At 74.8% G+C, this 91,668-nt stretch carries 104 protein-coding genes and 1 pseudogene; 53 read left to right on the forward strand and 52 right to left on the reverse strand.

All coding sequences use genetic code 11. The annotated features are described in order from the left end of the window. Positions 1-489: 489 nt before the first annotated feature. Positions 490-645: a hypothetical protein gene (locus BM414_RS29620; RefSeq protein ID WP_175551740.1), complete on the forward strand. Its 156-nt coding sequence runs from the start codon at positions 490-492 to the stop codon at positions 643-645. Next, on the forward strand, positions 639-1,481 hold the full coding sequence (locus BM414_RS22390; RefSeq protein WP_093583142.1) for an MBL fold metallo-hydrolase: 843 nt from the start codon (positions 639-641) through the stop codon (positions 1,479-1,481). The genes BM414_RS29620 and BM414_RS22390 overlap by 7 nt, the downstream gene beginning before the upstream one ends. A gap of 145 nt (positions 1,482-1,626) precedes the next feature. Here BM414_RS22390 and BM414_RS22395 read toward each other — a convergent pair whose 3' ends face one another. The 3 genes from BM414_RS22395 to BM414_RS22405 all read right to left on the reverse strand — a co-directional run bounded on the left by BM414_RS22395 (position 1,627) and on the right by BM414_RS22405 (position 3,716). Beyond that, positions 1,627-2,508, reverse strand: a complete 882-nt coding sequence (locus BM414_RS22395) for an RNA polymerase sigma-70 factor (RefSeq protein ID WP_093583295.1) — start codon at positions 2,506-2,508, stop codon at positions 1,627-1,629. Then, positions 2,505-3,098 carry a carboxymuconolactone decarboxylase family protein gene (locus BM414_RS22400; RefSeq protein WP_093583144.1) on the reverse strand — a complete coding sequence of 198 codons (594 nt, stop codon included), beginning with the start codon at positions 3,096-3,098 and terminating at the stop codon, positions 2,505-2,507. The genes BM414_RS22395 and BM414_RS22400 overlap by 4 nt, the downstream gene beginning before the upstream one ends. A gap of 117 nt (positions 3,099-3,215) precedes the next feature. Further along, the gene (locus tag BM414_RS22405) at positions 3,216-3,716 is read right to left on the reverse strand and encodes a hypothetical protein (RefSeq protein ID WP_093583146.1); all 501 of its coding nucleotides are present in this window, start codon (positions 3,714-3,716) and stop codon (positions 3,216-3,218) included. A 427-nt stretch (positions 3,717-4,143) separates the two neighbouring features. Between BM414_RS22405 and BM414_RS22415 the strand changes: the two genes are divergently transcribed. The 3 genes from BM414_RS22415 to BM414_RS22420 all read left to right on the forward strand — a co-directional run bounded on the left by BM414_RS22415 (position 4,144) and on the right by BM414_RS22420 (position 7,931). Further along, positions 4,144-6,564: an AfsR/SARP family transcriptional regulator gene (locus tag BM414_RS22415; RefSeq protein ID WP_217644880.1), complete on the forward strand. Its 2,421-nt coding sequence runs from the start codon at positions 4,144-4,146 to the stop codon at positions 6,562-6,564. After that, positions 6,534-6,989, forward strand: coding sequence for a hypothetical protein (locus BM414_RS30360; protein WP_217644881.1), 456 nt, complete (start codon positions 6,534-6,536; stop codon positions 6,987-6,989). Before BM414_RS22415 ends, BM414_RS30360 begins: the two co-directional genes overlap by 31 nt. Positions 6,990-7,094: 105 nt before the next feature. After that, on the forward strand, positions 7,095-7,931 hold the full coding sequence (locus tag BM414_RS22420) for a class I SAM-dependent methyltransferase (protein WP_093583150.1): 837 nt from the start codon (positions 7,095-7,097) through the stop codon (positions 7,929-7,931). Between the two features lie 38 nt (positions 7,932-7,969). On the opposite strand, the gene BM414_RS22425 is transcribed toward BM414_RS22420, so the two are convergent. Further along, on the reverse strand, positions 7,970-8,416 hold the full coding sequence (locus tag BM414_RS22425) for a YdeI/OmpD-associated family protein (protein ID WP_093583152.1): 447 nt from the start codon (positions 8,414-8,416) through the stop codon (positions 7,970-7,972). 228 nt (positions 8,417-8,644) lie between these two features. Between BM414_RS22425 and BM414_RS22430 the strand changes: the two genes are divergently transcribed. Beyond that, positions 8,645-9,328: a hypothetical protein gene (locus tag BM414_RS22430; RefSeq protein WP_093583154.1), complete on the forward strand. Its 684-nt coding sequence runs from the start codon at positions 8,645-8,647 to the stop codon at positions 9,326-9,328. A gap of 69 nt (positions 9,329-9,397) precedes the next feature. On the opposite strand, the gene BM414_RS22435 is transcribed toward BM414_RS22430, so the two are convergent. Further along, a complete protein-coding gene (locus BM414_RS22435; protein ID WP_093583156.1) occupies positions 9,398-10,042 on the reverse strand; it encodes a response regulator in 645 nt (214 codons plus the stop codon). Continuing rightward, on the reverse strand, positions 10,039-11,196 hold the full coding sequence (locus BM414_RS22440) for a sensor histidine kinase (protein ID WP_093583158.1): 1,158 nt from the start codon (positions 11,194-11,196) through the stop codon (positions 10,039-10,041). Before BM414_RS22440 ends, BM414_RS22435 begins: the two co-directional genes overlap by 4 nt. A 108-nt stretch (positions 11,197-11,304) precedes the next feature. Here BM414_RS22440 and BM414_RS22445 point away from each other — a divergent pair, with 108 nt between their 5' ends. The 6 genes from BM414_RS22445 to BM414_RS22470 all read left to right on the forward strand — a co-directional run bounded on the left by BM414_RS22445 (position 11,305) and on the right by BM414_RS22470 (position 16,900). Continuing rightward, the gene (locus BM414_RS22445; protein WP_217644882.1) at positions 11,305-12,201 is read left to right on the forward strand and encodes an ATP-binding cassette domain-containing protein; all 897 of its coding nucleotides are present in this window, start codon (positions 11,305-11,307) and stop codon (positions 12,199-12,201) included. Further along, on the forward strand, positions 12,198-12,941 hold the full coding sequence (locus BM414_RS29625; protein WP_093583162.1) for an ABC transporter permease: 744 nt from the start codon (positions 12,198-12,200) through the stop codon (positions 12,939-12,941). Before BM414_RS22445 ends, BM414_RS29625 begins: the two co-directional genes overlap by 4 nt. 352 nt (positions 12,942-13,293) lie before the next feature. Next, positions 13,294-14,058, forward strand: a complete 765-nt coding sequence (locus tag BM414_RS29630) for a GAF and ANTAR domain-containing protein (protein ID WP_175551741.1) — start codon at positions 13,294-13,296, stop codon at positions 14,056-14,058. Continuing rightward, on the forward strand, positions 14,055-14,768 hold the full coding sequence (locus tag BM414_RS22460; RefSeq protein WP_093583166.1) for a GAF and ANTAR domain-containing protein: 714 nt from the start codon (positions 14,055-14,057) through the stop codon (positions 14,766-14,768). The genes BM414_RS29630 and BM414_RS22460 overlap by 4 nt, the downstream gene beginning before the upstream one ends. Before the next feature lie 88 nt (positions 14,769-14,856). Continuing rightward, complete coding sequence (locus BM414_RS22465; protein ID WP_245784912.1) at positions 14,857-15,960, forward strand: fatty acid desaturase family protein; 1,104 nt, start codon at positions 14,857-14,859, stop codon at positions 15,958-15,960. A gap of 73 nt (positions 15,961-16,033) precedes the next feature. Then, positions 16,034-16,900 carry an SRPBCC family protein gene (locus tag BM414_RS22470; RefSeq protein WP_093583167.1) on the forward strand — a complete coding sequence of 289 codons (867 nt, stop codon included), beginning with the start codon at positions 16,034-16,036 and terminating at the stop codon, positions 16,898-16,900. 8 nt (positions 16,901-16,908) lie between these two features. Here BM414_RS22470 and BM414_RS22475 read toward each other — a convergent pair whose 3' ends face one another. Continuing rightward, a complete protein-coding gene (locus BM414_RS22475; protein ID WP_093583169.1) occupies positions 16,909-18,003 on the reverse strand; it encodes a winged helix DNA-binding domain-containing protein in 1,095 nt (364 codons plus the stop codon). A 147-nt stretch (positions 18,004-18,150) separates the two neighbouring features. Between BM414_RS22475 and BM414_RS22480 the strand changes: the two genes are divergently transcribed. Continuing rightward, entirely contained in the window at positions 18,151-18,456 is a 306-nt protein-coding gene (locus BM414_RS22480) for a hypothetical protein (RefSeq protein ID WP_139245986.1), read from the forward strand. A gap of 12 nt (positions 18,457-18,468) precedes the next feature. Here the strand turns inward: BM414_RS22480 and BM414_RS22485 are convergent, their stop codons facing one another. Then, the gene (locus tag BM414_RS22485; RefSeq protein WP_093583172.1) at positions 18,469-18,789 is read right to left on the reverse strand and encodes a hypothetical protein; all 321 of its coding nucleotides are present in this window, start codon (positions 18,787-18,789) and stop codon (positions 18,469-18,471) included. Positions 18,790-19,020: 231 nt separating this feature from the next. On the opposite strand from BM414_RS22485, the gene BM414_RS28650 reads away from it, so the two are divergent. Then, positions 19,021-19,659: a hypothetical protein gene (locus BM414_RS28650; RefSeq protein WP_139245987.1), complete on the forward strand. Its 639-nt coding sequence runs from the start codon at positions 19,021-19,023 to the stop codon at positions 19,657-19,659. After that, positions 19,656-21,035, forward strand: coding sequence for a hypothetical protein (locus BM414_RS22490; RefSeq protein ID WP_093583174.1), 1,380 nt, complete (start codon positions 19,656-19,658; stop codon positions 21,033-21,035). Before BM414_RS28650 ends, BM414_RS22490 begins: the two co-directional genes overlap by 4 nt. A gap of 265 nt (positions 21,036-21,300) precedes the next feature. On the opposite strand, the gene dhaM is transcribed toward BM414_RS22490, so the two are convergent. From dhaM to BM414_RS31890, 5 genes are all read right to left on the reverse strand, one after another. Then, positions 21,301-21,711: a dihydroxyacetone kinase phosphoryl donor subunit DhaM gene (dhaM, locus tag BM414_RS22495; RefSeq protein ID WP_093583176.1), complete on the reverse strand. Its 411-nt coding sequence runs from the start codon at positions 21,709-21,711 to the stop codon at positions 21,301-21,303. Then, positions 21,708-22,346 (reverse strand): dihydroxyacetone kinase subunit DhaL, encoded by a 639-nt coding sequence (gene dhaL / locus BM414_RS22500; protein ID WP_245784913.1) that lies wholly within the window; start codon positions 22,344-22,346, stop codon positions 21,708-21,710. The genes dhaM and dhaL overlap by 4 nt, the downstream gene beginning before the upstream one ends. Beyond that, on the reverse strand, positions 22,343-23,338 hold the full coding sequence (gene dhaK / locus BM414_RS22505) for a dihydroxyacetone kinase subunit DhaK (RefSeq protein WP_093583178.1): 996 nt from the start codon (positions 23,336-23,338) through the stop codon (positions 22,343-22,345). The genes dhaL and dhaK overlap by 4 nt, the downstream gene beginning before the upstream one ends. Positions 23,339-23,680: 342 nt before the next feature. Next, a complete protein-coding gene (locus BM414_RS22510; protein WP_425432368.1) occupies positions 23,681-25,042 on the reverse strand; it encodes a PRC-barrel domain-containing protein in 1,362 nt (453 codons plus the stop codon). Then, positions 24,927-26,075 carry an esterase/lipase family protein gene (locus tag BM414_RS31890; RefSeq protein ID WP_425432369.1) on the reverse strand — a complete coding sequence of 383 codons (1,149 nt, stop codon included), beginning with the start codon at positions 26,073-26,075 and terminating at the stop codon, positions 24,927-24,929. The genes BM414_RS22510 and BM414_RS31890 overlap by 116 nt, the downstream gene beginning before the upstream one ends. 248 nt (positions 26,076-26,323) lie before the next feature. Here BM414_RS31890 and BM414_RS22520 point away from each other — a divergent pair, with 248 nt between their 5' ends. Continuing rightward, positions 26,324-27,298, forward strand: a complete 975-nt coding sequence (locus BM414_RS22520) for a helix-turn-helix domain-containing protein (RefSeq protein WP_093583182.1) — start codon at positions 26,324-26,326, stop codon at positions 27,296-27,298. Between the two features lie 42 nt (positions 27,299-27,340). Here the strand turns inward: BM414_RS22520 and BM414_RS22525 are convergent, their stop codons facing one another. After that, the gene (locus BM414_RS22525) at positions 27,341-27,739 is read right to left on the reverse strand and encodes a DUF1761 domain-containing protein (protein ID WP_093583184.1); all 399 of its coding nucleotides are present in this window, start codon (positions 27,737-27,739) and stop codon (positions 27,341-27,343) included. Next, positions 27,736-28,017, reverse strand: a complete 282-nt coding sequence (locus tag BM414_RS22530) for a DUF1905 domain-containing protein (RefSeq protein WP_093583186.1) — start codon at positions 28,015-28,017, stop codon at positions 27,736-27,738. The genes BM414_RS22525 and BM414_RS22530 overlap by 4 nt, the downstream gene beginning before the upstream one ends. 210 nt (positions 28,018-28,227) lie before the next feature. Between BM414_RS22530 and BM414_RS22535 the strand changes: the two genes are divergently transcribed. Continuing rightward, a complete protein-coding gene (locus tag BM414_RS22535) occupies positions 28,228-28,755 on the forward strand; it encodes a hypothetical protein (protein WP_093583187.1) in 528 nt (175 codons plus the stop codon). A 69-nt stretch (positions 28,756-28,824) separates the two neighbouring features. On the opposite strand, the gene BM414_RS22540 is transcribed toward BM414_RS22535, so the two are convergent. The 5 genes from BM414_RS22540 to BM414_RS22560 all read right to left on the reverse strand — a co-directional run bounded on the left by BM414_RS22540 (position 28,825) and on the right by BM414_RS22560 (position 33,124). Further along, on the reverse strand, positions 28,825-29,481 hold the full coding sequence (locus tag BM414_RS22540) for an SDR family NAD(P)-dependent oxidoreductase (protein WP_093583189.1): 657 nt from the start codon (positions 29,479-29,481) through the stop codon (positions 28,825-28,827). Further along, positions 29,478-31,433 (reverse strand): Na+/H+ antiporter NhaA, encoded by a 1,956-nt coding sequence (nhaA, locus tag BM414_RS22545; protein WP_093583191.1) that lies wholly within the window; start codon positions 31,431-31,433, stop codon positions 29,478-29,480. Before nhaA ends, BM414_RS22540 begins: the two co-directional genes overlap by 4 nt. Then, on the reverse strand, positions 31,430-32,245 hold the full coding sequence (locus BM414_RS22550; protein ID WP_093583193.1) for an SDR family oxidoreductase: 816 nt from the start codon (positions 32,243-32,245) through the stop codon (positions 31,430-31,432). Before BM414_RS22550 ends, nhaA begins: the two co-directional genes overlap by 4 nt. 3 nt (positions 32,246-32,248) lie before the next feature. After that, positions 32,249-32,443 carry a hypothetical protein gene (locus tag BM414_RS22555; RefSeq protein ID WP_093583195.1) on the reverse strand — a complete coding sequence of 65 codons (195 nt, stop codon included), beginning with the start codon at positions 32,441-32,443 and terminating at the stop codon, positions 32,249-32,251. Between the two features lie 150 nt (positions 32,444-32,593). Next, a complete protein-coding gene (locus BM414_RS22560) occupies positions 32,594-33,124 on the reverse strand; it encodes a hypothetical protein (protein WP_093583196.1) in 531 nt (176 codons plus the stop codon). A gap of 377 nt (positions 33,125-33,501) precedes the next feature. Here BM414_RS22560 and BM414_RS22565 point away from each other — a divergent pair, with 377 nt between their 5' ends. Next, a complete protein-coding gene (locus tag BM414_RS22565) occupies positions 33,502-34,143 on the forward strand; it encodes a maleylpyruvate isomerase family mycothiol-dependent enzyme (RefSeq protein ID WP_217644884.1) in 642 nt (213 codons plus the stop codon). Between the two features lie 4 nt (positions 34,144-34,147). Here BM414_RS22565 and BM414_RS22570 read toward each other — a convergent pair whose 3' ends face one another. Both BM414_RS22570 and BM414_RS22575 read right to left on the reverse strand, forming a co-directional pair. Further along, positions 34,148-34,984 carry a VOC family protein gene (locus tag BM414_RS22570; RefSeq protein WP_093583198.1) on the reverse strand — a complete coding sequence of 279 codons (837 nt, stop codon included), beginning with the start codon at positions 34,982-34,984 and terminating at the stop codon, positions 34,148-34,150. A gap of 67 nt (positions 34,985-35,051) precedes the next feature. Further along, positions 35,052-35,300: a thioredoxin domain-containing protein gene (locus tag BM414_RS22575; protein WP_093583200.1), complete on the reverse strand. Its 249-nt coding sequence runs from the start codon at positions 35,298-35,300 to the stop codon at positions 35,052-35,054. A gap of 146 nt (positions 35,301-35,446) precedes the next feature. On the opposite strand from BM414_RS22575, the gene BM414_RS22580 reads away from it, so the two are divergent. Both BM414_RS22580 and galE read left to right on the forward strand, forming a co-directional pair. Beyond that, the gene (locus BM414_RS22580; RefSeq protein ID WP_245784914.1) at positions 35,447-35,725 is read left to right on the forward strand and encodes a DUF1905 domain-containing protein; all 279 of its coding nucleotides are present in this window, start codon (positions 35,447-35,449) and stop codon (positions 35,723-35,725) included. 36 nt (positions 35,726-35,761) lie between these two features. Continuing rightward, entirely contained in the window at positions 35,762-36,730 is a 969-nt protein-coding gene (gene galE / locus BM414_RS22585) for a UDP-glucose 4-epimerase GalE (protein WP_093583204.1), read from the forward strand. A 114-nt stretch (positions 36,731-36,844) separates the two neighbouring features. Here the strand turns inward: galE and BM414_RS22590 are convergent, their stop codons facing one another. Genes BM414_RS22590 through BM414_RS22630 form a run of 9 tightly spaced genes read right to left on the reverse strand, consistent with a single transcriptional unit; the run spans position 36,845 to position 46,226 of the window. Further along, positions 36,845-37,567 carry a PIG-L deacetylase family protein gene (locus tag BM414_RS22590; protein WP_093583206.1) on the reverse strand — a complete coding sequence of 241 codons (723 nt, stop codon included), beginning with the start codon at positions 37,565-37,567 and terminating at the stop codon, positions 36,845-36,847. 10 nt (positions 37,568-37,577) lie between these two features. Next, a complete protein-coding gene (locus BM414_RS22595) occupies positions 37,578-38,786 on the reverse strand; it encodes a glycosyltransferase family 4 protein (protein WP_093583208.1) in 1,209 nt (402 codons plus the stop codon). After that, positions 38,783-39,619: a sugar phosphate isomerase/epimerase family protein gene (locus tag BM414_RS22600; protein WP_175551742.1), complete on the reverse strand. Its 837-nt coding sequence runs from the start codon at positions 39,617-39,619 to the stop codon at positions 38,783-38,785. The genes BM414_RS22595 and BM414_RS22600 overlap by 4 nt, the downstream gene beginning before the upstream one ends. After that, the gene (locus BM414_RS22605) at positions 39,616-41,094 is read right to left on the reverse strand and encodes a YcaO-like family protein (protein WP_093583210.1); all 1,479 of its coding nucleotides are present in this window, start codon (positions 41,092-41,094) and stop codon (positions 39,616-39,618) included. Before BM414_RS22605 ends, BM414_RS22600 begins: the two co-directional genes overlap by 4 nt. Next, positions 41,091-42,050 (reverse strand): MBL fold metallo-hydrolase, encoded by a 960-nt coding sequence (locus BM414_RS22610; protein WP_245784915.1) that lies wholly within the window; start codon positions 42,048-42,050, stop codon positions 41,091-41,093. The genes BM414_RS22605 and BM414_RS22610 overlap by 4 nt, the downstream gene beginning before the upstream one ends. Next, positions 42,047-43,045, reverse strand: coding sequence for a Gfo/Idh/MocA family protein (locus tag BM414_RS22615; RefSeq protein WP_245784916.1), 999 nt, complete (start codon positions 43,043-43,045; stop codon positions 42,047-42,049). The genes BM414_RS22610 and BM414_RS22615 overlap by 4 nt, the downstream gene beginning before the upstream one ends. Next, a complete protein-coding gene (locus tag BM414_RS22620) occupies positions 43,042-44,067 on the reverse strand; it encodes a class I SAM-dependent methyltransferase (protein WP_093583212.1) in 1,026 nt (341 codons plus the stop codon). The genes BM414_RS22615 and BM414_RS22620 overlap by 4 nt, the downstream gene beginning before the upstream one ends. A gap of 51 nt (positions 44,068-44,118) precedes the next feature. Further along, entirely contained in the window at positions 44,119-45,039 is a 921-nt protein-coding gene (locus tag BM414_RS22625; RefSeq protein ID WP_245784917.1) for a hypothetical protein, read from the reverse strand. Beyond that, positions 45,036-46,226, reverse strand: a complete 1,191-nt coding sequence (locus BM414_RS22630) for an inositol-3-phosphate synthase (RefSeq protein WP_245784918.1) — start codon at positions 46,224-46,226, stop codon at positions 45,036-45,038. The genes BM414_RS22625 and BM414_RS22630 overlap by 4 nt, the downstream gene beginning before the upstream one ends. A gap of 206 nt (positions 46,227-46,432) precedes the next feature. On the opposite strand from BM414_RS22630, the gene BM414_RS22635 reads away from it, so the two are divergent. The 3 genes from BM414_RS22635 to BM414_RS29635 all read left to right on the forward strand — a co-directional run bounded on the left by BM414_RS22635 (position 46,433) and on the right by BM414_RS29635 (position 48,174). Next, positions 46,433-47,050 carry an LURP-one-related family protein gene (locus BM414_RS22635; protein ID WP_245784919.1) on the forward strand — a complete coding sequence of 206 codons (618 nt, stop codon included), beginning with the start codon at positions 46,433-46,435 and terminating at the stop codon, positions 47,048-47,050. Continuing rightward, entirely contained in the window at positions 47,047-47,802 is a 756-nt protein-coding gene (locus BM414_RS22640; RefSeq protein WP_093583215.1) for a glycoside hydrolase family 16 protein, read from the forward strand. Before BM414_RS22635 ends, BM414_RS22640 begins: the two co-directional genes overlap by 4 nt. A 210-nt stretch (positions 47,803-48,012) precedes the next feature. Then, on the forward strand, positions 48,013-48,174 hold the full coding sequence (locus tag BM414_RS29635; protein ID WP_175551743.1) for a hypothetical protein: 162 nt from the start codon (positions 48,013-48,015) through the stop codon (positions 48,172-48,174). Positions 48,175-48,176: 2 nt separating this feature from the next. Here BM414_RS29635 and BM414_RS22645 read toward each other — a convergent pair whose 3' ends face one another. Then, positions 48,177-48,788, reverse strand: coding sequence for a PaaI family thioesterase (locus BM414_RS22645; RefSeq protein ID WP_093583217.1), 612 nt, complete (start codon positions 48,786-48,788; stop codon positions 48,177-48,179). Then, a complete protein-coding gene (locus tag BM414_RS22650) occupies positions 48,778-49,284 on the reverse strand; it encodes a winged helix-turn-helix transcriptional regulator (RefSeq protein ID WP_093583219.1) in 507 nt (168 codons plus the stop codon). Before BM414_RS22650 ends, BM414_RS22645 begins: the two co-directional genes overlap by 11 nt. A 77-nt stretch (positions 49,285-49,361) precedes the next feature. Between BM414_RS22650 and BM414_RS22655 the strand changes: the two genes are divergently transcribed. Further along, on the forward strand, positions 49,362-50,558 hold the full coding sequence (locus tag BM414_RS22655; RefSeq protein WP_093583221.1) for a thiolase family protein: 1,197 nt from the start codon (positions 49,362-49,364) through the stop codon (positions 50,556-50,558). Between the two features lie 171 nt (positions 50,559-50,729). Here BM414_RS22655 and BM414_RS22660 read toward each other — a convergent pair whose 3' ends face one another. The 3 genes from BM414_RS22660 to BM414_RS22670 are packed head-to-tail and all read right to left on the reverse strand — an operon-like array spanning position 50,730 to position 54,166. After that, on the reverse strand, positions 50,730-51,503 hold the full coding sequence (locus BM414_RS22660) for a succinate dehydrogenase/fumarate reductase iron-sulfur subunit (RefSeq protein ID WP_093583223.1): 774 nt from the start codon (positions 51,501-51,503) through the stop codon (positions 50,730-50,732). Further along, positions 51,504-53,450, reverse strand: a complete 1,947-nt coding sequence (locus BM414_RS22665) for a fumarate reductase/succinate dehydrogenase flavoprotein subunit (protein WP_093583225.1) — start codon at positions 53,448-53,450, stop codon at positions 51,504-51,506. It lies immediately after the preceding gene. Positions 53,451-53,461: 11 nt separating this feature from the next. Next, positions 53,462-54,166 (reverse strand): succinate dehydrogenase cytochrome b subunit, encoded by a 705-nt coding sequence (locus tag BM414_RS22670; RefSeq protein ID WP_245784920.1) that lies wholly within the window; start codon positions 54,164-54,166, stop codon positions 53,462-53,464. 150 nt (positions 54,167-54,316) lie between these two features. Between BM414_RS22670 and BM414_RS22675 the strand changes: the two genes are divergently transcribed. Next, a complete protein-coding gene (locus BM414_RS22675; RefSeq protein WP_093583228.1) occupies positions 54,317-54,928 on the forward strand; it encodes a sulfite oxidase-like oxidoreductase in 612 nt (203 codons plus the stop codon). Further along, positions 54,921-55,670, forward strand: coding sequence for an FAD-binding oxidoreductase (locus BM414_RS22680; protein WP_245784921.1), 750 nt, complete (start codon positions 54,921-54,923; stop codon positions 55,668-55,670). Before BM414_RS22675 ends, BM414_RS22680 begins: the two co-directional genes overlap by 8 nt. A 7-nt stretch (positions 55,671-55,677) precedes the next feature. Here BM414_RS22680 and BM414_RS29640 read toward each other — a convergent pair whose 3' ends face one another. Beyond that, positions 55,678-55,830, reverse strand: coding sequence for a hypothetical protein (locus BM414_RS29640; RefSeq protein ID WP_175551744.1), 153 nt, complete (start codon positions 55,828-55,830; stop codon positions 55,678-55,680). Between the two features lie 136 nt (positions 55,831-55,966). Here BM414_RS29640 and BM414_RS22685 point away from each other — a divergent pair, with 136 nt between their 5' ends. After that, positions 55,967-56,497, forward strand: coding sequence for a GNAT family N-acetyltransferase (locus BM414_RS22685; RefSeq protein ID WP_093583315.1), 531 nt, complete (start codon positions 55,967-55,969; stop codon positions 56,495-56,497). A gap of 1 nt (position 56,498) precedes the next feature. On the opposite strand, the gene BM414_RS22690 is transcribed toward BM414_RS22685, so the two are convergent. Further along, entirely contained in the window at positions 56,499-57,200 is a 702-nt protein-coding gene (locus BM414_RS22690; RefSeq protein ID WP_093583230.1) for a monooxygenase, read from the reverse strand. A 107-nt stretch (positions 57,201-57,307) separates the two neighbouring features. Between BM414_RS22690 and BM414_RS22695 the strand changes: the two genes are divergently transcribed. The 4 genes from BM414_RS22695 to BM414_RS22710 all read left to right on the forward strand — a co-directional run bounded on the left by BM414_RS22695 (position 57,308) and on the right by BM414_RS22710 (position 60,390). Next, positions 57,308-58,234: a formate/nitrite transporter family protein gene (locus BM414_RS22695; protein ID WP_093583232.1), complete on the forward strand. Its 927-nt coding sequence runs from the start codon at positions 57,308-57,310 to the stop codon at positions 58,232-58,234. Positions 58,235-58,352: 118 nt separating this feature from the next. Continuing rightward, entirely contained in the window at positions 58,353-59,255 is a 903-nt protein-coding gene (locus BM414_RS22700) for an ATP-binding cassette domain-containing protein (RefSeq protein WP_093583234.1), read from the forward strand. Then, entirely contained in the window at positions 59,252-59,983 is a 732-nt protein-coding gene (locus BM414_RS22705) for a hypothetical protein (protein WP_139245988.1), read from the forward strand. The genes BM414_RS22700 and BM414_RS22705 overlap by 4 nt, the downstream gene beginning before the upstream one ends. 59 nt (positions 59,984-60,042) lie before the next feature. Continuing rightward, positions 60,043-60,390 (forward strand): iron chaperone, encoded by a 348-nt coding sequence (locus tag BM414_RS22710; protein WP_093583238.1) that lies wholly within the window; start codon positions 60,043-60,045, stop codon positions 60,388-60,390. Here the strand turns inward: BM414_RS22710 and BM414_RS22715 are convergent. Continuing rightward, positions 60,387-61,526 (reverse strand): serine hydrolase domain-containing protein, encoded by a 1,140-nt coding sequence (locus tag BM414_RS22715; RefSeq protein ID WP_175551745.1) that lies wholly within the window; start codon positions 61,524-61,526, stop codon positions 60,387-60,389. The genes BM414_RS22710 and BM414_RS22715 overlap by 4 nt on opposite strands. Before the next feature lie 29 nt (positions 61,527-61,555). Continuing rightward, a complete protein-coding gene (locus BM414_RS22720) occupies positions 61,556-62,104 on the reverse strand; it encodes a DUF1990 domain-containing protein (protein ID WP_093583242.1) in 549 nt (182 codons plus the stop codon). Positions 62,105-62,128: 24 nt separating this feature from the next. Here BM414_RS22720 and BM414_RS22725 point away from each other — a divergent pair, with 24 nt between their 5' ends. From BM414_RS22725 to BM414_RS22735, 3 genes are all read left to right on the forward strand, one after another. Next, positions 62,129-63,052: a HipA family kinase gene (locus BM414_RS22725; RefSeq protein ID WP_245784922.1), complete on the forward strand. Its 924-nt coding sequence runs from the start codon at positions 62,129-62,131 to the stop codon at positions 63,050-63,052. After that, positions 63,049-63,441, forward strand: a complete 393-nt coding sequence (locus BM414_RS22730) for a DUF3037 domain-containing protein (protein WP_093583246.1) — start codon at positions 63,049-63,051, stop codon at positions 63,439-63,441. The genes BM414_RS22725 and BM414_RS22730 overlap by 4 nt, the downstream gene beginning before the upstream one ends. Positions 63,442-63,554: 113 nt before the next feature. Next, positions 63,555-65,798: a PhoX family protein gene (locus BM414_RS22735; RefSeq protein ID WP_093583248.1), complete on the forward strand. Its 2,244-nt coding sequence runs from the start codon at positions 63,555-63,557 to the stop codon at positions 65,796-65,798. Positions 65,799-65,882: 84 nt separating this feature from the next. Here BM414_RS22735 and BM414_RS22740 read toward each other — a convergent pair whose 3' ends face one another. The 4 genes from BM414_RS22740 to BM414_RS22755 form a co-directional block, all read right to left on the reverse strand. Beyond that, complete coding sequence (locus tag BM414_RS22740; protein WP_093583250.1) at positions 65,883-66,176, reverse strand: 4a-hydroxytetrahydrobiopterin dehydratase; 294 nt, start codon at positions 66,174-66,176, stop codon at positions 65,883-65,885. 11 nt (positions 66,177-66,187) lie between these two features. Continuing rightward, a complete protein-coding gene (locus BM414_RS22745; RefSeq protein WP_093583252.1) occupies positions 66,188-66,898 on the reverse strand; it encodes a phosphoadenylyl-sulfate reductase in 711 nt (236 codons plus the stop codon). A 180-nt stretch (positions 66,899-67,078) separates the two neighbouring features. Next, positions 67,079-68,749, reverse strand: a complete 1,671-nt coding sequence (locus BM414_RS22750; RefSeq protein ID WP_093583254.1) for a nitrite/sulfite reductase — start codon at positions 68,747-68,749, stop codon at positions 67,079-67,081. Positions 68,750-68,974: 225 nt separating this feature from the next. Next, positions 68,975-69,445 carry an RrF2 family transcriptional regulator gene (locus BM414_RS22755; RefSeq protein ID WP_093583256.1) on the reverse strand — a complete coding sequence of 157 codons (471 nt, stop codon included), beginning with the start codon at positions 69,443-69,445 and terminating at the stop codon, positions 68,975-68,977. 84 nt (positions 69,446-69,529) lie between these two features. On the opposite strand from BM414_RS22755, the gene BM414_RS29645 reads away from it, so the two are divergent. Next, the gene (locus BM414_RS29645; RefSeq protein WP_175551746.1) at positions 69,530-70,279 is read left to right on the forward strand and encodes a (deoxy)nucleoside triphosphate pyrophosphohydrolase; all 750 of its coding nucleotides are present in this window, start codon (positions 69,530-69,532) and stop codon (positions 70,277-70,279) included. Between the two features lie 56 nt (positions 70,280-70,335). Here the strand turns inward: BM414_RS29645 and BM414_RS22765 are convergent, their stop codons facing one another. Further along, positions 70,336-70,506, reverse strand: a complete 171-nt coding sequence (locus BM414_RS22765; protein ID WP_093583258.1) for a CsbD family protein — start codon at positions 70,504-70,506, stop codon at positions 70,336-70,338. Between the two features lie 367 nt (positions 70,507-70,873). Here BM414_RS22765 and BM414_RS22770 point away from each other — a divergent pair, with 367 nt between their 5' ends. The 7 genes from BM414_RS22770 to BM414_RS22800 all read left to right on the forward strand — a co-directional run bounded on the left by BM414_RS22770 (position 70,874) and on the right by BM414_RS22800 (position 78,214). Beyond that, complete coding sequence (locus tag BM414_RS22770) at positions 70,874-72,505, forward strand: peptide ABC transporter substrate-binding protein (RefSeq protein ID WP_175551747.1); 1,632 nt, start codon at positions 70,874-70,876, stop codon at positions 72,503-72,505. A 147-nt stretch (positions 72,506-72,652) separates the two neighbouring features. After that, the gene (locus BM414_RS22775) at positions 72,653-73,576 is read left to right on the forward strand and encodes an ABC transporter permease (protein ID WP_093583260.1); all 924 of its coding nucleotides are present in this window, start codon (positions 72,653-72,655) and stop codon (positions 73,574-73,576) included. After that, the gene (locus tag BM414_RS22780; RefSeq protein ID WP_093583262.1) at positions 73,569-74,540 is read left to right on the forward strand and encodes an ABC transporter permease; all 972 of its coding nucleotides are present in this window, start codon (positions 73,569-73,571) and stop codon (positions 74,538-74,540) included. The genes BM414_RS22775 and BM414_RS22780 overlap by 8 nt, the downstream gene beginning before the upstream one ends. After that, positions 74,537-75,598: an ABC transporter ATP-binding protein gene (locus tag BM414_RS22785; RefSeq protein ID WP_093583264.1), complete on the forward strand. Its 1,062-nt coding sequence runs from the start codon at positions 74,537-74,539 to the stop codon at positions 75,596-75,598. The genes BM414_RS22780 and BM414_RS22785 overlap by 4 nt, the downstream gene beginning before the upstream one ends. After that, positions 75,582-76,721, forward strand: a complete 1,140-nt coding sequence (locus tag BM414_RS22790; RefSeq protein ID WP_245784923.1) for an ABC transporter ATP-binding protein — start codon at positions 75,582-75,584, stop codon at positions 76,719-76,721. The genes BM414_RS22785 and BM414_RS22790 overlap by 17 nt, the downstream gene beginning before the upstream one ends. Positions 76,722-76,911: 190 nt before the next feature. Beyond that, positions 76,912-77,811 (forward strand): N-acetyl-1-D-myo-inositol-2-amino-2-deoxy-alpha-D-glucopyranoside deacetylase, encoded by a 900-nt coding sequence (gene mshB, locus BM414_RS22795; protein WP_093583266.1) that lies wholly within the window; start codon positions 76,912-76,914, stop codon positions 77,809-77,811. 10 nt (positions 77,812-77,821) lie between these two features. Next, complete coding sequence (locus BM414_RS22800; protein ID WP_175551748.1) at positions 77,822-78,214, forward strand: hypothetical protein; 393 nt, start codon at positions 77,822-77,824, stop codon at positions 78,212-78,214. An 18-nt stretch (positions 78,215-78,232) separates the two neighbouring features. On the opposite strand, the gene BM414_RS31495 is transcribed toward BM414_RS22800, so the two are convergent. Beyond that, positions 78,233-79,009: a GNAT family N-acetyltransferase gene (locus BM414_RS31495; protein ID WP_093583268.1), complete on the reverse strand. Its 777-nt coding sequence runs from the start codon at positions 79,007-79,009 to the stop codon at positions 78,233-78,235. A 161-nt stretch (positions 79,010-79,170) separates the two neighbouring features. On the opposite strand from BM414_RS31495, the gene fdxA reads away from it, so the two are divergent. The 3 genes from fdxA to BM414_RS29650 all read left to right on the forward strand — a co-directional run bounded on the left by fdxA (position 79,171) and on the right by BM414_RS29650 (position 80,905). Next, positions 79,171-79,497, forward strand: a complete 327-nt coding sequence (gene fdxA, locus BM414_RS30370) for a ferredoxin (RefSeq protein ID WP_075012384.1) — start codon at positions 79,171-79,173, stop codon at positions 79,495-79,497. A 32-nt stretch (positions 79,498-79,529) separates the two neighbouring features. Further along, entirely contained in the window at positions 79,530-80,612 is a 1,083-nt protein-coding gene (dapC, locus tag BM414_RS22815) for a succinyldiaminopimelate transaminase (protein WP_281246771.1), read from the forward strand. A 128-nt stretch (positions 80,613-80,740) separates the two neighbouring features. Continuing rightward, the gene (locus tag BM414_RS29650; protein ID WP_175551749.1) at positions 80,741-80,905 is read left to right on the forward strand and encodes a hypothetical protein; all 165 of its coding nucleotides are present in this window, start codon (positions 80,741-80,743) and stop codon (positions 80,903-80,905) included. 1 nt (position 80,906) lies between these two features. Here BM414_RS29650 and BM414_RS31500 read toward each other — a convergent pair whose 3' ends face one another. Next, a complete protein-coding gene (locus BM414_RS31500) occupies positions 80,907-81,587 on the reverse strand; it encodes a hypothetical protein (protein ID WP_093583272.1) in 681 nt (226 codons plus the stop codon). Between the two features lie 134 nt (positions 81,588-81,721). Between BM414_RS31500 and BM414_RS22825 the strand changes: the two genes are divergently transcribed. Continuing rightward, positions 81,722-82,828 carry an alpha/beta hydrolase gene (locus BM414_RS22825; protein WP_093583274.1) on the forward strand — a complete coding sequence of 369 codons (1,107 nt, stop codon included), beginning with the start codon at positions 81,722-81,724 and terminating at the stop codon, positions 82,826-82,828. A 12-nt stretch (positions 82,829-82,840) separates the two neighbouring features. On the opposite strand, the gene dapD is transcribed toward BM414_RS22825, so the two are convergent. Next, the gene (dapD, locus tag BM414_RS22830) at positions 82,841-83,824 is read right to left on the reverse strand and encodes a 2,3,4,5-tetrahydropyridine-2,6-dicarboxylate N-succinyltransferase (protein WP_093583275.1); all 984 of its coding nucleotides are present in this window, start codon (positions 83,822-83,824) and stop codon (positions 82,841-82,843) included. A 53-nt stretch (positions 83,825-83,877) separates the two neighbouring features. Here dapD and dapE point away from each other — a divergent pair, with 53 nt between their 5' ends. Genes dapE through BM414_RS22850 form a run of 4 tightly spaced genes read left to right on the forward strand, consistent with a single transcriptional unit; the run spans position 83,878 to position 86,724 of the window. Then, positions 83,878-84,999, forward strand: coding sequence for a succinyl-diaminopimelate desuccinylase (gene dapE / locus BM414_RS22835; RefSeq protein WP_093583277.1), 1,122 nt, complete (start codon positions 83,878-83,880; stop codon positions 84,997-84,999). Continuing rightward, complete coding sequence (locus BM414_RS22840; protein ID WP_093583279.1) at positions 84,996-85,838, forward strand: LOG family protein; 843 nt, start codon at positions 84,996-84,998, stop codon at positions 85,836-85,838. Before dapE ends, BM414_RS22840 begins: the two co-directional genes overlap by 4 nt. Before the next feature lie 9 nt (positions 85,839-85,847). Beyond that, complete coding sequence (locus BM414_RS22845) at positions 85,848-86,267, forward strand: DivIVA domain-containing protein (RefSeq protein ID WP_093583281.1); 420 nt, start codon at positions 85,848-85,850, stop codon at positions 86,265-86,267. Continuing rightward, positions 86,260-86,724 carry an SRPBCC family protein gene (locus tag BM414_RS22850; RefSeq protein ID WP_093583283.1) on the forward strand — a complete coding sequence of 155 codons (465 nt, stop codon included), beginning with the start codon at positions 86,260-86,262 and terminating at the stop codon, positions 86,722-86,724. The genes BM414_RS22845 and BM414_RS22850 overlap by 8 nt, the downstream gene beginning before the upstream one ends. A gap of 521 nt (positions 86,725-87,245) precedes the next feature. Here BM414_RS22850 and BM414_RS22855 read toward each other — a convergent pair. Both BM414_RS22855 and BM414_RS22860 read right to left on the reverse strand, forming a co-directional pair. Then, positions 87,246-87,971: a cytochrome c oxidase assembly protein gene (locus BM414_RS22855; RefSeq protein WP_093583285.1), complete on the reverse strand. Its 726-nt coding sequence runs from the start codon at positions 87,969-87,971 to the stop codon at positions 87,246-87,248. Continuing rightward, positions 87,968-88,435: a DUF2243 domain-containing protein gene (locus BM414_RS22860; RefSeq protein WP_217644886.1), complete on the reverse strand. Its 468-nt coding sequence runs from the start codon at positions 88,433-88,435 to the stop codon at positions 87,968-87,970. The genes BM414_RS22855 and BM414_RS22860 overlap by 4 nt, the downstream gene beginning before the upstream one ends. 106 nt (positions 88,436-88,541) lie before the next feature. Between BM414_RS22860 and BM414_RS22865 the strand changes: the two genes are divergently transcribed. Continuing rightward, on the forward strand, positions 88,542-89,351 hold the full coding sequence (locus tag BM414_RS22865; protein WP_217644887.1) for a MerR family transcriptional regulator: 810 nt from the start codon (positions 88,542-88,544) through the stop codon (positions 89,349-89,351). 1 nt (position 89,352) lies between these two features. Here the strand turns inward: BM414_RS22865 and BM414_RS22870 are convergent, their stop codons facing one another. Then, positions 89,353-89,982: a LysE family translocator gene (locus BM414_RS22870; protein WP_093583289.1), complete on the reverse strand. Its 630-nt coding sequence runs from the start codon at positions 89,980-89,982 to the stop codon at positions 89,353-89,355. A gap of 36 nt (positions 89,983-90,018) precedes the next feature. Then, positions 90,019-90,354: a TfoX/Sxy family protein gene (locus BM414_RS30375; protein ID WP_093583291.1), complete on the reverse strand. Its 336-nt coding sequence runs from the start codon at positions 90,352-90,354 to the stop codon at positions 90,019-90,021. Positions 90,355-90,437: 83 nt separating this feature from the next. On the opposite strand from BM414_RS30375, the gene BM414_RS22880 reads away from it, so the two are divergent. Together BM414_RS22880 and BM414_RS22885 are read left to right on the forward strand one after the other, a co-directional pair. Continuing rightward, a complete protein-coding gene (locus tag BM414_RS22880) occupies positions 90,438-91,328 on the forward strand; it encodes a DMT family transporter (protein WP_093583293.1) in 891 nt (296 codons plus the stop codon). Between the two features lie 98 nt (positions 91,329-91,426). After that, positions 91,427-91,668 (forward strand): annotated as a pseudogene (locus BM414_RS22885) (DUF222 domain-containing protein); the annotation flags it as partial.

A 91,668-nucleotide genomic window follows, 5' to 3' on the forward strand; every position in this document is an offset into this window, starting at 1 on the left:
ACCCCGGTGGAGCCGACCCCGGTGGAGCCGACCCCGGTGGAGCCGACCCCGGTGGAGCCGACCCCGGTGGAGCCGACCCCGGTGGAGCCGACCCCTGCGGAGCCGACCCCTGCGGAGCCGACGCCCGCGGAGCCGACCCCCTGACCATGGCCCCCTGACCGCAACCCCGACGGCGGGCGCGAGCGCTCGGGCGGCGACCTCGTGCACGGTCGGCAGCGTGCGGTCGTCGACCTGTTCGGAACGGTCGGGATCTCCGAATAGCGCCGGCGGTGGCTCCCGGTCGGCGGTGGAGAGCATCGGTCCGGGAGCCCGTCCCTGGCCGGGGAGCGGCCGGTGACCGCGCCGGATGGTGCCGAGACGACGTGCGCCGAACCCAGGGCGCTCGGTCTCCGAATGGACCACTCCAGTCCTCGTCCAGTGGACCTCACCGATGGACCGATCGGCAGCGAGGCTGTCGACATCGACCCGACCAGCACGGGAGGACGGGACATGAGCACCGGGACCACACCGGCGCTGCTCGCGGCCGTCGGACACGGCACCGCGGACTTCCTGGACGGCGCCGGGGCCCGGCGGGTACCGACCGCGGTGTACTGCGGTCCCGACGAGCGGTCGCAGGACACGAGCGGAAGGAGCTACCCGTGCTGACGCAGGTGGCGGAGGGCGTGCTGGTCCACCAGAGCGAGCTGCTCCGGAACAACGCCGTTGTCGTGCGAGGCCGGACCAGTGTGCTGCTCATCGACCCCGGGATCACGGACGACGAGATGACCTGCCTCGCGGACGACCTGTCCGCCTCGGGCCAGCACGTCGTGGCCGGCTTCGCGACGCACCCTGATTGGGATCACGTGCTCTGGCACGCCGACCTCGGCGAGGCGCCCCGTTACGGCACGACGCGCTGTGCTGGCTTCATGCGAGATCTGCTGGCGAACGCGGACTGGCAGGCCCGCGTCGTCGAGGGGTTGCCGGCGGAGATCGCCGAGGAGATCCCGCTGGACTCGTTCGGCCTCATCACCGGTCTGCCTGCCGATACTGCGGAGATCCCCTGGGACGGCCCTCGGGTCCGGATCGTCCAGCATCCGGCGCACGCCCCGGGCCATGCGGCGCTGTTGATCGCGGAACACAGGGTCCTCGTCGCCGGGGACATGCTCTCCGACGTCCTGATCCCGATGCTCGACGATCCGGACCCGGACGGCACCGCTGACCCGATCGAGGACTACCTCGTAGGACTGGAGGTGCTCGAGGGCGTGGCGGACGACGTCGATGTCGTCGTCCCCGGCCACGGGTCCGTCGGCGGAGCCGGTCAGGTACGCGCACGGATCGACTTGGACCGCGCGTACGTGCATGCCTTGCGTGACGGCCGGACACCCGATGACCCGCGCATCGGCCCGTCGGCTGAGCCCGGCTGGGAGTGGGTGAGCGACGTACACGACGGGCAGGCCCAGAGCCTCGCCCGGAGAAGTGACCGCGACCGGACCCCCAGCTGACAACTCGTGGTCGCTCGTTGACAGGTCGACGTCCCGCCGGACGCGTGGCCATCGGTCCGCGGCCGGTCCACGGGATCTCCGGCGGGGTCCACCCCCCCCCCGGCCGTCACGAGCCGACGAAGAGATCTGAGCCGAGGGCTGCGGACTACCGCCGCAGGTCGGCGACCTCGTCGAGGCGGCCGAGCTTGTGCGGGTTGCGCATGGCGTACATGCGGGTGATCCGGCCGTCCTCGACGACGAACGTGATCGCCGTGTCGAACTCGCCGCCGGCGTCGATGCGCGCAGCGACCGTGCCGTTGACCAGCGGCGTCGTGATCTCCACGCCGGGCGCGAGGTCCGCGAAGCGCGCGAGCGCCCGGGCCACCCGGAGCTGACCGGTCACCGGGCGGAGCGCGGCCGGCGCCAGGCCGCCGCTGTCGGCGACCACGACGACGTCAGGCGCGAGCACGTCCATCAGGCCCTGCACGTCGCCGGCGGTGACCGCGGCGAGGAACCGGTCCACCACCCGCTGCTGCTCGGCGCGGCTCACCGCCGTCCGCGGCCGGCGCGCGGCCACGTGCTCGCGCGCCCGGTGCGCGACCTGCCGCACCGCGGCACTCGACTTGCCCACCGCCTCGGCGATCTCGTCGTAGGGCACGTCGAACACCTCGTGCAGCACGAGGACCGCGCGCTCGGTCGGCCCGAGCGTCTCGAGCACGGTGAGCATCGCGATCGACACGCTCTCCGCCAGCTCGACGTCGTCGGCCACGTCGGGGCTGGTCAGCAGCGGCTCGGGCAGCCACTCGCCGACGTAGTCCTCCCGGCGGCGGGCGAGGGTACGCAGCCGGTTGAGCGCCTGGCGGGTGACGATCCGCACCAGGTACGCCCGCGGGTCACGCACCGCCATCCGGTCCGCCTCCGCCCACCGCAGCCAGGTCTCCTGCACCACGTCGTCGGCGTCGGCCGCCGAGCCGAGCATCTCGTAGGCGACGGTGAACAGCAGGCCGCGGTGGGCGATGAAGGGGTCGACGAACGGATCGCCGGTCATGCCGAGGCGACGCCGTCGGCCGAGCGGGCGGCCAGCGGCGGCAGGCCGCACGACGCCGAGAACTCCTGCGAGCGGATGCCGAGCGCCACGTTGCCCCGCGCGGTCATGTTCATCATCCCGATCCGGCCGGTCAGCTCCACCAGCGCCGGCGCACCCAGCTCGTCGAGCAGGGCGGCCGACATCTCGTCGGTCACGGCCGGCGGGGTATGGCTCATCGCCTCGGCGTACTCCATCACCTGCCGCTCCAGCGGGGTGAACGCCGTGGACTCCCGCCACCGCGGGACCTCCCGCGCCTTGGCCTCGTCGAGCCCGCGGTCGTGCGTCATGAAGTAGTGGAGGTCCAGGCAGAAGCCGCAGCCGATCGTCGCGGCCGCGGCCATGGTCGCGAACGTGGCCAGATTGCGGTCCAGCCGGTTCCACGAGTCGACCTTGCGGCCGAAGCTCATCGAGTCCTTCAGGACCGCCGGGTAGTGCCACATGACCCCGGCGCCCTCCGGCACCTGGCCGAGCACTTTGCGGCTGATCGTCTTGACGAGGGTCCCGTAGATGCCGGTGAGCTCGGTCGCGGGGACCCGGGTGCTGCTGGCCATGTCTCCTCCAGGGTGTGCGGTGGCGTCGACATGGAGACACCGGCCGCGGCCCGGATGTGACAGGCCCGGGGTGGCACGCGGCCGCCCAGCGTGCTGGGCGGCCGCGTGCCGGTACTGCTACTCGCCCGACTTGGCGGGCGGGATCAGCGGGTCGGGCACCGGCCCGTCCGTCCCGGCCAGGCCGCCCGTACCCGACACCGGCGTCGGCGGCGTCGCCACGACGCCGACTTCCTCGATGACGGCGGCCTCCGCGACGAGCGCCTCGGTGTCGGGGATCCCGGCGCTGGCGATCCCGGGGGTGGCGATCCCGGGGCTGGAGGTCCCGGTGGTCGAGGTCCCCGCGCTGGAGGTCCCGGCGCTGGAGGTCCCGGCGCTGGAGGTCCCCGCGCTGCTGCTCTGACCGCTCGAACCGCCGGACGCGGCCTCGGTCAGCTTGTCGATGCTGCCCTGCAGGGGAGCCGGAGCGGCGTCCCTGGCCTTCTCGATGGTCTGCTGGACCTCCGGCCGGCCCAGGAAGCCCTGCGCGGCCTGCACGATCTGCTGGTAGCGGTCCTTGCCGGCGCGCGCGCCGAGCACGTACCCGACGCCGAAGCCGAGTCCCAACGTCACCTTGCCCATGGCTCTCCTCCGTCTGTCCGTACCGACCCACCGAGCCCGACGACCGCCGGACCGGCCACTTCGTGATCCGCAGCTACCCGTCGGGTGGTGTGCCAACCCGCTCCTTGCGGCCCGGCTCCGCCGCCTGCCACGGTGCGTCGACTGGAGATCACAGCGGGGAGCGACGGATGGACGGACGGGTCGGCGAGGTCCGCCCGCGACCGGGGGTGACGGCGGCCGCGATGCGCCCCCTGCTCGCGGTCGGCGTCGGGGTGCTGACCGGGGGCTTCGCCGCGTGGCCCACCACGACGACGTCCTCCGCCGAGCCGACGCCTTGGTCTCCTGCCCGCTCCCGCAGGGCCGGTAGCGTCTGCCGGAGCCTGTGCACCGCCCGGGGGCGCCGCTAGGGTCGCCGCACCCGTTGCAGTCCCTCGCAGGCGAGGCGGCGATGACCGGCACGAGGCAGGTGCACTTCCGGGTCCTGGGACCACTGCAGGTCGAGGACGGGTCGGGCCCGGTCGCCGTCGGTGGGCACAAGCCGCGCACGCTGCTCGCCGCCCTCCTGGTCGCCCGGGGCGAGGTCGTGCCCGCCGACCGGCTGCTGGCCGCGGTGTGGGGGGACAGTCCGCCCGACGGCGCCTCGACCGCGCTGCGGGCCTACGTCTCGCGGCTGCGCGGCGTCCTCGGCGACGCCGCGCCGCTGCGGCACCGCCCGCCCGGCTACACCCTGTCGCTGGCCGCCGCGACGCTGGACGCCGACGGGTTCGAGCAGCGGGTCCGCACCGCCCGGGCCGCCGCGGCGGCGGGGGACCACCCGCGGGCGCTGGCCGACCTCGACGCCGCGCTCGGGCTGTGGCGCGGCGACGCGCTGGCCGAGTTCGCCGACGAGGAGTTCGCCGCCGCCGAGGCCGCCCGGCTGACCGAGCTGCGCGCGGGCGCCGCCGCCGACCGTGCCGAGGCGCTGGTCGAGCTGGGCCGGGCGGCCGAGGCGGTGCCCGAGCTCGAGGCGCTGGTGCGCCGCAGCCCCACGTGGGAGCGGCCGGCGGTGACGCTCATGCGGGCGCGGTACGCGACCGGGCACCAGGCCGACGCGCTCGCCGCCTTCCACGAGCTCCGGACCCGGCTCGACGACGAGCTGGGCGTCGAGCCGGCGGTCCCGGCGCGGGAGCTGTACCGGCGGATCCTCGTCCACGACCCCGCGCTGGCCGCGGCGCCGCCGCCGGGCAACCTCCCGCGGCGGGCCAGCGGCTTCGTGGGCCGGGACCGGGAGGTCGAGCGGGTCCTCGCCGCGCTGCGCGCCGGCCCGCTGGTCACGCTGACCGGCGTCGGCGGTGCGGGGAAGACCCGGCTCGCCGTCGAGGTCGCGGCCCGGGACCGGAGGCGCTTCGCCGACGGCGTGTGGCTGTGCGAGCTCGCCGCCCTGCCCGACGGCAGCCCGGTCGGCGACGCCGTCTCCGCGGGCCTGGGCATCCGGCAGCGTTCGGGGCTGTCGGTCGAGGACAGCGTGCTGGACTACCTGCGCGGGCGGGCGCTGCTGCTGCTCGTGGACAACTGCGAGCACGTGCTCCCCCACGCGGCCGCCCTGGTCGCCGAGGTCGTGCGCCGGTGCCCGCGGGTGGTGGTGCTCGCGACCAGCCGCGAGCCGCTCGCCGTCGAGGGCGAGCAGGTGTGGCCGGTGCCGCCGCTGCCGCTCGAGGACGCCACCGCGCTGTTCGTCCAGCGGGCCCGCGCGGCGACGCCGGACTTCCGCCTCGACCCCGCGGCCGCCGACGCCGTCGCCACCATCTGCAGCCGGCTCGACGGCCTGCCGCTGGGCATCGAGCTGGCCGCGGCCCGGATGCGCGTCATGAGCCCGGTCGAGGTGGCCGCCCGACTCGAGGACACCCCGCTGCTCGGGGGCGGGCGCGGCCCGGTCGCCCGGCACCAGAGCCTCGTCGCGGCGATCGAGTGGTCCTACCGGTTGCTGCCCGAGGCCGAGCAGCGGCTCTTCCGCGGCATGTCGGTGTTCGCCGGCGGCGCCGACCTGCGCGCCGTGCACCGGGTCGCCGACCCCGGGGCCGGCGAGGACGACGTCCTGGACCGGCTGACCCGGCTGGTCGACCGGTCGATGGTGGTGGTGCGCAGCGGCGTGCACAGCCGCTACCGGCTGCTGGAGACACTGCGCGCGTACGGCCGGGCACAGGCCGAGGGCGCGGGGGAGACCGCCGCGCTGGCCCGGCGGCACGTCGGCTACCACGTCGACTACGCCGAGCGGGCAGGCGCGGGACTGCAGGGACCCGACGAGCGGGCCTGGGCGGAGGAGGCCCTCGGCGTCTACGACGACCTGCGCGCGGCGTTCACCCGCGCGGCCGCCGACCGCGAGTGGGACCTGGCCGTGCGGCTGGTCGCGGCCGTGCCCGAGCTGGTGCACCTGCGGGTCGGCTACGAGGCCTACGCCTGGGCCGAGTCGCTGCTGGGCGTGGTGGACCCCGGCCACCCGCGGTACCCGGCCGCCGTGGGCGCCGCCGCCCGCGGCGCGTGGAACCGGGGTGAGTTCGCGCTCGCGCGGGCGACCGCGCTGCGCGCCCCCGACCGCCGGCCGGGACCGCCCGCATCGCCCACCCCGGCGACGTCCTCGCCGACGTGGCGCTCTACGAGGGCGACGTCGACGCCGCGCTGCGGCACTACACGGCCGAGGCGGAGCGGGCCCGGGCCGACGGCGACCGGATCCGGCTGGTGTGGACGCTGTACTACGTCGCGGTGTGCGAGGCGGTGCGCCGCCGGCCGGAGCTCGGGCTGGCCGCCGCGCGGGGAAGCCTCGAGGTGGCGGAGGCGACGGCCAACCCGACGGCGCGGTCGATGGCCCGCTACGCCCTCGGGCTGGTGCTGAAGAAGTCCGACCCCGGGCAGGCGCTCGCGCTCTTCGACGAGGCCGGCGAGCTGGCCGCGGCGGTGCACAACTTCTGGTGGCACGGGATCGCGCTGATGGAGGCGGCCGCCACGCGTGCCGTGCACGGCGACCCGGCGGAGGCGGCCCGCGCGCTGGTCGTCGTCCTCGACCACTGGGAGCGGGTCGGCGACACCACGCAGCAGTGGCTCAACCTGCGCTACGTCGTCCGGCTGCTGCAGCGGGTGGGCGCGGAGGGCGACGCCGCGGCCCTGCACGCCTGCCTGGTGGCCGCGGGCAAGCCCTCACTGCTCGGCCCGCCCGTCGGGGACGCGTCCCGCGGCGACCCGCGGGCCGCCGAGGCCCGCGCGGTCGCGCACGCCCGGGCCGCGCTGGGCCGGGTCGCGTCGTCGTCGGTCCGCGCGTGACCGCTGCAGCCGCGCTGCAGCCGCGCTGCAGCCGGTCTGCAACCCGGCGGGGCCACCGTCGTCGCACCGCGGGGACGACCCCGCGCGACGGACAGGAGCAGACAGATGACCGACACCATGGACGCGATCACCGCCGACCGCGCCCTCAAGGCCAAGCACCGGGCGATGTGGGGGCTGGGGGACTACCCGTCCGTGGCCCGCGACCTCATCCCGGAGCTGGGCCGGGTCCTGGTCGCCGCCGCCGGGGTGCGGCGTGGCGAGCGGGTCCTCGACGTCGCGGCCGGGACCGGCAACGCCGCCGTGCCCGCCGCGCTGACCGGCGCCGAGGTGGTGGCCTCCGACCTCACCCCGGAGCTGTTCACGGCCGGCCGCGAGTTCGCCGCCAGCCAGGGTGCGCAGCTCACGTGGGAGGAGGGTGACGCCGAGGCGCTGCCGTACCCGGACGCGAGCTTCGACGTCGTGCTGTCCTGCGTCGGCGTGATGTTCGCGCCGCACCACCAGAAGGCGGCCGACGAGCTGGCGCGGGTGTGCCGTCCCGGCGGGCGCATCGGGCTGATCAGCTGGACGCCGGAGGGCTTCGTCGGCGAGATGTTCCGGACGATGAAGCCCTACGCGCCCCCGCCGCCGCCCGGCGCGCAGCCGCCGCCGCTGTGGGGCGACGAGCAGCACGTGCGCCAGCTGCTCGGCGACCGCGTCACCGACGTCGTCGCGCGCCGGCAGATCGTGACCACCGGTGGCTGGACGTCGCCGGACGCCTGGCGCGACCACTGGAAGTCCGTCTACGGGCCGACCATCGCCACGTACCGCAACATCGCCGGCGCCCCGGAGCGCGTGGCGGCGCTGGACCGCGACCTGGCCGCGCTGGCCGGGCGGTACGACCGCGGCAACGGGACGACGGTCCTCGACTGGGAGTACCTGCTGCTCACCGCGCGCCGCGCCTGAGCGTTCCCGACCCCGCCGGCCCGGCCGGCGGGTCGGGCTCAGTCCGAGAGCGCGGTGACGACGGCGGAGACCCGGCGCGCGCGGGTCTCGGGCCGCTTCGCGTCGGTCACCGACCGCACGTGCTCCTTGCGGTGGCTCGGCGCGAGCCGGTCGAAGGCGTCGCGCACGCCCGCTGCGGCCAGCGCCTCGGCCAGGTCCGGCGGCACCTCCACGGTGCGCTCGCCGCCGTCGAAGGCGACGACCACCTCGACGGTGTCGCCGGTCTCCACACCGAGGGCGGCCCGGCGCTCCCTGCTCAGCCCGACCAGGTTCTCCCCGCCCATCCTGGCGACCCGGCCCTCGACGGTCACCGACCCGATGGTGATCCGCACGGGGAACGCCTTGCCCCCGCCGCCGAGCTCGGCCACCTGCTCGTCGGAGAGGACGATCGCAGCGGCGGGCCCGCGCGGCTGGAGGGTCGTCGTCAGCTGCAGTCCGGAGGTCACGTCCCCAGGGTGGCGTCCCCGGCCCGGCCGGGGAAGGCGGCTCACCCGGGAGGTCGCTCCTGCGTGTGACCCGGCACACAGCCGGTGGCGACGCGCCGCAGCGACCGACCGGCCCGCGGGCGGCGCCCAAGAACGATGAACCGGGGGTTCCCTGGCGGCGGACCCCGTGTGAGCCCGGCCACCCTCGTGCCCTCCAGGCCGGAGCCGGGCTCTCCACGGGAGAACACCATGCGCTCTGCCACGTCCTTCGTCGTGCTCGCGGCCGCGGCCGCGACCTTCCCGCTGTTCCTCGGCAGCCCGGCCTCGGCCGGCAGTCCAGGGGCGGACGTCCACCGCGCCCAGCTGCAGGCGGTGCCGCACGACCGGGCCGCCGACAGCGGCTCCGACGTGACCGGCACCGCCCGCCTCGTGTACCAGGGGGACGGCCGGCTGAACGTGCGGGTGACCGTCCGCGGCGCCAGCCCGGACCTGCCGCACCTGATGCACATCCACGGCACGGAGCAGGCGCGCGCCGAGTGCCCGACCCTCGTCCACGCCCCCGGCGGCGTGGACGACCGGCTGATCGAGACCGTCGACGGGCTGGACCGCTACGGCCCCATCCAGGTCACCTTCGCCACCCGAGGGGACACCAGCCCCGCCTCGGGCCTCGCGCTCGACCGGGCTCCGGTCGCCGACCGCAACGGGACGGTCCAGTACTCGCGCACGGTGACGATCCCCGTCCCGATCGGCGCGCGTCTGGACGACATGCACGTGGTCGTCCACGGCGAGGACCTCGACGACGACGGCGTGTACGACCCCGGTCCCATCACCGCGCTGGGCGCTCCTCTCGAGGCGGAGCTGCCCGTGGCGTGCGGCGAGATCGACCCGGTCGGACACAGCCACGCGGGCGGAGCCGGTCACAGCCACGGCTGAGCGAGCCGCGACCGGCGGGCGGGGGCCCGAGGCGGTCCCCGCCCGTCGCGGTCCGACGGGCCGCAGGCGTCAGCGCAGGGGCACCAGCCCGGACTCGTAGGCGGCGATCACGGCCTGGGTGCGGTCGCGGGCGCCGAGCTTGCGCAGCAGCGCGCTGACGTGGGTCTTCACCGTCTGCAGGCCCAGGTACAGCTCGCCGGCGATCTCACCGTTGGACAGCCCGCGCGCCACGAGCACCAGGACCTCCCGCTCCCGCGGGGTGAGCTCCGGTGCCGGCCGCGACGCCACCGCCGGGGCGTGCTGCGCGGCCAGCGACCGGATCGCCGCGGGGAACAGCAGGCTCTCACCACCCGCCACGACGCGGACGGCGCCGACGATCTCGGCCGGCCGCGCCCGCTTGGGCAGGAACCCGTCCGCGCCGGCGGCCAGGGCGGCGTAGACGTTCTCGTCCTCGCCGAAGGTCGTGACGACGAGGACGCGCGGCGGCTCCGGCAGCCGGCGCCGCAGGTCGCGGGTGGCCTGGATGCCGTCGACGAGCGGCATGCGGATGTCCATGACGACGACGTCGGGACGCAGCCGCGCCGCCAGCGGGACGACGACGGCGCCGTCGGCCGCCTCGCCGACGACCTCGATGTCGTCCCGGGCGTCGAGCACGGCCCGCAGCCCGCTGCGCACCAGCTCCTCGTCGTCGACCAGCAGCACGCGGATCGTCACGCGGACCCGCCCAGCGGCAGTCGGACCTCGACCCGCCACCCGTCCCCGTCCGGGCCGGCCAGCGCGGTCCCGCCGAGGACGGCGGCGCGCTCGTGCAGCCCGCGGACCCCGCTGCCCCCGCCGCGGCCGGCCACCACGGGAGCGGGGACGGGGTTGCGCACGCCCAGCAGCAGCTCGCCGTCGTCCACCCCGACCTCCAGCCGGACCGGCACGGGCCCCGCGTGCCGCAGCGCGTTGGTCAGCGCCTCCTGCACGATGCGGTAGGCCTCGCGCGAGAGCACCTCCGGCAGCCCGGCCACCGCGGCGTCGACCCGGACGTCGACCCGCGCGCCGGCCGCCTCCGCCGCGCGCACCAGCCCGCCGACGTCGGCCAGCGTCGGTGCGGCGGGCGCCGGTGAGGAGTCGCGCAGCAGCGCCAGCACCCGGTCGAGGTCGGCGGCGGCGGAGCGGGCGCTGTCCTCGATGGCGGCCAGCGCGCGGTCGACGAAGGCGGGGTCGCGGCCGGCGACGTCGCGGGCGGCGCCGGCCTGCAGCAGCGTGACGGTGAGCGCGTGGCCGATCGAGTCGTGCAGCTCGGCGGCAAGCCGGGTGCGCTCGAGCAGCCGCTCGGTGCGGGCCTGCTGCGCGGCCAGCCGCTCGGCCGGCGACGGGTGCAGCAGGCGCCGCGCGACCGCGGCGGTCAGCGCGCCGAGACCGGCCAGGACGAGCACCCAGAGCAGCAGGACGACGACGGCCGGGGGGACGCCGGCGGCCGCGGGCACCCAGCGGCCGGGGAGCAGGCCGGCCAGCGTCCACACCGCGAGCGCGGTCAGCTCGGCTGCGAGCACGCCGAGCTCCACGCGGACGAGCAGCCACAGCAGCAGCCGGCCGCGCTCTCCCCAGGTGCGCGCCGGCTCGACCGTGACCTCGTCGTCGCCCGGGAGCAGGAGCGCGCGCGCCTGCACGCCCTCGCTGCGCCGGACCGCAGGGACGCACGCCAGCAGCGCCAGCAACGGCAGCGGGGCGAGGTGCAGCCCGGCGAGGGTGCGCGGCGCGGCGTCCTCCAGCCCGGGCCACACCAGCGCGCAGGCGACGGCGACCCAGGCGCCGAGCGCCAGGTGCACGGCGCGCGTCCAGGTCGACCTGCCGGTCAGCAGACGGAGGACGCCGCGCATGCCCCGATCATGTCGCGGCGCGGCCGGTCGCGACCTCCCGCCGGGGAGGGAGGAGGACGGACCGCGCGGGGGAGGCGGGGAGCCGGCCCCGCGCGCGACCGTTCCGTCGTGATCGAGGTACGCGGGCTGACCAAGCGCTACGGAGAGGTCGTCGCGGTGGACGACCTGACCTTCGACGTCCCCGAGGGCACCGTCACCGCTTTCCTCGGGCGCAACGGGGCGGGCAAGTCCACGACGCTGCGGATGCTGCTCGGGTTGGACCGGCCGACGGCGGGCACCGCCCGGATCGGGGGGCGCGCCTACGCCGACCTCGAACGGCCGCTGCGCTCGGTCGGCGCCCTGCTCGACAGCAGCGCGGCGCACCCGGCGCGCACCGCGCGCGACCACCTGCGCTGGCTGGCCGCCAGCAACGCCCTGCCCGCGCACCGGGTCCGCGAGGTGCTCGACCTGGTCGGCCTGCGGTCCGCAGCCGGCCGCCGGGTCCGCGGGTTCTCCCTGGGCATGCGGCAGCGGCTGGGCATCGCGGCCGCCCTGCTCGGCGACCCGCCGGTGCTGCTGCTCGACGAGCCGGTCAACGGACTCGACGCCGAAGGCATCCGCTGGTCGCGGGCGTTCCTGCGCGGTCTGGCCGCCGACGGGCGCACGGTCCTGGTCTCCAGCCACCTGATGGGCGAGGTGGCGCAGACCGCCGACCACCTGCTGGTCGTCGGCTCCGGCCGGCTGCTGGCCGACACGCCCCTGCCGGCCTTCCTGGCCGAGCACACCGCGCGCCGGGTGAGGGTCCGCACGGCGCAGCCCGACCGCCTGCGCGGCCTGCTGCTCGCGGCCGGCGCCACCGTCACCCGCGACGACGGCGCGCTGCGGGTCTTCGGGGTCGACGCGGCGCACGTCGGCGCGGTCGCGGCGCGGCACGGTGTCCCGCTGCTGGAGCTCGGGTCCGACGGCCGGTCGCTGGAGGACGCCTTCCTCGAGCTCACCGCGGCGACCCGGGAGGCGGCCGCGTGACCGCCGTGCTGCGGGCCGAGTGGATCAAGGCGACGACGCTGCGGTCGACCTGGCTCACCCTGCTCGGCTACGTCGTCGCGGTGGCCGGCATCGGCGTGGGCGTCGTCGCCTCGGTGGGGGACGTCGAGGCCGCGCAGCCGGACTACGACCCCGGGACGATCGCCTTCTACGGCCTCAACTTCGGCCACGTCGCCGTCATCGTGCTGGCCGTGCTCCTGACCGCGGGGGAGTACGCGCGGAAGACCGTGCACACGTCCCTGGTCGCCGTGCCGCGGCGGGGCGCCTTCCTGGCCGCCAAGCTCACCGTCGGTGCGGTCCTCGTGCTGGTCACGGCGGCCGCCACCGCCCTGGCCACCCTGCTGCTCACCCAGGCGGTGCTCGGCGCGCCGGGGGTCTCCCTGGCCACGCCGGGCATGCTGCGCGCCACGGTCGCGGCCGCGCTGTACCCGACGCTGCTCGCCGTCGTCTGCATGGCCGTCGGCATGCTGGTGCGCGACCAGGCGGGGGCTCTCGCCCTGCTCGTCCCGTTCTTCTTCCTGCTCTCGCCCCTCCTGGAACTCGTGCCGGTGCTGCAGCGGGCCGCGGTCTTCCTGCCCGACCGCGCCGGAGCGGTCGCGGTGCGGCTGCACAGCCGGCCGATCGACGTCTTCGGGCCGGTGGCCGGGCTCGGGATCCTGGCGCTGTGGGCGGCCGCCGCCGCGCTCCTGGCGTGGTGGGCGCTGCGCCGCCGCGACGCGTGAGACGACACCGCGACGCGTGAGAGGACACCGCGGCGCCGTCGGGGGCAGGGACGGCGTCGCGGCTGTTCGTCCCCGGGGGTGTGGCGCCACGAGGGACCCCGGGAGCTCCACCGCGCACCGGCGGCGCGGACGAGAGGGAGCGTCACCGGGTCCGGGGCGACGGGGAGTGCTTACCACCCCGGCGGGGAGCCGACCAGGCGGACGGCCGATCCGCCCGGCCGGCGCCGGGGCCTGGGAGAGTGGTCCGCGTCAGGGGCCGGCGCGCAGCCCGGCCCGGACACGAGCGGCGGGTGCCCGGCGGTCCGCCGGGCCGGCCGGCTCGCCGTGGGCACCGAGTGGACGGACGTGCGACGTGGCCGGAGTGCGGGTGGCCGGCATCCTGGCCGCGCTCGTGGCCGCCGGCCCGTCCGCGTCCTGGCCGGACCACCTGGTGGAGGCCTGCCGGCGCGCGACCGGGGTGACCGGCGTGGGCCTGGCGCTGGTGGACCACACCGGCGTGAGCGGCGTCGTCGCGGCGACTCCCGGCGTCGGCCGGGAGCTCGAGGACCTGCAGTTCTCCCTCGGGGAGGGCCCCTGCACGGAGGCGTCCCGCTCGGGTCGCCCGGTGATGTGTCCCGACCTCGCCGACGACGGCGGGACCCGGTGGCCGGCGTTCGCCCGGGGGGCCGGGCGGGCCGGCGTGTCCGCCGCGTTCACCTTCCCGCTGCAGGTGGGCGCGATCGCCCTCGGCGTCCTCGACCTCTACCGGACCGAGACCGGACCGCTGCGCGGGCCGTACCTGACCGAGGCGGTGGCCCACGCCGACGCGGCGGTCGCGGTGCTGCTGCACCTGCAGGGGCGCGACGACGAGGCGGGCGCGACCGGCCTGGCCGACCTGGCCGACCGGCGGGCGGTGGTGCACCAGGCGGCCGGGATGGTCGCCGTGCAGCTCGACGTCGACGTCGCCGACGCACTGCGTGCGCTGCGCGCCCACGCGTGGGCGCACGACCGGGCGATCGGCGACGTCGCCGGCGACGTGGTGGCACGACGACTGCGATTCCACGACAGTGGGAACGGCACGGCCGGGGGTGCGGGGGTCCGTCACCCGGGTCCCGGACCTGGAGGGGAGCCCGCGTGACCGCCCGAGAAGAGCTCATCGCCGACGCGTTCGTGCAACTGGCAGACACGCTCGTCGCGGAGTTCGACGTCCTGGACTTCCTGCACGTCCTCGTCGAGCGCGCCGTCGAGCTCCTCGACGCCGACGCCGGCGGGATCATGCTGGCCGACCAGCGCGGCGGGCTGGAGGTCATGGCCGCCTCCAGCCACGAGGTCCACCTGGTCGAGCTGTTCGAGCTGCAGAACGAGGAGGGCCCCTGCCTCGAGGCGTTCCGCTCGGGCCTGGCGGTGACCCGGCCCGACCCCGCGGCGATGCGGGTCTCGTGGCCGGCGTTCACCGAGCGGCTCGAGGAGGCCGGCTTCGCCTCGGCGCAGGCCGTGCCCATGCGCCTGCGCGACGAGGTGGTCGGCGCGCTCAACGTCTTCCGGGTGACCCCGGGCGCGCTGAGCGACTCGGACATGAAGCTCGCGCGGGCGCTCGCCGACATCGCCACCATCAGCCTGCTGCAGGAGCGCAGCATGCGCGCCCGCGACCGGCTCGCCGAGCAGCTGCAGGGGGCACTCAACAGCCGGGTGCTGATCGAGCAGGCCAAGGGGGTCCTCGCCGAACGCGGCGGGCTGGAGGTCGGGCAGGCCTTCAGGGCGCTGCGCGACCACGCCCGGCGCAGCGGCACCCCCCTGGCCGAGGTCGCCTCCGCCGTCGTGCACGGGCGGTTGCGCCTCGGTCGCTGACGCCCGGCGGGCTGAGCCGTACGGGGTTACCGTTGCGGTACTGCCCCGGACCCGGCGGTGATCCCGTCCCGTCCGACGAAGGCGCCGTGTGACCTCCACCTCGATCGACCCGTCGCTCCCCGCCGCCGGCAGGGAAGCGGTCCGCCGTCCCCGGACGGCGCGCCAGACGACCACGTACTCCGAGCTGTCCCGCCGCGTGCAGGACGCCGGCCTCCTCCGCCGCCGGTACGCCTGGTACTGGACGCAGATGCTGCTCATGACCGGCGCCTTCGCCGGCGTGTGGGTCGCCTTCGGCCTGCTCGGCGACTCCTGGCTGCAACTGCTGGTCGCGGCCGCCCTCGCCGTCGTCATGGCGCAGTTCGGTTTCCTCGGCCACGACGCGGCGCACCGGCAGGTCTTCGCCTCGGCACGCTGGAACGACTGGGCGGCGCGCATCATGGCCGGGGCCTTCGCCGGGCTCAGCGCCGGCTGGTGGGGACACAAGCACAACCGGCACCACAGCGCCCCCAACCAGGAGGGCCGCGACCCCGACATCGCACCCGGCGTGGTCGCCTTCACCCCGGCCGTCGCGCAGGCCCGGACCGGCTTCGGTGCCTGGTTCGCCGCCCGCCAGGGCTGGGCGTTCTTCCCCCTGCTGCTGCTGGAGGGCCTGAGCCTCCACGTCGCCAGCCTGCAGGTGCTGGCGGCGCGGCGGGACCTCAAGTTCCGGCGGGTCGAGCTCGTGCTGGTCGTCGGCCGGCTCGCCGGCTACGTCGCCGTCCTGCTGCTGGTGCTCCCGCCCGGCAAGGCGGCCGCGTTCCTCGCCGTCCAGCTCGGCCTCTTCGGGGTGCTGCTCGGTGGCTCGTTCGCGCCGAACCACAAGGGGATGCCGATCGTGCCGGAGGGCGCCCGCGTGGACTTCCTCCGCCGGCAGGTGCTCGTCTCCCGCAACATCGACGGCGGCCCGCTGACCGACCTGGCGATGGGCGGCCTGAACTACCAGATCGAGCACCACCTCTTCCCGAGCATGCCGCGGCCCAACCTGCGGCGCGCCCAGCCGATCGTGCGGGCCTTCTGCCGGGAGGTCGGTGTGAACTACACCCAGACCAGCCTGGTCGGCTCGTACCGCATCGTGGTCCGGTACCTCAACCGCGTCGGGTTGGGGGAGCGGGACCCCTTCACCTGCCCGCTGGTGCAGAGCTCACGCAACTGACCTCCGCGTTTGCCGCGGAGTGGCACCGGTCACACCCTCCCTCGGAAGCGTCCCGCGACGGAGGAGGATGGCGATGACCACCAAGGTGGAGAAGTCGATCCAGGTCGACGTACCGGTCCGCACGGCGTACGACCAGTGGACCCAGTTCGAGGACTTCCCGCACTTCATGGGCGGTGTGAAGGAGGTCCGGCAACTCGACGACCGGCGCCTGCACTGGGTGGCCGAGATAGCGGGCGTCCGTCGGGAGTGGGAGGCCGCCGTCCTCGAGCAGGAGCCCGACCGGAAGGTCGCCTGGGCCGCGACGAGCGGTGCGACCAACGCCGGAGCGGTCCGCTTCCAGCCGGCCGGAGCCGACTCGACGATCGTGTACCTCGAGCTGGAGTACGAGCCCGAGGGCGTCGTGGAGAAGGTGGGCGACAAGCTCGGGATCGTCGACCGGCAGGTCCGGTCCGACCTCGAGCGGTTCAAGGCGCTGGTCGAGAGCCAGGGGTACGCCAGCGGCTCCTGGCGCGGCTCGATCAACGAGGGGGTCGACGTCGGGACCCCCACGGCGCAGACCGCCTACCGCTCGGAGGGGGACAGCGGCAAGGCCGGCCTGTCCGGCAAGGCCGTCGCGGCCGGGGTGGCGGCGGTGGCCGGAGCGGCCGTCGCCGGCGTCGCCGCGGCGACGTCGGGCTCGTCGGGCGGCACGCGGCAGGAGACCGGGACGGAGACGCCGGTTCGCCCGCAGCCCGGCACGGAGACGGCGGAGGGGGTCGTCCAGCCGCAGGAGGTCACCGTCGTCGACCAGCCCCCGGCGGACACGATCGTGCGCGACGACGTGCTGGTCGAGGCGTCCGACCCCGAGGGCTACACCGCGGACTCCTCGACCGAGGGCGTCGAGCGGGGCACCCGCCGGGACGGCGACGACCCGATGATCGGCGGCGGCAGCCAGCGCTAGTCCGGCGGTCAGACCCCTCCGACCGACCCGGGGACGCCGTCCCCGAGGAACGCGGCGAGGTCGGCGGCCTCGGTCCCGATCTCGCCGCGCTCGGCCGGGGTGAGCTGCCGCAGCGGCTGCACGGTCACCGCGACCCCACCGCCGTCGCGGTCGCGGCCCGTCCAGGTGGCGGCCACGGAGCCGTCGACCAGCACCAGCCGGGCACCGGTGACGCTGAGCCCCCGGTGCCCGTCGTCGACGATCCGCGACCGGTCGTCGTAGCCGAGGACGGCGTTGTCGAAGGCGGGGAGGAAGCGCACCGGCGCGGGCTCGTCGCGGTCGGGGAGCGGGGCGTCGGGGACGTCGAGCAGCTCGCGACCGCGCTCGTCGCGGAAGGACCGCAGCTGCGGCCGCAGCCGGGCGACCACCGCGGGCAGGCCGCTGAGACCGCACCAGGCGCGCAGATCGGCGCTCGCGGCGGGCCCGTACGCGCGCAGGTAGCGCAGCACCAGGTCGTCGAGGACCTCCTCGTGCGGCCCGTCGGCGAGGTCGCGGCCCAGCCAGGCGCGCACCGTGGTGTTGCGGGCCGGCGCTTGCTGCCGCCACAACCCGCGCGGCGTCGTCTGCACCAGCGGCAGGAGGCTGGACAGGGCGTCGCCGAGGTCGCGGGCGGCGGCCTCCGGCCAGCGGTCGCCGAGCGTTCGCCCGACGTCGGGCAGCGTCCGCGGCTCCGCGGCGAACAGCGGCTCGGCCGCGGCGGCGAGCTCGGCGAGGTCCACCCCGGGCAGCCGCCGCCCGAGCGTTCCGGTGGCGCGGGCGACCAGCATCGCCTGGTGCACCGGCCGCAGCCGCAGGCAGTCCTCGGCGGTGACCAGGTGCATCGTCCGGCGCATGAGCTGCGTGCGGACGACGCGGCGGGACTCCAGCAGGCCGTCGAGCTCGCCGGGGCGGAACGCGGCCAGCCGTGACCACAGCCCGACGTGCGGCTCCTGGGGCTCCTGCGCCTGCAGTCCGGCCAGGTACCCGACCGCGGCGAGGGGGTCGCGCGGGTCGCGCCGCAGCAGCAGCTGCCGGGCGAGCGTGGCGCGGTCGAGCGCGCCGGTCCAGGACGACGGCTCCGGCACCCCTGCCCACGGACGCTTGTGTACCGCAGGGGGACGACAGCGTCCGCTCCGACCACGTCACCTGTGCCGTACCGTCCGGCGCCGCAGGAAGAGTGACCTGGATCACACCAGTCGGTGTCGGTCCGGTCGGACACCACGGAGGTCCTCATGCGCACGTCCATCCGTTGTGCCGCCGTCACCGCCGGCGTGTTCGTCGCCGTCGGTCTCGCCGGCCCCGCCGCGGCCGCGCCGAGGCCCGGCGTCTGCTCACCAGCATTCGACGACGTCACCGTCGGAGAGCTCGCCGAGGTCCTCCAGGACGCGGACCCCGACCTGACGGAGGACGAGGCGGCGGCGAACGCGTCAGGCGCCTTCGCCGCGTTCAACAAGAACGGCGATGCCTACCTCTGCTACCGGGACATCGGCAAGGAGTTCTACGTCAACGTCATCGACAACGCGGTGCAGCGGCGCTGAGCCGCCGCGGGCTCAGGCCGCCAGCGGGTGGTGGTGGCAGCGGCCGCCGCTGGTGGCCCGGGCGCCGCAGGGCGTTCCGGCCTTCGTCACGCCGCCGTTGTCGCCGCAGCGGGCCGGCTTGGCGGCGGGCTGCTCGACCGTCTCGGCAGCCAGTGCCGGGCGCGGGAAGGCGAGGACGACGGCGTCGTGCTCGACGGCCGTCGGGACCTGCTGGGGAGCGGTCTCGACGGCGGCAGCGGGGACCGCACGGCCGGCGCGGCGGTGCAGCGCGGACGCGGCGGTCAGGCCGGCGGTGAAGGCGGCGAGGGCAGTGACGACGTGGCTGGCGCGCATGCCCGACTCATCGGCGGACTTGAAACGTCGTCGAACACCCAAGCAACAGCCTTCCCACCCGTCACTCGCGTAAAGGTTGTGTGGCTCGGAGAGTTGGAACATCGAAGGCGACGCTTGCCCCGGAGGTCCGGGCGATGACCGCATCGGACCGATTGCCAGAGGGCGAGACTCGCTACCGCCGAGTGTGGTCCCTATCGCTCGTACCCGGTCCCCAGTCCTACAGTCCTGGCTGTGACCTCTGGCGCACCAACTCCGAAGAAGCTAGCCAACGTCAAGGACGACATTCGCAGTCTCGTCAGCCAGGACACCCTAGCTGCCGAGGTCTCTATCGCCCTTGACGGCCTATTCGAGATTACAAGCTACCGCCGCTTCAAGGCGTACAACGGCAGCTATGTGGGAATGTACGCTAAGCCGACGAAGACAATTCGAGGTTCGCTCGTCGTCGAGCGCGAGGTTTTTGTGCTTATCGCTAATTACTCCGCGTTGCACGCGCGCACTATCACTGTCTGCCAGGATGCTATCCATGCCGAACAGCCCCGCCTTCAACCTGCCTTAACTATCATCGTTCATGCAGATCCGGAAGGGGATGCAAACCTTCGATCGTGGGGCAGGGAAGCGGGCCTGACGGTCTTGCCGATCTACCGGCCGGGAGCTGGCGCGATGCCGCCAGCGGCGGTTGTCCGTCAACGCCTTGCCCGTGAGCTTTTCGCTACGGACAGCTTTCAAGTGACGGGGCCAGTAAGTGATGACTCGGACTTCTTTGGTCGTCGGGAACAAGCTAACGAGCTATTAAGACAGTTGCAGGCCGGTAGGATTGCGGCTCTTTTGGCCTGCGCAAGGTCGGCAAGACCTCGATGCTTAATAGGGTGATCGACCTTGCCAGTGTCGCTGGGGCGCCAAAGGTGGCCATGATTGACTGCTCTTTGCGAGGCTTTAATGAGATGAACGCATCCACCGCACTGAAGGCGGTTGCCAGGCTGGCGCGCCTGGCGAGTCAACAAGGGTATGCGCACATCAGTCAGACGCTAGGTCGCAGCGACAACGATATTATGACCACGTTTGATGCGTTGTGGAGTTCGCCAACTGCAAAGGCGCCTCTCCTCATCGTCTTCGATGAAGTGGATTACATAACGCCCGACTCTCCCATCAGTACGCACTGGCGGGAGGAATTCAATGAGTTCTGGAGGGAGTTTCGCGCCCTAGTCCAGGAGTCCAAGCGCCACGACCTAACGCTGAGCGTGCTCGTAAGTGGGGTAAGTAGCCAAAGTTTCAGAATCGCGGAGATCGACGGTGTGGAGAACTCGGTGTTGCACTTTGTGCCCGAGGACTACCTAAGTCCCTTCGCCGAGCAGGCGGCGGACGCAATGATCAACGCTCTAGGCAAGCGTTGCGGCCTCGCCTTTACCCGAGACGCCCGAGAAGCGCTGGCTCAGGCGTCGGCGTATCTGCCGTATTGGATCCGTATGGCGGGATCATACGTGCATCGTCACATCGAGGTTGAGGGCAGGCCGGCCGAAGTCGATGCACGGCTTGTGTCGCAACTTTGCAACGAATTCGCCGAGACCGAAGGTGCAGAGATCAGTCGCGTAGCGCTTCAGAACCTCAAACGGGTCGATCAACCCATGTTCGATCTACTACTGCGTGTCGCCGGCGGCGAGCTCGTGAATGCGCGCCAGGCCCGGCCGCTGGTCAACTACGGCTTGGTCCGGCAGCGGGCGGGAAACATCTTGGTGGACAGCGTGATGGTCCGGCGGGGTCTCGAACTGCTGCAAAGTCAAGCGGAGCATCCGGGCGTAGACGAGGCTGGAGAGGTCACCGCGAGCCGTCGAACGCTCGAATTGGACGAAAGTGAATGGGCGGAGGAGCTCGCGTCGATAAGTCGGCGACGTAATATCCTCGAGCGTAAGGCCAGGGAGTTTGTCCGCCTTGTCTTGAAGATGTCCCTACCGACTGGTCGGGACTGGGTGACTGCAGTTACCTCCGCCTTGGTCGAGCGGCGGCGAGAGGAGTGCGCCGGACTTGCCCCTGATGCTCTCATGTCGAAGCTGTACTGGCTTGAACTGAGTGCGATCATCGGTCGGGAATGGCTGCATTTCGAGCGCTTCTTTCAAGACAAAAAGCGGCTTCTAGGAGCGTTTTCTCTGCTCAATGAGCGGCCAGATGCTCATGCGAAGGACATTGATCTCGCGGATGTTGCGTTGCAGCGTAGAGAGTTGACTTGGCTCGAGGAGCGGATTGCTCAATAGGCCTTGGATCGACGCGGCTCTTCCGTTGCCCCCGCCGGTCCCTCAGCCTACCCAGCGTCGGCGCCGCCCCTCCTCGCCAGCTGGGCGGACGGGGCCGCGCCGATCTGCCGTGCACGGAGCCTGTCGTGGTCAACAGGACAGCGGTCAGCATTTGTTGCTGAGGCTTTAACCTCAGGACGCCACCGGGTGCATAACGGTTCAGGAGAGGAGCACCGACTGGCGACGAGCACCAGCGTTGAGAGGTTCCTACGGTCGATGTCCGCGCTCAGGACGACAGGTGCGCCTGCTTCGGCGCCAGCCCGCGGTCAGCCTCGGCGGCCACGGACTGCCGCGACGCCCCCGACGCGGCCACCACGACCGCGCCGACCAGCCCCTCCACCAGCGGCGCCGCCGACAGCGTCACCCGCGACCGGACGTCGTCGTCGAGGAACTCCAGGGCCGTCTCGGCGGACAGCACCGCGCTACCGAGGTCCATGAGCACCACGACGCCCTCGCCGGAGTCGGCCTGCCCGATCGCGTCGGCCACCGCGGCGGCGTCGGTGCCCAGCCCGCCGTCCTCGGTGCCCGCGGCGACGGCGACGGCGAGCTCCCGGCCGGGCAGCATCTGCCGGGCCAGCTCCACCGCGGCGTCGGCCAGCGCGCGGCTGTGCGAGACGACGACGATGCCGACGGTCACGACCGCCCCATTGTGGCCGCGGCCGCCTCGACCAGCATCGTCACCGACGTCGCGCCCGGGTCCATGTGCCCGGCGCTGCGCTCGCCGAGGTAGCTGGCCCGGCCCTTGCGGGCGACCAGCGGCACGGTCGCGTCGCGGCCCTGCGCCGCAGCCTCCGCAGCCGCGGCCAGCGCGTCGGCCAGCGGCTTCCCGGCACCCACGCCGGCGTCGAGGGCGTCGCAGGCCGGGCCGAGCGCGTCGACCATCGTCTTGTCGCCGGCCTCGGCCTTGCCGCGCGCGAGCACGCCCTCGAGCCCGGCCCGCAGCGCCCGGGCCACCGCGGCGTCGTCGAGGTCGCCGTCCCCCGCGGCGCCGGCCATCCGCAGGAAGAGGGTGCCGTAGAGCGGGCCGCTGGCGCCGCCGACCTTGCTCACCAGGGTGGCGCCGGTCTTCTTCAGCAACCCCGCGGCGTCGGTGGGCGGCGCGTCGTCCAGCACGGCGACGACGGCGGCCATCCCGCGGTCCATGTTCGAGCCGTGGTCGGCGTCGCCGATGGCGGCGTCGAGCGCGGTGAGCTCGTCGCGGCGCTCGTGCACCACCTCGGCGAACCGGCGCAGCCAGGCGGTCAGGTCGTCCACACCGACCGCCACGCTCACGCCCCCCACCGCAGGCCGGGGGTGACGACGGGCGCGTCCCACAGCCGCAGCAGCTCGTCGTCGGCCTGCAGGAGGGTGACCGAGCAGCCGGCCATCTCCAGGCTGGTCATGTACGGCCCGACGAGGGACCGGGCGATGCCGATGCCCGACCGCTCCAGGATCGCCGCCACCTCGGCGTGGACGACGTAGAGCTCGATCAGCGGGGTGCCGCCCATGCCGTTGACGAAGCAGATGACGCCGTCGGTGAAGTCGCGGTCGGAGAGGATCGGCTCGAGCAGCATCTCGGCCACCTCGCGGGCCGGTGCCACCTTCACCCGCCGCCGGCCCGGCTCGCCGTGGATGCCGATGCCGATCTCCATCTCGTCGTCGGCGAGCTCGAAGGTCGGCGTCCCGGCGGCGGGCACCGTGCACGAGGTGAGCGCCATGCCCATGCTGCGGCCGGCGTCGTCGACCCGCTTGGCCAGGTCGGCGACCTCGGCGAGCGGGCGGCCCTCCTCGGCGGCCGCGCCGACGATCTTCTCCAGCAGCACCGTGGTGCCTACGCCGCGGCGGCCGGCGGTGTAGAGGCTGTCGGTGACCGCGACGTCGTCGTCGACGACCACGGTGGCCACCTCGGTGCCGCTCTCGGCGGCGACCAGCTCGGCGGCCATCTCGAAGTTCATGACGTCGCCGGTGTAGTTCTTGACGATGTGCAGAACGCCGGCGCCGCCGTCGACGCCCGCGGTCGCCGCCTGCATCTGGTCGGGCACCGGGGAGGTGAACACCTCGCCGGCGCAGGCGGCGTCGAGCATGCCGCGGCCGACGAAGCCGCCGTGCATGGGCTCGTGCCCCGAGCCGCCGCCGGAGACGATGCCGACCTTGCCGCGGACAGGCGCGTCGCCGCGGAACACCACCCGGTTCTCGTGGTCGACCCGGAGCTCCGGATGCGCCAGGGCCATCCCGCGCAGGGCGTCGGAGACGACGTCGGCGGGGTCGTTGATGAGCTTCTTCATCGTGTGCACCTGACCTCGGGGGACGAGCGGGACCGTCCCGGAGGCTAGGGCCGTGTGATCGGCAGCACAACGAGGAGGTCGGTCGCGGAGTCCTCGCTGCTCCGCGTGCACGACGGGCGCCGGGAAAGCCCCGGGGAAGGCGCGGGCCGCACCGGACGCCGCGTCGCCGAACCCGGCTCCGAGGTCTTGGGCGAGACCGCTGACGTTCCGGCCGAAGGCCTTGCAGCCGCCGGGTCCCGGTGCGCGTCGGCGTCGTGGTCGGGCGGCCGAGCGGGGCGGGACCGACGGTCACCGGCCGGGCACGCAGGGCGTGCCCGGCCGGCTCCCGTCGGACGCCTGCGGTCAGCCCTTGCCGGTGAGGCGCGTGGCGGCCTGCTGGATCTGCCCGTAGTCGCCGTAGCGGGCGCCGACGACGTAGCCGGCGCCCGCGCCGAGACCGAGCGAGGTGAGCCGGGCGGCCCGCTTGCCGGTCTTCTTGATCCGGTGACCGGCCTCGGCGACCTCCTCGGGCACCGACTCGATGGCGCCGCCGACCTTCATCGCCGCGCGCAGGCCGGTCGAGCCGAGCTCGGCGCCCGCCTCGGCCACCCGGGACAGCGCGGCGGCGGCCAGCTCGCTGCCGACGTCGACGACCTGCCGGGTGAGGTCGGCACCGACGTTGGCGCCGGTCTGCAGCGCGTGCCCGGTGCTCGCGAGGAGCGGCCCGGCCGCGGAGGCACCCGAGCGGGTGGCCTCGCCGAGCCGGTGGGCCACGTCGGCCACCGCGGGACCAGCTGCCGACGCGCCGCTGAGCGCCGCCTCGCGGACCGACTGCGCGGTCTTCGACACCGCCGGTGCGGCTGCCGAGGCGCTGGTGAGGGCCGCCTCGCGCACCGATTGCGCGGCGTTGGCCACCACCGGGGCGGCCGCGGCCACCAGGTGCTCCACCCGCGCGCGCCCGGTCGTCGGGACGGCCTGCGCCTGCCGGGCGGCGCGGCGTCCGGTGAGGCGCGCGACGCGGGACGCCTTCACGGCCTTGGCGCGTCCCGTGCGTCGTGCCGCGCGGGTCGCCTTCGTGGCCTTGCGTCCCGTGCGGCGTGCCCCGCGGGACACCCGCACCTTCGGCTGTTGCCGCCGGCGCAGCACGGAGAAGACCACGCCACCCAGCGCCAGCACCGCGGCCACCGCACCGGCGATCCCGGCGGTCGGCCGCCCGCTGCCGGTCTGCTCGGCGCGGCCGAAGTCGCGGTCACCGGGCTGCGCCACCGGCGGCGGGGGCGGGAGCTCCTCGACCTCCTCGGTGACCGGCGCGGGCGTGGCGACCGGCGGGGGCGCGGACACGCCGCCGGGCGTGGCCACGGTCGTCGTCGCGGGCACCTCGGCGTCGGGCGCCGGCAGCAGGCTGTCGGAGGCCTCGGTGGAGGTCTCGATGCCGTAGTGCCGGTAGAGCGCCGCCTCCTGGTCGGTGGTCAGCTCGCGGCTCTCGCCGTAGCGCGGGGCGCCGTCGACCAGGCCGCGGTCGACGACCACCTGCACCCGGTCGCCCGCCTCGGTGGCGTCGAACAGCGGGACCACCACGGTCGTGCCGGCCATGTCGGCGTAGAGCCACTCAGGCGCGCCGGTGTCCTCGTCCGCGAGCAGGTGCGTGATCGTGCCGATGTCCGCACCGTGCCGGTCGACCACCGTCTTGCCCACCCAGTCCCGCACCGAGTCCCGATCGGGCAGTGCCATGGTCGTCTCCCCACACCTCCGGGGCCGGACCCGGTTGGCCCGGCCGCTGCCGTCTCCGCGCCCCTACCCAGGGCGTCCCCGGCGAACCCGAGGAAATCCCAGGTCGAGGACGAGCGTGTGCGCTGACGCCGCTTGCGGGCGGCCGGGACGCGGCGTCAGCGCACACCCTCGGCTGCGGCTGCGGCTGCGGCTGCGGCTGCGGCTGCGGTGCTCGGGGCCGGGACGCCGGCGCCGTGGCGGGCGAGGAAGTCGAGGGCCGTCGCGGCCACCTCCTCCCACCCCGCGTCGGCCCCGAGGGAGTGGCCGCGGTCGGGGAAGGTGACCAGCTCGGTGACGCCGGTGCCGTGCCGTCGCTGGATGCGGGCGGCGGCACGGACCGACGCGGCGGGCACGGTCCGGTCGCGGCCGGCGGCCACGAGCAGCACCGGCCCCCGCTCCCGGCGGGTGGCGACGGCGGCCTCGCTGCGCGGCGTGACCGCGGCCAGCCCGGCCTGGAACAGCGGCCGGGCGGGGGAGGGGATGGCGTACGCGTCGTACAGCCGGTCGGACTCCTCGCGCGGGACGGCGCTGGCGAAGCCGCGGGCGAAGCTGTCCGGCGTGTGCGCCCACGTGCCGTTCCGCAGGCCGGGCCGGGACAGCACCGGCCAGGCCGTGCGCAGTTGCCCCGGCGGAGCACGAGGTTGCCGCGGAACTGCGCCGGTGACAGCGCCACACAGGCGCGGGTCAGGCCCATCCCGTGCAGCTGCTGCGCGACCAGCCCGCCGAAAGAGTGGCCGACGACGACCGGCGCCGCGGGCAGGCCGGCGATGACCTCCGCGTAGGAGTCCGTGACGTCGCGGATGCCGACCCCGGCGACTGCCTCCGGGTGCTCCCGGGCCTCGGCCACGGTGGGCGGCTCGCCGGGCCAGCCCGGTGCGACCGGCGCGTAGCCGCGGACGGCGAAGAGCTCGGTCCAGGGCCTCCAGCTCGAGGCGTGCAGCCACAGGCCGTGCACGAAGACGACGGGGACGGGGGCGGGGGTGGTCACGGCGGGCCTCCGGTCGGGGCGGCGCGGCTCCGGGGCGGGCCGCGGACGCCGGGAACGCTAGGGGCGCACACCGGTCCCGACCGTGCCCTGCGTGCCCGGCACCGGACCCTCGCTGCCGACCCCGCCGTCCCGTGTGCGGATCCGCCGACGCAGGGGTTCCCGGCGCGGGCCGTGGCCGCCAGGATCGCCCGGGGGATGCCGCCCTCCCCGCCAGGCACCGACGCCGGCCCACCCGACCTGGAGGCGCCGTGGTCACCGTCGTCGACACCGCCGCGCTGGACGCCGCCGACCGGCGACCCGGGCGGGTGGCCGACCTGCTCGAGGCGACGATGTCCTCGCGGATCCGCTTCCGGGACCCCACCGCCCCGGCGCGGGTGCGGCTGGACGGTTGGGACGTCGGCGGGATCTCGGTGATGCGGCTGGACCTCACCGGTGACGTCGCACTGCTGCGGACCGCCCGGCACGCCCGCGCGGACACCGAACCGGTCGTGTCCCTCACCGTGCAGGAGGTGGGCACCGCCCGGCAGGAGCAGTTCGACGCCCGGCGGCTCGTCACCGGTGGCCAACTGACCACCACCGACGTCTCGGCGCCCTACGAGTACCGGTGGTCCGGCCGCGGGGTGTGCGGGACGCTGCGCATCCCCGCCGCCCGCCTCGGCCTGCCGGCCGACACGGTGCGCCGCGCGGCGCCCGGACTGCACGCCAGCCCGCTGCACGACCTGGTCCGCGCGCACGTCGCCGCCCTGACCCGGGACGCCGAGCGGCTGGTGGGCGAACCACAGGCGCACGCGGTCGCTGCCGCCACCGTCGACCTGGCCCGGGCGCTGCTGGCCTCCGCCGTCGGCCCCGGGCGGACGGCCGTCGGCGTGCTCGGCGAGACGCTGCTGACGCGCGTGCGGGCCTACGTCGCCCAGCACCTGACCGAGCCGGACCTCGACGCGGAGCGGATCGCCCGGGCCCACGCGGTCTCGGTCCGCCAGCTGTACCGGCTGTTCGCCGCGGCCGGGGGCAGCCTCGAGCAGGAGGTCATCACCCGGCGGCTGGCGGGGGCCCGCGCCGAGCTCGCGCGGGACGGCGGCCGGCCGGTCGCCGCGGTGGCGCGGCACTGGGGCTTCCCCGACGCCTCCTACTTCGCCCGCCGGTTCCGGGCCGAGTACGGGACCAGCCCGACCGGGTGGCGGGAGCAGGTCCGCTCCGCGGCCGGCGCCGAGCGTGTGCGCTGACGTCGCACCCGGGCTCCGGCAACGCGGCGTCAGCGCACACGCTCAGGCCGCGCGGCGCCCCGTGACGACGGCGCTCACCAGCAGCAACTTCACCAGCCAGTCGCCGGCGTGGATCGCCGCCTGCTGCCACGGGACCTTCTCGTGCACCACGGACCCGGTCAGGAGCACGGCGGGGAAGGCCGCCCAGAGCCCGGCGCCGAGCGCCAGCGCCCCGCGCGGACCCCGGGCCGGGAGCCGGTCGGCGAGGACGGACACCGCGGTGGCGACCACGCCGCTGCGCACCAGTTCCACCGGGGCGACCACGGCCGGCGACGGGGACGGCCCGGCGTAGGCGTCGTCGAGACGGGCCAGCCGGCTCCCGAACGCCGCGTACCAGGCCGAGCTGGCCGTGAACGCCGCGCCGGCCGCGGCAGCCACCCGCGGCGGGGACACGGCACTCACGACGGCGTCCCGGCGCCAGACCGCTCCAGCAGGTGCACCTCGACCTCGTCGCCGGCCAGCTCGCCGATGGAGCGGCGGATCCCCGCGGCCACCGGCAGCTTGTGCCTGCCGTCGCCCAGCGCCATGAAGGAGCTGCGGAACGGCTCGCCGTCGATGGTGCCGGCCACCTTCACCAGCCCGCGGGTGCCGAACACGCGCACGGAGTCCGGCCACACCACGTACGTCCAGCCGCCGGGTGCCGGGCTCTTCTCCAGGGTCGCCCTGAACCGCTCGTCCACTTCTGCCTCCTCGGGTCGCCGTCGAGAGGTGGACCCGCAGCGACGACGGAACTCGTCGATCCCGGGGATCGTCCAGCCGCTGCGACTGGGACTGCAGGCACGCGTGCGACGGGAGCGACCGCTCTGTCGGGTGTCGGGGCGATGAGGGCGGCGAGACGGCTTCGGCTCATTACCGTCCCGCTGTCCGAAGACCCACAGGGGGACTGAGCCATGACCCAGATCGCACACCAGGCCGTCGAGACCCAGCAGTCGCCCGCCGGCGAGGCGCCGCAGGCAGTCACGAAGCAGAGGCAGCGGCTTTCCCTCGGGCCTGTCATCGGCGGTGTCGTCGCAGCCGTCGTCATCTCCGGTGCGGTCGGCTTCACGGTCGGCCGCGTCACCGCGTCCACTCCTGAGGCGGAACAGGCCGTCGCCCGAGCGCCCAGCGCGCCTTCGGCCGCCAGCGAGTCCCGACTGGAGGCCGTTTACGACGATTGCCAGATCCAGGACACCGGCGACTCCGTCTCGCTCAGCGACGGCGGCGCGACGATCGTGATCGACACCCGTAGCGAGTACGGCAGCACTGCCGGCCTCATCTGCGTCATGCGAGAGCTGCAGACCCCTCAGTCCATCAAGGCCCAGGTCGAGCGGACGACCGCGATGATGGGCGTGCAGGACGCCGAGCAGGACGGGCTGGACTACAGCTGGAGCTACCACCCGGACAACGGCATGAACATGGTCATCACCGAGACCGACTGACTGCCGCTGATCCAGCGTGTGCGCCGACGCCGCATTCGGGCCTCCGGAACGCGGCGCCGGCGCACACGGTCAGCCGGTCCGGGTGGTCAGCAGCGAGACCTCGGCGACGTTCGTGGTGGGTGGCAGCGTCAGGGTGAACAGCACCGTCCGCGCGACGTCCTCCGGGGTCAGCGCGTCCCCGCCGTCGGCCGCGGCCCGCGGGGAGACCCAGCCGACGGCGACGTGCCGCACCCGCACCAGCGTGCCGCCCAGCTCCAGCCGCAGCGTGCGGGCGAGCTGCGCGGCACCGGCCGCCGTGGCGGCGTGCACCGCGAACGCCGGCACCAGTTCCGAGGCCGCCGCCGACCCGACCAGCACGAGGTCAGCCGCGGAGTCGTTGGCCGCCGCGGTCAGCAGGTCGTCGAGGAACGCCCGCGCCGCCAGCACCGCGTCCCCGGCGCCCTGCTCGATGATCTCCGCCCACCGCTCCGCCGGCGACAGCCCGAACGGCCCGCCGCCGACGCCGCCGAGCACGGCCACGACCAGGTCGACGCTGCCCAACCGCTCGCGGACGCCGTCGGGGGCCCCGACCAGCTCCCGCGCCGAGCCGACCTGCTCGACCACCGCCCCGGCCGCGGTCAGCTCGGCCACCACCGCGTCGGCGAGCAGCGGCAGTCCGATCACCACGCCCCGCCGCCCCTCCACCGGCTGCATCCCGTCCGGCCGCATCCCGTCCGGTCCGGTCACGCCACCGGCTCCCGGTCGACCGGCTCGCGGACGACCGGCCCACGCACCGGCAGCACGTCCTCGGCCGGTGCGTCGGCCGGGACCGCGGCGCGGACCGCGGGCCTCGTCCTCGACCGTCCGGCCGTCTGCTCCAGCGCCGTGCGCATCGCGCCCGCGTCGAGCGGCCCGTCGTAGAGCTGGCCGTTGACGAAGAAGCGCGGCGGCTCGTCGAGGGCCATCGCACGGGCGTCGTCGTCGTCCTCCCGGACGCGCCCGGCGTGCGCGCCGGAGGCCACCGCGTCGTCGACCCGGGCGAGGTTCAGCCCGGCGTCGACGGCGCAGCGCCGGATCGCCCGGTCGTCGAGCCGGCCGGCGCGGGCGGCCAGCGCGTCGTGCATCGGCCAGAACCGCGCCTGCGCGTGCGCGGCCTCGGCCGCCTCGGCGGCGCGCGCCGACGTCGGGTCGTCGGTGAGCAGGTGGCGGAAGACGAAGACCAGGTCGTCGCCGAGGACCTGCCGCAGCTCGTCGACCACCTCGGCGGTGCGCCCGGCGCTGGTGAAGACGAACGAGGCGTAGACGACCAGCTCCATCGGCGCGCCCACCCGGCCGCGCACGTGGTCGCGGTCGGCGCGCACCGGCCGGGACAGCCGCTGCAGGCCGGGCAGCCGCGACCGGTCGACCGCCCGGACGACGGCGACCGCGGCCAGCGCCAGCAGCGCGGCGAGCACCGAGGCGGCGAGCACGCCGATGCGCGCCTCGGCGGCCAGGAGGGGGTCGTCGAGGGCGAGGTCGATGATGAACAGCGAGATGGTGAACCCGATGCCGGTGAGCACACCGGCAGCGAGCACGTGCCGCGCGAACAGCCCCGACGGCAGCCGGCCGACGCCGAGGCGGACGGCGGCCATCGACGCGGTGGTCACGCCGACGACCTTGCCGACGACGAGCCCGGCGACGATCGCCCAGGTCAGCCCGGACGTCGCCGCCGCGGCCAGCGTCTCCCCGCTGAGCACGACGCCGGCGTTGGCCAGCGCGAACACCGGGACGACGGCCAGGTTGACCCACGGCCGGAACAGCCGCTGCCCGCGCTCGTTGACCGACACCGACCGGGTCAGGCTCAGCACCGCCCGGTGCGCCCCGCTCGACGTCGGCGTGCGCCCGTAGGCCCGGGCCGCGGCCTCGGCGGCGTCGACCTCGTCGGCGCTGGGCGGGTGGACCGGCAGCAGCAGGCCGACGGCGACGCCGGCCACCGTCGGGTGCACGCCGGAGGCCAGCACGCCCAGCCAGACGGGCAGCGCCAGCAGCAGGTAGGCCCAGCCGCGCCAGACCCGCATGCGGCGCAGCGCGAGGACGGCGACCAGCCCGACGACGGCGACCGCCAGCGGCAGCAGCGTCAGGTCGTCGGTGTAGGCGACGGCGATCACGGCCAGCGCGCCGACGTCGTCGACCACCGACAGCGCCAGCACGAACGCGCGCAGGTTCACCGGCACCGCCCGGCCCACCACCGCCAGCAGGCCCAGCACGAAGGCGGTGTCGGTGGAGATGACCACGCCCCATGCCGCCCGCGCCTCGCCCGGCTGGTCGCTGAGCCCGGTCACCGCGAGGAACACCAGCGCGGGCACGACCAGCCCGGCCAGCGCGGCCACCACCGGGATGCGGATGCGCCGGGTGTCGCGGAACTCGCCGAGCACCAGGTCCCGCTTGACCTCCAGGCTGATCAGGCAGAAGAACACCGCCATCAGCGCGTCGTTGACCCAGTGCCGCAGGTCCATCTCGAGGACGGCGTCGCCCAGGCGGACGGCGAAGGGCGTGTGCCAGGTCGACTCGTAGGTCGAGCCCGGCACGTTGGCCCACACCAGCGCGACCAGCGTGGCGGCCAGCAGCACGCCGGCCGCGGCGGCGTCGGAGTCGGCCAGCCGGATCACGCGGCCCAGCGCCGAGGGCCGCGCCTCCTCGGCGCGCGGGGTGCCCCTCACCGGACCCCCGTCCCGCGCCGCGTGGGCAGGTGGGGGTCCTGGCGGGTCGGCAGCACGAGCAGCTCGGCGAGGTTGACCCCCGGCGGCAGGCCGGCGCCGAACAGCACGGTCCGCGCGACGTCGTCGGGGTCCATCGGGACGACGGCGTCGCGGTGCTCGGCCCAGCCGCGCGCGGTGCCGTCGTGGCTGATCTCCGAGCCGAGGTCGGTGTCGGTGAGGCCGGGCGCTACGACGTGCACCCGCACGCCGCGGCGGCCGTACTCGGCGCGCAGTGCCCGGGCTAGCTGGGCGACGGCCGCCTCCACCGCCGAGTAGACGGCGTAGCCGGGGAAGCGCACCTGGCCGGCGAGCGCGCCGATGAGGAACAGGTCGGCGGCGCGGCCGGTCTCGGCGGTGGCCAGCAGGTCGCGGGCGAAGGTCTGCGCGGTGCGCAGGATGCCGCCGAGGTTGACGTCGATCATCTCGATCCACTCGGCGGGCACGCCGTCCTCGAACGGCGCGCCGGTGAGCACGCCCGCGCCGGCCACCACGAGGTCGGCGGGGCCGAACCGGTCGTGCAGGGCGTCGAGGGCGTCGGCGAGGTCGAGCCCGTCGGAGACGTCGGCGGCGACGACGAGCGTGCGGTCGGGGTCGGCGGTGCCGTCGGCGACGGCCTGCAGGCGGTCGCCGCGGCGGCCCAGCAGCGCGACGCAGCAGCCGGCGGCGACAAGCGACCGCGCCGTGGCGGCGCCGATGCCGCTGCTCGCGCCGGTGACGACGGCCACCCTGCCGTCGAGCGCGTTCCGGGCCGGCCAGGAGGGAGGTGGGGACACGGGTCACCTCTCGGAGGTCAGCAGGGGGACGCCCGCGATCATGCCGTCCCGGGGGCGTCCCAGTCGACGCGCGGCGAGGTCGCGCAGCCGGGCGCCGAGCACCGGGTCGACCGACCCGGCCCACGCCACCCGGCCGAGGACGTGCTCGCGGAACGTCGCGGGGTCGCGGTCGCGCACCTGGGAGCGCCAGCCGTGCACCGCGCAGTTGTGCGGCAGGGCGCGCAGCGCGTCGCGCTCCGGGCGGGGCAGCGCAGGCCGCGGCCGCCGCTGAAGGTCAGCGCCGGGGAGGTCGGCGCCCCGATCGGCAGGTGCGGCGCGGCGAGCCGGCGGCCCAGCCGGGCGTGCCGGTCACGGTCGGCGGGGACCGGCACGCGGCGCCACACGGCGGCGGGGACCACCGTCGTCGCCAGGCCGGTGACCGCCGTGCGCGACCGGTTCGGTCAGCCCGGCGACGCCCTGCAGCACGCCCGAGACCCGGCTCGCCGGCACGCTCGCGAAGAAGGACTCGAGGTCCATCGACAGGACGGCCACGAGGCGGACGCCGTCGGGGCGCTCGAGGACTCGCCAGCGGTAGTGCCGCAGCGCCTCGTCCGGCGCGGTGCGCTCCAGGCCGCGGACGTCGGCGAACCAGGCCAGCTCGCCCTGGTCGACGTCGAGCAGCCAGGCCAGCGCAGCCAGGTCGGGCACCTCGGGAACGCCGGCGCTCCGGCGGACCACGCGGGTGGGCACCGGGGCGCGCCGCACGACCCGGGGCGGGACCTCGGCGGCCTGGCCGCGCTCCCAGCCGACCGTGGTCGTGAGGAAGGCGGCGAGCTCGCGCGGCCGGTCGGCCGGGGCCTCGCGGTAGGGGAGCAGCACCTCCCCGACCAGGGCGCCCACCCAACGCGGCGCGCGGCGAGCCCGAGCGACCCGGCGACCCGGCGCACCGCCTCGCGCCGTCGCCACGGCCCGGCGAGCAGGGCGGTGGCGATGCCCGAGGCGGTCGCGGCGGTCTGCCGCGGCGCCGTCACCGGGGTGTGCGGCGGAGCGGGCAGCCGCTCCCTGTGGGAGTCGCCGTGAGGTGCGCGGAACGCGCCGTCCGGCGGGTGGTGCCGATGGTGGCGATGACCTGCTGCCCCGGGGTTCCCCCAGGAGACCGGTCGCTGCCGGTCGTCCTGCCCGCCCCGCCGCGCACGGGCGCACCGTAGCGGCACCGATGAGTCCGGGGCACCGGCGCGGTCTGCACTGCGACGGGGCACGAGAGACGAGGGGACGGCGTGACGACCGACGAGGAGATCCGCGCGGCGACGGCGGCCGAGCGGCGCGAGCAGGTGGCGCTCTACGGGTCGCTGACCGACGAGCAGTGGAACGCCACGAGCCTGTGCTCCGGCTGGCGGGCGAAGGAGGTGCTCGCCCACACCACGATGCCCTTCCGCTACTCCACCGGGGCGGTGCTGCGCGGGATGCTGCGGGCGCGGGGCAGCTTCGACCGCTTCGCCGACCGGGCCGCCCGCCGCGACGCTGCCGAGCTGTCCGCGGACGAGCTGCTGACGTCCCTGCGGGACAACATCGACTACGAGTGGTCCCCGCCCGGCGGCGGCCCGCTCGGGGCGCTGTCGCACGACGTCATCCACGGCCTCGACGTGTCGGCCGCCCTCGGCCTCGACGAGCGGCACGCGTCGCCGGAACGGTGCGCCCTCGTCCTCTCCGGGCTGCGGCCTAAACAGCTGCGCCTCTTCGGGGTCGACCTCACCGGCGTGCGGCTGCGGGCCACCGACGCCGAGTGGTCCTACGGCGAGGGTGAGGTGGTCGAGGGCCGCGCGCAGGACCTGCTGCTCGCCGTCTGCGGCCGCCGTCAGCCCGCAGGGCGGCTGACCGGCCGCGCGGCCGAGCGGCTCGCCGCCGGCTCGCCGGGCTGACCGCTCACCCGCCGAGGTCGGGCGGGGCGAACTGGCTGACGGTGAACTCCGCGCCCTGCGGGTCGCGCAGCAGGGCGGTGCGGGTCCAGGTGTCCTCCGTCGACCGCAGCACGGTGGCGCCGAGCTGCTCGGCGGTGGCCGCGCTGTCGTCCCGGTCGGTGACGGTGAAGACGACGTGCCAGTGCGCCGGCTCGCCGGCGGTGACCAGCAGCCCGCCGATGACGTCGGCGAACCCGGGCGGCGCGAACGCCTGCCGCTCGTGGATGCCCGGGTCGACGGTGGCGGCCAGGTGGTCGCCGTAGCCGGGCACCTGGAGCATCACGCCGGCGTCCTGGGCCATGTCGGCGTCGCGCCAGCCGAACAGCGGGCCGTAGAACGCCATGGCGGCCGCCCGGTCGGGGGTGTGCAGGTCGGAGAAGTTCCAGGTGCCGGGCGTGTTGGTGAGCTGCGCGCCGGGACGGCGACGCGCCTGCCAGAGCCGGAACGGCGCACCCTGCGGGTCGGTGCACGCCGCCGTCCGGCCGCCGGGACCGGCGTCCTCGGGTCCGGAGACCACCGTGCCGCCCAGCCCGGGCACCCGCGCGGCGGCCGCGTCGGCGTCGTCGACGGCGACGTAGGTGTGCCACGCCGGAGGGCCGGCTCCCGGGTCCCCGCCCGGGCCGATCGCGGCGACGTCCTGCCCGTCCAGCGTGGCGATCAGGTACGAGCCCGGGACGCCGGGCGGCACGGCGTCGGAGAGCGTCCAGCCGAACAGCCCGGCGTAGAAGGCGGCCGCCGCGGCCGGGTCGGGCTGCTCGGTGTCGATCCAGCAGGTCACGCCGTGCGGGTACGTCCGGATCACGACCGCTCCTCCCACCGGGGTCCAGGTGGTGAGGCAGCGTAGGGGCGCCCGGGGACGGTTCCCGGCGTCAGCGGGCGGCCATCGCCTCGCGGACCTCGCGCAGGCTCGGGTTGGTCAGGTACCCCCCGCCCACGACGACGGTGGGGGAGACCTCGAAGCCCTCCGGGTGGTGCGCCCGGACCGCGGCGGCGCCCTCGGGGTCGTCGGCGAAGCGCACCGCCCGGTGGGGGACGCGGGCGAGCACCATCTTCGTGCGGAGCTTCGCGGCGAAGGGACAGCCGGGCTCCACGTAGACGGTGACGGCCTCGTCGGTCATGGACGGCTCCGATCTCGCGGCGTCGGTGGCCCCGTGTCGGTCACGGTCCCAGGAGGGCGGCGAGGGGGCAACGCGGTCCCGGCGCTTCCGGGTGCGACGCCCGGGACACCCCGATGAGTCCTGCGGGTGCGTGCGGTCTGCCCACCGTGACCCCTCAGGACATCGACGCCTCGTTCACCGCACCCATCGAGAAGGACGGCGCCTTCGCCACCTTCGTGACCGTCCCCGGCTCCGCGGAGCTGTTCGGCACCCGCCGGGCCGTGAAGGTCACCGGCACCGTCGACGGCCACGACTTCGCCGCCACCTGCATGCCGTCGGGAGAGGGGCCGCACTGGCTCCCCCTGCGGAAGGCCGTCTGCTCGGCGATCGGCAAGGACCGGGCCGGGCAGGAGGTCACGGTCCACCTGCGCCGGCGCCTGTCCTGACGCGCGGTCCGGCGGTGCACACGGCAGGCTGGGCGGGTGAGCTGGCTGGTCACCGGGGGCGCCGGGTACGTCGGGGCGCACGTCGTCCACGCGATGGTGGCGGCGGGGGAGGACGTCGTCGTCCTCGACGACCTGTCCACCGGCGACGCCGGACGGCTGGCCGGGCTGCCCCAGGTGCCGGTGGAGGTCGGCTCGGTGCGCGACCGCGGCATGGTCAGGCGGGTGCTCCGGGAGAACGGCGTCACCGGCGTCGTGCACCTGGCGGGGAGGAAGCAGGTGGCCGAGTCGGTGGCCGACCCGCTGCTCTACTGGGCGGAGAACGTCGAGGGCCTGGTCGCGCTGCTCGAGGGCTGCCGCGCCAAGGGCGTCACCCGGTTCGTGTTCTCCTCGAGCGCCTCGGTGTACGGCATGCCCGACGTCGACCGGGTGGACGAGGACACGCCCCGCGCGCCGCTGTCGCCCTACGGCCGGACCAAGCTCGCCGGTGAGGACCTGCTGCGCGACTGCGCCGCCTGGGGACTGGCCGCCACGAGCCTGCGCTACTTCAACGTGGCCGGTGCCGCGGCGCCCGAGCTCGGCGACCGGGGTGCGGCCAACCTCGTGCCGCTGGTCTTCGAGGCCCTCGACGCCGGACGGCCGCCGGTGCTGTTCGGCGACGACCACCCGACCGCCGACGGCAGCCCGGTGCGGGACTTCGTGCACGTCTCCGACGTCGCGGCCGCCCACGTCGCCGCCGTCCGCGCGCTGGCCGCCGGCCGGCCCGGGGGCACGTACAACCTCGGCCGCGGCGAGGGCAGCAGCGTGCGGGAGGTGCTGCGCGTCGTCGCCGAGGTCACCGGCGGGGACACCACGCCGGAGGTGGCCGGCCGCCGTCCCGGGGACCCGGCGCGCGTGGTCGCCGCCGTCGACCGGATCGCCCGGGACCTCGGCTTCCGTGCCACCCGCGACCTGCGGGAGATGATCGCCAGCGCGTGGACCGCCTGGCGGGCCCTGCAGCCGCTCTGACCCCTTCCGAGCGCGGTCGAGCTCTGCCCACGACCGTGGGCAGAGCTCGAGAGCGGGAGCCGGGACCACGTCCTGCCGCTCGCTCGTGCTCTGACCACGACTGTGGGCAGAGCACTACCGAGCCGGGGACACCACCGAGCCGGCGAGCTCCCTCGCCCGGGTGTCGGCGAGCAGCACCTCGGGCAGTCCGGCCAGCGCCGCGCGCATCTGCTCCGGCCCGCCGAACTGGAAGCCGAGCTGGGTGGCGTAGCAGGCGCAGGCGTCGGCCCGCCGGTCCAGGTCCTGCGGCAGCTCGAGTGGCGTCAGCCCGGCGGGCAGGTCCGGTCCCGGCGCGGCGTGCGGCTCGCGCAGCACGTACGGCGAGTCCCGCCACCACAGCACCGGCCGGTCGAGCGCGGCCACCGCGCGCAGCACCTGCAGGTGGTCCACGTGCCCGCCCAGTGCCTGCGGTGCCAGCCACAGGTCGCCCGGGACGTCGGCGAGGGCTCCGCACACCGACCGCCACACGCCGTCGCCGTCGTGCACCCCGGCGAACAGGTCCGGCGCGCTGGTGTACCCGCGGTGCGGCGCCTCGGGCAGGTCCAGGTGCAGCGAGTCGGCGCCGAGCACGGCCATCGCCGCGGCGTCCTCGTCGCGGCGCAGCGCCATGTAGTCGACGTCGGCCGGCAGCCCCTTGTCCAGCTGGCAGGCCAGCGCGAAGCCGGCCGGGTCGGGCACGCTGCGGGTGAAGCAGGTGGCCACGGTGACCTCGTGCCCGGCGTCGGCGAGCGCGGCCAGCGTGCCGCCCACGGAGAACGCGGCGTCGTCGAGGTGCGGGCTGACCGCCACGACCCTCACGGGCGCACCCTCACAGCAGGTGGGCCGCGGCCCGGAACCGGCAGGACAGGTCGGTCGTCGGCGGCATCGTCCAGTCGGCGGACGGCGTCGTCCCGGCCACCGAGCGGTACACGTCGTCGATGGAGCGGGCCAGCACCGGCCACGAGTACAGCCGGCGCACCTCCTCCAGCGCGGCCGTCGCCAGGCGCTCCCGCAGGGAGGCGTCGGCGAGCAGCCGGTCGAGCGCCGCCCGCAGGCCGGCGACGTCACCCGGCGTGTGCAGCAGGCCGTTCACGCCGTCGCGCAGGCAGTCGACGACGCCGACGCTGTCGGTGCTCACCGTGGGCAGCCCGCTGGCCATCGCCTCGAGCAGCGTGTTGCTGAACCCCTCGCTGTAGGTGGGGCTGACGAAGACGTCGGCCGAGCGGTAGACCGCCGGCGCCTCGTCGGGCGGGACGTAGCCGAGGAACGTCGTCCGCCCGTCGGCCCGCGCGCGGGCCTCGTCGAGGTCGGGGCCGATGCCCGAGACCACCAGCCGCACGTCGTCGGGCAGCGCCTCCAGCAGGTCGAGCACGCCCTTGCGGCGGTCGACCCGGCCGTGGAACAGCAGCACCGGCGGGTCCTGCAGCGAGCCGATCGGCCGCTCGGCCGGGGTGAACCGGCAGGTGTCGGTGGCGCCCGGGACGATCGTGAACCGCGCGGGGTCCGAGCCGAGGTTGCCCACCACCTCGTCGCGGAAGCTGGCGCTGCCGATCAGCACCGCGCTCGAGGCGTCGACGACGCTCCGCATCGCGTGGGCGTGCGTCGGGCAGCAGGTGCCCACCCAGTGCCCGTCGCCGCCCTGGATGCTCACCACCGCAGGCAGCCCGGTCTCCCGTGCGGCGGCCAGCACCGCCAACCCCGGCGGGTAGCCGTACTGGGCGTGCAGCACGTCGAACGGGCGGTCGCGGTGCAGGTCGAGCACCGTGCGCACGATCTCCGCGATGTCGCCCTCCCAGTCGGCGGGGACGACGGTCTCGCCGCGGCTGGGCAGCGCGTGCACCTCGACGCCGGCGGGCACGCGGTCGGCCGGGGGCGGGCCGCCGCCGTACACGCGCGTGCCGGCCTCGTCGTCGCGGTACTGGCTGACCAGCACCACCTCGTGGCCCAGCGCCACCAGTTCGCGCAGCAGGTTCTCCGCGTAGACGCTCATCCCGCTCACCGCCGGCCAGTAGCGCCGGCTGACGAAGCAGATCCTCACGCCGCCGCCTCGGCCTTCCGGAGCGTCTCGATCGAGCGCGGCACCATCTCGTGCGCGCGGTGCCCGTCGCGGGAGAGCTCCAGCGTCACCAGCCGGTCGAAGGAGGCGTCCCGCAGCGCCCGCAGCACCGCGGGCAGGTCGACGTCGCCCTCGTCCAGCGGCAGGTGGTCGTGCACCCCGCGGCGCATCCCCTCGACGGCGACCGTGCCCAGGGATGGCGCGAAGCGGGTCACCGCCTCCTCCGGCGCGTACGCCCCGGCGACGACGCAGTGCCCGGTGTCGAGCGCCAGCGTGATGCCCGGCGCCTCGGCAGCCAGCCGCGCCCAGTCGTCGCAGTCCTCGACCAGCATCCCGGGTTCCGGCTCGACGGCGAGGGCGTAGGAGCGGCCGCCGTGGCTGCCGACCAGCGCGCGGACACCGTCCGTGAACCAGCCCCACGCCTCGTCGCGGTCCACCCCCGGCTTCGGCACGCCGGCCCAGAAGCTGACCGCCTCCGCGCCCAACACCTCCGCGAGGTCGCAGGCCAGCCGCAGGTAGGCCAGCCGCCGCTCCCGTCCCTCGGCGGAGGCGGTCACGAGCGTCGGCTCGTGCTTGGCCCGCGGGTCGAGCAGGAAGCGCGCGCCGGTCTCGACCACCACGCCCAGGCCGAGCTCGTCGCAGCGCCGCCGCACCGCCTCGGCCTGCCGGTGGGCGTCGTCGGCGAACGGGTCGAGGTGGACGACGTCGAGGGTGAGCGCCACCCCCGCGTAGCCGCAGTCGGCGAGGAAGGTCAGCGCGTCGGACAGCCGGTGCGAGGTCAGCCCGTTGGTGTTGTACGCGTACCGCAGGCTCACGAGTCTGCTGCCTCGGACGCGAGGACCTCCGCGACCACGTGCCGGCCCGGCTCCCGGTACAGCGCGTAGAGCGCGCCCACCCGCCGGTCGGCGCCCGCACGGTCGAACCAGGCCGGGCCGCCCAGGCGCTCCTCGGCCGCGGCGGTCAGGTGCACCCGCGCCCAGCCGCCCGGGTCGGCGCCCACGACCGCCAGGCCCTCGTCGTGCTCGACCAGCCGGCGCACGCCGCGCTCCCCGATCCGGCCGTAGCTCATCGTCTCCACCTCGAGGCCGGTCACGAGCACCTTGGCGGCCACCGCGTCGCCGACGGAGGGCTGCAGTTCGACCAGCACGTCGTGGCCGGCGGCCTGCACCGCGCCGGTGACCTGCGCGTGCAGGTCGTCCCCGGACCACGCCGGCAGGTCGGCCAGCGCCACGGTGGACCGGCGGGACAGCACGGTGTCCTGGAGCAGGTCGACCAGCGCGGTGGTGCCCATGCGCGTCCACTCGAGCATCGCCTGCAGCGCGCGGTCCTCCTCGACCAGCCGCTCCGGGGGGTGCCCGCCGCGCCAGTGCTCCAGGTAGCCCGGTGGCGTGGCCGGCAGGACGACGTCGAAGGGCCCGTGCATGAACGCCTTCCGCGCGCGGGCCGAGGCGAACTCGTGCAGCGCCTTGCGGACGGCGGTGTCGCGGTCGGGGTGCGCCGCCTCGCCGCACGCCGTGGCCATCACCGGCACCGGCTCCGAGCCGTCCCGCGAGCAGCCGACGGCGTAGACGTCGACGACGCCGAAGTCCGTGGTCGCGAGCTTCACCACGACGTCGATGCCGGCGCCGTCGAGGCGGTCGAGCAGCGCGAGCGCGTCGGGATCGGTGAGCCCGGCGAGGTCGACGACGACGCCGCGGTCCATCGCGCGGAACGCCGTGGCGTTGCCGTCGCGCTGCAGCACCTCGAGCAGCGCGTGGGTGACCGCGCGGTCGGCGTCGAACGCCGCGCCCTGGCCGTTGGTGATGACCGTGGTCAGCCAGCCGGCGGGCGGCGGGTCACCGGGCAGGTCGTCGGGTGCTGACGCGACGAGCTCGGCGGGCACGAGCACCCGCTCGCCGTCGCGCAGCCGGGTCATCGGCAGCCACTGCAGCGGCCGGTCGTCGTCGTACGGGCTGCCCGCCTCCAGGCACAGCTCGCGGGGGTCGGCGACGCGGTCGCGGCCGTGCCGGCGGGTCATCTCGGCGAACGAGCCCTGCTCCCGCGAGACGCCCTGGTGCGCGCGCAGCGACAGCGCCATCTCGGCCATCTCGCCCATCGCGCCGGTGCGGGCCTCCTCGCGGGTGGCGCCGTAGCCGAGGCCGCTGCCGCCCGGGTGCAGCTCCGAGGGCGGCAGGACGGCCGAGTGCAGCGGCACCTCGAGGACGTCGATGCCCTCGATGGCGAAGTCCTCGACCGGGACGGGGAACGAGTCGCGGTACCGCTGCGACGGCGTCGTCTCGACCGCGGTCACAGCTCGGCCAGCGCGACGGGAGCGGCGTCCGGCGGCCCGGACAGCAGCCGCTGCACCAGGTGGACGACGTGGTCGGTGGTGACGCCGGGGACCATCTCGAACGGCGTCGCGACGGTGCCGAAGTCGAGCTCCGCGACGACGGCGAGCATCTCGCGCAGCTCGCCGTGCGAGAGCGGGATCTGCGCGTGGAACGCCTTGTGCGCGCTCAGCGCCACCGGCTCGCCGGCGGGGGAGAGGTCGACCTTGAGCGAGTCGCCGCAGAAGAGGATCCCGCGGCGGGAGTCGTGCAGCACCGAGTGCCCGGCGAAGTGCCCGCCGGTGCGGTGCAGGGTCAGTGCGGGGGCGAGCTCCAGGACGTCGTCGGCCGGCCAGGTGACGCGGAAGGCCTTCGTCCAGGTCAGGTCGTGCACGTTGACGCAGACGACCCGCGGCTCGAGCTCCTGCTGCAGCTGCCACAGCGCGCCGTAGCCGTGCACGTGGCTCGACGCCAGCACCGGGAAGCCGCCCTTCGCCTCCGCCATGCGTCGCAGCTCGGCGAGCATGTCGGCGGTGTACCAGGGCGCGCACTCGAAGCCGACCAGGCCGACGTCGCTCTCGATCACCCAGCCGCGGCTGTCGAGGCCGAAGCGCGGCTCGGTGCCGAACTCGGTGACGCCGTCGACCGGGGCGGGCCGCCAGAAGCCGGTGACCAGCTCGTCGGCCTGCTTGTCGGTGACGAACTCGAAGCCGTGCTCGGGCAGCGCGTTGCGGACGTCGGCGCAGACCGGGCAGACCAGCGGCCCGGGCGCCGGCCAGCGCTGCCAGTGCCCGCAGTTGGTGCAGGCGTAGGCGGGCAGGTCGGGCAGCAGGCCGCGGTAGGGGTTGGTGTCGACCTGGCTGGTGCCGTGCCGCGCCCCGTCGTCGGCGGCGGGGTCGGTGGTCCGGTCGATCGAGCCGGGGACGTCGGGCGGGCTCACGGGGTTCCTCCGGAGAGAGCGGTGAGGAGCAGGCGGTGCAGGGCGAGGTCGCGGGCGGCGTCGTACGGCCATGCCGTCCCCACCCGCCCGCGGCCGGCGACCGCGTCGGTGAAGGCGGCGAACTGCGCCTCGAACGGTGGGGTGTCGGCGAACGGCACGTCCACCGGGTCGGGGCGGTACAGCGTCAGCGAGCCTCCCGCCGTCTGGCCCATCGTGTCGACGGCCACCGCCATGCCACGGGTGCCGACCACCTCGAGGCGGCGGCGGGGCAGCGCGTCGGGGGTGTTGAACGCGACGTGCAGGCTCACCAGCACCCCGCCGTCGGTGCTGCCCGTGAGCAGCGCGCCGTCGTCGACGCCGTAGTCGTGCACCCGGGTCTGCAGCAGCGCCGACAGCAAGGTGACGTCCTCGCCGAGCAGCGTGCCGGTGAGGTCCAGGCCGTGCGGGGCCAGGTCGATGGCCGCGCCGCCGCCGGCGCGGGCCGGGTCGACCCGCCAGTTGTCGTGCGGGCGGCCGTCGGGCGTCCAGTCGCCGGGCAGCCAGCAGCAGTAGACGATCCGGACGGCGGTCACCGTGCCGAGCCCGGGCACCAGCTCGCGCAGCCGCACGTGGGCGGGGTGCCAGCGCTGGTCGTAGGCGGTGCCGAGCAGCACGCCGGCCCGCGAGCAGGCGTCGACCAGGGCCTGCGCGTCCTCGGCGTCGGCGGCCAGCGGCTTCTCGCACAGCACCGCCTTGCCGGCTGCGGCGGCCGCCTCGACCAGCGGCCGGTGCCCGGCGTTGGGCACCGCGACGTAGACCGCGTCCAGGCCCGGGGTGCCGAGGAACTCCGCCAGGTCCGTGGTGCGGGCGGCACCCTCGACCGGCATCCGCTCCATCGCCGCCGGGTCCAGGTCGTGCAGCGCCACCACCCGGGCGCCGTCGACGGCGAGCAGCGCGGGCAGCGCGTGGTCGCGGGCCACCCAGCCGCACCCGGCGATGCCCCAGCCGACACTCACCAGGCCTCCGGGAGGTCGACGAGCAGCCGGCGGCGCGCGGCGTCGGCCGGCAGCGGGTCGGGCCAGCGCTCCGGCAGGTACGACGACCGCGGCCCGTACTCGGCGGCGTAGCGCCCGTTCGGCCAGGTGAGCGCGCCGTCGCGGTAGAGCGGGTTGGGCGAGAGCGGCGGCAGCGGCTCGCCGAGGTCGGCCGGCGCGGGCGCGAGCGGGTCGCCGGCCACCAGGGCGATCGCCTCGCTGGCGTGCAGGTCCGCGGGGGCGGCCGGCCGCGGCGGCCGGCCCTCCAGCAGCGAGCGGGTCAGCTCCTCGTCGTCGTAGAGCAGGCCGGTGCCGAGCACCTCGGCGTAGCCCTCCGGCGTCAGCGGCTCGCCGTGCGGGTCGGCCACGTGCGCGTGCCCGACGACGACGGTGCCGCCGTCCCCGGCCAGCGCGCGCATCGCGGCCGCGGCGGCCGGCTTGTCGCGCAGGAAGTAGAAGGCGTCGTGGCACATGACGTAGGCCGGCCGGCCGACGGCGAGGTCGGGGGCGGCGGCGAGGTCGGCGCACACGTAGCGCGCCTCCGGGCAGACGAACCGCCGCGCCAGCCACAGCTTGGCCCACACGACGTCGACGCCGAGCAGGTCGCGCACCCCGCGCCGGGACAGCTCGCGCAGGTGCGCGCCGGTGCCGCAGGCGACGTCGACGACCGGCCTGCTGCCCGGCCAGTGCTGCTGCAGCAGCGCGAGGCCGGCCAGGTGCGTGGGGTCCGACCAGCGGTGCGCGAAGTAGTCGGCCACGCGACCCATGCCGAGCAGCTCCATCGCCTCGCGCAGCGTGCGCGCGGCGGGCACGCGGGCCAGCTGCTCGGGCGGGGGCGGCGCCTCGGTCCACCAGTCGTCGGCGTCGGCCAGCAGCAGCACGCGGGCGCGGTCGGTCTCGCCGGCGGCCAGCAGCTCCCCGACCCGGGCGCGCAGGTCGTCGCGGCCGGCCCGCGCGAACGGGATCCCGTCGACGACGGGCGCGTCCAGGAGCAGGCCGGTCACGGTCTCACCGGTTCGCTCCCGCGCGGCGGAGCCGCCAGATCACGGAGCCGCTCACAATCCCGCCGCGGCCAGGACGTCCAGGTGGTAGGCCTGCACGGGCCCGGCGTGCACGAGCTCGAGGTCGTCGAGCGCCTGCGCCGAGGTGAACGCCGCGGCCCGCGCGTGGTGGTGCACCTGCAGCACGCGGTCGAGGACGTCGGCGGCGTGGAACGCCCGCGCCTCCGGGACCTCGGCACCCGGCCGCAGCGCCAGCACCTCGCGCACCCGGGCGGCCAGCGGACCCGGCAGCGCGGCGAGCTCGCGCTCTTCCAGCGTGGCCATCACCCGCTCCAGGGCGTCCCCGAGCAGCACCTCACCGGCGAACCCGGCATCGGGCAGCACGACGTTGTGCAGGTGGTGGGCCACGCCCAGCAGGAACGGCGCCACCGGGTCGGCGCTGACCACCGGCGCCACCAGGACGCCGTAGACGGCGACGGTGAGGCAGTGGTCGCCGTGGCTCTCCGGCGGCTCGACCACGATCCGCGGCTTGCCCGGGGCGGTCGCGCCGGCGCGCGGCTGGGCGTTGAGCGACCCGGCCAGCGCCGGCGCGGCGGCGGGGGAGGACAGCGGGCCCAGTGCCGCCCGCAGCCGCTCGCGCAGCCCCGCGTCGAGCGGGCCGGCCACCTCGTCGAAGCCGCGGCGCAGCACGTCGAGCGCCTCGCCGTCGGAGAGCCCGGCCGTGGTGAGCACGCCGGTGTCGATCCCGGCCAGCCGGGCGCGGGCCACCGCGGCGGCCGTCTCGGAGTACGCCACGGCGGCGACGTCCTCACCGGCGACCAGCCGCGTCCAGGTGCGGGCGAAGGACTGCTCGGCCAGCGACCCCGGCGCACCGGCCACGCGGACCCGCTTGGCGTCGCCGATCTCGGCGAGCAGCGGGCGCAGCTGGGCGAAGGGGTGCAGCGTCCCGACGGGGGAGGGGGCGAGCCCGGTCACCGGGAGGTGGCGCCGGCGGCCAGCCAGTCGAGCAGCGTCGTCTCCTGCTGGTGGAACGCGTGCTCGGGAACGCTGCCGTCAGCGGTCATCGGCGCCTTGAAGAACCAGCCCAGCTGCCGCTGGACGCCGCCCTCGCCGCGCTGCTGCGCGAGGTCGGTGAGGCGGGCCAGCTCGACGGCGAGCGGTGCGGCGAGGATCGAGTCGCGGCACTGGAAGTCGACCTTGATCTGCATGCGCTGGCCGAGGAAGCCGACCAGGTCGATGGCGTCCCAGGCCTCCTTCTGGTCACCGCGCGGGCGGTAGTAGTCGATCCGGACGACGTGGTCCTCGACCGGGTAGCCGAGGATCGAGTCCAGGACGCTGCCCTTGGTCTGCAGCTTGCTGTTGAGCGAGTCGGGGTCATCGAGGGCCAGGCCGTCGCGGTTGCCCAGGATGTTGGTCGAGTACCAGCCCTCGACGGTGAGCGCGCGGGCGCGGAAGGCCGGCGCCAGCACCGTCTTCATCATCGTCTGGCCGGTCTTGCCGTCCTTGCCGGCGACCGGGACCCCGCGCTGCTCGGCGAAGGCCACCAGCGCCGGTACGTCGGCGGCCAGCGACGGCGTGAAGTTCACGTAGCCGACGCCCTCGGCGATCGCCGCGTAGGCGTAGACCATCGCCGGCGTGATCGCCCGGTCGTCGGCGTCGAGGGCCGCCTCGAAGGCCTCGATCGTCTGCAGGGCCGGCGCCGCCGGGTCGGGCCAGCGCTCGGTGGAGGCGAGGTTCACCAGCACCAGGCCGTCGAGGGACTCCTCCTCGCGGAAGCGCCGCAGGTCGGCGCGGACGGCGTCGACCTGCGCCCGGCGGGTCTCGGCGAGCACCACGTTGCCGCCGGTCACGTTCCGGCAGAAGTCGGCGTCGCCGGCCGCCGGCCAGGGCATCAGCGCCGACAGCGCCGGGCCGGCCTGCTCGAGCTGGCGGGAGTCGAGGACGGCGTGCTGCTCGGCGGCCTTGCGCAGGTCGGAGCCGTCGAGGTCCCAGCCGCGGACGACGAGGGAGTCGTAGCCGACCAGGCCCGTCGTCTCCTCGGCCGGCCCCCCGGCCACCTGCAGGCCGGCGAGCGGCAGACCGTCGGTGCCGGCCGCTCCGATCCGGACGAGCTCCAGGCCCGCGACCGCGGTCGTCGCGACCGCACCCCCGAGTCCGACCACAGCGACACCGACGCGACGGGACTCCTGGACCACAACGACCTCCGCGAACCTGGGGGGCTCGCTCCCCCCACCGCGTCCGAGCCTGGCACAGCGGTTGTGCACCCGCTGGGTGAGACCAAGATTCTGACGACCAACCCGGTCGCGCACCGCGCGTCTCTGGACGGGGCGGCCAGGATGGAGGTCCGACCCGACCCGGAGGTGCTGCCGTGACCGTGCCGTACGCCGACCAGCCGGCCCCGATGGTCGTGCCCCGCTTCGCCGTCAGTCAGCGGATCACCCTGATGGTGAACCGCTACGAGGTCTGGGAGGTGGCGCCCGACGGGAGCCAGCGCGCGATGCTGGCGCTGGCTCAGCAGAAGCGCCTGAAGCTCAAGGAGGAGGTGGTCTTCACCGCCGACGAGGGCCGCACCCGGCCGGTGTTCTCCTTCCGGGCCCGCCAGCGGCTCGACGTGCACGCCGAGCACGACGTGTACGACGAGCAGGGCCGGGTCCTCGGCTCCTTCAGCAAGCGCTTCGGCGCGAGCCTGCTGCGCTCCACCTGGGACCTCTCGGTGCCGGGGCTGACCGCCGTGGGCCGCGAGCGCCGCCCGTTCATCGCCGTCCTGCGCCGGATCTGGCAGTTCATCCCCTGGATCGGCGACGTGTGGGTGCCCTTCGTCTTCCACTTCGACTTCACCGACACCGCGACGGGACAGCCGGTGCTCGTCGTCGAGCGGCGCAAGTCGGTCCGCGACCGCTACGACGTCTCCGTCCCCGATGCCCGGCTGGACTTCCGCGTCGCCGCGTCGATGGCCGTCGCGCTCGACGCCCTCCAGTCGCGGTGACCGGGTTCTCCGACGACTTCGCAGGCACCGACCTCGACCGCGACGTCTGGGTCCCGCACTACCTGCCGCACTGGAGCTCCCGCGCGGCGACGGCGGCCTGCTACGAGGTCCGCGACTCCTGCCTGCGGCTGTACCTGCCCAACGAGATGCCGCTGTGGTGCCCCGACGACCACCCGCCGCTGCGGGTCTCGGGCATCCAGTCCGGCGTCTTCTCCGGACCGGTCGGCAGCACGGTCGGTCAGCAGCCGGTGCGCCCCGGCGCCGTCGTCCGCGAGGAGCAGCCCCTGCACCGGGGATGGACACCGCGGTACGGGCGGCTGGAGATGCGCGCCCGCGCGACCGTGACGCCGCGGTCGATGGTCGCCTGGTGGCTGGTCGGTCTCGAGGACTCCCCGGAGCGCTGCGGCGAGCTGTGCGTCATGGAGGTCTTCGGCGACGCCGTGGACCCGGCGGACGGCGCCGCCGTGGGCATGGGCGTGCACCCGTTCCGCGACCCGCGGCTGGTCGACGACTTCGCCGCGCCCCGCCCCGGCATCGACGTCTCCCGGTGGCACACCTATGCCGTCGACTGGCGGCCGGACGGCGCCGCGTTCTCCGTGGACGGCGAGGTGGTGCGCGAGGTGGCGGTGACCCCCGACTACCCGATGCAGTCGATGGTCGCCGTCTTCGACTTCCCGGAGAAGGCAGTGCCGGGGGAGCCCTACGTCGTCCCGGAGCTCGTCGTCGACCGGTTCCGCGGCGAATCCGGGTGACCGGGGAGGTCCGCCGCCGCTAGAGGGGCTGCGCACCTCATCGAGGTCACCGTCAGCGCGCCGCAGCCGTACACGCCGTCGGAGAGCGCCTACATCGACGGGCCCACGCCCGCGGCCTTCGACGTCACCGTCGTCAACGGCACCGGCGAGGACTACGACCCGATCGAGCTGTTCCTCGCACTGCAGAGCGGCACGACCGAGGAGGCGCAGGTGTTCGACACCGCCGACGGCCTCGACGGCACGCCGTACCAGACCCTGCTGGCCGGCCGCTCGGTCGCCTTCACGGTCGGCTTCGGTGCCACCGACCCGGCCGACCTGGTCGTGGAGGTCACGCCCGGCTTCGACTACGAGCCGGTCGTCTACACCAGCTGAGCTCAGGCCGGCAGTGGGAACACCAGCAGCGAGCTCGACGCCGTCGCCACGACCCGGCCGGCCCCGTCGAGCACCTGCCCCTCGGCGAAGGCCACCCGGCGGCCGGGCTTGACCACCGTGCCGACGGCGGTCAGCCGCCCGCTGTCCCGGGTGACCGGCCGCAGGTAGGTCACCTTGAGCTCGATCGACGTGTAGCCGACCCCCTGCGGCAGCGTGGAGTGCACCGCGCAGCCGGCGACGGTGTCGAGCAGTGTGCACACCAGCCCGCCGTGGACCACGCCGATCGGGTTGTAGACCGACTCGTCGACGGTGCACCCGAACTCGACCCGGCCCTCCTCCACGGCGACGACGTCCATCTGCACCAGCGCCGCGATCGGGGCCGGTGGCAGCACGCCGTCGCGGATGGCCTCCAGCGTCTCGAGCCCCGAGCGTTCCCGGCCGCCGGCCGCGGTGACCATCGGGTCGTACCAGGTGACGGTGCGCGAGCGTGGCTCGCCCCAGGTGTCCTGGGTGTCGGTCACGGCGTCGGTCAGGGGGTCGGTCACGGGGTCGGTCACGGGGTCGGTCACGGGGTCGGTCACGGGGTCGGTCACGGGGTCGGTCTCAGTGCTCATGCCGCTCCTCCGCGGGCAGCCCGGACAGCGCCCGACCGGCGGGGGTGAGCACCCGCTCGACCCGCGAGGAGTTGACCGGCTCCCCGCAGGTCCGGCACACCCACTCGGCGTCGACGGTGTGCTCCTCGGAGTCCCCCGGCGCGTGCGTGAGCCGCACCGGCGGTTCCTCGGCGGCCCAGCGGTCACCCCACTGCAGCAGCGCCTGCAGCACCGGCAGCAGGTCCCGGCCCGACGGGGTGAGGTGGTAGCCCGAGCGGGGCGGGGAGTCGCTGTACTGCCGGCGCTCCAGGACCCCGGCGGTGACCAGCGCGTTGAGCCGCGCGGTCAGCCGGTCGCGGGGCGCTCCGGTGCCGCGGGCGATGTCGCTGAAGCGGTGGTTGCCCAGCGAGACCTCCCGGACCACCAGCAGCGACCAGCGCTCGCCCACCAGTTCCAGGGCGGCGGCGATGGTGCACGGGCGGCCGGGCAGGCCGGCGAGGTCGTAGAGCGCGGTCACACAGTGAGTTTGCACGTCCAACCGACACCGCGCTACCGTCGTCCTCGGTTCGACATCCCAACCGAGGAGGCAGGGTCATGCGTGACGCCGTCGTCGTGGAGGCCGTCCGGACGCCGGTCGGCAAGGGCAAGCCGGGCGGCTCGCTGTCCGGGGTGCACCCGGTCGACCTGCTCGCGGCCACGCTGGAGGCGCTCGTCGAGCGGGCGGGGATCGACCCGGCCCTCGTCGACGACGTCGTCGCCGGCTGTGTGAGCCAGAGCAGTGAGCAGGCGGCCAACGTCGCCCGCACCGCGGCGCTCGCGGCCGGGTTCCCGGAGTCGGTGCCCGGGACGACCGTCGACCGGCAGTGCGGCAGCAGCCAGCAGGCGCTGTCGTTCGCCGCGCAGGCCGTCGTCTCCGGCGCCCAGGACCTGGTGGTCGCCGCCGGCGTGGAGTCGATGAGCCGGGTTCCCATGGGCTCGAGCGTGCGCGGCGCGGACCCGGGAGGGGAGCGGTTCGCCGCCCGTTACCCCGACGGCATGGTCGGCCAGGGCGTCAGCGCCGAGCTCATCGCCGCCCGCTGGGACCTCTCCCGCGTCCGGCTCGACGAGTACGCCGCCCTCAGCCACCAGCGGGCCGCCAGCGCCTGGGCCGACGGGCGCTTCGACCGGCAGGTGGTCCCGGTCAAGGCGCGGCAGGCCGACGGCTCGGTGGCGCTCGTGACCACCGACGAGTCGGTGCGCCCCGGCACCGACGTCGACGTGCTGTCCCGGCTGCGCCCCGCCTTCGCCGATGACGCGATCGCCACCCGGTTCCCGGAGATCGACTGGCGGGTGACCCCGGGCAACAGCAGCCCGCTCAACGACGGCGCCGCTGCCCTGCTGGTCACCACCAGCGACAAGGCCCGCGAGCTCGGGCTCACCCCGCGGGCGCGCATCCACACGACGACGGTGATCGGCGACGACCCGTTGCTGAAGCTCACCGCCGTCATCCCGGCGACCGCCCGCGTGCTGCAGCGGGCCGGCCTGACCCTCGACGAGGTCGACCTGTTCGAGGTCAACGAGGCGTTCGCCTCCGTGGTCCTCGCCTGGCAGGCCGAGACCGGGGTGTCCACGGACCGGCTCAACGTGCACGGCGGCGGGATCTCCATCGGCCACCCGCTGGGCGCCAGCGGCGCCCGCATCGCCACCACGCTGGTCGACGCGATGCACGACCGCGGTGCCCGCTACGCGCTGCAGACGATGTGCGAGGCCGGTGGCCTGGCCAACGCGACCGTGTTCGAGCGCCTGGACTGACGAGGTATAGGAAGCTCTCCGCACGTATCGGCGGGCGATACGTGCGGAGAGCTTCCTATACCTCCCGCGGGAACGACGACGGGCGGGGACCCCCGGAGGGGCCCCCGCCCGGTGAGGACCCCGGCCCACTCACCCCTCGCACGCTCGGGGCGAGCCTCTGGCCGGGGCCGATCAGCTCTTCGGCCGGGCACCGGCGCGCAGGGCGCCGAGGAGGTCGTGGTTGAGCCGCGAGATGTTCTCCATCGAGATGCCCTTCGGGCAGCTGACGGAGCACTCACCGATGTTGGTGCAGCCGCCGAAGCCCTCGAGGTCCTGCTGGTGGATCATGTTGATCACGCGGTCGTTGCGCTCGGGCTGGCCCTGCGGCAGGAGCCCCAGGTGCACGACCTTCGAGGACGTGAACAGCATCGACGACGCGTTCGGGCAGGCCGCCACGCAGGCGCCGCAGCCGATGCAGGTGGCGGCGTCGAACGCGGCGTCGGAGTCCTTCTTGGCCACCAGGATCGAGTGCGCCTCGGGGGCGGTGCCGGTCGGGGCGCTGATGTAGCCGCCCGACTGGATGATCCGGTCGAGGGCCGACCGGTCGACGGCGAGGTCCTTGATCAGCGGGAACGCGGTCGCCCGCCACGGCTCGACGTCGATCGTGTCGCCGTCCTTGAACGACCGCATGTGCAGCTGGCAGGTCGCCGTCTGCGGGTGGCCGTCGAAGAGCCCGTTGCCGTGCGCGCGGCCGTTGATCATGACGCCGCACGACCCGCAGATGCCCTCACGGCAGTCGTGGTCGAAGGAGACCGGGTCCTCGCCGTTCATGATGAGTTGTTCGTTGAGCACGTCGAGCATCTCGAGGAACGACATGTCCGGGGAGACGTCGGCGACCTGGTAGGTCACCATCTGCCCCTTCTCTGCCGCGCTCCGCTGACGCCAGACACGCAGCTTGAGGTTCATCTACTTGTAGCTCCGCTGTGCGAGGTGGACGTACTCGAACTCGAGGTCTTCCTTGTGCAGGACGGGCGGGGCGCCCTCCGGCGTCCACTCCCAGGCCGCGACGTAGGCGTAGTTCTCGTCGTCACGCAGGGCCTCCCCGTCCGGGGTCTGGCTCTCCGCCCGGAAGTGCCCACCGCAGCTCTCGTTGCGGTGCAGGGCGTCGACGCACATGAGCTCGGCGAGCTCGATGAAGTCGGCGACGCGGCCGGCGTGCTCGAGGCTCTGGTTGAACCGCCCGGCCTCGCCGGGCACGCGCACGTTCGTCCAGAACTCCTGGCGGATCTCGGGGATCCGGTCGAGCGCCTTGCGCAGGCTCTCCTCCGACCGCTCCATGCCGCAGAGGTCAAACATCAGCCGGCCGAGCTCGCGGTGGAACGACGCGGTGGTCCGGTTGCCGTTGATCGACAGCAGCCGCTCGGTCTGCGCACGGACGCCCTCGAGCGCCTCGATCGCGGCCGGGTTGCTGTCGTCGACCTTCTCGAACGGACCGGAGGCCAGGTAGTCGTTGATCGTGTTCGGCAGCACGAAGTAACCGTCGGCCAGACCCTGCATGAGGGCGCTGGCGCCGAGCCGGTTGGCGCCGTGGTCGGAGAAGTTGGCCTCGCCGATCACGAACAGGCCCGGGATGGTCGACTGCAGGTCGTAGTCGACCCACAGCCCGCCCATCGTGTAGTGGACCGCCGGGTAGATCCGCATGGGGACCTGGTAGGGGTCCTCGCCCGTGATCTGGGCGTACATGTCGAAGAGGTTGCCGTACTTGGCCTCGATGGCCGGCCGGCCCAGCCGCTCGATCGCCTCGGCGAAGTCGAGGTACACGCCCAGGCCGTTGGGGCCGACGCCGCGACCCTCGTCGCAGACGTTCTTGGCCTGCCGCGAGGCGATGTCGCGGGGGACCAGGTTGCCGAACGAGGGGTAGATCCGCTCGAGGTAGTAGTCGCGCTCGCCCTCGGGGATCTGCCGCGGGTCGCGGTCGTCGCCGCGCTCCTTGGGCACCCAGACCCGGCCGTCGTTGCGGAGCGACTCGCTCATCAGCGTGAGCTTCGACTGGTACTCGCCGTGCACCGGGATGCAGGTCGGGTGGATCTGCGTGTAGCAGGGGTTGGCGAACAACGCGCCCCGCTTGTGCGCCCGCCAGATCGCCGTGGCGTTGGAGCCCTTGGCGTTCGTGGACAGGTAGAACACGTTGCTGTAGCCGCCGGTGGCGAGCACGACGGCGTCGGCGAAGTGCGTGCTGATCTCGCCGGTGATGAGGTTCCGCGCGACGATGCCGCGGGCCTTCCCGTCGACGACGATCAGGTCGAGCATCTCGGTGCGCGCGTGCTGCTCGACGCTGCCGACCGACATCTGCCGCTCGAGGGCCTGGTAGGCGCCGTAGAGCAGCTGCTGGCCCGTCTGGCCGCGGGCGTAGAACGTCCGCGACACCTGGGTGCCGCCGAAGGAGCGGTTGTCGAGCAGGCCGCCGTACTCGCGGGCGAAGGGCACGCCCTGGGCGACGCACTGGTCGATGATCGCGGCGCTGACCTCGGCCAGCCGGTGCACGTTGCTCTCGCGGGCGCGGAAGTCACCGCCCTTGACCGTGTCGTAGAACAGCCGGTGCACCGAGTCGCCGTCGTTGCGGTAGTTCTTGGCGGCGTTGATGCCACCCTGCGCGGCGACGCTGTGCGCGCGGCGCGGGCTGTCCTGGTACCAGAACGACTTGACCTTGTAGCCGGCCTCGCCGAGCGTGGCGGCCGCCGCGCCGCCGGCCAGGCCGGTGCCGACCACGATGACCGTCAGCTTGCGGCGGTTGGCGGGGTTGACCAGCTTGGCCCGGAAACGGCGCTCGCTCCAGCGCTCGCCGATCGGGACGTCTGTCGGGGCCTTGGTGTCGGCGATGGGCTCGCCGACGGTGAACAGTTCGAGGGCCATGACGAGTGCTCCTACTCGATGATGCCGACGAGGACGCTCAGCGGCGGGATCAGGAAGCCCGCCGTGAGCACCACGGCGAACACCGTGGCGAAGGCGTTGACCGTGCGCTCACGGGTCCGGTTGCTCTGACCCAGGGTCTGGGTCGCGCTCCAGATGCCGTGCCGCAGGTGGAACCCGAGGGCGAGCAGGGCGATGACGTAGACGGCCGTGACGATCGGGTTCAAGAAGCCGGCGATGGCCCGGTCGTAGGGGGTCGAGCCCGGCCCCTCGGGGTTCGCCACACCGAGCGTGAGGTCGAGGATGTGGTAGACGATGAACAGCGCCAGGATCACGCCGCCCCAGCGCATGGTGCGCGAGGCGTAGCTCTGGGCCACGGCCTTGCGGGCCACGTACTGGGTGGGACGGGCGCGCTTGGCCTGCTTCCACAGCGAGACCGCGGCCCACGCGTGCGCCACCACGGCCACGAGCAGGACGATGCGGATGACCCACAGCACCGTCTGGCCCGGGACGGCCGGCTCGCCGATCCGGCGGATCCACTCCGAGTAGCCGTTGAACGTCTCCGCGCCGGCGAAGAGCTTCAGGTTCCCCACCATGTGCGCGATCAAGTACAGGACCAGGATGATCCCGCTGACCGCCATCACGGCCTTCTTCGCGACCGAGCTGGTCTTCGCGACCTTCGGGGTCCTGCGCTGGCCCGAGTTCGTCACCGTCACCACGCCACCAAAGTTAGGCTCCATAACCCCGTGTCGGCCATGTGAACACGCAGTGACTCACCTCATGTAAGGGAACCCTCAGCGCAGGTCAGGACGTCGGTCGTCGCCGCCGGCATGGGAGTCTGCCGACAGACCCCATCACGAGGAGGACACGTGGCAGGACCGACCCGGGGCTTCCTCGGCCGCAGCAGGCGCGAGCGCGACCCCCGCCTCCCACCCGGCCAGTACGACGTCGGCGCCGACTGGCCGGTGCTGACCGCCGAGCCCACGCCGCGCATCGCGCCGGAGACCTGGAGCATCACCGTCGACGGCCGGGTGGAGAACCCGGTCAGCTGGACCTGGGACGACGTCCACCGGCTGCCCGGGTCGGAGTACCGCGGCGACATCCACTGCGTCACCACGTGGTCGAAGTTCGACACGCAGTTCGCCGGCGTCAGCGTCGACACCCTGCTCGAGGCCGCCCGGCCCACCGCCGACGCGCACTTCGTCATGGCGACGGCCAAGACCGGCTACACCACCAACCTGCCGCTCGAGGACGTCACCGGTGGCAAGGCGTGGATCGTCTGGGAGTTCGACGGCGAGCCGCTGCCGATCGAGCACGGCGGCCCGGTGCGGCTGCTCGTGCCGCACCTCTACTTCTGGAAGAGCGCCAAGTGGGTCACCCGGCTGACCCTCCTGCAGCGCGACCAGCAGGGGTTCTGGGAGCAGAACGGCTACCACGACCGGGGCGACCCCTGGCGCGAGCAGCGCTACCAGGGTGACTGAGCCGGGAGGCGCGCGGGCCGGCACGGGCCCGCGCCTGCGGCGGGCACCCGCCGGGGGCTGGCGCACGGCCACCGTCCGCGAGGTCGACCGCCCCACCCCGCGCACGGTCCGGCTGCGGCTGGAGGTGCCCGACCGGGTCGACCACCTGGCCGGGCAGCACTACGTCGTCCGGCTCACCGCCGAGGACGGCTACCGCGCCCAGCGGTCCTACTCGCTGGCCTCCTCCCCGGGCGACCCGCTGGTCGAGCTGCTGGTCGAGCGGCTCGACGACGGCGAGGTGTCGGGCTACCTGGCCGACGTCGTCGAGCCCGGAGACGGCCTCGAGGTGCGCGGGCCGATCGGCGGCTGGTTCGTCTGGGAAGGCGAGGAGCCCGCGCTGCTGGTGGGCGGCGGCACCGGCGTCGTGCCGTTCGTGTCGATGCTGCGCACGGCGCGTGAGCTGGGCCGCGAGGACCTGCTGCGGATCGCCGTCTCCACCCGCACGGCGGCCGAGCTGCCCTACGCCGACGAGCTCCGCGGGGCCGGTGCGCTGGTGGTCACCACGCGCGAGCGCTCGGGGATCCGCCCGGCGGGCCGGCTGACCGCCGTGGACCTGGTGCCGCTGTGGGAGCCCGGCCAGACCGCCTTCGTCTGCGGGTCGACGCCGTTCGCCGAGGCGGCCAGCCAGCTGCTGGTCGGCCTCGGCGTGCCCGCGCCGGACATCCGCGTCGAGCGCTTCGGCCCCAGCGGCGCCTCCGGCTGACCGGGGCTCAGCGGCGGGAGCGCAGCCAGGAGCCCAGGGCCACCCCGGCCAGGGCCCAGAAGGCGCCCGCGCCGACGCCGGCGAGCACGATCCAGAAGGGGACGCTGAGCTCGTCGTCCACCGGGCGCGGCGTCGGGACGGGACCGGGTGCGTCGCTCATGGTGCCGAGCCTGGCCCGGTGCCGGGCCGGGGTCCAGCGGCGGCGGGCCGGGGACCGTGCCGGCTGCGGGGCTGCACGACAGCCCGCCCGGGGGCCGAGCGGTCCGTGACCTGGGTCGCGGACGATGATCGACGTCATGACGTCTGCCGTCCCGTCCGCCGTGGCAACCGCGCTCGAGGACGTCGACCCGGAGCTGCGTGCGGCGCTGCTGGCCTGCTGGACCGACGTCAGCAACGCCGGCGGCGCCGTCGGCTTCGTGCCGCCGGTGACCGAGGACGACGTCGTCCCCGCGCTCGACGCCCTGCTCACGCGGGTGGCGCAGGGCCGCGAGCGGGTGGTGGTGCTGCGGGTCGACGGCGAGCTCGCCGGCTGGGCGGTGCTGTCGCTGTCGGTCAGCCCGCTGCGCCGGCACTGGGCCACCGTGCTGCGCGTGCAGGTCCACCCCGCGCGGCAGGGGCAGGGCCTGGGCCGGGCGCTGATGACCGGCGTGCACGACGCCGCGCGGAGCCTGGGGCTGGAGATGCTGCACCTCACGGTGCGCGGCGGCTACGGCCTCGAGGGGTTCTACGCCGGGCTGGGCTACCAGGAGTTCGGCCGGATGCCCGGCGCCATCCGCGTGGCCCCGGGTGACGACCGCGAGGAGGTCCACCTCTTCGCGCGGCTCTGAGTCAGCCGGCGGCGGGGTCGGTCCCGTCGAGGGTCCCGCGGGTGGAGAGCACCGCGAGGCGGGCGAACAGCTCCTCGGCGTACCAGCCCTCCTGGGCGGTGCGCGTGACGACGGCGGCGTGCGGCGCCCGGTCGTAGGCGAAGGCGTTGAGCGACGCCCCGGAGTCCCAGACGCTGAAGGTGCCCTGCAGGCCCAGCGGCGCCTCGCCGATGCCGACGGCCATCCGCAGGCCCGGCGCCCGGTGCAGGTCGGCCGACACCGGCGGCACCGCCGACCAGAAGCGCGCCGCCCGCCGCAGCACCAGCCGCGCCCGCGTCACCGCGGCCACCGGCCCGTCCCAGCGCTGCGGCCGCGGGTCGCCGAACGGCTCGCGCCCCGACCACAGGCCGCGGGCCGCGAGCGGGCGCAGCCGGGCCGACCACTCCTCGTCGGCGATCCGGCGCCAGCTCGCGGCGACGGGGGAGTCCTCGAGCGCGTCCGCGGCGGCGTCGTCGTCCCAGACGGCCAGCAGGCCCCAGCGGCGGGGGTCGGCGTCGCGGACGGTGAAGGTCCGCCCGTCGCCGGTGCCCAGCAGCTTGGCGAACCGGAGGCCGGGCAGCCGGGCGAGCGCCGGCCGGCCGGTCGCCATCCGCAGCACCGCCCGGGGCACCGCCCGGCCGGGGACGCCCCACAGGTGCAGGGTCACCAGCGGGTGCGTGGTCACCGGCCCATCCTCCACGTCGTGTGCGGCGTCCGGGACGTCGCCGGTACGCCGGGGTCGGCTGCGTCGGCCGGTCGGTTGACGCGCCGGGGTGGGGGTAAGCGGCGCGCATGTCACGGGTGGAGGACGGGGAAGGCGACGACTGGACCCGTCCGGGGGTCGGATCGGACCCGGCCGAGGACCCGGAGGTCGCCGAGAAACCCGTCGAGGAGACGCTCACCCGGGCGATCGACGAGGGGCGGCGGCGCATCTCGCGCAAGACGTGGCCGCTGCTCGCCACGGGGGTGCTCGGGGGCATCGACGTCGGCACCGGTGTGCTCGCCCTGCTGTTCGTCGAGCACGAGACGCAGAGCGTCGTGCTCGCCGGCCTGGCCTTCAGCATCGGCTTCATCGCCCTGACCCTGGCGCGCAGCGAGCTGTTCACCGAGGACTTCCTCGTCCCCGTCACCACGGTCATCGCCCGGCAGGCCCGCTTCCGGATGCTGGTGCGGCTGTGGGTGGGCACGCTGGTCGCCAACCTCGTGGGCGGCTGGCTGTTCACCTACCTGATCATCAAGGGGTTCCCGCAGTTCGCCGACACGGCGATCAAGGCCGGCCACCACTACGTGCAGCTCGGACTGGGGGTGACGGCGTTCTCGCTGGCCGTCCTCGGCGGGACCGTCATCACCCTGATGACCTGGATGCAGCACACGACCGAGTCGCCGGGGCTCCGGCTGGTCCCCGCGGTCACCGGCGGCTTCCTCCTCGCCGGCGCCCAGCTGAACCACGCCGTCGTCAACTCGCTGCTGATGTTCGCCGCCCTGCACACCGGCCGTGCGCCGTTCGGGTACGTGGAGTGGGCGCAGACCGCGGGACTGGCGGCGGCGGGGAACATCGTCGGTGGGGTCCTGCTCGTCACGCTGCTGCGGGTCTTCCAGTCGCCGCACACCGTGCAGCGTGAGCGGGACAGGCCCGCGGTCGGCGTGGCGGTGGGGGACGACCGGCGACACGACCCCGCCGCACGCAGCGACCGACCGACGAGCGAGCCGGGGATCTGACCCGGAGCGGCCCCGCTGGTACGCGGCGAGGAGCCGAGCCGGCGGGCCGCGACCGCCGGCGACGACCGGTCCGTCGAGCCTCCGGCGCGGCCGGCGCCCCGGTCGGGACACTGTCGGCGTGATCGAGGTCGACGGGCTGACCAAGCACTACCGGACCCGGGTCGCCGTCGACGACGTCGGCTTCACCGTGCACCCGGGCCGGGTGACCGGTTTCCTCGGCCCCAACGGCTCGGGCAAGACGACGACGATGCGCTGCGTGCTGGGGCTGACCCGCCCGACGTCGGGGACGACGACGGTGCTCGGCGTCCCGTACCGCGACCTCGACGTCCCGATGCGCCGGGTGGGTGCCCTGGTCGACCCGCGGGCCCGCCATCCCGGGCGCACCGCGCACGCCCACCTCACCGCGCTGGCGCAGAGCAACCGGCTGGGCGCGTACCGGGTCGACGACGTGGTCGACCTCGTGGGCCTCGGCGCGGTGGCGCACGAGCGGGTGCGCGGCTTCTCCCTCGGCATGGCGCAGCGGCTGGGCATCGCCGCGGCGCTGCTCGGCGACCCCGAGGTGCTGCTGCTCGACGAGCCGGTCAACGGCCTGGACCCCGAGGGCATCCGGTGGGTGCGCGAGCTGCTGCGCGACCTCGCCGCCGAGGGCCGCACCGTGCTGGTGTCGAGCCACCTGATGAGCGAGATGGAGGACACCGCCGACCACCTGGTGGTGCTCGGCCGCGGCCGGCTGCTCGCCGACCTCCCGATGGCCGACCTGCTCGGCCGGCACGCCTCGGTGCGGGTGCGCAGCCCCCAGTTGACGCGGCTGGGCACCGCGCTGCGCCGGGCCGGCGCCGCAGTGTCGCCGGAGGCCGACGGCGCGCTGCGGGTCGAGGGGCTGGACCCGGCCGCAGTGGGCGACGTCGCCTTCGCCGCGGGGGTGCCGGTGCACGAGCTGTCCCCGGTGGTCGCCTCGCTGGAGGCCGCCTACCTGGAGCTGACCGGCGACGACGTCGAGTACCGCGCGGGGATGGCATGAGCGGAGTGCTGCGCAGCGAGTGGACCAAGCTGCGGATGCTGCGCTCGACCTGGTGGTGCAGCGCCGTGTACGTGCTCGTCGTCGGCGCGTTCGGCTGGCTGGCGGCCGCCACGACTCCCAGCGCCCCGACCGCCGACTCCGCCGTCGGGGTCGCGCTGATCGGATTCGCCTTCGGCCAGGTGGTGCTCGTCGTCCTCGGCGTGCTCGCGGTGACCGGCGACCTCGGCGGCCCCATGGCGCTGGCGTCGCTGGCCGCCGTGCCCCGGCGCACGCGGCTGCTGGCAGTCAAGACGGCCGTCGTAACGGTGTGGGCGGCGCTGCTCACCGCGCTGCTGGCCGCGGCGTGCGTCCTCGCCGCCCGGACGCTCGTCGCGGTCCCGGGCGGCGTGCCGGTCACCGACCCCGTCGTGCTGCGGGCCGCCGGCCTGCAGGTGGCCGGGGCCGCACTGGTCACCGTGCTGGCGGCGGGGCTCGGTGCGGTGCTGCGCTCGACGGCGGGTGCCGTCGGGCTGGGCCTCGCGCTGGTGTTCGTCGGCCCGCCGGCGCTCGCGCTGGCCGGCGGCGAGCTCGCTTCGCGGCTGTCGCAGGCGCTGCCGGCGCTGCGGGTGGGGGAGGACGCCTTCCTCGCCGTCCCGACCAGCTGGCCGGTCGGGCTCGCGGTGACCGTGGCCTGGGCGGTCGTGGCCTGGGCGCTCGGCGCGGGCCTGCTCGAGCGCCACGACGTCTAGCGCCCGCCGTCCGGAGCGGGCAGCATCCCCGGCGTCGCGCGAGTCCGAGGGAGCCCCCGATGCCCGCACCCGCCACCGTCGAGGAGTACCTCGCCGCGCTGCCCGAGGGGGCGCGGACGGCGCTCGAGCAGGTGCGGGCGGCCGTCCTGCGCGGCATGCCCGGGGCCACCGAGACCATCCGCTACGGCATGCCGGCCGCGATGCTCGGTGGCCGCTACGGCCTGCACTACGCCGCCTGGAAGCGGCACGCGGCGCTGTACCCGGTGCCGGTGTTCGACGGGGACCTGGAGGCCGAGGTCGCGCCGCACCGCTCGGGCAAGGACGCCGTCCACCTGCCCTACGGCCACCCGGTGCCCGCGGACCTCGTCGAGCGGGTGGCGGCGGCGGTGGCGGCCCGGCGCGGCTAGCGGGGGCCGAAGGCGGCCGCGCGGAAGGCGTCGAAGACCTCCGGCGGCGCGGGGGAGGACCACATCTGGCTGGTGAGCAGCACCGCGGTGGTCCCGGTGACCGGGTCGGTCCACCAGGTGCTGCCCAGGCCGCCGTCCCAGCCGAAGGACCGCGCGTGCCGGCCGCCGGGCTCGTCGGTGCGGCGCACGCCGAGGCCCAGGCCCCAGCCGCCGCCCTCGTCGTCGACCGGGCCGGCCTGCTCGGTGAGCATCGCGCGCACGGTGTCCTGCCGGAGCACGGGCTCCCCGCCGGCCACCAGCACCCGCGCGAGGACGGCGAGGTCGTCGACGGTGGACACCAGCCCGTCGCCGCCGTCGGGGAAGGCGGGCGGGGACGCCCACTGGCCGTCGGCGGGGTCGTAGAGGTCGCGGGCGCCACCGTCGCCCGGCGGCGTCCAGTGCGGTCCGAACCGGTCGCGCGCGGCCGCGGGCACGCCGAAGCCGGTGTCGGCCATCCCGAGCGGCGTGAGCACCCGCTCGGCGAGCACCTCGGGCAGCGGCCGGCCGGCGGCGCGGGCCACGAGGACGCCGAGCACGCTCGCGCCCGAGTGGTACAGCCAGCGCTCGCCGGGCTGGTACGCCAGCGGCACGGTGGCCACCCGGCGCAGCCACTCGTCGGGCGGGGGCGCGGCCTGCGGCTGCGGCGGGCCGGCGGGCAGGCCCGCCTCCCCCAGGGCGGCCACCGTCGGGGTGGGCCACGGCGCGGTGAAGTCGATGCCGAGGCCCAGGCGGAACGTGAGGACGTCGCGCACCGTGACCGCGCGGCGGGCCGGCACCGTGCCGGCGGAGGCGTCGGCGGGGTCGGCGAGCACCTGGCGGCCGGCGAGCTCGGGCAACAGCCGGTCCACCGGCTCGTCGAGGGCCAGCGTCCCGTCGTCGACGAGGGTGAGCGCGGCCGTGGCGACCACCGGCTTCGTCACCGAGGAGATGCGGAAGACGGTGTCGGGCCGCACCGCGTCCCCGCCGCCGGGGGTGTGCGTGCCCGCCGCGCCGCGGGCCACCTCGCCGTCGCGCTCCACCCGCCAGGCCGCGCCCGGCACCGCGTCGTCGGACACCGCCGCGCCGACGACCCGCTCGATCTCCTCCGCCAGTCCCATGTGCTGTCGACCGACCCGGGGACGCGGACTCATCGGTCGCGGGCCGCCCGGCGCAGCGCCGACCGGTACCGGGCGGTGGCCAGCCGCTGCGCGGCCCAGCTGACGGGAGGGACGGCACGGGCGGCGGGGGTGGCCAGCCGCGAGAAGACCCGGATGGTGACGACGACGTCGCCGCTGTCGGTGAGCCGCACGGTGAAGCACTCCTCGCCGCTCTCCGGGTGCCCCGGCAGCGTGCCGTAGGCGAAGCCGCGCTCGTCACCGGCGGTGGACGCCCACACGACGCGGCAGGGGATGTCGTAGCCCAGCCGCGGCAGCCCCGCGGTGAGGACGACGACCGTGCCGACCTCGCCCGCCGGGCCGGTGGCCCGCACCCGCAGTCCCGCGCTGCGCTGCGGCGCCCAGTCGAGGATGGCGGCGGCCACCCGCTCGAACGTCTCCCGGCCGGTGCCGACGACCTCGGTCCACCCGCCGGGCCGGTAGCCGGGGGGCAGCTCGGGGGCGCGGGTGGCGCCGACCTCGGCATAGGTGAGCGGCGCGTCACGGAGGCCCTCGGGCGACGCGGCCCGGAACAGGCCCATGACCCCAGTGTGGACCGGCGTAGGTTGTCCGGCACTGTGCTGCCCGCCGTCACCGCCACCCGCTACGTCACCCCGCTGCGCGAGGGTGGCTCGCTGCCCGGGCTCATGGAGGCCGACGACCTCGGGACCTACGTGGTCAAGTGGCGTGCAGCCGGCCAGGGCGTGCGCGTGCTGGTGGCCGAGGTCGTGTGCGGCGAGCTGGCGCGGGCGCTCGCCCTGCCGGTGCCCGCGCTGGTCACCGTCGACGTCGTCCCGGAGCTGGCCGTCGGCGAGCCCGACCAGGAGGTGCAGGAGCTGCTGCAGCGCTCGGCCGGGCGCAACCTCGGGCTGGACTACCTGCCCGGCGCGCTCGACTTCGAGGCCGGCGTGGGCGAGGTCGATCCCGAGCTGGCCGGCCGGGTGCTGTGGTTCGACGCGCTCGTGGGCAACGTCGACCGGTCCTGGCGCAACCCCAACATGCTGTTCTGGCACGGCCGGCTGCAGCTGATCGACCACGGCGCCGCGCTGACCTTCCACCACTCCTGGCCGGGCGCGCAGGCCGCCGTCGCACGTCCCTACGACGCCTCGCAGCACGCCCTCCTCGAGTGCGAGCCCGACCTCCGGGCCGCCGACGCCGCCCTCGCCGGCCGGGTCTCCCGCCCGGTGCTGGAGGCGGTGCTCGCCCAGGTCCCCGACGAGTGGCTGGAGGACGAAGGACCCCGCTCTCCCCACCCCTCGCACGCTCGGGGCGGTGCCCTCGCCGGGGTCACCGACCGGTCACCGACCCCCGGCGAGGTCCGCGAGTGGTACGTCGCCTGGCTGTCCGCGCGCCTCGCCGCCCGCGACGCCTGGCTGCCCGGCGTGGTCGCCGCGGCCGCCGCCGGGGGGAGCCGCCGCCGGGCGCCGCGCGGGGAGAACCGTCCCTCCTGGCTCGGCCCACCGCCGCCTCCCGGGGTGCGTCAGCGGTGAGCCGGGACACCTTCGAGTACGCCGTCCTGCGGGTGGTGCCGCGGGTCGAGCGAGGCGAGGCGTTCAACGCCGGCGTCCTCGTCTACTGCCGGCAGCGCGACTACCTGGGCAGCCGGGTGCACCTCGACGTCGACCGGCTGCGCGCGCTGGACCCGACCGCCGATCCCGACGCGATCGTCCGGGCGCTGCAGGCCGCCGCCGACGTCTGCGCCGCCGCCCCCGCCGCGGGGGCGGCCGGGCGGGAGGGGCTCGGCTCGCGGTTCCGCTGGCTCACCGCGCCGCGGAGCACGGTCGTGCAGCCCGGTCCGGTGCACACCGGCCTCACCGAGGACCCCGACGCCGAGGCCGACCGGCTGCTGCGGCTCCTCGTCCTGCCGGTGGCCGAGTGAGCCCGGGTTCACAGCCGACTCACAGGTCACTCGGCTTTCACCTCTCGGCCACCTGATCACGGCGGTCGGCTGCCTAGCGTTCGGGAGCCCTGTCACCCGTCCGAAGGATCCCGATGACGGACCTCGCCGGCCCCCGCCGCCGTCTACTGCCGCTGCTGAACCAGGTGCGGCACAGCTCCCGCAGTCACGTGACCTGCCACTACAAGTGCGGCAACGCCTGCGACGCCCCGGTCCCCAACAAGACCGACAACCCGACGTTCGAGTCGGTGGTGCAGGCCTCGCTCAGCCGCCGCACCCTCCTCAAGGTGGCCGGGACGGGGGCGCTCGTCGTCGCCGCCGCGCCGCTGTTCCCCCAGGAGGCCGCCGCGACCCCCGGGCACCCCCGGGGCGGCCCGGGCACGGACGGAGCGCTGACCTTCCAGCCCGTGCAGCAGAACTTCCTGGACGAGCTGGTCGTGCCGGCCGGCTACGGCTACGCGGTGGTCATGCGCTGGGGCGACCCGGTCGAGGACGGGGCGCCGCCCTTCGACGTCGACGCCCAGACGCCGGACGCCCAGGCCAAGCAGTTCGGCTACAACTGCGACTTCATCGGCTTCCTCCCGCTGAACCGCAACAGGGCGCTCCTGGTGGTCAACCACGAGTACACCGACGAGCAGCTCATGTTCGGCGGGGTCGCCGACGAGGAGGGCGCGGGGGACATCACCGACGAGCAGAAGCGCGTCGCGATGATGGCGCACGGCATCTCCGTCGTGCAGGTCAAGCGGTCGGGGAACTCGGGCATCTGGCAGCCCACGCGCCAGCTCGACCGCAACCGGCGGATCACCACCGCCACGCCCTTCCGGCTCACCGGGCCCGCGGCCGGGTCGCAGTACCTCCGCACCAGCGCCGACCCGGCCGGCCGGACCGTCCTGGGCACGCTCAACAACTGTGCCGGTGGCATCACCCCGTGGGGGACGACCCTGCACGGCGAGGAGAACTTCAACCAGTACTTCGGCACCTCCGCTCCGATCACGGAGAACCCGGCCGAGCCGCGACTGGGTCGCTACGGGGTCAGCGCGGAGGACGCCCCCACCCGCCGCTGGGAGACGGTCGACCCCCGCTTCGACCTGTCCCGGGAGCCCAACGAGGTCAACCGCTTCGGTTGGGTCGTCGAGGTCGACCCCCACGACCCCACCTCGACGCCGCGGAAGCACACCGCGCTGGGGCGGTTCAAGCACGAGGGCGCCAACATCCAGATCGCCGAGGACGGGCGGGTCGTCGCCTACTCCGGCGACGACGAGCGGTTCGACTACGTCTACAAGTTCGTCTCCAAGCGGCGCTTCGACGCGGGCCGGGGCCACCGTGCCCGCGCGCACAACATGACGCTGCTGGAGGAGGGCGACCTCTACGTCGCCCGCTTCACCGGGGACTCGCCGGCGGCGGAGATCGACGGCAGCGGCCGCCTGCCCTCGGACGGCGAGTTCGACGGCACCGGCACCTGGGTCCCGCTGGTGGAGGACGGGCGGTCCATGATCGCGGGCAAGGACGTCGCCTGGGTGCTCACCTTCACCCGGCTGGCGGCCGACCGGCTCGGCAAGCAGCTGGACGCCGCCGGCGACTTCCCCGACCCGGCTGCCCCCGTCGTCGTGGACGCCTCGAAGGTGCCCACGCGGATGGACCGGCCCGAGGACATCCAGGTCAACCCGGTGAACGGGCGGGTGTACGCCGCGCTCACGAACAACTCCAACCGCACCGGTGCGGGCGGACGCCCCGGCGCGGACGAGGCGAACCCGCTGACCCGGTCGTTCGCCTTCGACACCGGGTCGGGCACCTACGAGGAGCGGGCGGGCAACCGCAACGGCCACGTCATCGAGTGGGAGGAGACCGGCTCGATCGCCGGGGACACCTTCACCTGGCGGGTCTTCCTCCTGGCCGGCGATCCCGAGGACCCGGGCACCTACTTCGCCGGGTACGACAAGTCGCAGGTGAGCGCCATCTCCTGCCCGGACAACCTGGAGTTCGACCACGCGGGCAACCTGTGGATCTCCACCGACGGGAACGTGCTCTCCACCCGCAACCAGGAGGCCGGGACGGTCGCCGGCACCAACGACGGGCTGTTCGCCGTCCCGGTCGAAGGCTCCGAGCGTGGCCACCTCAAGGCGTTCCTGACCGTCCCGCTGGGCGCCGAGTGCAGTGGCCCGCTCATCCCGGAGGACGGCCGCTCGGTCTTCGTGTCCGTCCAGCACCCGGGGGAGACCACCGGCTCGACCCGGGACACGCCCTCCAGCGTCTGGCCCGACCGGCTCGCTGTCCGGCCCTTCCCCCGGCCCAGTGTGGCGGTCGCCTTCCGGCACGACGGGGGCCGCGTCGGCGCCTAGCCGGTGTAAGTGACGGGCCGGTGTGAGCGACGGGCCGGTGTGAGCGACGGGCCGGTGTCGGGCGATCCCCGCGCCGGCCCGTCGCTAGGCGGGCAGCAGCTCGTCGATCCGGCGGGCGAGCTCGAGGTCGAGGGCGCTCACGCCACCCTCGGAGTGGCTGACCAGCGTCAGGTGCAGCGTCCGCCAGCGTAGGTCGACGTCGGGGTGGTGGTCCAACTCCTCGGCGACGTCGGCGATCGCCACGATGCGCGCCACCGCGGCCCGGAACGAGGCCAGCTGGACCGTCCGGTGCAGGCCGTCGACGTCCCCGGACCACAGCGGCAGGGCGCGCAGGCCCGCCGTGACCTCGTCGGGGGACAGGCGCGGGGGCCGGGGCACGTCGGGCGCTCCTAGAGGTGCAGGCCGCACTCGGTCTTGCCGCGGCCGGCCCAGCGTCCCGCGCGCGCGTCCTCGCCGGGTGCGACCGGGCGGGTGCAGGGGGCGCAGCCGATCGAGGCGTAGCCGATCTCCTGCAGCGGGTTCACCGGCACCTGGTGCTCGGCGATGTAGGCGTCGACGTCGTCCTGGGTCCAGGCCGCCAGCGGGTTGACCTTGACCATCCCGCGCTTGGCGTCCCAGTCGACGACCCTCGTGCCCGCGCGGGTGGCCGCCTCGTCGCGGCGGACACCCGAGCCCCACGCGACGTAGCCGGCCAGCGCGGTGGCCAGCGGCTGGACCTTGCGCAGCGAGCAGCACAGGTCCGGGTCGCGGTCGTGCAGCGCCGGGCCGTGCTCGGCGTCCTGCTCGGCGACGGTCAGGGGCGGCGTCACGTTCACCAGGGTGATGGGCAGGACGCTGCTGAGCCAGTCGCGCGTGCCGATCGTCTCGGCGAAGTGGTAGCCGGTGTCGAGGAAGACCACGTTGACGCCGGGGACCGCCCGGGAGGCCAGGTGCGCGAGCAGCCCGTCGGCCATCGACGAGGTGACGGCGAAGTCGTCGCCGAAGGTCTCCCCGGCCCACTGCAGCACGGCGAGGGCCTGCTCGACGGGGTCGGCGATGCCCTCGAAGCGGGCGTCGGCCTCGGCCGCGAGCTCCGGCGTCGCACGGACGGCGGTCGTCATGCCTGCACTCCTGTCCCGGTGAGCCGGACGGTGAAGGTCCGCAGGCACGCGGCGCAGTGCCACTCGCCCCCGTCCCCGTGCGGGGTCAGCTCCTCGTCCCCGCAGTACGGGCAGTGGAACACCGGCAACTGGCGCTGCCTTCCCGTCGGGGACGCATCCTCCTCCGTCACAGCAGCTCCGTCACAGCAACCAGGCCTCCTCGGCGCGGGAGACGTAGTGGGCGAAGGACTCGCCGGGGGTGCGCCGCTCGAGGAACCCACGCAGCAGCCGCTCGCAGTAGTCGGCGGTCTCGGCCTTGGTCACCTTGTGGCCGCGGAACTTGCGGCCGAAGGTGGCCTCCACGCCGAGGTGGCCGCCGAGGTGTACCTGGAAGCCCTCGACCATCTCGCCGTTGTCGTCGCGGACCATCGAGCCCTTGAAGCCGATGTCGGCGGTCTGGAACCGGGCGCAGCTGTTCGGGCAGCCGTTGACGTTGATCCCGATGGGGGTGTCGAACTCCGGCAGCCGCTTCTCCAGCTCCGCGTAGAGGTCCTGGGCGTGCTGCTTGGTCTCGACGATCGCGAGCTTGCAGAACTCCAGGCCGGTGCAGGCCATGGTCCCGCGGCGGAACGCGCTCGGGCGCACCTGCAGGTCGTGCGCGGCCAGGGCCTCGACGAGGTCCTCGACCCGCTCGTCCGGCACGTCCAGGATGACCAGCTTCTGCTGCGTCGTCGTCCGGATGCGTCCCTGCCCGTACTCGTCGGCGAGGTCGGCGATCGTGGTGAGCAACGAGCCGCTGATCCGGCCGGTGCGCAGCGCGAAGCCGACGGCGTTGCGGCCGTCCTTCTGCTTCGAGACGCCGACGTGGTCGCGCTGGTCGTGCTTCGCCGGGGCGGGCGCCGGGCCGTCGGGCAGCGCCTCGCGCAGGTACTCGTCCTGCAGCACCTGGCGGAACTTCTCCGGGCCCCAGTCGGCCATCAGGAACTTGATCCGGGCGCGGTTGCGCTGCCGCCGGTAGCCGTAGTCGCGGAAGACCGAGGTGCAGGCGGCCCACACGTCGGTGACCTGGTCGGGCCGGACGAAGACGCCGATCCGCTGCGCGAACATCGGGTTGGTGGACAGGCCGCCGCCGACCCACAGGTCGTACCCGGCCTCGCCCGCCTCGTTCACCACGCCGACGAAGGAGACGTCGTCGATCTCGGGCTCGGTGCAGTGGTCGACGCAGCCCGACATCGACGTCTTCCACTTGCGCGGCAGGTTGCTGAACTCGGGGCTGCCCACGTACTTCGCCACGGTCTCGGCGATGACGTCGGTGGCGTCGAGGACCTCGTCCTCGAGGATCCCGGCGAGCGGGCAGCCGAGCATCACCCGCGGCACGTCCCCGCAGGCCTCCATCGTGCTCAGGCCGACCGACTCGAGCCGCCGCCAGATCTCCGGCACGTCCTCGATGCGGATCCAGTGGTACTGGACGTTCTGCCGGTCGGTGACGTCGGCGACGTCGCGGCCGAACTCGGTGCTGATGCCGCCGAGGACCCGGAGCGCCTCGCTGGTCAGCTGCCCGCCGTCGATGCGGGCCCGCATCATGAAGTAGGAGTCCTCGAGCTCCTCCGGCTCCAGCACGGCGGTCTTGCCACCGGGGATGCCCTGGGCGCGCTGGGTGTAGAGACCCATCCAGCGCATCCGGCCGCGCAGGTCACCGGCGTCGATGCCGTCGAAGCCGGTCTTCGAGTAGATGTCGAGGATCCGCTGACGGACCTCGAGCCCGTCGGAGTCCTTCTTCATCCGCTCGTTCGGGTTGAGCGGCTCTCGGTAGCCGAGCGCCCACTGGCCCTGGCCGCGGACGGGCCGGCTGGAACGGGGAGGAGCGGACACGGTGCACTACTTCCTGCGTCGTCCACGCCGGTTCGCCCAGGCGCGGGGGCGCTGCCAGGTCGGGTCGCGGCTCACACCGCGGGGGAGGACTGGTGGTCAGCGCGCGGCGCGACAGGCGGCGCTGCTGACGAGGGCGAGGTCGATGTGCAGACGCGCGACGAGCAGACTGCCGCGATCCGTCACGCCTCCGATGGTCTCACACGCGGGGCGCCGGCCGGTGTGCGCTCAGGAGGGGGCGTCGCCGAAGGACCGCCAGGCGCCCTCGACGGCGGCGAGCTCGGCGACGTGCCCCGGCAGCTTCCCCGCGACGACGTCGGCGAGGGTGACCTCCTCGAGCACGCGCCGGTACGCGGCGCGGGCGGCGACCCACACGCTGGCCAGGTCCTCCGCGGCGCCGGGGTAGCTCACGTCCTCGGGCCGCTGGCCGTGCACCTCGGCGAGGAAGCCCTGCTCCACCCGCATGACCCGGGCGATCGAGATCTCCGACGGCGGCAGCGCGAGGCGGTAGCCACCCTCCCGGCCCCGCTGGCTGGTCACCAGCCGGGCGTGCTGCAGGTCGCCGAGGATCCCCTGCAGGAAGCGCGAGGGGAGTCCCTGGTTGGTGGCGATGCGGTCGCAGGTCAGAGCGCCCGGCGCCGCGGCGGCCAGCTCCACGGCCGCGCGGACGGCGTAGTCGACCCGGGCGGTGATGCGCACGGTGATCCCTTCTGCCGAGGCCGCTCAGGCTCCGCTGCCGAGGCCTGCAGGGACCCATCCTGCCCGGTCTGCGAGGGTGACGGCGTGTACCGGCTGCGCTTCACCACCGTCGTGGCGGCGCCGCTGACCGTGGCGTTCGACGTCGCGCGGGCCCTCGGCCGCCCGTGGCCGTTCCCGCTGGAGGAGGTCGAGTCGGTCCGCCCGGTGCGCGACCTGTACGCCGCCGGACCCGGCCGCGGCCGGCGCCGGCTGACCCACGAGCGGTGGTTCACCGCCACCGCCACGGGCACCGTCGTCGACGAGCAGGTCGACTGGGAGAGCGGGCTCGGCGGGCTGGTCGACCGGACGGTCCTGCGCCGGCGGGTCAGGCGCGCCATGCGCCGGCACCTGGACAGCTACGCCGCCGCGGCCGCGGTGCGCGCCCTCGACGTCGTCCAGGTGGTGGGGGCCGCCGTCGTCCGGGGCGACCGGGTGCTGGTCGCCCAGCGCGGCTCCGGGCCGCTGGCCGGCCTGTGGGAGTTCCCCGGCGGCAAGGTCGAGCCGGGGGAGGACCACCTCGCCGCGCTGGTGCGCGAGTGCGCCGAGGAGCTCGGGGTCGTCGTCGCGCCGGCGGAGTTCCTCGGCGAGGTGCCGCTGGACGGCTCCGTGGCCGGCGGTGCCCCGGGGGCCTCGACCCTGCGCGTCTGGGCGGCGCGGCTGGCCGACGGCGAGCCGGTGGCCCGCGAGCACCGCGAGCTGCGGTGGGTGCGGACCGCGGACCTCGACGGCCTGGACTGGATCGCCGCCGACCGCCCCCTGCTGCCCGCCGTCAGGGCGCTGCTCGCCCGCCCCTGAACGGGCCAGGGCGCCGTCCCCGGTGGAGACGGCGCCCTGGTGACGTGCTGGGAGGCCTACTTGAAGACGTCCTTGACCTTCTCGCCGGCCTGCTTGAGGTTGCCGGCGGCCTTGTCGTTGGCGCCCTCGGCCTGCAGGTCGCGGTCGCCCGTGGCCTCGCCCACGCGCTCCTTGCCCTCGCCCGCCAGCTCCTGGGCCTTGTTCTTCGCCTTGTCGATGCCGCTCATGGTGAGCTCCTCTCCCTGTGGCTCACCGGCGGTTACCCGGGCGTAGGGTCACTACACCCGGGTCGCCCGCGTGGCGGAAGTCCTCCGGGGTGAACGACTGCGGACCGCAACTCGTGCGGTCCGCGGCTGGGTCGACCGTCGCTGTTGCAGGTACGCGGACGGTGGTCGTGAGCCTCGGTCACAAATCGGTTGCGGACGTGGACGGTCTCCGTCACGCGTGCCTAGGGTCGCCACGGCGTTCCGGGTCCGTTCCGTGGAGTTCACCTGGGGGGCGCCGGCGCCCGGCCAGTGCGCCCGGGTGCGCAGTGTCCCGGCACGCAGACCAGTCCGTTCCCCCCGCAGACGCGGGACGAGGGAGGCATCGCACGTGAAGTTGAGCAAGCGCCGGTCGGCGCTCCTGGCGGCCGGCCTGTCCGGTGCGCTGCTGCTGTCCGCCTGTGGCGGCGGCGACGACAGCGGTGACGGTGGCGGTGACGGTGGCGGTGGCGGCGAGGGTGGCGGCACCTTCAGCATGTACATCGGCGAGCCCGAGAACCCGCTCGTCCCCGGTGACACCACCGAGTCCGAGGGTGACCAGGTCGTCAACGCCCTGTGGACCGGCCTGGTGAAGTTCACCGAGGAGGGCGAGGTCGACTTCACCGGTGTCGCGGAGTCCATCGAGTCCGACGACAACCAGAACTGGACGGTCACCCTCAAGGACGGCTGGACGTTCCACGACGGCACCCCCGTCAACGCCGAGTCCTTCGTGCGGGCGTGGAACTACACCGCCAACCCGCAGAACGCCCAGGACGCGGGTTCCTACCTCTCGCGCATCGCCGGCTACCAGGAGCTGCAGGACGGCGCCGCGACCGAGATGACCGGCCTGGCCGTCGTCGACGACACGACCTTCACGGTCCAGCTGTCGCAGCCGTTCGCGCTGTTCCCGTCCGTCGTCGGCTACAACAGCTTCTACCCGCTGCCCGAGTCCTTCTACGACGACCCGGCGGCCTTCGGCACCCGTCCGATCGGCAACGGCCCGTTCCAGGCCGAGGAGGACTTCGTCCCGGGTGAGGGCATCACGCTGACCCGCTACGACGACTACGCCGGCGACGACATCGCCCAGGCCGACTCGGTCGAGTTCCGCGTCTACGCCGACGTCAACACCGCCTACAACGACGCGCAGGCCGGCAACGTCGACATCATCGACGTCATCCCGCCCGACGTCATCGAGTCGGCGGAGAGCGAGTTCGGCGAGGGCTTCATCCGCACCGAGTCCTCGCAGATCACCTACCTCGGCTTCCCGACCTACGACCAGCGCTTCGCCGACCCGCGGGTCCGCCAGGCCATTTCGATGGCCGTCGACCGTGAGGCGATCTCGCAGGCGATCTTCTCCGGTACCCGTGCGCCGGCCGACTCCTTCATCGCGCCGGTCGTGGACGGCTACCGCGAGGGCAGCTGCACCTACTGCGAGCTGGACGTCGACCGGGCCAACCAGCTGCTCGACGAGGCCGGCTTCGACCGCAGTCAGCCGGTCGACCTGTGGTTCAACGCCGGTGCCGGCCACGACGCCTGGATGGAGGCCGTCGGCAACCAGCTGCGCCAGAACCTCGGCGTCGAGTACGTCCTCCAGGGCAACCTGGACTTCTCGGAGTACCTGCCGCTCGGTGAGGCGCAGGGCTGGACCGGCCCGTTCCGCTACGGCTGGAGCTTCGACTACCCGGCCGCGGAGAGCTACCTGACCCCGCTGTTCACCGAGGCGGCCCTGCCTCCGCTGGGCTCGAACTACAGCTTCTACACGGACCCGCAGGTCCAGGAGCTGATCACCCAGGGTGACCAGGCCACCGACGAGGCCGAGGCCATCACCGACTACCAGGCGGCGGAGGACATCATCGCCGAGGCCATGCCGATGGCGCCGATGTTCTTCACCGAGATCCAGTCGGTGCACACGGAGAACGTCAGCAACGTCCGGCTGGACCTGTTCCAGCGGGTCGCCGTCTCCGAGGTCACCGTCAACGGCTGACCTCACCTCGCAGAGTCTGCACCACCCGCCGGGGGCGCCTGTCCGACTCGGACAGTCGCCCCCGGCGGCGCGTGCGGACCCCAACGAGCACGATGGACACCGGTGCCGCCGACACCTCCGGCGGCACTCCGCACCCCGAGGGGGACCATGGGCCGCTACGTCGCGCGCCGCCTGTTGCTCACCATCCCGGTACTGATCGGCGCGTCCTTCCTGATCTTCGCGATGGTCTACGCCCTGCCGGGCGACCCCATCCGCGCCCTCGGCGGCGACCGCCCCCTGTCCCCGGCCGTGGTGGAGGTGCTCCGCGAGCAGTTCCACCTCGACGACCCGCTCTACGTGCAGTACTGGGAGTACGTGCGGGGTCTGTTCTCCGGCGACCTCGGCACCGACTTCCGCGGCCGGCCGGTCCTGGACACGATCGAGCGGACGCTGCCGGTCACCGTCAAGCTGACGATCGTCGCGATCGTGCTCGAGGCCGTCATCGGCCTCACCGCCGGCGTGCTGGCCGGCATCCGGCGCAACAGCTTCTTCGACAACCTGGTGCTCGTCTCGACCACCCTGGTCGTGTCGATCCCGATCCTGGTGCTGGCGTTCCTCACCCAGCTGCTGTTCGGCCTGAAGCTCGGCTGGTTCCCCATCGCCGGCACCCGCGAGGGCATCTACAGCTACATCCTCCCGGGCCTGGTGCTCGCCTCCGGATCGCTGGCCTACGTCGCCCGGCTGACCCGCACCAGCCTTGCCGAGAACCTGCGCGCGGACTACGTCCGGACCGCGCGGGCGAAGGGCCTGCCCAACCGGACGGTCATCGTCCGGCACACGCTGCGCAACAGCCTGATCCCGGTAGTCACCTTCATCGGCGCGGACATCGGCGCGTTGCTCGGCGGGGCGATCGTCACCGAGTCCGTCTTCAACCTGCCCGGCATCGGGCGGGAGGTCTTCGACTCGGTCCGCGCCCAGGAGGGCGCCGTGGTCGTCGGCATCGTCACCCTGATGGTGTTCTTCTTCATCTTCTTCAACCTGGTCGTCGACGTCCTGTACGCCGTCCTCGACCCGAGGATCCGCTATGACTGACCAGCAGCAGTTGGACCTGCGCAAGGACGAGGTCGAGGCCGGCACCACCACCGGTCTGGCGAGCCCGTCGGTCGACGTCACCAGCGACCGGCAGAACAGCCTCTGGAGCGATGCCTGGGGCGAGCTCAAGCGCAACCCGCTGTTCTGGATCGGCGCCGTCCTCGGTGTGCTGTTCCTCGTCATGGCGATCGTCCCGCAGGTGTTCGCCCGCGGCGTCGACCCGCGCGCCTGCGACCTGGCCAACTCCAAGGCCCTGCCGTCGGCCCAGCACTGGTTCGGCTACGACCAGCAGGGCTGCGACTACCTGGCCAACGTCGTCTACGGCGCCCGCAGCTCGCTGATCATCGGCGTCACCGCGGTGCTCGTCGTGCTGGTGCTCGGGGTCGCCGTCGGGGCCATCGCCGGCTACTACGGCGGCGTGACCGACGGGATCCTGTCCCGGCTGGCCGACATCTTCTACGCGCTGCCGCTGATCCTCGGTGCCCTGGTGCTGCTGCGCGTCGGCCCCTCGACCGACATCCCGATCATCAACAGCCGGGGGCCCGGGGCGGTCGCCATCGCGCTGGCGCTGTTCGGCTGGATGACGGCGATGCGGCTGGTCCGCTCGCAGGTCATCGCGGTGAAGAGCTCCGACTACGTGGCCGCGGCGCGGGCCATGGGGGCCTCGGGCAGGCGGATCCTGGTCCGGCACATCCTGCCCAACGCGGTGGCACCGGTGCTGGTCTACGCGACCATCACCATCGGCGTCCTGATCGCCGCCGAGGCGACGCTGACCTACCTCGGGGTGGGCCTGCAGCGGCCGGCGATCTCCTGGGGCCTGCAGATCGAGGCCGGCCAGGACTCGATCCGCAGCGCCCCGCACCTGGTCCTGTTCCCCAGCCTGATCCTGACCCTGACCGTGATGGCGTTCGTGATGATGGGTGACGCCCTGCGCGACGCCCTCGACCCGAGGCAGCGCGCATGACCAACCTCGACCTGACCAAGCCGACCGCGGAGCTCGCCGACCAGGGGACGCCCCTGCTCGAGGTCGACGACCTGCACGTGGAGTTCCGCACCCGCTCGGGCCCGGTGCACGCCGTCAACGGCGTGAGCTACAGCCTGGCGGCGCGGGAGACCCTCGCCATCCTCGGCGAGTCCGGCTCCGGCAAGTCGGTGTCGGCCCAGGCGATCATGGGGATCCTCGAGACCCCGCCGGCCGTCATCACCGGCGGCGGCATCTGGTTCCAGGGCCGGAACATGCTCGAGATGCCGGCCGAGGAGCAGCGCAAGATCCGCGGCCCGGGCATCTCGATGATCTTCCAGGACGCGCTGTCGTCGCTGAACCCCGTCTACAGCGTGGGCTTCCAGATCGGCGAGATGTTCCGGGCGCACCGGGGGATGGGCAAGAAGGAGGCCCGCAAGCGGGCCGTCGAGCTCATGGACCGGGTGCGCATCCCGGCCGCCGCGCGCCGCGTCGACGACTACCCGCACCAGTTCTCCGGCGGCATGCGCCAGCGCGTCATGATCGCCATGGCCATCGCGCTGGACCCGCGGATCCTCATCGCCGACGAGCCGACCACCGCCCTCGACGTCACCGTGCAGGCCCAGGTCATGGACCTGCTCAAGGACCTGCAGGAGGAGACGGGGATGGGGCTGATCCTCATCACCCACGACCTCGGCGTGGTCAACGAGGTCGCCGACAACGTCGCGGTCATGTACGCCGGTGAGATCGTCGAGCGGGGCACCGTCGACGACGTCTTCACCCGCCCGGCGCACCCCTACACCGACGGCCTGATGAGCTCGGTGCCGCAGGTCGAGTCCAAGGGCGGGCGGCTGCAGCCGATCGTCGGCCAGCCGCCGAACCTGGCGCGCATCCCGAGCGGCTGCCCGTTCCACCCGCGCTGCTCCCGACGCCGTCTCGGCGCGGAGGCCGCGCCCGGCCGCGAGTGCTCGACCGACGTCCCGCCGCTGCGGCTGGTCGTCCCGGGGCGCGAGGCGGCCTGCCACTACAGCGAGGAGGTGCTGGGTGTCCCAGCCCAGTGAGCACGGCGCCACCGCGGCGTCGTCCCTGCCGGCACCCGTCCCGGGCCAGCACGAGCACTCGTCCCTGACCAAGCTCACCTCCGGGGTGGCGGCGACCGGCGCCCGAGGCGAGATGGGGGAGGCGCTGCTGGAGGTCCGCGGCCTGCAGAAGCACTTCCCGCTGACCCAGGGCATCGTCTTCAAGCGCACCGTGGGCCACGTCCGCGCGGTCGACGGCGTCGACCTCACGCTGCGCCGCGGCGAGACCGTGGGCCTGGTCGGCGAGTCCGGCTGCGGGAAGTCGACGGTGTCCAAGCTGATCGTGGCGCTGGAGAAGCCGACCGCGGGGTCGATCTTCTTCAAGGGCCGCGACGTCGCCCGCATGGGTGGCCGCGCGCTCAAGGACTACCGGCGCGAGGTCCAGATCATCTTCCAGGACCCCTACGCCTCGCTGAACCCGCGGATGACCGTCGGCGACATCGTCGCCGAGGGCTGGTCGGTGCACGCCGACGTCGCCCCGAAGAAGGGGCGGCTCAAGCGCACCCAGGAGTTGCTCGACCGCGTCGGGTTGAACCCCGACTACGTCAACCGGTACCCGCACCAGTTCTCCGGCGGCCAGCGGCAGCGCATCGGCATCGCCCGCGCGCTGGCGCTGCAGCCCGAGGTCATCGTCTGCGACGAGCCGGTGTCGGCCCTCGACGTCTCGGTGCAGGCCCAGGTCGTCAACCTGCTCGAGGACCTGCAGGACGAGCTCGGCCTGTCCTACCTGTTCATCGCCCACGACCTGTCGGTGGTGCGGCACATCTCCGACCGGGTGGCGGTCATGTACCTCGGCAGCATCGTGGAGGAGGGCACCGCGGACGAGGTCTACTCGTCGCCGTCGCACCCCTACACGCAGGCGCTGCTGTCGTCGGTGCCGCTGCACGAGCCGGCGCTGCGCGGTCAGAAGGACCGCATCCTGCTGCAGGGCGACGTGCCGAGCCCGGCCGACCCGCCCTCGGGCTGCCGGTTCCGCACCCGCTGCTGGAAGGCCCAGGACGTCTGCGCCACCGACCCGCCGCAGCTGGTCGACCGCGGGCAGGGCCACCCCTCGGCCTGCCACTTCGCCGAGGCCCGGATGGTCGTCCCCGTCGAGGCCGAGTGATCCGTCGTCCTACCGGACGACACCGCGGCCACGTGCCGTCCCCGGCGAGCGCTGAGCCCTGCCGTCGCACCCTTCGCGGACCCCGCCGGGGCCCACTCGGGCACGACACCGCAGGTGCGCGTCCCCGGCGAGTCCGCCGCCGGTCCCGACACCCCGGTGGCGGGCTCCGGGGGTGCGCGAGACTCGAGCCGTGACCTCCGCTGACCGCCGCCTGCTGCTCGTGCACGCCCACCCCGACGACGAGACGATCAACAACGGCGCCACGATGGCCCGCTACGCCGCCGAGGGGGCGCAGGTCACGCTGCTCACCTGCACACTGGGTGAGGAGGGCGAGGTCCTCGTGCCCGAGCTGGCGCAGCTGGCGCCCGACCAGGCCGACCAGCTCGGCGGCTACCGCATCGCCGAGCTGCGGGCGGCCATGGGGGCGCTGGGCGTCACCGACTGGCGGTTCCTGGGTGGCCCGGGCCGCTACCGGGACTCCGGGATGATCGGGACGCCGGCCAACGGCAAGCCGCGCGCGTTCTGGAACGCCGACCTCGACGAGGCGGTGGGTCACGCGGTCGCGGTCGTGCGCGAGGTGCGGCCGCAGGTCGTGGTCACCTACGACGAGAACGGCGGCTACGGCCACCCCGACCACATCCAGGCCCACCGGGTCGCGATGGCCGCCGTCGAACGGGCCGCCGACCCCGACTGGCGCCCGGACCTCGGGGACGCCTGGGACGTCGCCAAGGTCTACTGGTGCTGCACCCCGGTCTCGGTGCTGCGGGAGGGTGCCGAGGCGATGGCGTCGCTGGGGCAGGCCGCTCCGTTCGAGCAGCTCGGCGACATCGACGACATCCCCTTCGCCGTCCCCGACCAAGCGGTGACCGCCGCCGTCGACGGCCGTCCGTACGCCGGCCACAAGGACGCCGCGATGCGCGCGCACGCCACCCAGATCACCGTCGACGGGCCGTTCTTCGCGCTGTCGAACAACTTCGGCCAGGAGGTGCTCGGCGTGGAGCACTACCGGCTCGTCCGCGGGCAGCGCGGCCCGGCCGGGAACGCCCCGAACGGCTGGGAGGACGACCTGTTCGCCGGCCTCGACACGTGACCAGCGACGCGTGAGCCGGGCCTCGCTCGTCCTGGCGGCGCTCGCGGCGGTGCTGGTCGCCGGCTGGCTGGCGCTGGTGGAGGTGTTCTGGCTGCCGCTGCGTGTGGCCGGCGTCCTCGTGCCGCTGTCGGTCCTCGTCGCCGTCGTCGGCAACTACCTGCTGGTGGTGGGCGCGCTGCGGCTGACCGGCTCCCGCGTCGTCGCGGTGCTGCCGGCCGTGGTCTGGCTGGTGGTGGCCGTGAGTGCCACCACGCGCCGGCCGGAGGGCGACCTGGTCGCCGTCGGCAGCGGCGGGCTGGGTGCGGTCACCCTCGCCTTCCTCGGCCTGGGCGTGGTGGCCGCCGCGTTCGCCGTCGGCCAGGTGCTCGCCGCGCCCCGCCGGCCGGTCGGCCCGCGCGCCTGACGCCAGGGGTGCGGCCCGTCAGTCCGGCGCCCACCGGTAGTGGTAGCGGTGGTGCTCGACGTAGCCGGACTGCCGGTACAGCTCCCGCGCCGGTGCGTTGGACGCGGTCACCTGCAGGTAGACCCAGCGGGCCCCCCGCTCCGCGCCCCAGCGGGTCACCGCCGCCATCACCGCGGTCGCCAGGCCGCGGCGGCGGGCGCCCCCGGCGACGGTGACCGCGCTGACGCCCAGCCAGTCGTCGGTGACCACGCCCCGCGCGACGGCGACCGGCGCATCGCCGGGACCCGGCCGCACCGCCGCATCGCCGGGACCCGGCCGCACCGCCGCGAAGACGACGTCGGGGGCGTTGACGAGCACCGCGCGCGCGGTGTCCGGCAGCGCGTTGCCGAGGTGGCGGTAGGCGGTCAGCCAGCCGTCGTCCGGGGTGGGGGAGAGCTGGACGGGCACGGCGGGGGCGGGCCCGGGGACCAGTGGGGCGGTGAGCACGAGGACGTCGTCGTCGCGGGTCCACCCGGCGGCGGCGAGGGCCGCGTCGGCGGGCCGCGCCTGGACGCCGGGCAGGGCCGCGCCGGGCCGCAGACCGCGGTCGCGGTACCAGGCGGTCACCGCCTCGACCGCCTCGGGCAGGGGCCGCCCGGGGTCGCCGGTGACCAGCGCGGTGTTGGTCCGGCCGGTGAACCCGCCGCCGGCCCGCAGCAGCCACCCGCCGAGCGGCTCCTCGTCGGTGCCGCGCCAGCCGCGGGCGGCCAGCCGTTCCAGGTCGGCGACACCGAGGGGCGAGCGGCTCTGTCCCATGGCCCGATCCTGCGGGGTCCGCCCCGGGCTCCCCCGACCGGGGCGGGCGGCGTCCACCCGTCGCGTTTCACCGCGGCCGGCGGGGCCATACTGACGTGAGACACGCGCGTGTCCGGCCGGCCGCCGGACCGTTGCCCGCACGTCCCCCGGGAGGACCCACCGTGACCTACGTGATCACCCAGGCCTGCGTCGACGTCCTCGACAAGGCCTGCATCGACGAGTGTCCGGTGGACTGCATCTACGAGGGCGAGCGGATGCTCTACATCCACCCCGACGAGTGCGTCGACTGCGGGGCGTGCGAGCCGGTGTGCCCGGTGGAGGCCATCTACTACGAGGACGACGTCCCGGACAAGTGGAAGGACTTCTACAACGCCAACGTGGAGTTCTTCTCCGACCTCGGCAGCCCCGGCGGTGCGGCCAAGACCGGGAAGATCGCCAAGGACCACCCGCTCGTGGCGGCCCTCCCGCCGCAGGGCGAGGGGCACTGACGGCCACCCCGGGGACGGCGGCCGGCCACCGGCTGCCCGACTTCCCCTGGGACAGCCTCGAGGCCGCCCGGGCCCGCGCGGCGCGGCACCCGGGCGGGATCGTCGACCTGTCCATCGGGACGCCGGTCGACGAGACCCCTCAGGTGCTGCGGACGGCGCTGGCCGCCGCCGGGGACTCCCCGGGCTACCCGCCGGCCCTGGGCACCCGGGAGCTGCGTGAGGCGGCCGCCGGGTGGCTGCGGCGCCGTCTCGGCGTGACCGTGGCCGACCCGCTGGCCGCCGACCCGTCGGTGATCCCGACGATCGGGTCCAAGGAGCTCGTGGCGCTCATGCCCACGCTGCTCGGCCTACGCGAGGGCACCGTGATCATCCCGGAGGTCGCCTACCCGACCTACGAGGTCGGCGCGGTCCTGTCCGGGCTGGCCGTGCGCCGCACCGACACCCCGCCCGACGACGCCGCGGGCGTCGTCCTGGTCTGGCTCAACTCCCCGGGCAACCCGCACGGGCGCGTGCTGTCCGACGACGAGCTGCGCACGTGGGCGGCGTGGGGCCGGGCGCACGGCGTGCCGGTCGTCGCCGACGAGTGCTACGCCACGCTGGGCTGGGACGTCCAGCCACGCTCGCTGCTGCACCCCGCCGTCGCGGGGGAGGACCACACCGGGCTGCTCGCGGTCCACTCGCTGTCCAAGCAGTCCACGGCGGCCGGCTACCGCGCCGGGCTGCTGTCGGGTGACCCGGCGCTGGTCCGGCAGGTGTGGGAGGTGCGCCGGCACCTCGGGCTGCTGGTGCCCGGCCCGGTCCAGGCGGCGATGACCGCCGCCCTCGCCGACGACGCGCACGTCGAGGCCCAGCGGGAGCGCTACCGCGCCCGCCGGGAGCGGTTGGCCGCCGCGGTGCGCGCCGCGGGGTTGCGGATCGACCACTCCGAGGCGGGCCTGTACCTGTGGACGACCCGGGACGAGGACTGCTGGACCACCGTCGACTGGCTGGCCGGCCTGGGCATCGTCCCCGCGCCCGGGTCCTTCTACGGCCCTGCCGGCACGCGGCACGTGCGGATGGCGCTCACCGCCACCGACGAGCGCATCGACGCCGCGGTGCAACGCCTCACCGCCTGAGCCGCCCGCCGCCTCACCAGTCGGCCACAAGCGGCCGTCGGTCCTCCGCCAGAGTCCTGCAAGGGCACCGCGACACGGTGGTCGCACACCGCCGGGCAGTCCGCCCGGCCCGTCGCGGAGGCCCTGCCGTGTTCCTCGTGCTCTTCCTGCTGTTCCCCGTCGCCGTCCTCGCCGTGCTGCTCGCCGTGGAGGCGCACCTGCACCGCAACCGCAGCCTCGCCGGCACCGCGGGGATGCCGGCGACCTTCGACCGCCCCGAGCTCTACGGCAAGGGCCGCAACCGGGTGCACTGACTCAGCCGCAGTTGCGCTCGCGGTCGTCGGAGCGCAGCGCCACCGTCAGCGACTGCGCGAAGCCGTCCCAGCGCTGGTAGGCCTCCGGGAAGCCGGAGCGCTGGACGGTCTGCGCGGCGTCGGTCAGGCGCATCGTGTCCCAGCCGGGCACGCGCACCAGCCGGTCGTAGAACTGACCGGCCGCGTACACCGGGTCCTGCACCTGTGCCGGCGTGCCCCAGCCCTGCGACGGCCGCTGCTGGAACAGGCCGAGGGAGTCCCGGTCGCCGTGGTCGAGGTTGTGCAGCGTCGACTCCTGCATCGCCGTGGCCAGGGCGATGACGACGGCCCGCTCGGGCAGTCCCCGCTGCCGGGCGACGTCGGCGATGGTCCGGGCGTTGGCCCACTGGTCGGCGGCCAGGGTCACCGACGTGGCCGGGACGGTGCAGATCCCCGTCGTCGCCGCGGGCTCGGCGGCCTCGGACCCGTCGGCGCGCCAGGCCAGCGCGAACACCACCACGACGGCCAGCAGGTACGCCGGCCACCAGGTGCGCAGCGCAGCGGCGCCGCCCGCGGGGCGGCCGGAGGGACGCTTCCCCGCGGGACCCCGGGCCGCGGTCCGCTTCGCCGGGGGCCGCTTGGCGGCCGGGCGCCTGGCGGCCGGGGCCGGGCGGCGGGGCGGGGCCGTCCGTGCGCTGGTCATCGCCTGCGACTGTAGGTCCGGTCCCTGCGAGGACCCCGGATCTCGGGGAACGGCAGGGCCGGACGGGTGTCGTGGGACGGGCGCGGTCGCTAGCGTGACGGCCGCCTCCCCGCCGACCCTCCCAGGAGACCTGCATGCCCGACGTCCTGCTGCCCGGGATCTCCGCGACCCGCGTGCCCACCGCGCGGCTCGCCCAGAACGTGCTGCACCCGGACGGCACCGACCCCGCGGGCCCCGGCGAGGCGGTCCTGTTCGTCCACGGCAACGTCAGCTCCGCGCTGTTCTGGCAGGAGACGCTGCTGGCGGTGCACGAGACCGGCCGGCACCGGGTGCTCGCCGTCGACCTGCGCGGCTACGGCGACACCGACCCGCTGCCGGTCGACGCCCGCCGCGGGGTCGGCGACTGGGCCGACGACCTCGGCGCGCTGCTCGACGCCCTCGGCCCGGACCGCGTGCACCTGGTCGGCTGGAGCATGGGCGCCGGCGTCGTCCTGCGGCACCTGCTCGACGCCCCGGGCCGGGTCGCCTCGGTGACGCTGGTGGCGCCCGTGTCGCCGTACGGGTTCGGTGGCACCGTCGGCTCCGAGGGCCGGCGGCTGGCCGACGACGGCGCGGGCTCGGGCGGGGGCGCGGCCAACCCGGAGTTCGCCGCCGCCCTCGCGGCCGGGGACACCACCGACGCCTCGGCGACCAGTCCGCGCTCGATCCTGCGGGCCTACTACGTGGCGCCCGGCTCGCTCCCGCTCGACCCGGCGCTGGAGGACGTCTTCGTCGCCTCGATGCTGTCCACCCGCACCGGCGAGGACAACTACCCGGGCGACGCCGTGCCCAGCGACACCTGGCCGGGCACGGCGCCGGGGCTCCGCGGGGTGCTCAACACGATGGCGCCGACGGTGTTCGACGTCTCCGGCGTCGTCGACCTGCCCGCCAAGCCACCGGTGCTGTGGATCCGCGGTGACGCCGACGCGATCGTCTCCGACACGTCGGTGTTCGACCTGGCCTTCCTCGGGCAGCTCGGCGCGGTGCCCGGCTGGCCGGGGGCGGAGGCCTGCCCGCCGCAGCCGATGGTCACCCAGACCCGAGCGGTGCTGGACCGCTACGCGGCCTCCGGCGGCGCCTACCGCGAGGTGGTGCTGCCCGGTGTCGGGCACTCACCGCACGTGGAGCGGCCGCAGGAGTTCGTCGTCGCGCTGCTCGAGCACCTCGACGCGCCCGCCGCGGAGCCCGCGAACCTCACCTGAGGCCGACGGGCCTCAGGTGTTGGCGTGCAGGGCGGCGTTGAGCGCGCCCCAGTCGCCCGAGCGCGGCAGCGCCTCGAGCGCGCCGGACACGCTGTTGCGGCGGAAGAGCAGACCGTCGCGGCCGGAGAGCTCGCGGGCCTTGACCACCGAGCCGTCGGGCAGGGTGATCCGCGAGCCTGCGGTGACGTAGCAGCCGGCCTCGACGACGCAGCCGTCGCCGAGGGAGATGCCGATGCCGGCGTTGGCGCCGAGCAGGCAGCCGCTGCCGATCGACACGACCTCCCGGCCGCCGCCGGAGAGCGTGCCCATGATCGACGCGCTGCCGCCGATGTCGCTGTCGGCGCCGACGACGACGCCCGCGCTGATCCGGCCCTCGACCATGGAGGGGCCCAGCGTGCCGGCGTTGTAGTTGACGAAGCCCTCGTGCATGACCGTCGTCCCCTCGGCCAGGTGCGCGCCCAGCCGCACCCGGTCGGCGTCGGCAACGCGCACGCCGGAGGGCAGCACGTAGTCGACCATCCGCGGGAACTTGTCCACCGAGAGCACGGTCAGGTGGCCGTGCGCGGCCCGCAGCGTCGCCCGCCGGGCGGGGGTCAGCTCGGTGGCCAGCACCGGGCCGGCGCTGGTCCAGGCGACGTTGGCCAGCAGGCCGAAGACGCCGTCGAGGTCGAGCTCGCGCGGGCGGACCAGCCGGTGGGAGAGCAGGTGCAGCCGCAGGTAGACGTCGTGGGTGTCGACCGGCGGCGCGTCGAGGTCGGCGATCACCGTCCGGACGCCGACCACCTCCACACCGCGGGTGTCGTCCGTGCGCACCAGGCCCGAGAACTCGTGGCCGAGCGCGCTGCCCAGCTCCAGCGTGCCGAGCTGGTGGGTCCCGGCCGGCCCGTGGTCCCCGCCGAGCGCGGGGGAGGGGTACCAGGTGTCCAGGACGGTGCCGGAGGAGGTGATGGTCGCGAGGCCGGCGGCGACGGCGGAGCGGGCGGCTGAGGCGGTCACGCTCCCGACGCTACCCAGCGACGCCGGGCCGGCCGCCCGTAGGCTCGGACACCGTGACCGGCGCGCCCGACCTGGACCTCTCCGCCGACGTCCTCACCCTCACCCGCGTCCTGGTGGACACCCCCTCGGTCTCCGGCGACGAGCGCAGCCTGGCCGACGCCGTCGAGGCCGCGCTGCGGGCGCTCGGCGGGCTCGAGGTCGAGCGGGTCGGGGACACGGTGCTGGCCCGCACGAACCTGGGCCGCGACACGCGCGTCGTGCTCGCCGGGCACCTGGACACCGTGCCGATCGCCGACAACGTCCCCAGCCGGCTCGAGGACGGGCGGCTGTACGGCTGCGGCACCAGCGACATGAAGTCCGGCGACGCGGTGATGCTGCGGCTGGCCGGCCGCTTCGGCGTCCCGGGCGGCGAGCCCGCGCACGACCTGACGTTCGTCTTCTACGACAACGAGGAGGTCGAGTCCGCGAAGAGCGGCCTCGGCCGGGTGGTCCGCGAGCGCCGCGGCTGGCTCTACGGCGACCTCGCCGTCCTGCTCGAACCGACCGACGGCGAGATCGAGGCCGGCTGCCAGGGCACGCTGCGGGCGGTGCTCGAGGTGCCCGGCCACCGGGCGCACTCGGCGCGCAGCTGGCTCGGCGTCAACGCGATCCACGGCGCGGCGGGCATCCTCGCCACGCTCGCCGGCCACCGCGCCCGCGAGGTCGACATCGACGGCTGCACCTACCGCGAGGGGCTCAACGCCGTCCGCATCGAGGGTGGGGTGGCCGGCAACGTCGTCCCGGACCTGTGCCGGGTCACGGTCAACTTCCGCTACGCGCCCGACCGGGACGAGGACGCCGCCGAGGCGCACGTGCGCGAGGTGTTCGCCGGCGCGATCGACGCCGGGGCCACGCTGACCGTCGTCGACAACGCGGGTGGCGCGCTGCCCGGGCTGACCGAGCCTGCCGCCACGGCCTTCGTCGCCGCCGTCGGCCGCCCGGCGCGGGCCAAGCTCGGCTGGACCGACGTCGCCCGCTTCGCCGCCCTCGGCATCCCGGCGGTCAACTACGGCCCGGGCGACCCGAAGCTGGCCCACACCCGCGAGGAGCACGTGCTGGTCGAGCGCTTGCAGCCGGCCGAGGACGCCCTGACCGCCTACCTGTCGGAGCCCACCGCCCGAGGAGCGAACGCATGACGACCGTCCCCCCGCCCGACGGGGCCCGGAACCCCCGCCCGACGCGCCACCGGGGCCCGGTGATGCTGCGCGGCGGCGAACCGGACCCGCAGACGGTCGGGACGACGACCGACCAGCGGCTGCTCGACCGCCGCGGGCCGACCGACTGGGTGCACACCGACCCGTGGCGCGTGCTGCGGATCCAGTCGGAGTTCGTCGAGGGCTTCGGCCTGCTCGCCGAGCTGCCGCGCGCGGTGAGCGTGTTCGGCAGCGCGCGCACCAAGCCCGGCCACCCGCACTACCAGACCGGCGTGCGGATCGGCGCGGCGCTGGCGCGCGCCGGGTACGCCGTCATCACCGGCGGCGGGCCGGGCGCGATGGAGGCGGCCAACCGTGGCGCCTCGGAGGCCGGCGGGCTGTCGGTGGGCCTGGGCATCGAGCTGCCGTTCGAGCAGGAGCTCAACGAGTGGGTCGACGTCGGCATCAGCTTCCGCTACTTCTTCGTGCGCAAGACGATGTTCGTGAAGTACGCGCAGGCCTTCGTCATCCTCCCCGGCGGGTTCGGCACGCTCGACGAGCTGTTCGAGGCGCTGACGCTGGTGCAGACCCGCAAGGTCACCCGCTTCCCGGTCGTCCTCGTCGGCACGGAGTACTGGTCGGGGCTGGTCGACTGGATCCGCGGCAGCCTGCTCGAGTCGGGGACGATCAGCCCCGGCGACCTGGACCTGTTCACCGTCACCGACGACGTCGACGAGGTGCTCAGGCTCATCCGCGCGGCGGAGGCGGCCGGTGCCCCCGGTGACGGCGGCGGGGGGATGCGCGCGCCGCTGACCGGGCCGGTCGAGCCGGTCGAGGGCTGAGGCGGGACCGTGCTGTCGTTCCTCGTCGGGATCGCCGCGGTCGCCGTGGTCGGGGCGCTGCTGTTCCTCGGCGGCTCGTTCCTGCTCGGCCGCGGTGAGACCCAGCCGCCGGCCGACCTCGAGCGCTCCCCGGTCGAGCTGCCCGACGAGCGGCCGGTGACCGGGGAGGACGTGCGCGGGCTGCAGGTGTCGGTGGCCGTCCGCGGCTACCGGATGACCGAGGTGGACTGGCTGCTCGAGCAGCTGGCGCTGGCCCTCGACGAGCGCGACGAGGTCATCGCGGCGTTGCGCGCGGAGCGGCCGGCCGGGGCCGCCGACGCCGACACCGACCCCGGGCTGACCCTGCCGGCTCCCGGGGCCACCGCATCCGGGGAGGCGGCCCGGGGCGAAGGACGGGACGTGGACGAGGGAGCGCGGAACGGTGCCTGACCTGGTGCTGCCGGTGGCGGTCGAGGCGCCGCCGGAGCGGGTGTGGGCGGCCCTCACCGACTGGCGGTCGCAGGGCCGCTGGATGCCGGCCACGGACGTCGAGGTGGTCACCGCGCACGACGAGGGCGTGGGTGTCCGGCTGGCCGCCCGCACCGGCGTCCCGCTGCCGTGGCGGCGCGGCCGGCACCTCGGCGTGCTGGACACCATGGTCGTCACCGAGTGGGACCCGCCGCGCCGCGTGGTCGTCCAGCACACCGGCCGGATCGTCCGCGGCCCCGGGATCTTCGAGCTGACGCCGGCCCCCCACGGCACGGACATGGTCTGGACCGAGCGGCTCTGGCTGCCCTTCGGGATCGTCGGCTCGCTCGGGTGGCCGCTGGTGAAGCCGTTCGTGGTGCTGGGCTTCACGATCTCGCTGCGCCGGTTCGCCCGCTTCGCCCGCGACCGCGCCGGCTGAGTGGAGCCGCCTGTGAGGCGAGCCGGCCGGTGACCCTGAGCGGCCCACTCCGGCCGATCAGGGGGAGGAGGCCCTGGCGCGCCGGGCCGTACTCCCCTTCCCGGCGGTATCGGCGACTCCTAGCGTCGGCCCATGACTCGGAAGCCACTGCGGTGCCGGTTCGGGTTCCACTCCTATGTGCAGCGACACCCGGACGGCGACCGACCCTCGGGTCCGGACGACAAGATCTGCCGGCGGTGCGGGAAGCGCACGGGCGCCCCGTTCGGGAACGCGCCGTGGGTCCTCCCCGGGTGACGTTCCCGGCGGTGGTGGTGGAGGCGTCAGTGACTCCTGACACGACCTCTGACGCCGAGGCCGCCTCACCGCCGGATGCGACGTCGCGACCGGTCCGGCGTGCGAGGCCCGAGCGTCGTGTGTCCTCCTCGACCCGGCGACGTCCGGCGGACTGATCCCGCTCGACGACGAACCGCCCCTGACCTTCCTGTCCGGGGCGGGGGCGCACGAGATCCGCAGGACAGGCCCTACGCGGGCTGAGTGGCGGCCCTGACCGCCTCGCGGCTGACGTACCAGCGCCGCCACAGCAGCGCCGCCGTCACCAGGGTGACCACGGTGCCGCCGTCGTACATGAGCCGCGCGCCCTCCTCGGCACCCACCGTGCCCGCGGGCGGGTGGGCGTAGAGGACCTTGGCGAGGACGTCGTGCGCGGCCGCGCCGCCGGCCAGGGCGAGCGCCCGGACGGCCACCGGCCGCCGGTGCGGCGCCGGGTCGACGGCGAGCACCGCGGCCGTGGCGAGGTACCCGCTGAGCAGCAGGTGCAGCCAGACGAGCGCGGCCAGTGCCGGCCGGTGCGCGACGGCGGTGTGCAGCCCGGTGCCGTAGAGCAGCCACAGGCCGGCGGCGTTGACCGGGACGGCGACCAGCGGGTCGGTGGCCCAGCGCGCCGGTGCGGTGCGCAGCAGCCGGGACAGGCGGCGCGCGGCCGGCGGCGGCAGCGCGCGCAGGGCGAGGGTGACCGGCGCGGCCAGCACGAACAGCACGGGCGCGACCATGCCGAGCAGCAGGTGCGCGGCCATGTGCGCGTGCATGTCGGCGTGTGCCGCACCCGGCCCCGCGACGGCGACCGCCGCGGCGGCCAGCCCGGCCAGCCACGCGGCGCTGCGCGCCAGCGGCCAGGGGCTGCGGCAGCGCCAGGTGGCGGCGACGTAGGCGGCCGCGGCGGCGAGCAGGAGCGCGAGGAGGACGGTCACGTGCGCGGCACCGGCCGGCTCCGCGACCGCACGAGCAGCACGACGCCCGCCAGCAGCAGCGCGGCGCCGGGCAGCACCCAGGCGACGTCGTAGCCGGTCAGGTCGACGCCGTAGCGCACCTGGTGCAGCCGCAGCAGCTTGTGGTTGCCCAGGCCGTCCCACAGCTGGAACGCGCCGGCCCCGGTGAGCATCGCGCCCCACCACAGCGCGGCGGGGAACGGCCCCCGCCGGCGGGCGTCGGCGAGCAGCGCCATGCCCGCGACCGCCGCGGAGAAGGTGGCGGCGTGCAGCAGGCCGTCGGAGACCAGCCCGGCCGCGCCGCTGGCCCGGTCGTAGAAGTGGTGCCAGTGCAGCAGCTGGTGGAACACGATCTCGTCGATCGCCCCCGCGGTGCCCGCACCGAGCAGCAGGCCGGAGACCAGCAGCCGGCGCCGGGGCGCGGGGCGGGGGAGTGCGTCGGCCACACGGGCCTCCCGTCGTCGCAGTCACCCGGGCGCTGCCCGGACGGCAGCGCGGGGAAACGGCGGCTCGGCTGGACCCGGCCCCTGGGGCATGCCGCACGCTCGGGACGTGAGCGACTCCCTGCTGCGTCCCGGCGAGTTCCTGCGGCGGACCCGGCTCTCGGCCAAGGCGCTGCGGCTCTACGCCGAGCAGGGGCTGCTGCTGCCCGACACGGTCGACCCGTCCAGCGGCTACCGCGGCTACGCCGCCGGGCAGGTCGAGCGGGCCCGGCTCATCGCCGCGCTGCGCCGCGCGGGCATGCCGCTTGCCCGGGTGCGCGACGTCGTCGACCTGGACCCACCGCAGCGGCGCGCCGCCGTGGCGCGCTGGTGGACCGGCGTGGAGGGCGACGTCCGCCGTCGCCGCGTCCTGGTGGACGCCCTGACCGCCGAACCGACCGAGGAGGAGCACGTGTACGAGGTGTCACTGCGCGAGGTGCCCGAGGCGACGGTCCTGACCGCCGAACGGCGGCTGACCGTGGACGAGCTCGACGGGTTCATCGCCGGGGCGTCCGACGAGATCGCCGCCCACCTGGCCCGGTCCGGCGCGGCCCCGGCCGGACCGCTGCGGGTCGTCTACCACGGCATGGTCACCGAGGACGGCGACGGGCCGGTGGAGGTCGTGCAGCCGTTCACCGGCCGGGTCGACCCCGCGGGCGAGCTGCGCATCCGGCTGCAGCGGGCCGGCCGGGAGGCGGTGACCTGCCTGTCCCGCGGGCAGGCGGAGTTCCCCGGCATCCTCGGCGCCTACGACGCGGTCGGCGCGTGGGTGGACGCCCAGGGGCTCGAGCGGGCCGGCAGCCCGGCCGAGGTCTACCTCAGCGACCGCGACGTCGACCCCGACCGGCCGCACGTCGAGGTGGCCTGGCCGGTGGCCTGACTCAGCTCCGCGAGAGCGCCAGCCGGGCGCCGAAGGCCAGCAGCGCGCAGCCGGTGAAGGCGTCGAGCGCCCGGCGGACCGGGCGGCGGGCCAGCACGCGCCGCGCCCCGGAGACGCCGGCCGCCAGCAGGAGCAGCCAGACCAGGCCCACCGCCGCGTGGGTGAGCGCGTAGGCCAGCAGGACGGGGACGGGCGTGCCCGGCGCGAGGAACTGTGGCAGCACCGCGAGGTAGAACGCGAGCACCTTCGGGTTGGTCGCGTTGCTGAGGAACCCCTGCCGCAGGCCGGTCAGCGCGGCCCGCCCGGTGACCGGCCCGCCGGCGTCGAGGTCGGGGTAGCGGCCGCGCACGGCCGAGGAGAACGCCTGCAGCGCCAGGTAGGTCAGGTAGGCGACGCCGGCCCAGCGGATCGCCTGGAACAGCGGCTCCACCCGGACGACGAGCGCGGCCAGGCCGGTCGCGGCCGCCGTCCCCTGCAGCACGTTGGAGACGGTGATCCCGACCGCGCTCCACGACCCGCGGGCCCGGCCCCCGGCCAGGGTGTTGCGGAGCACGACCGCGACGTCGGGCCCCGGCACGAGCACCAGCACGACGGCGAGGACGACGAAGGTCCCGTACCCCGACCACCCCATGCCGGGACGGTAGCCAGCGCGCGGCCGCGGCAGCCGCTACGGGCGCGGGCGCGAGGCCACGAACGCCATGGCCTCCTCGGCCAGCGCGAGGTCGGACTCGGGCGTGCCGTGGTCGAGGGCCACCCACTCGCGCATCGGTGTGCCGTTGGCCGCGGCGAAGGGCAGCCCGGTGCCGGCGGCGACGAGCCCCTCGACGCGGTGCCGCGGCAGCTTGAGCACCAGTGCGCCGCCGACGAGCATGGCGAAGATCGACCCGTCCACGGTGAGGGCGGTCGAGCCGAACCCCCGTCGTCCGCTCGCGCCGGGCGGGCCGACGCCGGGCCGGGTGGACAGGGCCTCCGCCAGGAGGGCGAAGCGCTGCGCGGGATCCACGGCAGGCAGTCCAACCCCGGTGCCCGCCGTGCGCAACGGCAGGGCGCGTCCTGCGCCGGATCGGCGTCGGTGAGGATGGCGCGGTGAGTCGCCGCGGATGGGTGCTGTTCCTGGCCATGTCGGTCATCTGGGGCGTGCCCTACCTGCTCATCAAGGTGGCGGTCGGGGAGATGTCGCCGGTGGTCGTCGTCTTCGCCCGGTGCGTGATCGGGGCGGTGCTGCTGGTGCCGTGGACGGTGGCCCGCGGCCAGGTGCGGCCGGCGCTGCGGCACTGGCGGGCGCTGCTGCTGTTCACCGTGCTGGAGATGACCGCGCCGTGGCTGCTGCTGTCCTACGCCGAGGTGTCGCTGTCGAGCTCGCTCACCGGGCTGCTGGTGGCCTCGGTGCCGTTCGTGGCGGCGCTGGCCGCGCGACTGCTGGGTGGCGAGGAGCGGCTGACCGCAGTGCGGCTCGCGGGAATGGGGCTGGGTGTCGTGGGCATCGCGGCGCTGCTCGGTCTCGACGTCGAGGGCGTCGCGCTGCTGCCGGTGCTGGCCGTCGTCCTCGTCGTCATCGGCTACGGGACCGCACCGCTGGTGGCCAGCCGGGCGCTGGCCGACGTGCCCGGCGTGGCGGTCAGCTCGATCGCGCTGGTGGTCACCGCCGTCGTCTACGCGCCGTTCGCCATCCCACGGATCGGGCAGGTGACCGCCGCGCCGGCCACCGCGCTGACCTCGCTCGCCGCCCTCGGGGTGGTGTGCACGGCGCTCGCCCTGGTGTTGTTCTTCGCGCTCATCCGCGAGGTCGGGCCGCAGCGCGCGCTGGTGATCACCTTTGTGAACCCGGCGGTCGCGGTGCTCGCCGGCGTCCTGCTGCTCGACGAGCCGTTCACGCTCGGCCTCGCCGTCGGCCTGCCGCTGGTGCTCGCCGGCTGCGCCCTCGCCACTCGCCGCAACACCCCCACCCCGGCGCCGGAGAGCGCCGCCGTCCCCTGAGGCCGGGCCTGGCGCAAGGCTCCGTCGGGATCTCTGGACAGGCCGCTGACCTGCGGGCACAGCTCGCGGAGAGAGGCCTCGGGCGGTAGACTTCGTACATGTGTTCGGCTGGTTTGGTCGGCGGTGACGTCCTCGACGACGTCGCCGTGCTGGTCGCCGAGCGCCACCGGATCGACGCCGCCCTGGCTCGTCGCGTGCGCGCCGCGGAGCTGTCGCAGGCGCCGGAGCGCGACGGCCTGAGGTCGATGGCGTCGTGGCTGCGCGGGCACTGCCGGCTGTCGGCTGCCGAGGCCTCCCGGCTGGTCCGGAACGGGCGGGCGCTGGAGCACCTGCCGGCCCT

It is taken from the genome of Geodermatophilus amargosae (assembly GCF_900116515.1).
GTDB lineage: Bacteria > Actinomycetota > Actinomycetes > Mycobacteriales > Geodermatophilaceae > Geodermatophilus > Geodermatophilus amargosae.

Bases quoted from the DNA above. Each gene is read 5' to 3' on its own strand.
- BM414_RS29620 (WP_175551740.1), top strand. From the start codon at position 490: ATGAGCACCGGGACCACACCGGCGCTGCTCGCGGCCGTCGGACACGGC.
- BM414_RS22395 (WP_093583295.1), bottom strand. From the start codon at position 2,508: ATGACCGGCGATCCGTTCGTCGACCCCTTCATCGCCCACCGCGGCCTG.
- BM414_RS22400 (WP_093583144.1), bottom strand. From the start codon at position 3,098: ATGGCCAGCAGCACCCGGGTCCCCGCGACCGAGCTCACCGGCATCTAC.
- BM414_RS22405 (WP_093583146.1), bottom strand. From the start codon at position 3,716: ATGGGCAAGGTGACGTTGGGACTCGGCTTCGGCGTCGGGTACGTGCTC.
- BM414_RS22415 (WP_217644880.1), top strand. From the start codon at position 4,144: ATGACCGGCACGAGGCAGGTGCACTTCCGGGTCCTGGGACCACTGCAG.
- BM414_RS30360 (WP_217644881.1), top strand. From the start codon at position 6,534: ATGGCCCGCTACGCCCTCGGGCTGGTGCTGAAGAAGTCCGACCCCGGG.
- BM414_RS22420 (WP_093583150.1), top strand. From the start codon at position 7,095: ATGACCGACACCATGGACGCGATCACCGCCGACCGCGCCCTCAAGGCC.
- BM414_RS22430 (WP_093583154.1), top strand. From the start codon at position 8,645: ATGCGCTCTGCCACGTCCTTCGTCGTGCTCGCGGCCGCGGCCGCGACC.
- BM414_RS22440 (WP_093583158.1), bottom strand. From the start codon at position 11,196: ATGCGCGGCGTCCTCCGTCTGCTGACCGGCAGGTCGACCTGGACGCGC.
- BM414_RS22470 (WP_093583167.1), top strand. From the start codon at position 16,034: ATGACCACCAAGGTGGAGAAGTCGATCCAGGTCGACGTACCGGTCCGC.
- BM414_RS22480 (WP_139245986.1), top strand. From the start codon at position 18,151: ATGCGCACGTCCATCCGTTGTGCCGCCGTCACCGCCGGCGTGTTCGTC.
- BM414_RS22485 (WP_093583172.1), bottom strand. From the start codon at position 18,789: ATGCGCGCCAGCCACGTCGTCACTGCCCTCGCCGCCTTCACCGCCGGC.
- dhaK (WP_093583178.1), bottom strand. From the start codon at position 23,338: ATGAAGAAGCTCATCAACGACCCCGCCGACGTCGTCTCCGACGCCCTG.
- BM414_RS22535 (WP_093583187.1), top strand. From the start codon at position 28,228: ATGACCCAGATCGCACACCAGGCCGTCGAGACCCAGCAGTCGCCCGCC.
- BM414_RS22575 (WP_093583200.1), bottom strand. From the start codon at position 35,300: ATGACCGACGAGGCCGTCACCGTCTACGTGGAGCCCGGCTGTCCCTTC.
- BM414_RS22645 (WP_093583217.1), bottom strand. From the start codon at position 48,788: ATGAGCACTGAGACCGACCCCGTGACCGACCCCGTGACCGACCCCGTG.
- BM414_RS22655 (WP_093583221.1), top strand. From the start codon at position 49,362: ATGCGTGACGCCGTCGTCGTGGAGGCCGTCCGGACGCCGGTCGGCAAG.
- BM414_RS22660 (WP_093583223.1), bottom strand. From the start codon at position 51,503: ATGAACCTCAAGCTGCGTGTCTGGCGTCAGCGGAGCGCGGCAGAGAAG.
- BM414_RS22665 (WP_093583225.1), bottom strand. From the start codon at position 53,450: ATGGCCCTCGAACTGTTCACCGTCGGCGAGCCCATCGCCGACACCAAG.
- BM414_RS29640 (WP_175551744.1), bottom strand. From the start codon at position 55,830: ATGAGCGACGCACCCGGTCCCGTCCCGACGCCGCGCCCGGTGGACGAC.
- BM414_RS22685 (WP_093583315.1), top strand. From the start codon at position 55,967: ATGACGTCTGCCGTCCCGTCCGCCGTGGCAACCGCGCTCGAGGACGTC.
- BM414_RS22695 (WP_093583232.1), top strand. From the start codon at position 57,308: ATGTCACGGGTGGAGGACGGGGAAGGCGACGACTGGACCCGTCCGGGG.
- BM414_RS22705 (WP_139245988.1), top strand. From the start codon at position 59,252: ATGAGCGGAGTGCTGCGCAGCGAGTGGACCAAGCTGCGGATGCTGCGC.
- BM414_RS22710 (WP_093583238.1), top strand. From the start codon at position 60,043: ATGCCCGCACCCGCCACCGTCGAGGAGTACCTCGCCGCGCTGCCCGAG.
- BM414_RS22715 (WP_175551745.1), bottom strand. From the start codon at position 61,526: ATGGGACTGGCGGAGGAGATCGAGCGGGTCGTCGGCGCGGCGGTGTCC.
- BM414_RS22720 (WP_093583242.1), bottom strand. From the start codon at position 62,104: ATGGGCCTGTTCCGGGCCGCGTCGCCCGAGGGCCTCCGTGACGCGCCG.
- BM414_RS22735 (WP_093583248.1), top strand. From the start codon at position 63,555: ATGACGGACCTCGCCGGCCCCCGCCGCCGTCTACTGCCGCTGCTGAAC.
- BM414_RS22745 (WP_093583252.1), bottom strand. From the start codon at position 66,898: ATGACGACCGCCGTCCGTGCGACGCCGGAGCTCGCGGCCGAGGCCGAC.
- BM414_RS22765 (WP_093583258.1), bottom strand. From the start codon at position 70,506: ATGAGCGGCATCGACAAGGCGAAGAACAAGGCCCAGGAGCTGGCGGGC.
- BM414_RS22775 (WP_093583260.1), top strand. From the start codon at position 72,653: ATGGGCCGCTACGTCGCGCGCCGCCTGTTGCTCACCATCCCGGTACTG.
- BM414_RS22780 (WP_093583262.1), top strand. From the start codon at position 73,569: ATGACTGACCAGCAGCAGTTGGACCTGCGCAAGGACGAGGTCGAGGCC.
- BM414_RS22785 (WP_093583264.1), top strand. From the start codon at position 74,537: ATGACCAACCTCGACCTGACCAAGCCGACCGCGGAGCTCGCCGACCAG.
- BM414_RS31495 (WP_093583268.1), bottom strand. From the start codon at position 79,009: ATGGGACAGAGCCGCTCGCCCCTCGGTGTCGCCGACCTGGAACGGCTG.
- BM414_RS31500 (WP_093583272.1), bottom strand. From the start codon at position 81,587: ATGACCAGCGCACGGACGGCCCCGCCCCGCCGCCCGGCCCCGGCCGCC.
- BM414_RS22825 (WP_093583274.1), top strand. From the start codon at position 81,722: ATGCCCGACGTCCTGCTGCCCGGGATCTCCGCGACCCGCGTGCCCACC.
- BM414_RS22840 (WP_093583279.1), top strand. From the start codon at position 84,996: ATGACGACCGTCCCCCCGCCCGACGGGGCCCGGAACCCCCGCCCGACG.
- BM414_RS22870 (WP_093583289.1), bottom strand. From the start codon at position 89,982: ATGGGGTGGTCGGGGTACGGGACCTTCGTCGTCCTCGCCGTCGTGCTG.